This is a genomic window from Pseudoalteromonas porphyrae, assembly GCF_001298125.1.
GTDB lineage: Bacteria > Pseudomonadota > Gammaproteobacteria > Enterobacterales > Alteromonadaceae > Pseudoalteromonas > Pseudoalteromonas neustonica.
Genome location: NZ_LHPH01000005.1, coordinates 1 through 115,343 on the forward strand (window position 1 = coordinate 1; position 115,343 = coordinate 115,343).

The 115,343-nt window shown below is 40.2% G+C and carries 100 protein-coding genes and 2 pseudogenes (1 of these 102 running past the window's edge); 53 read left to right on the top strand and 49 right to left on the bottom strand.

Annotation, left to right across the window (positions count from 1 at the left end; translation table 11 throughout):
- The 3 genes from ADS77_RS22865 to ADS77_RS05670 all read left to right on the top strand — a co-directional run.
- On the top strand, nt 1–278 hold a 278-nt coding region (locus ADS77_RS22865; RefSeq protein ID WP_268794835.1), incomplete at its 5' end, for a transposase.
- A gap of 58 nt (nt 279–336) precedes the next feature.
- A complete protein-coding gene (locus ADS77_RS22870; protein ID WP_152960639.1) occupies nt 337–438 on the top strand; it encodes a transposase in 102 nt (33 codons plus the stop codon).
- A gap of 224 nt (nt 439–662) precedes the next feature.
- Nucleotides 663–1,082 (top strand): hypothetical protein, encoded by a 420-nt coding sequence (locus ADS77_RS05670; RefSeq protein ID WP_054203490.1) that lies wholly within the window; start codon nt 663–665, stop codon nt 1,080–1,082.
- 960 nt (nt 1,083–2,042) lie between these two features.
- On the opposite strand, the gene ADS77_RS05680 is transcribed toward ADS77_RS05670, so the two are convergent.
- Both ADS77_RS05680 and ADS77_RS05685 read right to left on the bottom strand, forming a co-directional pair.
- Nucleotides 2,043–2,303 carry a Txe/YoeB family addiction module toxin gene (locus tag ADS77_RS05680; protein WP_028865307.1) on the bottom strand — a complete coding sequence of 87 codons (261 nt, stop codon included), beginning with the start codon at nt 2,301–2,303 and terminating at the stop codon, nt 2,043–2,045.
- The gene (locus ADS77_RS05685; RefSeq protein WP_054203492.1) at nt 2,300–2,551 is read right to left on the bottom strand and encodes a type II toxin-antitoxin system Phd/YefM family antitoxin; all 252 of its coding nucleotides are present in this window, start codon (nt 2,549–2,551) and stop codon (nt 2,300–2,302) included. The genes ADS77_RS05680 and ADS77_RS05685 overlap by 4 nt, the downstream gene beginning before the upstream one ends.
- 394 nt (nt 2,552–2,945) lie before the next feature.
- Here ADS77_RS05685 and ADS77_RS05690 point away from each other — a divergent pair, with 394 nt between their 5' ends.
- From ADS77_RS05690 to ADS77_RS05700, 3 genes are all read left to right on the top strand, one after another.
- On the top strand, nt 2,946–3,197 hold the full coding sequence (locus ADS77_RS05690; RefSeq protein ID WP_054203493.1) for a type II toxin-antitoxin system Phd/YefM family antitoxin: 252 nt from the start codon (nt 2,946–2,948) through the stop codon (nt 3,195–3,197).
- Nucleotides 3,194–3,454 (top strand): Txe/YoeB family addiction module toxin, encoded by a 261-nt coding sequence (locus ADS77_RS05695; protein WP_054203494.1) that lies wholly within the window; start codon nt 3,194–3,196, stop codon nt 3,452–3,454. The genes ADS77_RS05690 and ADS77_RS05695 overlap by 4 nt, the downstream gene beginning before the upstream one ends.
- Before the next feature lie 156 nt (nt 3,455–3,610).
- Nucleotides 3,611–3,934 carry a hypothetical protein gene (locus ADS77_RS05700; RefSeq protein ID WP_054203495.1) on the top strand — a complete coding sequence of 108 codons (324 nt, stop codon included), beginning with the start codon at nt 3,611–3,613 and terminating at the stop codon, nt 3,932–3,934.
- Between the two features lie 82 nt (nt 3,935–4,016).
- Here the strand turns inward: ADS77_RS05700 and ADS77_RS22640 are convergent.
- From ADS77_RS22640 to ADS77_RS05710, 3 genes and pseudogenes are all read right to left on the bottom strand, one after another.
- Nucleotides 4,017–4,331: pseudogene (locus tag ADS77_RS22640) on the bottom strand (hypothetical protein); the annotation flags it as partial.
- Between the two features lie 323 nt (nt 4,332–4,654).
- A complete protein-coding gene (locus tag ADS77_RS05705) occupies nt 4,655–4,858 on the bottom strand; it encodes a helix-turn-helix transcriptional regulator (RefSeq protein ID WP_054203496.1) in 204 nt (67 codons plus the stop codon).
- A complete protein-coding gene (locus ADS77_RS05710; RefSeq protein ID WP_054203497.1) occupies nt 4,851–5,333 on the bottom strand; it encodes a hypothetical protein in 483 nt (160 codons plus the stop codon). Before ADS77_RS05710 ends, ADS77_RS05705 begins: the two co-directional genes overlap by 8 nt.
- Before the next feature lie 193 nt (nt 5,334–5,526).
- Here ADS77_RS05710 and ADS77_RS21565 point away from each other — a divergent pair.
- From ADS77_RS21565 to ADS77_RS05735, 4 genes and pseudogenes are all read left to right on the top strand, one after another.
- A pseudogene (locus ADS77_RS21565) lies at nt 5,527–6,601 on the top strand (transposase).
- Between the two features lie 303 nt (nt 6,602–6,904).
- A complete protein-coding gene (locus tag ADS77_RS05725; protein ID WP_054203499.1) occupies nt 6,905–7,285 on the top strand; it encodes a hypothetical protein in 381 nt (126 codons plus the stop codon).
- Between the two features lie 284 nt (nt 7,286–7,569).
- Nucleotides 7,570–8,388, top strand: coding sequence for an alpha/beta fold hydrolase (locus ADS77_RS05730; RefSeq protein WP_054453357.1), 819 nt, complete (start codon nt 7,570–7,572; stop codon nt 8,386–8,388).
- A 245-nt stretch (nt 8,389–8,633) separates the two neighbouring features.
- On the top strand, nt 8,634–9,662 hold the full coding sequence (locus tag ADS77_RS05735; protein ID WP_054453359.1) for an alpha/beta fold hydrolase: 1,029 nt from the start codon (nt 8,634–8,636) through the stop codon (nt 9,660–9,662).
- A gap of 255 nt (nt 9,663–9,917) precedes the next feature.
- Here ADS77_RS05735 and ADS77_RS05740 read toward each other — a convergent pair whose 3' ends face one another.
- The 4 genes from ADS77_RS05740 to ADS77_RS05755 all read right to left on the bottom strand — a co-directional run bounded on the left by ADS77_RS05740 (nt 9,918) and on the right by ADS77_RS05755 (nt 16,112).
- A complete protein-coding gene (locus ADS77_RS05740) occupies nt 9,918–11,192 on the bottom strand; it encodes a leucine-rich repeat-containing protein kinase family protein (RefSeq protein WP_054453361.1) in 1,275 nt (424 codons plus the stop codon).
- 75 nt (nt 11,193–11,267) lie between these two features.
- Nucleotides 11,268–11,981: a YebC/PmpR family DNA-binding transcriptional regulator gene (locus ADS77_RS05745; protein ID WP_054203503.1), complete on the bottom strand. Its 714-nt coding sequence runs from the start codon at nt 11,979–11,981 to the stop codon at nt 11,268–11,270.
- A gap of 184 nt (nt 11,982–12,165) precedes the next feature.
- The gene (locus ADS77_RS05750) at nt 12,166–14,229 is read right to left on the bottom strand and encodes a M13 family metallopeptidase (protein ID WP_054203504.1); all 2,064 of its coding nucleotides are present in this window, start codon (nt 14,227–14,229) and stop codon (nt 12,166–12,168) included.
- 131 nt (nt 14,230–14,360) lie between these two features.
- Nucleotides 14,361–16,112: an ABCB family ABC transporter ATP-binding protein/permease gene (locus ADS77_RS05755; protein WP_054453517.1), complete on the bottom strand. Its 1,752-nt coding sequence runs from the start codon at nt 16,110–16,112 to the stop codon at nt 14,361–14,363.
- Nucleotides 16,113–16,246: 134 nt separating this feature from the next.
- On the opposite strand from ADS77_RS05755, the gene ADS77_RS05760 reads away from it, so the two are divergent.
- The 3 genes from ADS77_RS05760 to secF all read left to right on the top strand — a co-directional run bounded on the left by ADS77_RS05760 (nt 16,247) and on the right by secF (nt 19,584).
- Entirely contained in the window at nt 16,247–16,723 is a 477-nt protein-coding gene (locus ADS77_RS05760; protein ID WP_054203505.1) for a hypothetical protein, read from the top strand.
- 93 nt (nt 16,724–16,816) lie between these two features.
- The gene (gene secD, locus ADS77_RS05765) at nt 16,817–18,661 is read left to right on the top strand and encodes a protein translocase subunit SecD (RefSeq protein ID WP_152960589.1); all 1,845 of its coding nucleotides are present in this window, start codon (nt 16,817–16,819) and stop codon (nt 18,659–18,661) included.
- Complete coding sequence (gene secF / locus ADS77_RS05770) at nt 18,658–19,584, top strand: protein translocase subunit SecF (RefSeq protein WP_054453365.1); 927 nt, start codon at nt 18,658–18,660, stop codon at nt 19,582–19,584. The genes secD and secF overlap by 4 nt, the downstream gene beginning before the upstream one ends.
- Before the next feature lie 50 nt (nt 19,585–19,634).
- Here the strand turns inward: secF and ttcA are convergent, their stop codons facing one another.
- From ttcA to ccoN, 11 genes are all read right to left on the bottom strand, one after another.
- Nucleotides 19,635–20,543 carry a tRNA 2-thiocytidine(32) synthetase TtcA gene (gene ttcA, locus ADS77_RS05775; protein WP_054203508.1) on the bottom strand — a complete coding sequence of 303 codons (909 nt, stop codon included), beginning with the start codon at nt 20,541–20,543 and terminating at the stop codon, nt 19,635–19,637.
- An 81-nt stretch (nt 20,544–20,624) separates the two neighbouring features.
- A complete protein-coding gene (gene uspE, locus ADS77_RS05780; RefSeq protein ID WP_054453367.1) occupies nt 20,625–21,551 on the bottom strand; it encodes a universal stress protein UspE in 927 nt (308 codons plus the stop codon).
- A gap of 125 nt (nt 21,552–21,676) precedes the next feature.
- Nucleotides 21,677–22,411 carry an FNR family transcription factor gene (locus tag ADS77_RS05785; protein ID WP_054453369.1) on the bottom strand — a complete coding sequence of 245 codons (735 nt, stop codon included), beginning with the start codon at nt 22,409–22,411 and terminating at the stop codon, nt 21,677–21,679.
- A gap of 41 nt (nt 22,412–22,452) precedes the next feature.
- Nucleotides 22,453–23,124, bottom strand: coding sequence for a sulfite exporter TauE/SafE family protein (locus ADS77_RS05790; protein ID WP_054453371.1), 672 nt, complete (start codon nt 23,122–23,124; stop codon nt 22,453–22,455).
- The gene (ccoS, locus tag ADS77_RS05795; protein ID WP_054203512.1) at nt 23,117–23,284 is read right to left on the bottom strand and encodes a cbb3-type cytochrome oxidase assembly protein CcoS; all 168 of its coding nucleotides are present in this window, start codon (nt 23,282–23,284) and stop codon (nt 23,117–23,119) included. The genes ADS77_RS05790 and ccoS overlap by 8 nt, the downstream gene beginning before the upstream one ends.
- The gene (locus tag ADS77_RS05800; protein WP_054453373.1) at nt 23,281–25,656 is read right to left on the bottom strand and encodes a heavy metal translocating P-type ATPase; all 2,376 of its coding nucleotides are present in this window, start codon (nt 25,654–25,656) and stop codon (nt 23,281–23,283) included. The genes ccoS and ADS77_RS05800 overlap by 4 nt, the downstream gene beginning before the upstream one ends.
- 10 nt (nt 25,657–25,666) lie before the next feature.
- Nucleotides 25,667–26,158: a FixH family protein gene (locus tag ADS77_RS05805; protein ID WP_054203514.1), complete on the bottom strand. Its 492-nt coding sequence runs from the start codon at nt 26,156–26,158 to the stop codon at nt 25,667–25,669.
- Nucleotides 26,159–26,306: 148 nt separating this feature from the next.
- Nucleotides 26,307–27,272 (bottom strand): cytochrome-c oxidase, cbb3-type subunit III, encoded by a 966-nt coding sequence (gene ccoP, locus ADS77_RS05810; RefSeq protein WP_054203515.1) that lies wholly within the window; start codon nt 27,270–27,272, stop codon nt 26,307–26,309.
- The gene (locus ADS77_RS05815; RefSeq protein ID WP_054203516.1) at nt 27,269–27,454 is read right to left on the bottom strand and encodes a cbb3-type cytochrome oxidase subunit 3; all 186 of its coding nucleotides are present in this window, start codon (nt 27,452–27,454) and stop codon (nt 27,269–27,271) included. The genes ccoP and ADS77_RS05815 overlap by 4 nt, the downstream gene beginning before the upstream one ends.
- 6 nt (nt 27,455–27,460) lie before the next feature.
- On the bottom strand, nt 27,461–28,135 hold the full coding sequence (ccoO, locus tag ADS77_RS05820) for a cytochrome-c oxidase, cbb3-type subunit II (protein WP_054203517.1): 675 nt from the start codon (nt 28,133–28,135) through the stop codon (nt 27,461–27,463).
- A 12-nt stretch (nt 28,136–28,147) separates the two neighbouring features.
- Complete coding sequence (gene ccoN, locus ADS77_RS05825) at nt 28,148–29,581, bottom strand: cytochrome-c oxidase, cbb3-type subunit I (protein ID WP_054203518.1); 1,434 nt, start codon at nt 29,579–29,581, stop codon at nt 28,148–28,150.
- A gap of 339 nt (nt 29,582–29,920) precedes the next feature.
- On the opposite strand from ccoN, the gene ADS77_RS05830 reads away from it, so the two are divergent.
- From ADS77_RS05830 to ADS77_RS05840, 3 genes are all read left to right on the top strand, one after another.
- Nucleotides 29,921–30,343 carry a hypothetical protein gene (locus ADS77_RS05830; protein ID WP_054203519.1) on the top strand — a complete coding sequence of 141 codons (423 nt, stop codon included), beginning with the start codon at nt 29,921–29,923 and terminating at the stop codon, nt 30,341–30,343.
- Nucleotides 30,344–31,327: 984 nt separating this feature from the next.
- Nucleotides 31,328–34,027 (top strand): TonB-dependent receptor, encoded by a 2,700-nt coding sequence (locus ADS77_RS05835; RefSeq protein WP_054453375.1) that lies wholly within the window; start codon nt 31,328–31,330, stop codon nt 34,025–34,027.
- Nucleotides 34,028–34,429: 402 nt separating this feature from the next.
- Nucleotides 34,430–35,782: a hypothetical protein gene (locus tag ADS77_RS05840; RefSeq protein ID WP_054203521.1), complete on the top strand. Its 1,353-nt coding sequence runs from the start codon at nt 34,430–34,432 to the stop codon at nt 35,780–35,782.
- A 99-nt stretch (nt 35,783–35,881) separates the two neighbouring features.
- Here the strand turns inward: ADS77_RS05840 and ADS77_RS05845 are convergent, their stop codons facing one another.
- The 8 genes from ADS77_RS05845 to ADS77_RS05880 all read right to left on the bottom strand — a co-directional run bounded on the left by ADS77_RS05845 (nt 35,882) and on the right by ADS77_RS05880 (nt 47,674).
- On the bottom strand, nt 35,882–36,133 hold the full coding sequence (locus tag ADS77_RS05845; RefSeq protein WP_054453376.1) for a hypothetical protein: 252 nt from the start codon (nt 36,131–36,133) through the stop codon (nt 35,882–35,884).
- Between the two features lie 17 nt (nt 36,134–36,150).
- Nucleotides 36,151–36,987: a peptidoglycan binding protein CsiV gene (locus ADS77_RS05850; protein ID WP_054453378.1), complete on the bottom strand. Its 837-nt coding sequence runs from the start codon at nt 36,985–36,987 to the stop codon at nt 36,151–36,153.
- The gene (mfd, locus tag ADS77_RS05855) at nt 36,987–40,460 is read right to left on the bottom strand and encodes a transcription-repair coupling factor (RefSeq protein ID WP_054203524.1); all 3,474 of its coding nucleotides are present in this window, start codon (nt 40,458–40,460) and stop codon (nt 36,987–36,989) included. Before mfd ends, ADS77_RS05850 begins: the two co-directional genes overlap by 1 nt.
- A 37-nt stretch (nt 40,461–40,497) precedes the next feature.
- The gene (locus ADS77_RS05860; RefSeq protein WP_054203525.1) at nt 40,498–41,391 is read right to left on the bottom strand and encodes a carbon-nitrogen hydrolase; all 894 of its coding nucleotides are present in this window, start codon (nt 41,389–41,391) and stop codon (nt 40,498–40,500) included.
- Nucleotides 41,388–42,443 carry an agmatine/peptidylarginine deiminase gene (locus tag ADS77_RS05865; protein WP_054453380.1) on the bottom strand — a complete coding sequence of 352 codons (1,056 nt, stop codon included), beginning with the start codon at nt 42,441–42,443 and terminating at the stop codon, nt 41,388–41,390. Before ADS77_RS05865 ends, ADS77_RS05860 begins: the two co-directional genes overlap by 4 nt.
- Before the next feature lie 68 nt (nt 42,444–42,511).
- A complete protein-coding gene (locus ADS77_RS05870) occupies nt 42,512–43,162 on the bottom strand; it encodes a PilZ domain-containing protein (protein ID WP_054203527.1) in 651 nt (216 codons plus the stop codon).
- Nucleotides 43,163–43,283: 121 nt separating this feature from the next.
- Entirely contained in the window at nt 43,284–46,457 is a 3,174-nt protein-coding gene (locus ADS77_RS05875) for an efflux RND transporter permease subunit (protein ID WP_054453382.1), read from the bottom strand.
- Nucleotides 46,458–46,471: 14 nt separating this feature from the next.
- A complete protein-coding gene (locus ADS77_RS05880) occupies nt 46,472–47,674 on the bottom strand; it encodes an efflux RND transporter periplasmic adaptor subunit (protein ID WP_054453384.1) in 1,203 nt (400 codons plus the stop codon).
- 240 nt (nt 47,675–47,914) lie between these two features.
- On the opposite strand from ADS77_RS05880, the gene ADS77_RS05885 reads away from it, so the two are divergent.
- The gene (locus tag ADS77_RS05885) at nt 47,915–48,517 is read left to right on the top strand and encodes a TetR/AcrR family transcriptional regulator (RefSeq protein WP_054203530.1); all 603 of its coding nucleotides are present in this window, start codon (nt 47,915–47,917) and stop codon (nt 48,515–48,517) included.
- A gap of 56 nt (nt 48,518–48,573) precedes the next feature.
- Here ADS77_RS05885 and ADS77_RS05890 read toward each other — a convergent pair whose 3' ends face one another.
- Both ADS77_RS05890 and ADS77_RS05895 read right to left on the bottom strand, forming a co-directional pair.
- Nucleotides 48,574–49,338: a haloacid dehalogenase type II gene (locus ADS77_RS05890; RefSeq protein WP_054453386.1), complete on the bottom strand. Its 765-nt coding sequence runs from the start codon at nt 49,336–49,338 to the stop codon at nt 48,574–48,576.
- A gap of 4 nt (nt 49,339–49,342) precedes the next feature.
- Entirely contained in the window at nt 49,343–49,990 is a 648-nt protein-coding gene (locus ADS77_RS05895; RefSeq protein WP_054203532.1) for a peroxiredoxin-like family protein, read from the bottom strand.
- Between the two features lie 118 nt (nt 49,991–50,108).
- On the opposite strand from ADS77_RS05895, the gene ADS77_RS05900 reads away from it, so the two are divergent.
- From ADS77_RS05900 to phnW, 5 genes are all read left to right on the top strand, one after another.
- The gene (locus ADS77_RS05900) at nt 50,109–50,987 is read left to right on the top strand and encodes a LysR family transcriptional regulator (protein ID WP_054453388.1); all 879 of its coding nucleotides are present in this window, start codon (nt 50,109–50,111) and stop codon (nt 50,985–50,987) included.
- A gap of 138 nt (nt 50,988–51,125) precedes the next feature.
- Entirely contained in the window at nt 51,126–51,683 is a 558-nt protein-coding gene (locus tag ADS77_RS05905) for a sigma-70 family RNA polymerase sigma factor (RefSeq protein WP_054203534.1), read from the top strand.
- Complete coding sequence (locus ADS77_RS05910; RefSeq protein ID WP_054453390.1) at nt 51,680–52,756, top strand: FecR family protein; 1,077 nt, start codon at nt 51,680–51,682, stop codon at nt 52,754–52,756. The genes ADS77_RS05905 and ADS77_RS05910 overlap by 4 nt, the downstream gene beginning before the upstream one ends.
- A gap of 42 nt (nt 52,757–52,798) precedes the next feature.
- Nucleotides 52,799–55,795 carry a TonB-dependent receptor plug domain-containing protein gene (locus ADS77_RS05915; RefSeq protein WP_054453393.1) on the top strand — a complete coding sequence of 999 codons (2,997 nt, stop codon included), beginning with the start codon at nt 52,799–52,801 and terminating at the stop codon, nt 55,793–55,795.
- Nucleotides 55,796–55,939: 144 nt separating this feature from the next.
- Complete coding sequence (gene phnW, locus ADS77_RS05920) at nt 55,940–57,043, top strand: 2-aminoethylphosphonate--pyruvate transaminase (protein ID WP_054453395.1); 1,104 nt, start codon at nt 55,940–55,942, stop codon at nt 57,041–57,043.
- Between the two features lie 34 nt (nt 57,044–57,077).
- Here the strand turns inward: phnW and ADS77_RS05925 are convergent, their stop codons facing one another.
- The 12 genes from ADS77_RS05925 to ADS77_RS05980 form a co-directional block, all read right to left on the bottom strand.
- Nucleotides 57,078–57,782 carry a GntR family transcriptional regulator gene (locus ADS77_RS05925; RefSeq protein WP_231658960.1) on the bottom strand — a complete coding sequence of 235 codons (705 nt, stop codon included), beginning with the start codon at nt 57,780–57,782 and terminating at the stop codon, nt 57,078–57,080.
- Between the two features lie 213 nt (nt 57,783–57,995).
- Nucleotides 57,996–59,396 carry an FAD-dependent oxidoreductase gene (locus tag ADS77_RS05930; RefSeq protein ID WP_054453397.1) on the bottom strand — a complete coding sequence of 467 codons (1,401 nt, stop codon included), beginning with the start codon at nt 59,394–59,396 and terminating at the stop codon, nt 57,996–57,998.
- Nucleotides 59,396–60,205: a phosphonoacetaldehyde hydrolase gene (gene phnX / locus ADS77_RS05935; protein ID WP_054203539.1), complete on the bottom strand. Its 810-nt coding sequence runs from the start codon at nt 60,203–60,205 to the stop codon at nt 59,396–59,398. Before phnX ends, ADS77_RS05930 begins: the two co-directional genes overlap by 1 nt.
- 8 nt (nt 60,206–60,213) lie before the next feature.
- On the bottom strand, nt 60,214–61,524 hold the full coding sequence (locus tag ADS77_RS05940; protein WP_054453398.1) for a DUF5690 family protein: 1,311 nt from the start codon (nt 61,522–61,524) through the stop codon (nt 60,214–60,216).
- Between the two features lie 45 nt (nt 61,525–61,569).
- Nucleotides 61,570–64,386 (bottom strand): TonB-dependent receptor, encoded by a 2,817-nt coding sequence (locus ADS77_RS05945; protein WP_054453400.1) that lies wholly within the window; start codon nt 64,384–64,386, stop codon nt 61,570–61,572.
- A 135-nt stretch (nt 64,387–64,521) separates the two neighbouring features.
- A complete protein-coding gene (locus tag ADS77_RS05950; protein ID WP_054203542.1) occupies nt 64,522–64,917 on the bottom strand; it encodes an ExbD/TolR family protein in 396 nt (131 codons plus the stop codon).
- A gap of 216 nt (nt 64,918–65,133) precedes the next feature.
- On the bottom strand, nt 65,134–65,577 hold the full coding sequence (locus ADS77_RS05955) for a ferritin-like domain-containing protein (protein ID WP_054203543.1): 444 nt from the start codon (nt 65,575–65,577) through the stop codon (nt 65,134–65,136).
- A gap of 170 nt (nt 65,578–65,747) precedes the next feature.
- Nucleotides 65,748–66,686, bottom strand: coding sequence for a LysR family transcriptional regulator (locus tag ADS77_RS05960; protein WP_054203544.1), 939 nt, complete (start codon nt 66,684–66,686; stop codon nt 65,748–65,750).
- 15 nt (nt 66,687–66,701) lie between these two features.
- Complete coding sequence (aceK, locus tag ADS77_RS05965; protein ID WP_054453402.1) at nt 66,702–68,420, bottom strand: bifunctional isocitrate dehydrogenase kinase/phosphatase; 1,719 nt, start codon at nt 68,418–68,420, stop codon at nt 66,702–66,704.
- Nucleotides 68,421–68,501: 81 nt separating this feature from the next.
- On the bottom strand, nt 68,502–68,978 hold the full coding sequence (locus ADS77_RS05970; protein WP_054203546.1) for a hypothetical protein: 477 nt from the start codon (nt 68,976–68,978) through the stop codon (nt 68,502–68,504).
- A 111-nt stretch (nt 68,979–69,089) separates the two neighbouring features.
- Nucleotides 69,090–70,586: a DUF3413 domain-containing protein gene (locus tag ADS77_RS05975; RefSeq protein WP_054453404.1), complete on the bottom strand. Its 1,497-nt coding sequence runs from the start codon at nt 70,584–70,586 to the stop codon at nt 69,090–69,092.
- Nucleotides 70,587–70,591: 5 nt separating this feature from the next.
- Nucleotides 70,592–70,804 carry a DUF1414 domain-containing protein gene (locus ADS77_RS05980; RefSeq protein WP_016707302.1) on the bottom strand — a complete coding sequence of 71 codons (213 nt, stop codon included), beginning with the start codon at nt 70,802–70,804 and terminating at the stop codon, nt 70,592–70,594.
- 62 nt (nt 70,805–70,866) lie between these two features.
- Between ADS77_RS05980 and yejK the strand changes: the two genes are divergently transcribed.
- Nucleotides 70,867–71,883, top strand: a complete 1,017-nt coding sequence (gene yejK, locus ADS77_RS05985) for a nucleoid-associated protein YejK (protein WP_054203548.1) — start codon at nt 70,867–70,869, stop codon at nt 71,881–71,883.
- Nucleotides 71,884–71,984: 101 nt separating this feature from the next.
- Here the strand turns inward: yejK and ADS77_RS05990 are convergent, their stop codons facing one another.
- Together ADS77_RS05990 and ADS77_RS05995 are read right to left on the bottom strand one after the other, a co-directional pair.
- A complete protein-coding gene (locus tag ADS77_RS05990) occupies nt 71,985–72,632 on the bottom strand; it encodes a DUF4124 domain-containing protein (protein ID WP_054203549.1) in 648 nt (215 codons plus the stop codon).
- Between the two features lie 15 nt (nt 72,633–72,647).
- Nucleotides 72,648–73,250: a DUF4124 domain-containing protein gene (locus ADS77_RS05995; RefSeq protein ID WP_054453406.1), complete on the bottom strand. Its 603-nt coding sequence runs from the start codon at nt 73,248–73,250 to the stop codon at nt 72,648–72,650.
- Between the two features lie 94 nt (nt 73,251–73,344).
- Between ADS77_RS05995 and ADS77_RS22070 the strand changes: the two genes are divergently transcribed.
- Nucleotides 73,345–73,710, top strand: a complete 366-nt coding sequence (locus tag ADS77_RS22070; protein ID WP_054453408.1) for a hypothetical protein — start codon at nt 73,345–73,347, stop codon at nt 73,708–73,710.
- A gap of 468 nt (nt 73,711–74,178) precedes the next feature.
- Here the strand turns inward: ADS77_RS22070 and ADS77_RS06005 are convergent, their stop codons facing one another.
- Both ADS77_RS06005 and rne read right to left on the bottom strand, forming a co-directional pair.
- Nucleotides 74,179–76,245 (bottom strand): hypothetical protein, encoded by a 2,067-nt coding sequence (locus ADS77_RS06005; RefSeq protein WP_054453410.1) that lies wholly within the window; start codon nt 76,243–76,245, stop codon nt 74,179–74,181.
- A 745-nt stretch (nt 76,246–76,990) separates the two neighbouring features.
- On the bottom strand, nt 76,991–80,257 hold the full coding sequence (gene rne, locus ADS77_RS06010; protein ID WP_054453412.1) for a ribonuclease E: 3,267 nt from the start codon (nt 80,255–80,257) through the stop codon (nt 76,991–76,993).
- Nucleotides 80,258–80,875: 618 nt separating this feature from the next.
- Between rne and rluC the strand changes: the two genes are divergently transcribed.
- Nucleotides 80,876–81,835: a 23S rRNA pseudouridine(955/2504/2580) synthase RluC gene (gene rluC, locus ADS77_RS06015; RefSeq protein ID WP_054203554.1), complete on the top strand. Its 960-nt coding sequence runs from the start codon at nt 80,876–80,878 to the stop codon at nt 81,833–81,835.
- Nucleotides 81,832–82,482: an HAD-IA family hydrolase gene (locus tag ADS77_RS06020; RefSeq protein ID WP_054453414.1), complete on the top strand. Its 651-nt coding sequence runs from the start codon at nt 81,832–81,834 to the stop codon at nt 82,480–82,482. The genes rluC and ADS77_RS06020 overlap by 4 nt, the downstream gene beginning before the upstream one ends.
- Here ADS77_RS06020 and ADS77_RS06025 read toward each other — a convergent pair.
- Nucleotides 82,479–83,072, bottom strand: a complete 594-nt coding sequence (locus ADS77_RS06025; RefSeq protein ID WP_054203556.1) for a Maf family protein — start codon at nt 83,070–83,072, stop codon at nt 82,479–82,481. The genes ADS77_RS06020 and ADS77_RS06025 overlap by 4 nt on opposite strands.
- Before the next feature lie 142 nt (nt 83,073–83,214).
- On the opposite strand from ADS77_RS06025, the gene yceD reads away from it, so the two are divergent.
- From yceD to ADS77_RS06095, 14 genes are all read left to right on the top strand, one after another.
- Nucleotides 83,215–83,739, top strand: a complete 525-nt coding sequence (yceD, locus tag ADS77_RS06030) for a 23S rRNA accumulation protein YceD (RefSeq protein WP_054203557.1) — start codon at nt 83,215–83,217, stop codon at nt 83,737–83,739.
- Between the two features lie 9 nt (nt 83,740–83,748).
- Complete coding sequence (gene rpmF, locus ADS77_RS06035; RefSeq protein ID WP_002962381.1) at nt 83,749–83,919, top strand: 50S ribosomal protein L32; 171 nt, start codon at nt 83,749–83,751, stop codon at nt 83,917–83,919.
- 12 nt (nt 83,920–83,931) lie between these two features.
- On the top strand, nt 83,932–84,960 hold the full coding sequence (plsX, locus tag ADS77_RS06040) for a phosphate acyltransferase PlsX (protein ID WP_054203558.1): 1,029 nt from the start codon (nt 83,932–83,934) through the stop codon (nt 84,958–84,960).
- A gap of 74 nt (nt 84,961–85,034) precedes the next feature.
- The gene (fabD, locus tag ADS77_RS06045; RefSeq protein ID WP_054203559.1) at nt 85,035–85,961 is read left to right on the top strand and encodes an ACP S-malonyltransferase; all 927 of its coding nucleotides are present in this window, start codon (nt 85,035–85,037) and stop codon (nt 85,959–85,961) included.
- 13 nt (nt 85,962–85,974) lie between these two features.
- The gene (fabG, locus tag ADS77_RS06050; protein WP_054453416.1) at nt 85,975–86,721 is read left to right on the top strand and encodes a 3-oxoacyl-ACP reductase FabG; all 747 of its coding nucleotides are present in this window, start codon (nt 85,975–85,977) and stop codon (nt 86,719–86,721) included.
- Nucleotides 86,722–86,961: 240 nt separating this feature from the next.
- Nucleotides 86,962–87,198, top strand: a complete 237-nt coding sequence (acpP, locus tag ADS77_RS06055; protein WP_054203561.1) for an acyl carrier protein — start codon at nt 86,962–86,964, stop codon at nt 87,196–87,198.
- Between the two features lie 86 nt (nt 87,199–87,284).
- Entirely contained in the window at nt 87,285–88,523 is a 1,239-nt protein-coding gene (gene fabF / locus ADS77_RS06060; protein WP_054203562.1) for a beta-ketoacyl-ACP synthase II, read from the top strand.
- A gap of 63 nt (nt 88,524–88,586) precedes the next feature.
- Nucleotides 88,587–89,411, top strand: coding sequence for an aminodeoxychorismate lyase (gene pabC, locus ADS77_RS06065; RefSeq protein ID WP_054453519.1), 825 nt, complete (start codon nt 88,587–88,589; stop codon nt 89,409–89,411).
- Nucleotides 89,405–90,400, top strand: a complete 996-nt coding sequence (mltG, locus tag ADS77_RS06070) for an endolytic transglycosylase MltG (RefSeq protein ID WP_054203563.1) — start codon at nt 89,405–89,407, stop codon at nt 90,398–90,400. Before pabC ends, mltG begins: the two co-directional genes overlap by 7 nt.
- A gap of 59 nt (nt 90,401–90,459) precedes the next feature.
- On the top strand, nt 90,460–91,089 hold the full coding sequence (gene tmk, locus ADS77_RS06075) for a dTMP kinase (RefSeq protein ID WP_054203564.1): 630 nt from the start codon (nt 90,460–90,462) through the stop codon (nt 91,087–91,089).
- A 1-nt stretch (nt 91,090) separates the two neighbouring features.
- On the top strand, nt 91,091–91,987 hold the full coding sequence (holB, locus tag ADS77_RS06080) for a DNA polymerase III subunit delta' (protein WP_054203565.1): 897 nt from the start codon (nt 91,091–91,093) through the stop codon (nt 91,985–91,987).
- A gap of 8 nt (nt 91,988–91,995) precedes the next feature.
- A complete protein-coding gene (locus tag ADS77_RS06085) occupies nt 91,996–92,322 on the top strand; it encodes a PilZ domain-containing protein (protein ID WP_054203566.1) in 327 nt (108 codons plus the stop codon).
- A gap of 11 nt (nt 92,323–92,333) precedes the next feature.
- The gene (locus ADS77_RS06090) at nt 92,334–93,113 is read left to right on the top strand and encodes a TatD family hydrolase (RefSeq protein WP_054203567.1); all 780 of its coding nucleotides are present in this window, start codon (nt 92,334–92,336) and stop codon (nt 93,111–93,113) included.
- Nucleotides 93,114–93,119: 6 nt separating this feature from the next.
- Complete coding sequence (locus tag ADS77_RS06095) at nt 93,120–94,973, top strand: metallophosphatase (protein ID WP_054203568.1); 1,854 nt, start codon at nt 93,120–93,122, stop codon at nt 94,971–94,973.
- On the opposite strand, the gene ADS77_RS06100 is transcribed toward ADS77_RS06095, so the two are convergent.
- Together ADS77_RS06100 and rsmF are read right to left on the bottom strand one after the other, a co-directional pair.
- Entirely contained in the window at nt 94,970–95,794 is an 825-nt protein-coding gene (locus ADS77_RS06100) for a polysaccharide deacetylase family protein (RefSeq protein WP_054203569.1), read from the bottom strand. The two genes, ADS77_RS06095 and ADS77_RS06100, sit on opposite strands and share 4 nt — an antisense overlap.
- Nucleotides 95,795–96,144: 350 nt before the next feature.
- Nucleotides 96,145–97,581: a 16S rRNA (cytosine(1407)-C(5))-methyltransferase RsmF gene (gene rsmF / locus ADS77_RS06105; protein WP_054203570.1), complete on the bottom strand. Its 1,437-nt coding sequence runs from the start codon at nt 97,579–97,581 to the stop codon at nt 96,145–96,147.
- Nucleotides 97,582–97,846: 265 nt separating this feature from the next.
- Between rsmF and ADS77_RS06110 the strand changes: the two genes are divergently transcribed.
- The 13 genes from ADS77_RS06110 to ADS77_RS06165 all read left to right on the top strand — a co-directional run.
- Nucleotides 97,847–98,551 carry a GntR family transcriptional regulator gene (locus ADS77_RS06110; RefSeq protein WP_054453418.1) on the top strand — a complete coding sequence of 235 codons (705 nt, stop codon included), beginning with the start codon at nt 97,847–97,849 and terminating at the stop codon, nt 98,549–98,551.
- A 76-nt stretch (nt 98,552–98,627) separates the two neighbouring features.
- Nucleotides 98,628–99,500, top strand: a complete 873-nt coding sequence (gene prpB / locus ADS77_RS06115) for a methylisocitrate lyase (protein WP_054203572.1) — start codon at nt 98,628–98,630, stop codon at nt 99,498–99,500.
- 38 nt (nt 99,501–99,538) lie between these two features.
- The gene (gene prpC, locus ADS77_RS06120; RefSeq protein ID WP_054203573.1) at nt 99,539–100,663 is read left to right on the top strand and encodes a 2-methylcitrate synthase; all 1,125 of its coding nucleotides are present in this window, start codon (nt 99,539–99,541) and stop codon (nt 100,661–100,663) included.
- 145 nt (nt 100,664–100,808) lie between these two features.
- Nucleotides 100,809–103,415, top strand: a complete 2,607-nt coding sequence (gene acnD / locus ADS77_RS06125; protein WP_054453420.1) for a Fe/S-dependent 2-methylisocitrate dehydratase AcnD — start codon at nt 100,809–100,811, stop codon at nt 103,413–103,415.
- A gap of 9 nt (nt 103,416–103,424) precedes the next feature.
- A complete protein-coding gene (prpF, locus tag ADS77_RS06130; RefSeq protein WP_054453423.1) occupies nt 103,425–104,597 on the top strand; it encodes a 2-methylaconitate cis-trans isomerase PrpF in 1,173 nt (390 codons plus the stop codon).
- A gap of 174 nt (nt 104,598–104,771) precedes the next feature.
- Entirely contained in the window at nt 104,772–106,367 is a 1,596-nt protein-coding gene (locus tag ADS77_RS06135; RefSeq protein ID WP_054203576.1) for a hypothetical protein, read from the top strand.
- Between the two features lie 149 nt (nt 106,368–106,516).
- Nucleotides 106,517–107,653 carry a CRISPR-associated ring nuclease Csm6 gene (gene csm6 / locus ADS77_RS06140; RefSeq protein ID WP_054453425.1) on the top strand — a complete coding sequence of 379 codons (1,137 nt, stop codon included), beginning with the start codon at nt 106,517–106,519 and terminating at the stop codon, nt 107,651–107,653.
- A gap of 70 nt (nt 107,654–107,723) precedes the next feature.
- Nucleotides 107,724–111,167 carry a DEAD/DEAH box helicase family protein gene (locus ADS77_RS06145; RefSeq protein ID WP_054453427.1) on the top strand — a complete coding sequence of 1,148 codons (3,444 nt, stop codon included), beginning with the start codon at nt 107,724–107,726 and terminating at the stop codon, nt 111,165–111,167.
- 57 nt (nt 111,168–111,224) lie between these two features.
- Nucleotides 111,225–112,817, top strand: a complete 1,593-nt coding sequence (locus tag ADS77_RS06150; RefSeq protein WP_054203579.1) for a class I SAM-dependent DNA methyltransferase — start codon at nt 111,225–111,227, stop codon at nt 112,815–112,817.
- Nucleotides 112,814–113,986 (top strand): restriction endonuclease subunit S, encoded by a 1,173-nt coding sequence (locus ADS77_RS06155; protein ID WP_054203580.1) that lies wholly within the window; start codon nt 112,814–112,816, stop codon nt 113,984–113,986. The genes ADS77_RS06150 and ADS77_RS06155 overlap by 4 nt, the downstream gene beginning before the upstream one ends.
- Nucleotides 113,987–114,022: 36 nt before the next feature.
- Nucleotides 114,023–114,166, top strand: a complete 144-nt coding sequence (locus ADS77_RS22345) for a hypothetical protein (protein ID WP_157601461.1) — start codon at nt 114,023–114,025, stop codon at nt 114,164–114,166.
- Entirely contained in the window at nt 114,159–115,265 is a 1,107-nt protein-coding gene (locus ADS77_RS06160) for a hypothetical protein (protein ID WP_054203581.1), read from the top strand. The genes ADS77_RS22345 and ADS77_RS06160 overlap by 8 nt, the downstream gene beginning before the upstream one ends.
- Nucleotides 115,262–115,343 carry the start of a hypothetical protein gene (locus ADS77_RS06165; protein ID WP_054203582.1) on the top strand. It continues 449 nt past the right edge of the window, so only the first 82 of its 531 coding nucleotides appear in the window; the start codon lies at nt 115,262–115,264; its stop codon lies off the right edge, out of view. The genes ADS77_RS06160 and ADS77_RS06165 overlap by 4 nt, the downstream gene beginning before the upstream one ends.

The following is a 115,343-nucleotide window of genomic DNA, read 5'->3' on the forward strand; positions in this document are numbered from 1 at the left end:
GCCTCTGCCCCGCAGGCAATGGTATGTGGCGAAGCGGGGTTAATGTAAAGAGTCACAATCAAGAATACACGCGATTCTGCGGTTACTTAAAAGATTGCAAAGTATGCCCACTGCAACAGCAATGCATGCGAAAGCCACCAATAAAAACAGGGCGGCAAGTACAGTTTAAAAATGATGAATCACGTAAAAAGCTAAGCTATATCGACAAAATGAAAGTTAAAATAGACAGTCCAATGGGGCGACGGCAGCTTTTTATTGAAGGAATGGCAAACGACTAGGCTGTATAGAGCCTGCTTTCCTCTAAATAAACAGCGGAATATTACAGTCAATAAAGGCATGAACAAATTGACCTTACGCGGACAAACGAAAGTGAATGCGCAATGGCAGCTGTATTGCCTTGTTCATAATCTAGAAAAGCTGAGAAACACGATACATTAATAAGGGTAACCCCTTACCACCTTAAATAAGCCACTTAAACACCTGCAATCCCTTCCAAAACGCCCATTAAAACAACACCAAATCCTCTTTTTTATATTTACGTAAAATCGAAGTAACCGATTGAACCAAAATAGGAACTCAGCTATGGTTGAAGCATCAATAAAAATAAATTAAAAACGAGTTATTCTACAGGCTCGTTAGGTTACACGGAGGTTTCCAATCAAATGAATGTATATTTGATCATTTCAGGAGTATTAAGTGCTATTGCGGCAATACTTCACTTAGGCTGTATATTCTTCGGTGCGCCATGGTATAGATTCTTTGGTGCAGGAGAAGAAATGGCATTAATGGCAGAGCAAGGTAGCAATTATCCAACATTCATAACATTAGGTATTTTTTCTGTTTTGTCTATTTGGTCACTTTATGCATTTTCTGCTGCGGGTTTAATACGGAAACTTCCCTTAACTCGGTTAGCTCTAATAGTTATTACATCAATATACCTTATTCGTGGACTTGCTGGGTTTACTCTAATGTCCATGCCAATGGGCCGTAGTCCCGAGTTTTGGTTATGGAGTTCCATAATTTGCTTAACCTTTGGTATATTCCATGGCGTAGGTTTAAAAAAGCAATGGGCAAAGTTTTGAGTAAAGTGTAACCTAACAAGCCAATTAAGCGGGACTAAAAACAGTTTGCTCGGTTTCGCTTCGCTACACATTTTAGCAAACAATTTTTAGCCCCTTATTGGGGCGTTGTGGCTGTAGAATTACTCTTTTTTAAGAAAAACAGCCTGTTTTATGGGTTCCAAATGCATTACCTAATGCTTTAAAAGCGCTTAGAGTTAATTACAGGAGCTCGTTTTTTAATTGAATTTGGCTGTTAGAGTAATTCTACAGCCTCGTTATGTTGCAAGGAAGATTCCTAGTTTGGTGAAATTTCGAAAAGTAGTTTTTGGCCTCTCAGTAATATCCTTGTTCTTGTTTTTTCTACTTCATTATTTGGGTCATAGCAAAGAGTCTTTAATCAGTGTTTATGTATTTATCTTTTTCTGGGGCATAGAAAAATGTTTATCTTGGAAACTAGGTTATAAAATTGGAATTGGACCAATGGTAGCAATACCATCAAACGCAGATAGAAAATTAAGGTTGCTTGGGTTAGTCTGGGGCTTGTTGTTTTTAAGTATCGGTGTTTTTAATCTGTTCAAAGTAGTCGCAACATAACAAGAAAATTAAGCGGGACTGCTAACAGTTGGCTCGGTTCCGCTTCGCTTCACATTTTAGCCTACTGTTTATCAGCCCCTTATTTGGGCGTTGTGGCTGTAGAATTACTCTTTTTTAAGAAAAACAGCCTGTTTTATGGGTTCAAATGCATTACCTAATGCTTTAAAAACGCTTAGAGTTAATTACAGGAGCTCGTTTTTTAATTGAATTTGGCTGTTAGAGTTATTCTACAGCCTCGTTGTGGCTGTAGAATTACTCTTTTTTAAGAAAAACAGCCAGTTTTATGGGTTCCAAATGCATTACCTAATGCTTTAAAAACGCTTAGAGTTAATTACAGGAGCTCGTTTTTTAATTGAATTTGGCTGTTAGAGTAATTCTACAGCCTCGTTATGTGCCGTAGTGATAGCGCAGTTGTGCTATTAGAATTGTATCATTTTGGTTTTTGTATACGATTCTATGTTCGTCATTTATTCGACGAGACCAGTAGCCTGATAAACCGTGTTTAAGAGGCTCTGGTTTTCCAATACCTTCAGTAGGGTTACGTTGGATATCCTTGATTAGTAAATTAATACGTTTAAGTATTTTTTTATCTGTCGTTTGCCAGTAAAGGTATTGTTCCCAAGCTTTAGTCGAAAAAGTCAGCTTCATTCTATGAGCTCTCTTTCAGTTCCATTGCCAGCTTCAAGTTCGGCAATAGACTCTAAAAGTTCGCGTGCATTTGCTGGTGATCTAAGTAAATATGTAGTTTCCTGCATTGCGTTATAGTCTTCTAAAGACATCATAACAACAGGATCTTCACTTTTACGTGTAATAATAACTGGTGCATGATCATTACAAACATGCGCCATTGTTCTTGCTAGATTCGCTCTAGCTGATGTATAACTTATTGCATCCATGTGAACTCCAAAATGTTCATGTACGTTTATTTGTACATTGTAGCGTAAGGGCACATAACAAGCAATTTAAGTCGGAACTCCAACAGTTGGCTGAGTTTCGCTTCGCTACACATTATAGCCAACTGTTTCCGTCCGCTTAATTGGGCGTTGTGGCTGTAGAATTACTCTTTTTTAAGAAAAACAGCTTGTTTTATGGGTTCCAAATGCATTACCTAATGCTTTAAAAACGCTTAGAGTTAATTACAGGAGCTCGTTTTTTAATTGAATTTGGCTGTTAGAGTAATTCTACAGCCTCGTTAACTGCTTCTTTGTTACCTGTGCAATATATTGTACATTTCAGTTTTAATGAGTTAGACTTGTTCAATATTAAGTACAACTCAACAAAGAGGTAATTATGCGTATAGTTTCTTTTACTGAAGCTCGAAATGGTCTTAAATCTGTTCTTGATGGCGTAGTTAATGATGCGGACTGCACAGTTATCACTCGTCGAGATTCTGAAGATGCAGTTGTAATGTCTATGGATTATTATAATAGCTTAATGGAAACGATTTATTTATCTCGTTCTCCAGCTAATGCTGCTCATCTAAACAAATCAATTGCTCAATACAATACCGGTCAAATTACGGAAAGAGGCTTACTTGAATGAGTCGAATGTTAGCTTGGACTGACGATGCTTGGGATGATTACTTGTATTGGCAAGGTCAGGGTAAGAAAACGCTGAAACGCATCAATAAATTAATTACTGATGCGAAGCGTTCTCCCTTCGAAGGTATTGGTAAACCTGAGCCATTGAAAGAAAATTTTGCAGGTTTTTGGTCACGTAGAATTGATGATACCAACCGATTAGTTTATGCCGTTAATGATGCACATTTGACAATAATTTCCTGTCGCTATCATTATTAATTTGAAGCGCAGTTAACAATCGCATCAACACGATTTATTGCACCCGGCAATCTCAGTTTGCCGGGTGTTTCTCGTTTTAAGGCGTCAATATCAAGTATATTTGCATAGTAATAAACGTGTTACGCAGACGTTAGCTGTTTTTACTAGGGTGGTCTTTTGCGATTAGAATCAAATCTTGAAAATGTTATGAGTGAAATTGACTCTTTCGAATGGAATCTATATGCATATATATATCCTGATAACTCAATCTGCATGTCGTCACTGATTCTTATAATCGATGATGCGGAAGAAGAACGAGGTGACGACGATGAGCCAATTTATCCTGTGGCTAAAGGGTATAAAAGCTTTCTTAGTGTGGCTGATCTTCAAAGTATTAAAAGTAATTTACTTGAGCAAAAGCCTGATTATAGTCAGAATGAGCTTTTAAGTGCTGTTATGCATTACTATGAAAACGATGCGTTTATACTAATCAACAGCTAATCGGGTAGCCGGAGGTCTCTAACCTCCAGCCCCCACACCACCCATCATGCGCTTTTTATTAACAGGAAGCGCAATGGGCGGTTCATCTCCCGTAATGAATATTGATCCAAATATCTCTCAATGACACTAACCCTTGTGACGCTAAGTAGTTATTGCCTAGCGCAATGTTAATCCCTTTTGTTTTTGAGCTTCTACAAGGGCCTTCGCTTCCAAGCGCCTACTTTTGGTACTGGTGATACCACAGGCTATAGCGAGTCGCTCGCTAACACCCAATTTCATTAAACTGCGTACTTTGGTACGGGCTATTTCTTTGGAAAGAGCGCCATTGCCGCCAGTAGCACATTCTTATCCTACGGCGGATCCAATGATCTAAATCTACTGTTAGTTGATAAGTGGACTGCCCATAGTTTGCTAGACACCCAATGAGTTACATTGTGCCAAGTAGAGCGCAGATAAATACAATACTAATCTATCCGATATAATCTCATTCTGCGTGCAGCCAAGTTCATGGATAACTTAATATCGTAGAATCTATAAGCTATTTGTAGAAAACCTGTAGCTGTTTGTTACCATACTTAAATAGTCCAGCATTCGTTGGGCTAATTTAGGCAATAGACATTAGGGAGTCATTATGTGTATAGACCCTTTTTATCAAAAGCCCTTAATTTGTTGTTCTCAAACGTCGTTGAATGCATCTTCAAAAGCTCCCGAGCCAGAAATTTATCTCAAAGTAAATATTTGCTCGACTGAAACAGCAAAATAAGCCGAAATTCTGAGTGCAATTACCACCGATGGTGTAAAACGCCCGGTTTCTACTGTACTGATGGTTTTTCTAGAAACGCCTATGGCATCTGCTAACTCTTGCTGAGAAATTTTATGCTGCAATCTAAGTTTGTGAAGATGGTTGTCTAAATCTTCATTCATCAAGACCTTCCTCACGTAGTTTCCACAAAATTAACACACCATGCGTGGCTGCTGCCAAGCCAAGTAATACTTGAAGCATATCCGTAAGCCCAAAGGGAGCTATAAATTCTATAAACCACTTGCTGTCGCCACTATAAGCGAGGAAAATTCCGCCTACTACCATAATGTTACAGGTAGCACGCAAGCTGAACGAACTGACATAATCCACATACTCGTCGTTAAATTTCAGCGCCCAGTAACCTAGACTCGATATATTTTTTGCAAATTTCATCGATTTAAGAACTAACACAATACAATAAATAATACTCACAAATACAATTACATCTAATAGCCAATAGATAACTGAGTTTTTTTCACTAATTACTGTTAAAAACACCTGAGCTAAAAGGAAGAGCGCTAGTACAATACTGATTCTCCCGGTAATTGCTAAATATTGTTGTTCCGTTTCTGGTGGTACTGATAGTGATTTCTCCATCTTTGTGTATATCCCTTTTCTGTTGGCGACGAATTAATGTCGTATTGTGTTGACTGCGTTTAAGGTTACACGTGATACCTAAATACACCAAATGTAACCTTTAGGTATCAATGGTACCTAAAGGTTACATAAAGGCAAGCTTTCTTTTATTTTTAGCTAATATTTGACCAATAACGAGAGACGAAATTTGAAAATGAATGAGGAAATAAACAAAAAACAAACCCGAATTTTCTTGTGCGGGGAAGACCGTTTTACAGGGAAGTCTTATGAGCACCGCAGAGGGTGGGTTGAAGAGAAACTACTGAGTCTAGGCAAGGTATTTTGTATTGATGTGTGTGAGTATGCTGTTATGAGCAACCAGCAAAATGTCAGGAACATTTAACAACAGCGCAGCTGGCCCGAAGGGCGAAAGGCAGGACGCCTGAAGTACACGCACCTAGTGTTGTATGTTGATGATAAAAAAGCGAATCGGCTAAATGATAAAGCGATTGTTATTCGTTGGCACAAGCTGTGTAAAGGCACCGTACTTACGCAAAGATACATACAAGGTGAGAAGCTAAGTAAAACTGAACTTATCTTTTTTAATCAAACAGTAAACCAATACCGTGAACGGCTATCAAGTATTAGCTGGTTTATGCGGCTATTAAATGAAGACATTGCGCGTAAAGCCAATAAGGAAGATAACTGCACAGGCCGATTTTATTCGCTGCCGTCCATGGCGCTCACCCTTCGGGCCGCCTAAGGCATTCAAAGTTGTTCCTTACAACTTTGTGGGAAGGTCCTTTCTTTAAAATAAAAAGCAGTCATAAGCGCTTCTTGATGAAGCATCATTAGCAGCCTGTATGGCCTATGTAGACTTAAACCCAATCAGAGCAAAAATGGCGCAAACACCTGATCACACCAGCGTACAAAAACGTATTGAAAGCGCAACAGAGGGCAAGCAACCAAAACAACTATTACGCTTTGCAGGCATGCCACGTCAAATCATGCCAAAAGGCCTGCCGTTTGAACTTAAATCTTACCTTGAACTGATTGAATTAACAGGGTGTTGTATACGAGAAGGAAAGCGCGGGTATATTGAAAGCACACATTTACCTTTACTAGAAAGAGTCAATATCTCCCCAGAAAACTGGTTAAAACTCACGACACAATTTACGCGCGTATTTCATGGCGCAGTAGGTAGGACGACCTCACAAGAGAGTTACAGTGAACACTTGAGCAGAAAACGGCGTAGCAACGTCAGTAACAGCGAAAAGCTGCTGGCATAAAGTTAAAAGTCCTCAGTAAAAAGTTAAAACTGCAATTATGCAGTTATTTTTATGCGCGTAATTTAGGCTTAAGAGTACTAATAACTTATTTAATGGGTGAAATGAAAGCAACCCATTAATAAAAAGTAAATTCATAACCTAAAAAGTAAATTTAGTGGAATAGTGATGTTGGCTCAATTAGAGTGGCTGTCTAATTTGTTTTGATTGAACCAAAATAGGAACTCGGCTATGGTTGATGCATCAATAAAAATAAATTTAAAACGAGTTATTCTACAGGCTCGTTAAATTGCAAATGAGGCCAAATTGAAATATCTATCATTCCTACTGCTCTTTGTACCAAGTGCCCATGCTTGTTTTGGCGGCACAAGTAAGGAAGATTACGAATTGATAAAATCTCAATCTTTAGATCAAACTTATCTAATGGTGGGCTTACTCATTCTAGCGATAATTTTACGTGCGATAACAAACAAGAATAAAATTTGGGTACCGCTACTTATAACTTCAACAAGCATGTACTTCCCATTTGCGAAGTATCAATCGGCTCTATATAACAATGATTGGTGTGGCTGGGGTGTAGTTCATGCATTTCAATTAGGCACAAAAATTATGGTGTGTATTTTTGTGATTGAATTACTTAATTTCTTATATGCAAAGTTTAAAAGAACAGAAGTAAATGCAATTTAACAAACCAAGTCCTCAGTAAAAAGTTAAAACTGCAATTATGCAGTTATTTTTATGCGCGTAATTTAGGCTTAAGAGTACTAATAACGAAATGAAAGCAGCCCAGTAATAAAAGGTAAATTCATAACCTAAAAAGTAAATTTAGTGGAATAGCTTTGTTGCTTCAATTAGAGTGGCTGTCTAATTTGTTTTGTCCTTGCATAATGAATTCGGGAATCTGCTGCGCGGGCAAAAATCAGCCCAGCAAAATTTGCCGTATATTGCGGCGTCATATTCAAGGAGATACGATGGACATTTGGAGTTTACCTTATACTTTCGAGTATGAAGGTCGAAAAGTGAAATATGGGATTGAAGGAAAAGGAGAGCCTCTTGTTTTAGTTCATGGTACGCCTTGGTCATCTTTCAACCTTAGGCACTTGATTCAGGCACTTTCAAGCGACTACACAGTCTATTACTTTGATTTACTAGGTTATGGTGAATCAGATAAAGGTGATGCGGATGTATCTTTAAAAGTACAAAATCAACTATTAGATTCATTAATAGATCATTGGCAGTTAAAGTTACCTTATATTGTGGGGCATGATTTCGGGGGTACGACAGTACTGAGAAACTACTTGCTGAATCAACGAAAGTACAAAAAGATAGTCGTAATTGATCCAGTTGCATTATCTCCTTGGGGCTCTCCATTTTTTAAACATATTGAAAAGCATGAAGCAGCCTTTGCAGGAGTACCTGATTTCATTCATTCAGCAATCGTTCAAGCATACATAAAAACAGCGTCATATCAGCCATTATCTCAGGAAGCAATTGACGGTATTCTCCGCCCTTGGTCTGGAGATGAAGGTAAGAAAGCTTTTTATAGGCAAATAGCTCAAGCAAATTCAATGTATACGGATGAATTTCAAGATAAGTTATCTAGCTTTGATGTACCTACATTAATTCTGTGGGGTGAAGAGGACCAATGGATCCCTGTTGAACAAGCTCACGTGCTTCATAGTAAAATTAAAGACTCTAAGTTAGTTATAGTTCCTGAGTCTGGACATTTGGTCATCGAAGAAAAACCAGAAGCATTGGTTAAAGAGATACGAGAGTTCTTCGAAAGTTGAATATAACAAACATGATTCGAATAATAGGGCTGGGCTTAAACCACATGCACATTCGTATAAGTCACACAGGCCAAAGTGGTGGAAAATTCGCATCACCTCTTAGTCCATGATGATAATTATTGTGCTTATCTTAACCATAGTAAAACAGTTCACACAGTTACAGAAAATTATTAACCATGATAAATTTCAAAGGTTTAATTCAAGCTATTTCTGTGTTAGATAAGACATGATTCATAGGAGTTAAAATGACAATAAGTATGCAGGTGATTAGCCTGATAAGGGCATTAGTAATATTGACTGTGCTGGTCATTCTGGGGGGCTGTGATTGGTTTGATGATAAAGTTGAGATAATCTCGGCTGAAGCGGCGTATTTATTGCCAGATCGTCACGCTGAGAATGTTAAGTTACAACAACAATCGGCCAGTCAGTTGTCTAATGCTGAACTTTATCAACGTGCGCTTAGCTTGTGGCCAATCGCTTATCGTGAGTTGAGTGTACCGACTTCTCTCGGTCAAGCTCGGGTTATTGTAGCAGGTCCCGCTGATGCTGAGCCGTTGGTTCTGTTGCACGGTATGCACGCCAATTCAGCCATGTGGTACCCTAATATTGCCGCGCTGGCAGAACACTATCGCGTTTATGCAATTGATGATCTGCTCGGCTCTGGCGGGTCACGTGCAAGTGCAGATATTAGCGATATGGAGCAGGTGGTAAGTTGGTATCAAGAGTTATTTGACCGTTTGCAGTTGAGTTCTTTGCATCTGGTAGGTGCATCTCGTGGTGGTTGGCAAGCGGTCGCCATTACTCTAGCTGAATCTACCCGGGAAAAGTCGCGTATTCAGCGCTTGGTGCTACTAAGTCCTGCGCAAACCTTTGGTTGGATAGAATTAAGTGGCGACTTGCTGGCGAGCATTTTTTTTACTATCAATCCTGATCGCAATGAAGTGCAAGAGAGCTTACAAAGTGTGTCAAGCCGGCCACATATGATTAACCCAATTTATTTAGATCAATATGTAGCAGCACTTGAGGATGATCCTGTTCCGGGTTTGATAACCGAACTACGACCATTTTCGGATCAGCAGTTGCAACAGATTACTTTACCGACATTAGTTTTAATCGGTGATAATGATATGATGAACAACAATGATAGCCTTGAGCGGGCCAAGAAAATACTGGTGCAGGGACACACCAAGCAAATAAAAAATGCGGGGCACTTTTTAACGGTTGATCAGGCTGAACAAGTAAATCGCGCTATGTTGACGTTTTTATCGCGTTAAGTATATACCCAGCAATCTCAAGATGAGAGCGTCGTAGGAATTAAAATCAATAACGCTTAATCCTGTATCTTGAGGTGGTTTAGTCAAAATATTTTAAACTAGCGTATTAAAATGGAAGGCTCACTTATTGTTTATTGTGATAGATAATTCGTGAGGGCTCGTTCTCGCTCTGATTGGTATAATACATGATTTAGCTAAAGCCAGATATTTGAACATTATACACGGCTTACAAGTTAAGTAAGCCGTGTATAATTGTTATAGTTTTTCAGTAAGCGCTGTAAGTGTTAATCGCTTTGTAATATCTGTATTCATAGACTGCTGCGCAATTATCACTAAGTGATCGACCCTTGCACTTACTTCATTGCATACATTAAGTAAATCATCTATCAAACAGCCAATCGCTCTTACTTCAATAAGCTGCATTTGCTTACGTTGATAGTCGGTTAATGCCGTCAAATTTGTTGCGGCACCAAAATCGCCAAAAAGCACGTTATGGTCTGCGTTTACCATAATATTATGCGCGTATACATCGCCATGACTTATGTTGTTAGCATGTAAATGGGCAAGTGTATGGATCATCTGCTGTGCAATTAAGGTAATTTCATTTGCACTAAAGTCAGTGTTTTTGGTAAAAGTATCGCGGGTGCAGGTTTCAAGTGATGGTGGTAAACCAAGATTTTGATAATCTTTACTGATCAACTCCATAACCAAGCCAAGTTGCAGAGGGTTATTGATATAAGCAAGTACGTTTATAAGATTATTGTGCTCGCCGGCTTGCAAACAGCAACTAACTTCGTCAAGCGGGTAGCCATCACTCGTGATCGCGCCTTTAAATAGCTTTAACGCGACATCATTGTTTTGCCATTTAGCTAAATGAATTATGCCTGATGCGCCTTCACCAATTTGTTCAACTAAAGAAAACGCTTCAAGCTGAGCTTCAGTGAGTGATACTTGCTGTAAACTTTGGGCTTTATTAAAGTCGTTACCTGCAAATGCAAGCCATGTGAGTTTTGGTAATTCAAATAACCAGTCATCAATATGGGTTAAGTTATTGGCTGATAAGCGCACCAGCTCAAGGCTTTTGCAGTGTTGCATACTGCATGGCAAGGTTGTTAGTCGATTACCTGCCAGAGCCAGTTTACGAAGCTGCGTAAGTTCGCCAAAAGACTCAGGTAACTGTTCAATATGGTTGTCAGTTAATATTAACCACTGGGTTGAGGTTGGCAAACTATGCTCTGCAAATTCAGTTATTTGATTGCCTTTAAACGCAATCATAATAAGCGAAGGGCATTTAGCTAATACTGCCGGAATATGTTTAAACTGATTAAATGATAAAAACACGCGTTTTAGTTTTACGAGGCTAGCAAATTCATCAGGTAAGTCAGCTAAGTTATTGTTTGATAAATCGAGTACTTCGAGGGTATCGGCAAGGGTGAAAATTTCGTCTGGAAATGTGGTTAACTCTTCAACTAGTTGTAGGCGTGTTGCACCAGCTAATTTACCAGCGCGAAGATCTTCTAGGGTATTCAAAATGCACATCCATTTGTAATTAAAAAATAAAAAGGCCAATTTAGTTGGCCTTAGTAATCATTTTATTCAATAAAATTAAAACTGTGCGTTGTGATATACGTTTTGTACGTCGTCACAATCTTCTAGCATAGCTAAAAAGCGCTCCATTACTTCAACATCTTCACCTTCAATCGGCGCTTCAATTTGTGGAACAAAAGAGATTAAATCTTCGTCAAACTCAGTAATACCCATTTCTTCTAGGGCAGTGCGGGTATTATTGTATTCTGTGTGCGGTGCAAAAACAGTCACTTTACCTGCTTCAACTTCTACGTCAGTAACATCAACGTCTGCCATCATTAACGCTTCAAGCACGGCTTCGTCGTCATCACCGTCAAATACAAAAATTGCAAGGTGATCAAATAAATGAGAAACCGAGTTTTGTGCACCAATTTTAGCATTGGCTTTAGTAAAGCATACACGTACGTCAGCAAAAGTACGTTTGTTGTTATCGGTTAAGCAATCAACAATAATCATACAGTTACCCGGGCCATAGCCTTCGTAACGTGTTGCTGAGTAATCTTCACCGCCGCCGCCTTTGGCTTTATCGATTGCGCGGTCAATAACGTGCGCAGGTACTTGATCTTTTTTAGCGCGTTCAATTAAACGACGTAGTGATAAGTTGCCATCAGGATCAGTACCGCCATTTTTAGCACAAATATAAATTTCTTTACCGTACTTTGAGTAAACTTTAGTTTTAGCACCCGCAGTTTTAGCCATTGAATCTTTTTTGTTTTGGTAAGCTCTTCCCATCTGCGTTTCGCCTTAAATATGTTTTTGAAAGTATAAATTTTGTTGTGCGGTATTCTATACCCTAGTCGCTTGGAAATACAGAAATCAGTGGCAATTAAAATAGCTTGAGGTGGGGAAGTTGTTTGATTAAGGGACTAAAAAAATATAACCCGCGGTTGCGGGCTATATTATAAAGATCTTTTAATTACCAAATGCGGACACGTTGGTCTTCAGGTAAATACAAAGCGTCACCTGGTTGTACATTAAATGCTTTGTACCATGCGTCGTGGTTACGCGGTGCTTGGGCTCTAAAGCGACCTGGAGCATGTGTACCACCACGTAGTTGGTTTAACATACTTTGTTCGGTGCGTTTTTCTTTCCATACTTGTGCCCATGCAAGGAAGAAGCGTTGATCACCTGTTAGACCATCAATAATAGGCGCTTCTTTGCCGTTTAGGCTAAGTTTGTAGGCGTGATATGCCATGGCTAAACCGCCCACATCCCCAATGTTTTCACCTAAGCTATTTCGCCCGTTTACAAAGTTTCCAGGAATCGGTTCGTATTGACTGTATTGTGCGGCAAGTTGGTCTGCTTTAGCGTCAAAAGCGGCGCGATCAGCGTCTGTCCACCAGTTACGTTGCACACCATTTTCATCAGATTTTGAACCTTGGTCATCAAAGCCATGGCCCATTTCATGGCCGATAACTGCACCAATACCGCCGTAGTTTACCGCGGCGTCTGCATTTGGATCGAAAAATGGTGGTTGTAAAATGGCTGCTGGGAATACAATTTCATTAAATGAACTGTTGTAATAAGCATTAACACGTTGTGGTGTCATGCCCCAACGGTTGCGGTCTGTTTTCTTAAGTTCTTTTGCAACACTTTCGGCTTGAAAAAACTCACGCATGTTTTTAATGTTGCCAATCAAATCGTTATCGCTAATGCTTAAGCCGTCAAACGATTGCCATACGTCAGGGTAACCAATTTTTGGTACGAAGGCGGCTAATTTTGCACGTGCATTAACTTTGGTTTGTGCACCCATCCAGTCTAGGTTATCAATGCGCTCACCCAATGCCGTGCGTAAATTTTCAACAAGCTCTGACATTTGTTGCTTTGAAGATTCAGGGAAATAACGTGCTACATAGACTTTACCAATAGCAAATCCAAGCGAGTTAGTGCTCGACATTTGGCTGATAGCACGCTTCCAACGTGGGCGAGGCTCTTGTTGTCCGCTTAGTTCTTTACCGTAAAATGCAAAGTTAGTATTAAAAATATCTTCAGAGAGTAAATCAGCATTACCGCTTAGGGCATGATACGTTAAATAATCTTTCCATACTGCTAGGTCTTCTTGATTGATCAAGTCAATCATGGCTTTAATTGGCTCTGGTTGAGATACATTTAACTGCGGTACTTTATACCCAGTTTGTGCAAAATATAAGTCCCAGTTAAAACCAGGGTACGCTTTAGTAAGTTCAGCGCGGTCGATTTGGTTTAATGTAATATCGCGGTTACGACGTTTCTCGCGAGGCCAGTGACCTTGTGCAATTTTAGTTTCAAGCGCAAGAATTGCTTGAGCACGAGAGGTTGCGTTGCCTACGTCAGCAAATTTCAACATGTCAGCAATGTGCGCGACATACGCTGCGCGCGTTTTAACAAAGCGCTCTGAATCTTCAAGGTAGAACGAACGATCCGGTAGGCCTAAACCGCCAGCACCTAAAGACATTTCATATTTGTTAGGATCTAAACGGTTAAACCACATACCGCCACCTAACGGAGCTTTTACGCCAGTAAGCCACGATTTACCAAATAGCTCAGTCAGGTCATTCGTTGATGATACAGCGTTGATCTCTGTTAATAGTGGTTTTATCGGTGTTACGCCGAGTTTGTTCAGAGTGTCTGTATCCATATATGCATTGTAGAAATCAGCAACTAATTTCTCTTCAGCATTTAAATCTTTGCGTGCTGCGATTTCTTCGATGATTGTTTTAACGCGTTCTTCACTGCGATCAGCAAGTGCAGAGAATGCACCATAACGAGTTTTATCAGCAGGCATGCTGTAGTTGTCGTACCATGTACCGCTGGCGTACATAAAAAAATCATCACCAGGTTTAACTGCTTCATTACGCGCTGATAAATCAACACCAAAGCTACCTAGCTCTGCTTTTGTTGTAGCAGCAACTATTTGTTGCTCTTGTTTTGTTGTCTCAGGCGTTGAGCAGCCTGTAATAAAGGTGGCAGCTAATGCCGCTGCTATTAGGTTCTTCTTCATTGTGTTGTTCCCATGAACGTTAACTTTATTAATACGTAAATTTGTGTCTATTTTAATTGTTAAGGAATACTAACAACCAGACAATTTTTTTGAGGTGAATCACCTCTGCGCACGATAAAATAACCAGCCTTTTATGCATTGTCTGATTGTTTTTGCTGTAATTCCCACATGCGGGCATATTCACCTTGCAGGGCGAGTAAGTCATCATGCTTGCCTTGCTCGATGACTTGGCCTGCTTTGAGCACGATTATGGTGTCAGCATCCGTGATAGTGGATAGTCTATGAGCAATGACAATACTTGTATGTTCACTGGCTACTTCACGCATTGCACTGAGTATGGCTTGCTCTGAGTGTGAATCTAAAGCAGATGTTGCCTCGTCAAAAATTAAAATAGGGGATTTTTTTAAAATAGCCCGTGCGATTGCGATACGCTGCTTTTCACCGCCTGATACCTTTAATCCACGTTCACCTACAAGCGTTTGGTCACCTTTATCTAGGCTGTTAATAAACGCCCTTAAATGGGCCATATCAATTGCTTTGTTTATTTCATCTGCGCTGGCATCTGGGCGACCGTATGCAATGTTTTCTACAATAGTGGTGTTAAATAACACGGTATCTTGGGGCACAATAGCAATGGCTTGTCTTAGGCTTGCCAGTGTTACCTTATGGATGGGCTGTTCATCAATATAGATTGCGCCGCTGTTGAGTTCATAAAAACGATAGAGCAGGCGAGCAAGGGTACTTTTACCTGCGCCACTGGCACCGACAACGGCGACTTTACTTCCTGCTGGCACGTTAAAACTCAACTCATTCAAAATTGGCCGATCGCTGTCATAATGAAACTTAACATTTTCAAAGCGAATAGCGCCTTGTGTTAATGTTAAAGGTTCTGCTCCAGGACCATCATTAATGCTTGGTTTACGTGTTAATAGCCCTAGCATGTTTTCAAGATCAGTGAGGGCGCGGCGTATTTCTCTGTACACAAACCCTAAAAAGTTCAGAGGTAAAAATAGTTGGATCATGTAGGCGTTGATCATCACTAATTCACCAATTGTTAGTGTGCCAGTGACGACCTCTAACGCGCCTAGCCACATGAGTACCGTGATAGCTGCGGCAATGATCAAGGCTTGGCCAGAATTAAGCGCAAGTAACGATAAGCGATTTTTTAATCGTGCTTGTTCCCAACGTGCTAAAAAAGTGTCGTATGTTGAGGCTTCATATTCTTCGTTATTAAAATATTTTACCGTTTCGTAATTTAGTAAGCTGTCTATGGCACGGGTATTGCTGTTGTTATCTGCTTGATTAGCTTCACGAATAAAGCGGTTTCGCCATTGTGTAACGACCACTGTAAAAGTGATGTAAAGTGCAACTGCGAGTAAGGTGACTAACGCAAACCAAGGCGAAAATAAAGTAGCAAAAATAACCGCGACTATCAGAATTTCAAATAGCGTAGGTATAATATTAAACATTAAAAATCGCATTAAGAAACTCAACCCGCTGGTACCGCGTTCAATGTCACGGCTTATACCGCCAGTTTGTCTATCAAGATGAAATGCCAGCTCTAATGAGTGCAGGTGCTTAAATACTTTTAAACCAATATGACGCATGGCATGCTCAGTGACGCGGCCAAACAAGGCATCGCGTACTTCACCAAAAAATACGCTTGCAAAGCGCAGCCCACCGTACAGTAATAGTAATGCGACTGGCACTAGAATAATGTCTTGTAGGTTAGCATCTACGCTGTCGATTATTTCTTTCAGCGCCCATGGCATAAGTAAAGTTGCACCTTTTGCGGCAATCAAAGCTAATGCAGCAAGTGTTACACGGCCTTTAAATACCACAAGGTATGGCCACAATGTAAGAATGCTTTGTTTTAGGTTCATTGCATCTGGATGTTTACTCGTTTGCGTACGTTTGCCCATACCGCGCATGATTTTCCCTTGAAAGTTAAATAGAGCTATTGAATTTTACTAATAGACACCCAATAATAGTGGGGTAACTTACTTTAGATTAAAAAATGACTCAACTTCGCTTATTTATCACTGCTTTAATTTTATTTGCTGCGCTATTTAGTGTGCAGGCAAATGCTGTTGACGGTAATAACGATGTTGTGCAAAAGAATAATGTTAACGTGCTGTCTGTGTTAGATAATACACCAGATAGTATTATAAACTCCTACCTATCTGTTTCAAAATCTGCATTTGTAAAAAATAGCGTTAAAAAACAGCCTGAAGATTTAGGTTTTAAAGCTTTACAGCCTCGTTTAACGGCAAATAACTCATCTTTGTTTTTATATCAACGTCAAGTTGAACCAAACTATGAAACTATATTTGAATTTTTTGCCCCAAGTCTTGCGCGTGAGCTTTATTTACGCCCCCTTGAGCCACCCATTATATCTCCTTGGTTTATTGTTTATGAAGGCAAAAAGTCACGTATAAGCGGCTGGAAAGACGCTAATTTACAATATAGTGCAACGCGTACCTACCATATTTAATTTTTCTTTATAATTTTTCGGTTTGAACAACAAATAAATTAATGCGCCTGCATGGCGTGAAATCGGTGCGCGCGCCGGTTTAAAGGACGAATTATGTTAAAAAAATCATTAAAGAAACCGCTATTACAGCGTTTTAAAATTAGCTATGTAGCAATGTTCATTGCACTACTATTATTAGCTGTTAGTGCGTTACCAAATTTATACCCCTCTAAGTCATGGCTTAATATCTCTATTGAGAGTCAGTCGCAGTTAATTAAGAATATACCTTCACAAAAATCAGTCATCGACTTTTTAAATCAGCATAACTTTATGGTTGATCAATCCACCTTGGGGTCAAAATCGGATTCATCCTCTATTAATGTGTTGCTGCAAGTACCTACCAAAAGTGCGGCAGCGCAGCGGGCATTGAAAAGTGAATATCCTTATTTTGATGTAAAAATAGTAACTCATCAAACAAGCCCTGCTTGGTTACAACAGCTTGGTTTAGAACCGATAAAGTTAGGCCTAGATTTAAACGGAGGTGTATTGTTTGTTTTGGATGTGGATTTAGTAAAAGCACAACAAGAGCAGCTAGATAGCGCTTACGAGCAAACAAAAAGCATTATTCGTGATGAAAAAGCACGGGGTGTTCGAGTGCAAAAAAACGAACAAGGTTTTGAGCTACATGCTTTACGCAGTGCAAAAGAGAGCTTGATTGGCGTACAAGCGCAAGTACTAAAACGTTTTCAGCGCTTAGTTGCAACTAAGCAAACACAAGGAAGTATGACCACAGTGGCGTTTAGTTTTAGTGAACAAGGAAGTAGCACTTTTAATAAAGAGGTTATGAGTCAAACATTAACAACGCTTAGAGGGCGCATTGAGGAGCTTGGTATCACCGAAGCACTCACACAGCGCCAAGGCAAGCAACGCATTAGGATTGAATTACCTGGTGTGCAAGATCCTGCAGAAGCTAAGCGAATTATTGGCGCTACGGCATCTCTTGATTTTTATCAGCTAAAAGAGAGCGGCGGTAAAACCTTTGATTTACAAAATGGCGGAACGATTAACTTAGATCCCATTGTTATTTTTTCAGGTCAGCATATTAATAATGCTCACTCTGGGCGAGATGAATGGGGAAAACCTTTGGTGCAATTGAGCTTAGATAACCAAGGTGGGGAGGCGATGTCAGCGTTTTCAAAACGCAATATCGGTAAGCCAATGGCCACTGTGTATTCTGAATATTATAAAAATGCGCAGGGTGAGGTGGTCAAAAAAAGCGAAGTGATAAATGTGGCAAATATTGCTCAGCATTTAAGTCGTCAATTCAGTATTACTAATATGCAAAGCCCACAAGCAGCGCAAGACTTAGCATTGTTACTACGTGCAGGTTCATTAACTGCGCCTGTCACAATTGTGCAAGAACAAACGATTGGGCCAAGTCTTGGCGCTGAAAACATCACGAATGGTTTAGCTGCGCTGATGCTGGGAATGGGGATCACACTTGCTTTTATGGCTATTTGGTATCGTGGCTTAGGGCTGGTGGCTAATGTCGCACTGGTGCTTAATTTAACAGCTTTGGTTGGCTTAATGTCACTGTTACCAGGGGTTGTGTTGACCTTGCCTGGGATCGCGGGTTTAGTACTGACCATTGGTATGGCTGTAGATACGAATGTGATTATTTTTGAACGTATTAAAGAAGAGCGTCGTAAAGGGCGAGCACCATATCAAGCGATAGAGCAGGGTTATCAGCAAGCATTTACAACTATTTTTGATGCCAATATTACGACCATGATCACTGCAATTATTTTATTTAGCATTGGTTACGGGCCGATTAAAGGCTTTGCGATCACGCTTGCGCTTGGTCTGATCACGAGTGTATTTACAGGTGTTTATGTTTCAAAGGCGTTAAGCCAAGCTGTGTATCTTAAATTAACGAGCAAAACAGGAGCACAGGCATGAAAAAAACTTACTCTAAAATAAAAACGGGCACTGTCTTACGCTTATCGGGTTTGGTCTTTAGCATTTTACTTATTATTTTTTCAGTGACGGGTATTGCGACAAAAGGGCTCAATTTTGGTCTTGATTTTACAGGTGGTTATTTAACTGAATTTACGACATCAATAGCGATGAGTGAAGCTCAAATGGCGCAGAAGCTAAGCCATTACCACCCCGATGAGTTTACTTTAAGTGCGCAATCTAACCAACATTTTCAATTAAGAGAATCAGCGCAGGCAAGCAATACGCCATGGCTAGAATCATTAACGCAAGACGATACGTTAGGTGTTCAGGTTGTGTCATCGTCTTATTTAGGCTCGCAAGTTGGTGACGAGTTATTTGATGAAGGTCTTTTAGCGTTGTTCTGTGCAATGGTTGCAGTCATGATTTATTTGGCACTGCGGTTTGAGTGGCGTTTAGCATTGGGCGCAGTGGTTGCCTTAATGCATGATGTAATTGTCGTTGTGGGTATTTTTGCATGGCTGCAACTTGATTTTAATTTAACGGTATTAGCAAGCTTGTTAGCCATTATTGGTTATTCATTAAATGATTCAATTATTGTGGCTGATAGGGTACGTGAATTGTTACGCTTAGATACAAAAATGCAAAAAACCAGTGTTAATACTGTTATTAACGAGTCAATTAAAAGCACCTTAACGCGTACTTTGATCACCTCAGGAACGACACTGGCGACAGTTGCAAGCGTATGGCTATTAGCGGGAGCGCCATTAGAAGGTTTTGCAATTGCACTATTTACAGGGATATTAGTAGGGACGTTATCCTCTATTTGTATTGCGGTGACATTGCCGCAACTACTAGGTTTAACACATGAAAATTATCAAACTAAATTGGATGAAAAAAGCCAAACTTTGCTAGATATGCCTTAAAATAAATAAAAACCGCAGCGAATAAGCTGCGGTTTTTAGTATTATGACTATTAACTAAGGTTTATAGTAACGACTTCGGCAGTATCTTGCTGCGAGTCTTGTGAAGGCTGTTTTGGGATCTCAGGTTTATCTAATGCGATATCCCCACCGTCAATCACTTCACCCGTTTTTAAATTCTTAAAATCAAATAATTTATTATCCGCTAAGTGCGATGGGGTGACATTTTGCATCGCAGTAAAAATACTTTCAACACGCCCTGGGTGCTCTATATCCCACTGAGCTAGCATTGCTTTGGTATGTTTACGTTGTAAGTTTTCTTGCGAACCACACAAATTACATGGAATGATAGGGTATGCTTGACTGATTGCGTATTGTTCTATATCAGCTTCTTTACAATAAGCTAGCGGACGAATAACCATGTGCTCGCCGTTATCGCTCATTAATTTAGCTGGCATACTTTTAAGTTTTCCGCCGTAGAACATGTTTAAGAACAGTGTTTCAATCATGTCGTCACGGTGATGGCCTAACGCTATTTTGGTAGCGCCCATTTCGTTTGCAGTGCGGTATAAAATACCACGGCGTAAACGCGAACATAAAGAGCAGGTGGTTTTGCCTTCAGGAATAATATCAGTGACGATGCTGTAGGTATCTTCTTCAACAATCTTATATTCTATATCTTGAGTATCTAAGTACTCAGGTAACACATGTTCAGGAAACCCTGGTTGCTTTTGATCAAGGTTAATAACAAACAGCTCGAACTTGATTGGTGCAACACGTTGGAGATGTTTAAGCATATCAAGTAGGGTGTAACTATCTTTGCCACCAGATAGGCAGACCATGATACGGTCGCCTTCTTCAATCATATTGAAGTCCATAACCGCTTGACCGGTTTGACGACGTAAGCGTTTTTGTAACTTAGATAAGCTGTGTTGAGCTTTGGCTTGAACAGAATGCGACATTACGCCCCCTTGTGAACTATGCGTAAAAATAAGGGGCGCATTATACGCCGAAAGCAGCAATGCTCAAAACATATTTATAGCTTAATTTTTTGTTAATGGGCTGACGTAGCCATCGGGTTTAAGCGCTAATACATCGCAATCGAGGCTATCGATTACATGCTCGGCTGTATTTCCCACTAATGCAGCGCTTAACCCAGTGCGCCCTACAGTACCAATAACCACTAATTCGCTATTTAAACGCGCAGCAACATCAGGAATAACATCTTCGGGTAAGCCTTCTTCAATGGCACACGCTTGGTGTGAAATATTATGTTTGCTAGCCAGCGTATGTGTTGATTCTATATGATGCTTTTTGACTGATTCGTTATATACGCTTGGGTTGAACTCAGGTATTTCGATCGCAATGTTTACAGGCGTTGCTGGATAAGCATTCACAAGGCTTAATTTTGCGTTAGCAAGTTCACATAAAAATTGGGCATCTTTAATAATTCGGTTGTTAAGTGCAAGATGCTGTTCATTCTCACTAATTGCGTTTACGGCTGCAAGAATATTCCCGTTCTCTGGCCACGCATGTTCTTTGACGAGTAACACAGGTGCTGGGCATTTTCGGATCAAGTGCCAGTCGGTTGGGGTAAAAATAACAGATTTAAGAGTGTCATGTTTATGCGTGCCTTTAATGACGATATCAAATTGCTCGCTGATCACTGTATCTATAATGGCTTCATAAGAGCGATTATGCCAAACAACTTTACTTTGTATTTTAATGTCAGGGTATTGGGCTAAAATTTCATCAAGCCATGCTTGGCGATCTTTAACCACGGCATTACGCATTGCTTCGCGCTCATCGCCAGAGAGCATAGTTGTCATTTCATATGAAAAGTCGTAAATGCTCATAAAAGCAGTGATAACGGCACCAGACTTTTTGGCTAAATCAATAGAGCGAGATAAACCATGCTGAGAATCAACGGTTGGGTCAATAACGGCAAGTATGCGTTTGAGGGTGTTCATGAGCTGTTCCTTAACTACTGTATACCTATCGAAGGATATAATTTACATTTCAGACTCATTAGAGTGTAACGTAAATAGCGAGTAGTTAAAGTAACAGCATACTTTATGTTGTGCTAGATCAAGGTTTATTTCGGGTGGATAGCTGCGGCATCACGTAATCCATCACTGTCGAGGATTGTAATGAACTTACCCTCAACTTTTATTAGGTCTGCTTTTTGAAAGCGGCTTAACAGTCGGCTAATTGTTTCGACAGTAAGACCTAGATAATTACCAATTTCACCTCTTGTCATCGTAAAGCGAAACTCTTTACGCGAAAAGCCACGCTCACCAAAACGATTTGATAAATTATAAATAAAACTAGCTAAACGTTCTTCAGCAGACTTTTTATTTAGTAGCAACAACATTTCTTGATCATAGTTAATTTCATTGCTCATTAAACGCATAATTTGTTGACGTAGTTTAGGCAATTTACCTGACAGTTCATCTAATGTATCAAATGGAATTTCGCATACCATTGAAGTTTCTAGTGCTTGCGAAAAGCTTTGGTGGGTCATTTTATTAATAGCATCAAAACCAACTAAATCACCGGCTAAGTGAAATCCTGTTATTTGTTCATCGCCTTGCTCAGATAAAGTATATGACTTAAATGAACCTGAACGAACAGCAAAAATGGCATTTAAACGCGCACCTGATTCAAATAAAAAGTCGCCTTTGTGCAGTGGTTTTTTACGTTCGATGATTTCATCAAGTTTATCCATTTCTTGACCATTGAGTGTAAAAGGTAAGCATAATTGACTGATACTGCAATTGTTACAGCTAATCGTGCAGTTAGTCTTTGCTTTATTGTTTGATAAATTCATCTGTTATATCCATAAAATGTCGGCGCACTAGTCCCTTTAGATTAATGCACTAGCTTGTCAGTTGCAATAATAAGTAGATAAACGCCATACCAAATCAGTAGGCTGCCCATCGTTATCCGCGCCCAAGGGTGATTAAGTAGCTTATGCAATGCTTGTGCGCCCATACCTATACTGAGCATCGCAGGGAAGGTGCCTAGAGCAAAAAATAGCATAACCAGCGCGCCTTCAAATGCGCTATTGCCGGTCATCGCCCAAGTTAATGCAGAATACACTAAGCCACACGGTAACCATCCCCATAATGCGCCGTAACCTAGGGCTTTAGGAAGTGAGTTAATAGGCATTAAAAATTTATTTAGTTTAACAATATACTGCCATACCATTACTTTTCCGAGCGATTCTAGCCATTTCAAACTTGCACCTAAACGCATTACGTAAAGGCCAACTAAAATCATAAAAAGTCCACTTAAAAATGCCAATGCAAGAGAAAGCCAATGGCTTTGATTAGCGAAATGGCTGCTTAAACCCGCTACAAGTGCACCTGCGGCCATGTAACTGGCAGCTCGACCAAGGTTGTAGGCGATTGAAAAGTAGATTGGTTTTGTTTTATCAGTTGCAAGCTGTAAAGAGCTGGCAATACCACCGCACATAGCTATGCAGTGGCCACTACCAATGAGACCCATCACAAATGCACTAATAAATAGAGGGTCAATCATTACTTTTGTTATGTTGTTCTTTATCATCTTCAAACAAGATACTATGGCCTTGTTTATTTAAATCAGAAAACTGTTCGCCACGGACAGCCCAGAAAAAAACACCAATTGCGATCATAACGAATAATATAGCAATTGGAATTAGGATATAAATTATACTCATAACTTTAATAACCTCAGGGAGTTACAGATCACAATAATGGAACTTGTGGACATACCAATCACTGCCATCCAAGGCGCTACTAAGCCCAATGCTGCAAGTGGCAGGATAGAACCATTATAAAGCAACGACAGTGCTAAGTTTTGTTTAATTATCCGTCGTGTTTTTTTAGATATGATAAGCAAATGTTCAATTGCGGCTAAGTCACTGTTAAGTAAAACTACGTCAGCTGTATTTTTTGAAATATCAGCACCTGTATCCATTGCAATTGACAAGTGAGCGCTGTTAAATACAGGACTGTCGTTTACGCCGTCGCCGACCATAGCAACAATTTCATTTTGCTTTGACCAAAGTTCAACTTCACTTTGTTTATCTTGAGGCAGACAACCTACTTTGAAACTATCCAACTTTAACCTTTGAGCAATCTGTTGCCCCGCACTCGACGCATCCCCTGTTAACATATGGCATGTTAAGCCTTGAGCTTGCAAAGAGGCGATTAAGGGTGCTGCATTGTCTTTTACTTCATCAATAAAGTAAAAATTTGCGACAGGCTGTTTATCAACATAAAAAGTTGCTTGTGCATTACATTTACTGTTATCGAACCAGCCACTCTTACCGATAGCGTAATGATGATTATCATCGTGACCAGAAATACCAAGCCCTGGGTGCACGTTAATATCATATAAATGGCGCTGCTCAGGTGTGTACTTATTAAATGCTGTCGCGATAGGGTGCTCTGAATAGCTTTCAAGTTGGGCAGCAAGAGCCAATACTTGTTGTTTAGAGATACTATCAACCAATAAATCAACAGAGTCTATACTGAAACGCCCTTGAGTTAATGTGCCTGTTTTATCAAATGCAACACGTGTTAATTGTGGTAATGTTTCAAGTACATGAGCTTGTTTTATCAGTATCCCTTTGCGAGTTAACGTTGCGACTGCACAGGTCAATGCGGTTGGAATAGCTAAACTCAACGCACAAGGACATGTTGCGACAAGCACAGCAATAGTGATCCAAAACGCATGTGCGGGGTCAACTTGATACCAACCAATGGCTGTTAATGAAGCAAAAACTAATAAACAAGCGACAAACCACTGCGCAACTTTATCTGTTATTTCAACTAACTTAGGGCGTGTGGCGAGTGCGCTGTGTTGTAGTTTAATGATTTGGTTAAGTAAGGTATTTTGGCCTATCTTGTTTATTTCAATTGTGATCACACCATCATGATTTACAGTGCCAGCAAATACTTGATGGTCAATGTATTTCTTAACAGGTAAATGCTCTCCCGTCATCATGGATTCGTCAACCGTTGTGGTGCCCGAGCAGATAACGCCATCGGCTGGAATGGTTTCACCAGGCTTTATTAACACGCGATCATTTAGCTTTAATTTTTTAGCCGCAATTATATGTTCTTGGTCGTCTTTATCTAACGTGCGAGCGGTTAAAGGTAATAGTTTTTGTAAGTTCGCAGTAAATTCACTTGCTTTGAGACGAGCGCGAAACTCTAGATATTTACCGAGTAAAAGTAAGAAGGTAAACATGCAAATAGATTCAAAGTATACTTCACCGACTTGCATAACTGTGGCGTAACTACTGGCAATATAAGCACCAAATATTGCTAATGATACGGGCAAATCCATATTCAATTGTTTTGCTTTAAGGCCATTAATCGCATTAGTTAAAAAGGGTAACGCACTATATAAAATAACAGGGGAGGCAAGGATTAGGCTGATCCAGCGAAAATATTGCTCAAAATTTTCTTCCATGCCTGAAAACATACCGAAGTACATTGCAAATGCAAACATCATCACTTGCATTGTCATCAAACCAGCGACACCTAATCGGCGTATATAGGCTTTAGCGACTAACTGTTTTTGACTTGCTTCTATATCAGCTTGAAAAGGGTAGGCTTTATAGCCAATTTCCATTAATGATTTGATTAATTCACTTAGTGGAGTACGTTCTTTGTCCCATTGGATCATAGCGCGATTAGTTGACGTATTTACATCGACTCGTTTAATCGCCGGTATATTTAATAATTGTTTTTCAATTAGCCACGCACAAGCTGCGCACGTAATCCCTTCAACAGTTAGTAATACCTCACTAATATCATTAGTCTGAGATATAAATTCGTCTTGAATATCGGGGTTATCATAACTGGTGATGAAGGCCAATTGCTCTGGAACGAGCTGCTGAACTTTACCTGCTCGAACAGTCCTAAATTTATAATAGTCAGTCATACCTTGACTGACTATTGTCTCGGCTACTGTTTGGCAGCCAATGCAGCACATTGGTTGTTCGCTACCGTCAATATTAACGGTAGCGCTAAAGCCTGAAGGCACACTTTCAAGGCAATGAAAGCAATTATTAGACATAATACTTGGACTACTTATATTCAGGGCTTATAGAAATACTTTGTTCACTTGGCAAAGTAATGTTTTCTTTTAGTTTCCAGCTACCATCAACGGGCTCGATAAATACAGTGTATGTTCCATTTACAAAACTAGGAATAATGGCTGTGAATTCACTTTTTGCGTTGGGCGTCAGGTGTATATCAAAATCATGAGCTTGGATTGTTCTATGATAAAATGATAACTTTAAAGAGTGAATATTGCTTGTGTCACCCTTGGTAAATTTAAAACTTACTTTATCTGCTTCAACACCAAGTTCACCATGCAAGTATAAAGCCTTTGCTTTATCAAATTTACTCAGTTCTAAATTAATCGCTTTACCTTTTTTATAATAATCATCGACGACCATATCGGGGCCATTCCCAATTGCCGTAATAAATAATGATATGCAGCCAATGATAGTAATTGCTGGGAAAAAGATTAAGAACCAAGGCCAGAAATTTTTATACCAAGGAGTAGGGTTCATAAGTAAGCTTAATTTGTTTACGGTGTAGGTATTTTATAGGATTTGAATTAAAAAGACTAAAAAAAAGCCTCCAGATGGAGGCTTTTTTGATCTTAATTAATCTATTGAATTAAAAGATTAATATTTAAACATTTAATTAACGTTTTGCTTATTTATCTTGCGATAAACTGTAAACATAAGCCGTTAATAGATGAACTTTGTCTTCACCTAAAATGTCTTTCCACGCAGGCATTACACCAGCACGACCGTTATTTAATGTTTCTTCAACAGCACGTTGAGAACCACCATATAACCAGATGTTATCTGTTAAGTTAGGAGCACCAAATGGTAAGTTATGGGCAACAGAACCTTTACCATCAACACCATGACATGCAGCACACATGGCAAACTTAGCTTCACCTGCTTTCGCATCTTTTTGGTTAACAGTACGACCTGATAAGCTTAAAACATGCGCGGTCATTTCTTTAACGCCTTGTTCGCCTAAAGCTGCACCCCATGGTGGCATTGCAGCAACACGACCATAAAGTAGTGTCTCTTTAATTTTGTCAGGCGTGCCGCCGTATAACCAGTCTTTATCCGTTAGGTCAGGGAAGCCGTGACCACCACGAGCATCTGAACCGTGACACTGCGAACAGTTCTGAGCGTATAAGCGTTGACCAATTTCAAGTGCTTTGTCGTCTTTAACAAGCATTTCGATATCTTGGCTAGCATAGCCTTCAAATATAGGGCCAAAACGTTTATCTGCATCAACAAATTCTTGATCTAATTGAACTCGCTGACCGTTAGCTAGTGCATCTTCAGTTGCCTTTTTAGACTCTTCTAAAGAAGTAATACCTTGGTTAGAACTAGTCCATTTAAATACGCCTTCCCAATTACCTAAACCTGGGTAAGCGGCAAGGTAGTATACTGACCATGCAAATGTCGCAAAGAACATGTAAGTCCACCACTTAGGCAGTGGGTTGTTTAGTTCTTCAATCCCATCAAACTCATGCCCACAGCTTTCACCCTCTTCAACCCCAGCGTAGTTCTTTAAGTTCCACACTAGTAGGCCAAAAATAATAAATAGGCACGCAAGGGTTAATACAATAACCCATATACTCCAAAAGCTAGTCATTTCTCAGACCCCTTTTCCTCGTTAGAGATTGTTTTGTTATGCTCTTTTTCATCTTCGAAAATGGCATTAGCAGCACTGTCAAAGCGTGTTTTGCTACGCTTGCTGAATGCCCACACAACAATAACAATAAATAATACTAAAATTATCAGAGTTAAAACGCCTCTGTATGTTCCGTAATCCATAATTAATTACTTCAAGTGCGTGCCAAGCTGTTGCAAATAAGCAATAAGGGCTTGCATTTCTGTCGCACCCTTGTTGTTATTCATTGCATCAACTTTGGCAACGTCTGCTATTAGTTCCTCATCACTACCGTACCCTAAACCTGGGTGTGCCGGGTTTTCTGGGTTAATAGCAAATGTGTCACGGAAAATTTTAAGTTTTTTAAGAGTCAAGCTAGTATCAACGCGATTCTCATCTAACCAAGGGTATCCTGGCATATTCGATTCAGGTACCACAGCACGTGGGTCCATTAAGTGAGCATAATGCCAATCGTCTGAGTAACGTTTACCTACACGGGCAAGATCAGGACCAGTTCGCTTTGAACCCCACTGAAATGGGTGATCCCATACTGACTCACCAGCTACAGAGTAATGACCATAACGCTCAACTTCATCACGAAAAGGGCGAATCATCTGTGAGTGACAGTTATAACAACCTTCACGTACATAGATATCGCGACCTTCCATCTCAAGCGCGTTTAATGGACGAAGTCCATCAACAGGCTTAGTTGTGTCGTCCTGGAACATCAGTGGAGTAATCTCTACTAATGCACCAAAGCTGATTGCAAACACAGTTAAGATAGCCATCAGGCCAACGTTCTTTTCAACTATTTCATGCTTATTTTGTGATTTTTTATTGCTCATCATCTCACTCCGTTATGCTAATTGTGCTTGCGCGTCTAATTTCAACGAATCATTCTTCGCTGCAATTGTACGGTAAACGTTATAAGCCATAACTAGCATGCCCGCTACGATGAATACACCGCCTACAAAGCGCATAACATAGAAAGGGTGTGACGCTTGTAGCGATTGGACAAAGCTATACATTAATGTACCGTCAGAATTTACTGCACGCCACATTAGACCTTGCATTACACCTGAAATCCACATTGCAACGATGTATAAAACAACACCGACAGTATGTAACCAGAAATGGGTATTAACTAGTTTCACGCTATACATACGTCCTTGCGAGAATAGAGCAGGGATAAGGTGATAAATAGCACCAATAGATATCATTGCAACCCAACCTAACGCACCAGAGTGTACGTGACCTACGGTCCAGTCAGTGTAATGAGACAGAGCATTTACAGATTTAATCGCCATCATTGGGCCCTCAAAGGTAGACATACCATAGAAAGACAATGAAACAACTAAGAAACGAAGTACTGGGTCAGTACGTAATTTATGCCATGCACCTGATAGAGTCATTATGCCATTTATCATACCGCCCCATGAAGGAACAAATAAGATGATGGACATAACCATACCTAAACTTTGCGTCCAATCTGGCAGCGCGGTGTAGTGTAAGTGGTGAGGACCAGCCCAGATGTATAAAGAAATTAGAGCCCAAAAGTGAACAACTGATAAGCGATAAGAGTACACCGGACGACCAGCTTGTTTTGGTACAAAGTAGTACATCATACCTAAGAAACCAGCAGTTAGAAGGAAGCCAACAGCATTGTGACCATACCACCACTGAACCATTGCATCTACGGCGCCTGCATAGATGGAATATGATTTAGTTAATGACACTGGAACAGCCATACTATTTACAATATGCAATACAGCAACAGTGATTATAAAACCAGCATAAAACCAGTTAGCAACGTAGATGTGCGATACTTTACGCTTAATTAACGTGCCAAAAAACACGATGGCGTAAACAATCCAAACAACGGTGATTAAAATATCAATCGGCCATTCTAGTTCCGCATACTCTTTAGAACTTGTAATACCTAGTGGTAATGTGATGACCGCAAGCACGATAATTAACTGCCAACCCCAAAATGAAAAGGCGGCTAATTTATCTGAGAAAAGGCGCGTTTGACAAGTACGTTGTACGACATAATATGATGTCGCAAAAAGTGCGCTTGTACCAAATGCGAAAATTACTGCGTTCGTGTGTAACGGACGTAGTCGAGAGTATGTTAACCATGGTGTATCGAAGTTAAGTGCTGGCCAAGCTAATTGGGCAGCAATCAGAACCCCAACACTCATGCCAACGATGCCCCAAATCACTGTCATAATAGCGAATTGGCGTACAACTTTATAGTTATACTCAGTTTGTGATGCTACTGTTTGGCTCATTTTCTGGCTTCCGCTGCAATAAATGCGTTTAGAAATGAATTACCCACTTTAAAAAGTGGGGCCTACTATTACTTCACAAGTATGTTACCTAAAACCCTCAATGCCATGACTGCTTCAGAAAACAAACTCGCGAAACCCTTATTTTGCGGGGAAATGATAAATTTTTTGGCCTAAAAAAGATAGGTCAATTGCATAAAATTATGACATCAATCAATTTTTATCATGTAGTTGTTTACTTTTTGACACACTTTCTTAGTAATTGACTCTGATCGTTTCACTAAACTTGTATTTTAATAGGGGAATTATTAGTATCGCCCTTTACTTTGCTCAAGGATTACAATGTCAATTAAGCATATTATAGTGTTTATTTTTACACTTACCTTATTAATTGCCTGCGATCCGATCACAGCAAATAAAGATGAGATAGCAACAAACTCACAATGTCAGCCTAATCAAGCTTGCACATACCCAAAAAAAGCTAAAATATGGTTAAGTGAGCACCTTATTTCTCCTGAAACTCCCTTTAAAATTAATGTCTCCCTTAGCGACGGTAATATTATCCACAGCGCGAAACTTGAAGGTGTGACTATGTATATGGGTTACATTCCGCTGCAGTTTAAATTACAAGATAATGTGTTGACTGCAAATGCAATGGTCGGTATTTGTTCAGAACGAAACATGACCTGGAAACTGATACTTGAGCTCAAAAACCAAAAAAATCAGATAGAGTCTGTTTATTATTATTTTACAGTAATCTATTAGGGCGTGTTGACCTTTGTGGATTGAAATTTGTTCAACCTAGGGGCGATTTAATCGCGGCGCGAGGTTTGTAACCTAGCGGGCTAAGTAAAAACCGAGTAACAAAGAGTCAATCGCCCCTAGGAAGAACCCTTTGGGCAGCGCATGTTTGGTATTTATACTGCGTTATCAACTATTTATGGGGAACAACCACACGACATAGGCTCTGCCTTGCCTAAATACCAAACATACTGCTGCAAAATCAATCACGAAAGGTCAACACGCCCCAATTTCTAGATTCAATTATTTGAATACCTATTCACTACATAAGCAGCAAGGGTATATCCCCTCGGTTAGTCATATTTCATTACGTGTAGAGTGTGCATTCTGATCATTCTATTCTCTCATTATTAAGGGTCTGTTGACCTTTACAAATTTAACCTTGAAAGGTCAACAGACCCTTAATCTATATTCTTAGGCGTTATTTTTATAAAGGACTGATTCTGATAGTAGAATTACTTGCAACCACTATCTTACATACAACCTTTTTTACTCCAACGGCGCTTCTATCTTGGGTGGGGTGAGTATTTGTTGACGGATAATGAACTTAATCGTCGTTGTTTAGCCATCGAATTCGTTAGTAAAAAAAGTCCATTTTGCGGTTTTTATAAAATGGTGTAATTAAGTTGTAAATTTAGCTTTTTTGGATATTTTCACAAGTAATTACAGTTGATTACAAATTTATCGTTATTAATTTCATTCGTAGTTTAAATGCATTCTTATTTTTTTAATTGATTGTTTTTTAATTGTTTTAATTAATTAACAATGAAACATTCATTCACCTTATTCCCTAGTTTAGGGAGCCATAAAACAGACTTAAAGCTCCTTGTTTTTTCATTCAGTTTTCGTTCAGTTAAATCCCCCTAAGTTGCGCTGCGCTATCTCGACATTCTTAAATAAAACGAGCGCTGCCTAAATTAGGTATTTTTCCAACAAGTAGGGTATTACATGAAAAAATCAATAATTAGCTTAGCTGTTATAACGGCTATTCCTATGTTCACCAGCATTGAAGTTGTAGCTGCTGACGAAGTTCAAGCTATAGAAAAAATTCAAGTCACAGGTTCACGCATTAAACGCTCAGATATGGAAAGCGCAAGCCCAATAACGTTGATCAGCGCCGATGATATACAAGCTATGGGTGCAACAAGTATCGATAGCGTGTTACAAAAAATGACCGCAACAGGCGGAGCAATGACAAACCCTGGGGTTAATAATGGCTCTGGTGGTAACGCTCGTATTGATCTACGTGGTTTAGGCGCGCAACGAACATTGGTACTAGTTAATGGTCGTCGTATGATCAATTCAGGGACTGGCGCTGCATCAACTGTTGATTTAAATACCATTCCCGTATCAATGATCAAGCAAGTTGAAGTGTTAAAAGATGGCGCATCTGCTGTTTACGGCAGTGATGCGGTCGCGGGTGTTGTAAATATTATTTTAAAAGATGATTTTGAAGGCCTTGAATTAAACGCAAATACTGCAATTACAGGTGAGGGTGATGCATCTGAGAATTCAATCGACTTCACAGTCGGTAGCAGTTTTGATAAAGGTAATATCGTGATTGGTATGCAGTACACAGATCGTGGCAAAGCATCTCAAGCAGATCGTGATTTTTCTAAGTGCCCAATAGATGAAGGCGTTGACGGTTTATTCTGTACAGGTTCTGCCTACAATGAAGGTGGCCATATATGGAATGGTAACGGTGCAAAAGGCACAACGGTAAATGCAAAAGGTGAAGATACACAAGTTTCACTAATTGATGATGACGGAGTAACTGGCCGTGGCGGTGATTACCACCGTTACACCAATGAAGACAGCTATAATTACTCACCAACAAGTTACCTTTATACGCCAATGGAGCGTTTAAACTTAACAGGTATAGCAACATACGAACTATCTGACGATACCAGCTTATTTACTGAGTTTACGTATACTAAACGCTGGTCAGAGCAACAAATGGCGCCGCAGCCTGTCTGGTTTGATTTTGAATATACGCAGGCAATGGGCGATTCAATGCTTAATCAAAGCTACGATCAACGAGTTGACCTTGATGGTGATGGTTACCTTGATAAAGATGCGGATGGTAACTACGTAACGCAAGAAATGAACTATAAGTACGGTGATAAAATCTCATATGGTCGCCGTATGTCAGACACGGGTGAACGTTATTTTGAGCAATCAGTAGATACAGTACGTGCTGTGATCGGTGCTGAAGGTCTAATTGGAGATTATGCATGGGATGTGTCGGCTAACTTTGGCCGCAATGACTCGGTTGATAAGCTAAGTAATCTTCATAACATGGGCGCAATTGGTGATCAAATTGACGCAGGTACATTTAATCCACTTGATCAACAGGCGTGGGTTTCAGACAATTTCCGCAAAAATGTTTACACTGAAGTAAATAATGGTGGGAGTCAGTTATTTATTCTAGCCGCAGCTGTTAGTGGTGAGTTGCTAGAACTGCCTGCGGGTTATGCAGCATTTGCGGCTGGTGTAGAACGCCGCCAAGAAAAAGCATGGTTCACCCCAGACTCATTAACGGCACAAGGTTTGGCTAATGATCCGCGTGTTGAAGCGACTTCTGGTGGCTTTGATGTCAATGAGGCTTATCTTGAGCTTGCAATTCCATTACTTGCTGATAAACCATTTGCTGAGCATGTTGAGTTAAGTGCAGCCATTCGCGCATTTGATTACAGTACCTTTGGTTCAGATGAAACATGGAAATTAGGCCTAACGTGGAAAGCAAATGATGAATTAATGCTACGTAGTGTTGTGTCTACCGCTTTTCGTGCACCGACAGTCAATGAACTTTACTCAGGTAATTCTCCATCATTTGATCAAGTAGATTACCCTGGCGCGCAAAAACAAGCAGAAGTAACGGTTGGTGGTAATTCAGCGTTAACCCCTGAAGAAGCAGATACATTAACTGTTGGCCTTGTTTATGAACCACAGTGGTTTGATGGTTTCTCAATGACGGTTGATTACTTTGATATTGATATTGAAAATGCAATTACAAAGGTCGATAGTCAGTATATAGTTGATCAATGCTTAAATAATGCGGCTAACGCGACAACGCCACTGTGCCAATCAGCAGGTATTTCTATTGATGCAACAGGACGCATCAAATTTAATAACAAAATACAGAATATAGGCTCTGAAAAAACCTCAGGGTATGATTTGAATTTGGCATATAACTTTGAGGCAGCGGGTCTTAATTGGCGCGCAGGATTAGACACAACTTACCTTGATGAATATGTTAAACAAGTGACTGGAGACCCAGTTGAATACGCTGGTGTGATCACCTCTGGCTCAGGTGGCTATGCAGAAATCAAATCTAATCTTAGCCTTAAAGTTGCTGGAGATAGCTGGGACGCTCAATATAAAGCGCGTTATATTTCAGGTATGGACAGCTTTAAGTGTATAGGTAAGGAAGATACATGCTACGCGCCAACAACACCGAGTGTTGTTTATCATGATGTGAGCGGCTCTTACCTAATTAATGAAACCGTCGCATTGACTGCGGGTATCAATAACCTATTTGATAAGCAGCCTCCATATTACTCTGGTAATAATGATTCAAATACGGACCCGTATACGTATGATGTATTAGGTCGTCGTTTCTTTGCAAGCATGAGCATTAAGTTCTAAGTAACCGACACTTAGATTAAATTACTTTTAAGGCCTAGGGCGTGTTGGCCTTTCGTGATTGATTTTGCAGCAGTATGTTTGGTATTTAGGCAAGGCAGAGCCTATGGTGTGTGGTTGTTCCCCATAAATAGGTGATAACGCAGTATAAATGCCAAACATGCGCTGCCCAAAGGGTTCTTCCTAGGGGCGATTAATTCTTTGTTGCTCGGTTTTTACTTAGCCCGCTAGGTTACAAACCTCGCGCCGCGATTAAATCGCCCCTAGATTGAACAAATTTCAATCCACAAAGGTCAACACGCCCTAGTTTTACTAGGCCTTTTTTGTTGAACAAATCCAAGGGCAGCAGTAAACTAACGTCTGTAACTAAAATTTAGGTTATCTCATATTTAATAGGAGAACTGATTGTTAAAGCAGGATGAAAACTTATCCTTTATTATCGAACCTGAGCTCAGCCCTCGTTCTGAGCAACGCATTGATTTGTACTTCTCTATCCCAAATGAGATGGGTATTAACCCACAAACCTTAACCGAAGAGTCTTACTTCAATAACCACTTTAAATCTTATTTAGCGTATAACGCCAATAATATTCACCTACCTTTAGTACGAAGCCGTTTTGTCAGTAAAAATAAAGGTGAACAGCAAGATTATCGGCAGAACCTTAACCTTTATTGTTATCAAGTCAGATTAGCTATTGAAACGGATATCAAAGAAGCGCTTAAAATAGAAGAACTTGATGAGTTTTATCAACGGGCCATTGAGCTGTGTGAACAAAGCCAAAGCTTACTAAAAAAATTGCGCCGTTATACCCCAGAAGATGAAAAGCTAATTTCATTTTACACTAATGCCGATAATTATTTGAGTTGGCAAATTGAACAGTCATTTTTAAGGTTACTGGATGAAGGCCCACGAAGTAGCGATCACGCAAAAGAACGCACTGATTTGCTGAATTTTTGTAAGTTTGAACAAACATACCGCCAAGAGCAGCAGTACAACTCAGATTCAACACTTAAAGATGCTAACCGTATTACTAATAAAATGCGTTTGTTACAGCGTTTAATTGAGCATGGCGTCGTATTAACAAGACAAACTCGTCATTTAAATAGTTATTTAAAGCGGTTAGTAAAAGGCAGCGTGACGGCAGTTATAATGGCCTTAGTCATGTTGGTTGTACTTAATGCACGCAGCACTTTTACAGAAGTAACAGCAACATTGATTATTATTCTTGGTGCTATTTACGGTATGCGTGAAATATTTAAAGAAGATATAACCCGGGTTATTTGGCGAGCAATTGTAAAAGGACGGCCGAAGTGGCGCTTTCAATTTAATAACAGTGTTACGAAAGATAAAATTTCAACACAATATATTTGGCTTGAATACACTCGCTTTAAACATATTCCGCAGCAAGTGAGGAATATATTTTCAAAACGACGACAACAGAACAAACAAGCCGCGCAATGGTTACATTTTGCCAGTGAAACGCGAGTTAATGCCAAAGAGTTTTTACCCGGTTATGATAGTTTGCAGCAAACACTGCAATTTAACTTGGCACCTTTTGCTCGTTATTTAAAAAAAGGTGAAGGTAAGCTGTATAATGTTGAAAATAATAAAATATCTAAACAAAGTGTGGAGCGTCGCTATCAGCTAAACTTGGTAGTCGTTTATAGCAGTGCTGATAAAGTAACGCATCAGCGCTATAAAATCACTTTAAATAGAAGTAAAATTGTAAATATAGAGCTGATTTACAGTGAAAAATAATTTTCTCGTTGAGCTGAGTGAAGCTGTTATTCTATTTTCTTTGATCAGTGGCTTGGCTATAAAAACCAGATGGTGATCAGTTACCATCTGGTGAGGCTATTATTTTTCTAGGCCTGTTTTACTATATAACGAGACGCGATCAGAGACTAAAGTGATCTCAATCTTTTTATCACCACCGCCCCATGTGCAGTTAGTGTGCAGCGTTTTTTCAACACATTTGTCAGCTGCACCCAATATTGCTTCAACGTCAGTTTTATTCATACCAATTTCAATTTTTTCGTAATTTTCTAAATTGATTTTTGAACAAGCCGACAACGTTAAAATGGCAGCAACTATTAATAATTTTTTCATTTTTTAACTTCCTTTATTTAGTGTTTGAACTTTCTAATTTGTACTATCATGCCCATTTTCGGGTGGTCAAAATAATGAACTTCATTGCTAATTACGCGCTTAAATTGTGAAAAACGAGCACGCTGAATATCGCCTGTTGGTAATGCTTCATTGATGTCAAAATTTGCGTTAATGAAAAGATAATGACGAAGGTAAATATTGAAAACCCCTTCTAGCTCCCAGCTATCGCTGGCTTTTTCTTCTGTGGTAGGTAATGAAGAATTGAAGCTAACTTGATTAATAAAATCATCACCTTGGTAGTTCGCTGTTTTAGCTATATAGGGGGCTGGTATCAGTTGCCCGCCAAATAACGAAATGTGTTCAGATCGTGATTTACTTGCACCTTTAAAACGCCAGCCCGTATGCAATAGCGGTTTCAATCCTTTACGAACAAGTGATTGCTGCTGGGGTATGAATTTTAATTGTTCAGGCGCTAACAGGTACGTTTGCTCCATGTCATCTCTTACTGGCGCTAAAGGGCTTAAAGGTAATACGTTGTAGCTACTTAGGTAATCAATACTCTCATCACACAAGTTTGAACGACTAACGCTTATTAATGAATCAGTAAAAGAGGCTGAGTTAAAACGACTATCACCATTAATACAATCTTGTTTGGCTTGCTCTTCATAAATAGGTGTCAGTAAATCAAGATTATTAGATTTTTTTACCGGGTCTTTATCTAAGCTGAAATCTTCTTGCATGTAGGGGGCAGGGCGTTGCTTAAAGATCAGCACTTCCACTTCAAACCAGCGTTCAGCAAATGCAGTGCTACTAAATACACAACACAACAATAATAGGGACTTTTTAAACAACATTAATGGCTAACCTTTTTAGAGAAATCTGCAATCATTGCAGTGACCATTTTTAAACGCTCACGGGCACTTGCCTCATTGATCGCAAAACGCAATTTATTTGCGCCATCCATTTTGTACACCTTAGGCGCACTTTGTATCAAACCTATAATGAAGCTAGGATTAACCTTTGTATCTTGGCTGAACTCAAAATAACCTCCTTTAGGGTTTGCCTCAATTTTTTTAATTCCCAGTTCGCTGGCTTTTAGCTTAAGTTGTTGAAGGCTGAATAAGTTTTTAGCCGCATCAGGCAATAAACCAAAACGGTCAATTAATTCAACCTGTAATTCATCCATATCATCTACATTAGCACAGCTGGCAACGCGTTTGTACATGCCCAATCGTGCATTTACATCGTGGATATAATCATCAGGTAACAGTGCTGCTAATTTTAAATCCACTTCGCTTTGTTGTTGTAATAAGTTATCAAGTGTTGGCTCTTTGCCATCACGCAGTGACTTGACGGCTTGCTCAAGCATTTCCATGTATAGGTTAAAACCAATGGTGTGCATTTGCCCTGATTGATCATCGCCAAGTAGCTCACCTGCGCCGCGGATCTCTAAATCGTGAGTTGCCAGCGCAAAACCTGCGCCTAAATCTTCTAGTGACTCAATGGCTTCTAGGCGCTTTACAGCATCTTTAGACAGCGCTTTAGGGTTACCTGTTAGTAAATAAGCGTATGCTTGATGATGGCTACGTCCAACGCGACCGCGCAATTGGTGAAGCTGCGCTAAGCCAAGTTTATCAGCACGATCCATAATAATCGTGTTTGCGGTCGGGATATCAATGCCGGTTTCAATAATGGTCGTACACACGAGCACGTTATATTTTTGATGATAAAACTCACTCATCAATTGCTCTAAATCACGCTCGCGCATTTGCCCATGAGCAGAGGCAACACTTGCCTCTGGTACCCATTCGCTGATCTCTTCAGCAACGCGGTCGATGGTATCTACGTTATTGTGTAAAAAGTAAACTTGGCCACCGCGTTTAATCTCTCGTAGTATGGCTTCGCGTATCAATTCGGCGTCGCGTTGGCGCACAAAAGTTTTAACCGCAAGGCGTTTAGCAGGTGGTGTGGCGATAATTGATAAGTCTCGCATACCACTCATGGCCATATTTAATGTTCTGGGAATTGGAGTGGCCGTCAGCGTTAATATATCTACATCAGCACGTAGTGATTTAATTTTTTCTTTTTGGCGAACACCAAAGCGATGCTCTTCATCAACAATTAATAAGCCTAAATCTTTAAAAATGATATCTTGTTGGATTAGTTTATGCGTTCCAATCACGATATCTAGCTTGCCATTGGCCATTCTTTCAAGTGTGTCTTTTTGTTCTTTTGGAGAATTAAAGCGAGACAAAACGCCCACTTCAATTGGAAAATCAGCGAAACGGTCTTTAAAATTTTCATAATGCTGTTGGGCAAGTAAAGTGGTCGGTACAAGCACCGCGACTTGCTTATCATCATTAATAGCGACAAATGCAGCCCTCATAGCGACTTCGGTTTTACCAAAGCCAACATCGCCACATACTAGTCGATCCATCGCTTGTTTACTTTGCATATCACCGAGCACCGCTTCAATGGCACTGCGCTGATCGTCTGTTTCTTCAAACGGGAAGCCATCACTAAACGCACGATAAGCTGCGCCATCAAGAGCGAATGCATTTCCTGGTTTAGCTTGGCGCTGCGCATAAATATCTAATAGCTCAGCTGCAACATCACGCACTTTTTCAGCTGCACGCTTTTTAGCTTTGTCCCATGCATCAGATCCAAGTTTATGAAGCGGGGCGCTTGCTTCTTCACCACCAGAGTAGCGGCTTAGCATATGCAGTGCTGACACTGGGACGTAGAGTTTTGCTTCACCCGAGTAGGTGATAGTGACAAATTCAGTGACTAGACCTGCGGCGTCAATGGTTTGTAGCCCTTGGTAGCGGCCAACACCATGATCAAGGTGAACAATAGGCTGGCCTACTTTTAACTCAGCTAAATTACGTATTAGTGCATCTTGGCTTGCTTCGTATTTATGCTTTCGACGACGTCGTTGCGATACTTTTATGCCGAGTAATTCTTGTTCAGTAATAATAGTCAGCGGTGGTTTACTGCTTAGCACAACACTTTGTTCAAGTGGGCTTACAATTAAGCCAACATCACTGTTACTTGCTGTAAATTCATCAAACGTATTAAATTCTTTTAACTTTAATCCACTCGGTTTTAGTATTGCCAGTAATGACTCACGGCGACCATCCGATTCAACAGACAGTAAAACACGGCCTTTTTGTTTTTTCTGTGTACTGACGTAGTCAATAAATGCGTGATAGGGCTCATGTAGCTTATGGTCAATACGGATTGCAGGGAGTTCTAATGTGGCTAAGTTTTTATTACCCGCTTTGGTAGGTAGCTTAGCCTGCGAGAGTTTAATGCGGGCAAAGTTACCTAAATTTGAAAACAGCTCATTAATGGGTTGATATAAGCTGACAGGTTCAAGTAGTGGGCGCAGCGGATCAACACGACGGTTTTCATATCGGACATTTACGTCATGCCAAAAATTATCCGCGGCATGTTCAACATCCCCTAATTGCATTACCGTCGTTGTATCAGGGAGGTATTCAAAAATAGTGGCTAATTGATCAAAAAATAGCGGCATGTAATATTCAATACCTGCCGGCCAGTTTCCTTTAGTGACTTGCATATAGACTGAGTCTTGCTCAGAGCTAGCTCCAAATTTTGAGCGGTAATTAATACGAAAACGCTCTATATCAGCTTCGTTTGTTGGAAACTCATGGGCAGGCAGTAACTCTATTTTTTCTACTTTATCGTCAGAGCGTTGGCTTTCAACGTCAAATAAGCGAATTGAATCAAGCTCATCATCAAAAAAGTCAAGCCTAAAAGGATGCGGGCTACCCATTGGGTATAAATCAACAATAGAGCCTCGAATTGCATACTCACCGTGTTCCATTACTTGTTGCACATGTAAATAACCAGCTTGCTCTAAGTTATTGCGCAAGCTATGGGTATCTAAAATATCACCCACTTTAAAGTTTATAGTGGAGCCATAAATAAATGATGCAGGAGCAGTGCGTAGCATTAGGGTTGAAACCGGCACAATTAATACACTTTGTTGTTCTTTTTTGAGCGTATTTAATGTTGCTAGGCGCGCTGAGATAATATCTTGGTGTGGCGAAAAATGATCATAAGGAAGAGTTTCCCAATCAGGAAACACCATGACCGGATGATTTGGTAATAAGTACTCTAATTCAGTTTCTAAGCGCAAGGCACTGGGCGTGTCAGGTGTGACGATTAATACCAAACCGTCTTGTTGCTGAACCCCTTGAGCGATAGCAATACTTAATCCGCTACCGGTGAGTTGCCCCCATTGAATTTTATCTTTTTGAGATTTTACCCAAGGCAAGGCTGCCCATTGCGCAAACGCCATTTATTACTCCTTTATTTGACCTCGCAAGGTCACTATTTTAGTCGCGATAGATTCTAGTTAAGTCTTGGTAATGATCGATTCGACGATCCCGTAAATACGGCCATATACGTCTTACGTTTTCTGAGCGTTTTTGATCAAGTTCGATTACTAAAATTTGTTCATCAGTTGTATTAGCCTCAGAGAGTAGCTCACCTTGAGGGCCCGCAATAAATGAATTCCCCCAAAATTGAATACCGTTACTTTGAGCACTCGGGTCATTTTCATGGCCAACACGATTACAACTGATCACAGGGACCCCGTTTGCTACGGCATGCGCACGTTGAGAGATCACCCAAGCATCTTTTTGGCGAGCTTGTTCGCCTTTGTCATCACGCGGATCCCAGCCAATAGCTGTTGGGTAAATTAGTAGCTCAGCACCGGCCATAGCCATTAAGCGTGCGGCTTCAGGAAACCATTGATCCCAACATACTAACACGCCAAGTTTACCAACCGAGGTTTGAATTGGTTCAAAACCAAGATCACCTGGTGTGAAGTAAAATTTTTCGTAAAAGCCTGGGTCGTCAGGAATGTGCATTTTACGGTATTTGCCCGCAATAGTGCCGTCTTTTTCAAGTACGACGGCTGTATTATGATAAAGCCCTGTTGCACGTTTTTCAAAAAGTGACGCGACAATAACAATGCCAAGTTCTTTAGCAAGTTGGCCTAAAGTATTACTGCTAGGGCCAGGTATTGTTTCAGCTAAATCAAATACATCAACGTCTTCAGTTTGGCAAAAATAAAGACTGCGATGGAGTTCTTGAAGCACCACTAATTGCGCGCCTTGGCTTGCGGCATCGCGAATACCTGCGATTGATTTTGCCATGTTTTCGTCGGCATTATCACTATTTGTTTGTTGCACTAGGGCAACCGTTAACTTATCAGGGCTATTCACTTAGGGCCTCCGGCTAAAAATCCACGCGGTAATTGCATGGTAATACAATGTAAACTGCCAAATTGTGCAATGATTGGTAAACAATTCACACCAATAATTTTATGACTAGGGTAGGCGCTTTGTATACGTTCAAGGGCTAATGCGTCATTGCTGTCATTATACGTCGGTACAAGCACGGCATTGTTAATGATTAAATAATTCGCATAGGTTGCAGGGAGCCTATCATTGTCAGCGTTAAATACAGCTTTAGGCCATGGCAAATCAATTAATGTGTATGGTTTGCCTGTGTGAGTTGTAAAGCTTTTAAGCTGTTTTTCCATCGCATCTAGGGCGCTGTAATGCTCGTCATTGTTGTCGTCACATTTTACATAGACAAGGGTATTGTTAGGTGCAAAGCGCACGAGAGTATCAATGTGACTGTCGGTGTCATCACCGGCTAAGTAACCATGGTCTACCCATAAAAAGTCGTTTGCACCCAGCTGAGTACGTAAAACGTGCTCAATATCATCAGTGCTCAGTGACGGGTTACGATTTTGGTTGAGTAAACACTCGCGTGTGGTGAGCAATGTACCGTGTTCATTTATTTCAATACCCCCACCTTCAAGTACTAAATCAATGGCTTGATATTGATTATTGGAATGAGCGAGTTGTTTGACAAGCACTGCATTAATTTGATTATCCAATGTGCTTTCAAACTTGTTACCCCAGCCATTAAACGTGAAGTCGTTTATTGTTAGTTCTGCGGGGTTATCAAGCGATGCGCAGGTCAAAGGTCCATGATCGCGTGCCCATGTATCATTACATGGAGTCACTACAAAATGCACGCGACTTAAATCAACATCATTGGTAAGCAATAATTGCGTTATATGTGTTTTAAGTGTGTCATCGTGCGCGACGATCACTAACTGTTGAACGTTACATATATGTTGGCAAAGCTGTACATACACGGGCTCAACAGCGGTTAAATTATCACGCCAATCAGTGGCTTGATGAGGCCATGTTAGCATGACAGCGTCTTGCTCGGCCCATTCGGGTAAAAGTCTAAAGTTCATGGATTTAATAAACAAACAAAGGTGTTGCTAGTTTAGCATTTCGGCCGAAGAAGTCAGCTTTTTCATGGTTAATGTTCAGGTTTTGTTGGTGTGTTTGTGCTTTTATCGTTTTGGAATGATCCATCTAAAGGCGTATCGAGCGCTTGCTGTTGTTGGCGTTTTTTGAGCTGTCGCGTTTGTGCATGTAAAGTAGCGCGAACAACGAGTTCTTGATCTGAATCACGAATGGCAATAAATAGCAGCGTATATTGATATTGATCGTCATCTTGCTTTTCAATCGCAACGACTTCGGTATAACAATAAACGGCAGATGCTTCATGCTGTAAAAACAATTTTGTGCGAAATGTGTGACCTAATGAATACACGCTATCTGAGGTGAATTTAACACCGCCACCGCCATAACTATCGCAGTACATTGTATTATCTTCGGGCTGTTCTGATGCCAATATATGGCTCATTATTAGGTCTATTTTACGCGATTGTGCTTGTAAAAATACGGCAAGTTCTTGTGCTATATCGCCTAAGTTACGCAGTGGCCGTAATGAACTTAACTCTAATTCACTGACTTCATTGGCAAGCTTAAATAATGGGGGAATATCAGCTTCGAGTTGTGCGAGAGTTTTGGGAACCGCATGAGGGTCAACTGCAAATAGATTTACACGGTTACTTTCATCAATTTGAAAATATTGCTCAAACTCAGTTAGTTTTTCATTGTTCATATTAAGGCTCCTCGACGCACGAACTATTATAGTAGCGCTCGCGAGAAGAAATTGCTAGTTATCTGACACCCATAAAAAAGGGCAAACTACTGTTTGCCCTTATATTTTTAATCGCTATTAATTATAAATTACTTTCAGGTGTATCTACATTTTCACGCTTATGATGCAGGGCTATTTCATCCGCTAGCTCAGTGCGAGAACGTTTTTCACTTAGCTTACGATCTGTTAGCCAGTAAAAGAATAATGGTACAAAAAACACGGCTAAGAAAGTGGCGGCCATCATGCCACCCATCACGCCTGTACCAACGCTATGACGTGCACCAGCTCCTGCGCCAGAGCTAAGTACCAATGGAACAACACCTAAAATAAACGCTAATGATGTCATAATTATTGGCCTAAAACGCAAGCGTGCTGCTTCAAGTGCTGCGGCGCTGGCACTCCAGCCTTGTTGGTGCTTCATAAGGGCATATTCAACAATTAATATGGCATTCTTACTGGCCAGGCCAAGGAGTGTTACTAAGCCAATTTGAAAGTAAACATCGTTTGTCATGCCGACTAACCAAATTGACACCAGTGCGCCAAATGTACCAAATGGTAGTGCAAGCATAACTGATAATGGTAACGACCAGCGCTCGTATAAAGCCGCAAGAATTAAAAATACCATAATAACAGCCAGGCCAAGTGCGATACCTGTAGTGCCAGAACTTCGTTTTTCTTGGAATGCAGAGCCTGTCCAATCGTAGGTCATATCAGGTGGTAACACGGCTTTTGCGATGCGTTCCACTTCAGCAATTGCTTGACCAGAGCTATAACCGGGAGCTGCATTACCGAGCAGTTTTACCGCCGGTAAATTGTTGTAGCGGTTAAGGCTCTCAGGCCCGCGGCTAAAATCGACATTTGTAAATGCAGACATTGGCACCATGGTTCCTTGGTTGTTTTTAACATAAATACGGCCAATGTCATCAGGCTTCATCCTAAACTCAGCTTCAGCAGACATCAATACCTGCCATGCACGACCAAACTTGTTAAAGTCATTTACATAGTAAGTGCCCAGCGTGCCGGCAAGGGCAGTAAAGGCATCGTCAATTTCAATACCCATTGCACGTGCTTGTTCGCGGTCAACATTTACTTTTAGCTGTGGGGCATTAGGACGCCAAAGCGTTTGCAAGCCACTTAAAACAGGACTCTTTTGTGCTTCAGCCATCATCATTCCCATGGCTTGTTGTAGTTTCTCGGGGCCACCAGCACCTTTGTTTTGAATATAAAACTCAAAACCACCGGTACTGCCTAAACCAAAAATAGCAGGGGGATTAAATGCAAGTACTAAGGCTTCGTTAATATGTGCAGTTTTCATAAACAGCTCATTGACGAGGCTTTTTGTATCTATCTCGCGTTCATCCCAATGTTTTTGGGTAACAAACAAGGTCGCGGCACTATTTTTATAACCGCCACCAATAAAGTCAAAGCCTGTAAAAGCAACCACGTTTTCATTAGCTGGGTTTGATTGCACTGCTGCAATTACTTCTTTTACTACTTCCTCAGTGCGTTCAAGCGATGAACCATCAGGTAAGAAAATAGCGGAGATGTAATAACCTTGATCTTCATCAGGGACTAAAGAACCAGGGGTATTTTTCCAAAGTCCAATAGTAATAGACACCATGCCAATCATTAATAATAAACCTAATGCGCCACGGCGAACCATATAGCCAACCGCGCCAACATATTTACTGGTTATTTTAGTAAAAATACGGTTAAACCATAAAAAGAAGGAGGCTGTTTGTTTATGTTCTTGTTTTAAAATAAGTACACATAACGCGGGGGTCATGGTCAATGCGACGACACCAGATAAACTCACTGCAATTGAGATGGTAATCGCAAACTGGCGGAATAACTCACCGGTTAAGCCACCTAAAAAGGCTATGGGCACAAATACAGAGCAAAGTACGAGTACAATCGCGACGACCGGACCTGATACTTCTTTCATTGCTTTTATGGCAGCTTCGTGGGCGCTGACATGCTCTTCATGCATAATCCGTTCGACATTTTCCAGTACAACAATGGCATCGTCAACAACAATACCAATGGACAGCACCATACCAAACAGAGTGAGTGAGTTAATAGAATAACCAAGCATGTACATACCAGCAAAGGTACCTAATAAAGACACTGGTACCGCTAATGTTGGAATTAGCGTCGCGCGCCAATTTTGTAAAAACAGATACACGACCAAGAAAACCAATATCATTGCTTCAATAAGCGTGATCACAACTTCACGAATAGACACTTCAACAAAGCGAGTGGTGTCGTAAGAGTTTAAATGCGCAAGACCGACAGGGAATTGTTGTTTAATTTCGGCCAGTACACCATTTACTTCTTCAGCTACATCAAGTGCATTTGCACCAGGTTGTAAAAATATACCTAAAAGTACGGCTTCTTTACCGTTAATAGTACCGCTGAAATTGTAATCTTTTGACCCTAATTCAACACGTGCAATATCTTTCAAACGTAAACTACTGCCATCTAAATTTGAACGAATGATAATCTCTTCAAATTGGCTTGGCTCAGACAAACGCCCTTGTGCGGTAACACTATAAACCAGTTCTTGGGCTGATTGGGAGGTTGGCGTAGCGCCAATTTTACCCGCAGCGTATTGTGAATTTTGTGAGCGAATAGCACCTGCTATTTCTTCAACGGTAACACCTAATTGACTCATTACATCTGGGCGTAACCAAATACGCATAGCGTAATCTTTCGCACCAAATATTTGTACGCTGGTGGTTCCAGGTATACGTTTAATACGATCTAAAATATTGAGGGTAACGTAATTTGAGGTCCACAAGCTGCTGCGGCTTTCATCGGGAGAATAAAAGGCATGAACTTGCAAGAAGCTTGATGAGCCTTTTTGAACAACCACACCTTGACGACGCGTTTCTTCAGGTAGGCGCGCTTCAACTTGCTTAACGCGGTTATTGACGTTCACAGCCGCTTGGTCAATATCGGTACCAATTTCAAAGATTACCTCAATCGTGGTTGCGCCTGAGCTGGTTGATGTAGAAGCCATGTACATCATGCCTTCAACACCAGTGATCGCATTCTCAATAGGCGCTGCAACGGTTTGTTCAAGCACCTCAGCAGATGCACCCGGATAAGCTGCAGTTACTTGCACAACAGGAGGGGCTATTTCAGGGTATTGTGCGATGGGTAAACTGCGCATTGCAGCTAAGCCAGCCAATACAATAACAATTGAAATAACAAATGCAAAAATAGGTCTGTCTATAAAATAACGAGAAAACATAATACTCCCTGCGCCTATTCTGCGCTTACGCTGTGTGTTGCATTGTTAACGGCTACCGGCATGCCAGGGAAGAAGATACGTGCCATACCATCGACAATTATTTCATCCCCTGCGTTAATGCCTGATTTAATTAACCAAAAGTTTTTATCACCAGCATTTGCTGGCTTTTGCACCCACTCACCAACAACAACAGGCGCAGGTCGGGCAATAGTGCCACCTTGCTCACCTCTAGCTACAACGTAGACAAATTTCCCCATACCGTTATCAAGTACCGCGCGCTGTGGCACAACAAACGCATTTTTACGCACTGCACCTTTTAAACTCACGCGAACAAATTGACCCGGACGAAGTTTAAAATCAGGGTTGGGTATAATAGCTTGTAGTTCACTGGTGCCCGTATTTGGGTTAATGCGTACATCAGAGAAGTTAACTAGGCCACTTTTGCTATATATAGAGCCATCTTGCAGTTTAATGCTAGTTTGCCAATGACCGCTTTGTGGCAATGTTAGTGAACCGTTAGCTTCATCTTGGCGCATTTGCAATTGTTCACGCTCCGAAATACCAAAACGTAAACGGATAGGATCAAGCTGGGTTATTTGCGTTAGCAGTAAATCAGGACCTGAAACATAAGTGCCTTCAGAGACAAATTCACGGCCCATAACACCTGCAACAGGCGCTTTAACTTGCGCATACTCGAGATTTAATTGTGCTTCTTTTAACGCAACTTTAGCGGCTGCTAAATTAGTTTTCGCGATGTCTGTAGTCGAGCTGGCGTTATCATAATCACGTTGTGAAACAGATTTTTCAGCGCGCAGTTTACCTAATCGCTTTACATCTCTTTGTGCTTGAACGAGTGATGCTTTTGCGCCGTCAAAGGCGGCTTGGGCACGTTCTAGCGCTAATTGATAAGGTTCTAAATCAACGGTGAATAATGATCGGCCTTTTGTCACTGTTTGACCTTCGTCAAAGTTACGTGATTCTAAAATACCGGTTACGCGTGCTCTTACTTCAACTTCTTTTGAGCCAGAAAGTGTTGCAGGTAATTCAATTGTAAAAGGCGCATCTTCAGTTGCGGCAATCACGGTTGCTACAGAGGCTGGTTGCATAGCCGCTTGCGGTGTTTGTGGGGCTTCACTGCAACCTTGTAAAAGTAAGGCTGTTGAGGCAAATAAAAAGAAAGAAAGAGACAATTTTGATAGTGCGAAAGACTGACGCATGTTTACTCCACAGTTCCAATTGTTAAGTATAATATTTTAAGCATGTATTAAGCTGCCTGAGTATGGCATTTAGCTGGTTTTATGACCAGCATGTAAAGACAAATTACTTTTATTCAGCTTAAGTAAACGCAAGTGTATACCTTAATTTTTAATAGGTATACACTTGCGTTTACTTTTTTACTCTTAGCATTCAAATACAAAAAATAATGCTACAATGTTTGTATTGATATTGGGGGCATTATGGAATCGAGTAATAACAAACAAAATGATGTGCTATGTGCTGCGATACATGAATTTGCGCGCCGTGGGTTAGCGGGTACTACGATGGAAGCCATCGCTAAAAAAGCCACTGTATCTAAGCGTACGCTTTATAAGCACTATGCAAACAAGCAAGCACTATTTGATGAAGTTGTATCATTACTTTTAGCACGCATTGCACAATTACAGAGTTACCAATACTTAAAAGACATACCAATTTATGATCAGTTAAAAGATTTGGCAAAGCTCTGTTTATCTTTGGGCAATGATGAAGATTACCTAACATTGTCACGTATTGTGATTATTGAATCTATGCGAGATAAAGAGCAAGCAGCTCGCCTTGAAGTAAAGTTTTTAGACTGTGAAAAAGGCCTACTAACGTGGTTTGAACAAGCTCAAAGCGCGGGTGTACTTAATGATGTACCTGCTGATATTGCCGCTGCATTTTTTTATGGTGGTTTAAAAAAAATGGCGTATTGGGAGCAAGTGATTAAATGGAAGCCCGCTTTAGATGAAGCGCGCTTAGAGCAGCTTGTGGATTTAACATCGCGCTTTTTTATCAGTGGCATCAAGCTTGAAAAGTAAAAACTTGATGCTGGGTATCAACTGATTGCCCTAGGATTAATTAAAGACTGACGTTATTATTTAAGTAACGCTACTAACTCAGTTAAATCATTCACCTTGTAGTCAGGTGTTTTTGCAAGCGGATAGAGTGCTTTACCAGGGCGTGCTATAAATGCCGTTTGTAAGCCTGCTGCTTTTGCGCCCGCAACATCCCATCCGTGCGCGGCTACCATTAGTGCTTCTTCAGGTTTTACCTGTAATTTTTGTAACACCCATTCATAAGCACGCAAGTCAGGTTTATAGATTTTAATATCTTCAATGCTGTAGCGCGCTGCAAAAAAGTCGGTTAAACCGGCACTTTCAAATTGTGTTTTAACCCCGTTATTTGATGAATTAGTTAAACTAACTAATTTATAACCACGATCTTTGAGTATTTGCAGTGCTGCTTTTACATCCGAGTGAGCCGGAAGACTCAGTAGTGGTGTAACAATCGCTGTTTTTGCTTGCTCAACATTGAGTTTAATCGCGTTGTTTTGCGCAACCATTAGCAGCGATGCCACACCAATTTTTCCAAAGTCTTGATAGTCACCAATTGCCGTACTTACCAAAGAGTGATGCAACATAGTTGAAAACCATAATGGTAGTAAGTCTTCTCGCCCGCCCAACGCAGCCCCAATAGATGTTCGCATAGATTCAAGATCGAGCAGGGTTTCATTTACATCAAAAATAATTACTTTTGGTTGCGCTAATGTCTTTTCAGCAGCCATAAGATCGCCTCCTATAAATTGACAAGCTACAAGTAAGCTTAATGTTAGCGTTTTAAGTTGTTTAAACAACACCATAATATTAACAGTCCTGTTGTAGCGCATTTAAAATAGCACAGGGCTCTGCGCGTAATGTGTAATCACTATTAACAAAAGCATAAATCACATGACCTTTTTGGTTAATGATATAGGTGGCAGGTAGAGGGAGTTGATAGCTATTGTCTCCATTGGCAGCAGGGATATCTAAACCAAATTGTGCATAAATAGGTTTTAATCGCTCATCTAATGTAAACACTAAACCTAATTGCCTAGCAACTTTGTTACTCGTATCAGAGAGTACATTAAAGGCTAATTCATTCTTTTCAAAAGTTGATAATGATGCATCAGGGAGCTGTGGCGATATCGCAATCAGCTGAGCATTTACGGCTTTAAACTCAGGAAGCATCTCGTTGAGGGCTTTAAGTTCTAAATTACAGTACGGGCACCAGCCACCGCGATAAAAATTAATAATGACGGGGCCTTGCTCTAATAGCGTGGATAGAGTGACGGGTTCATTAAGGTGATTATTTAACGTAAAATCATTTATTGACTGGTTTAGTTTTAATGCATTAAATTCAATATGCTGTGCAATTAAATCTTCAGTGGTAGCATCCATAAGCGCGAGAATGTCGCTAGGCACTTTAGCAATTTTGGCTAGGTTGTAGTCGTCTATTTGTGCTTTTAAAGTCATGATTAGTTTTCCTGTTTATCATTTAATATAAGCGAGTATAGTGTTTGGTTTAATTAAATAAACACTGCAAAAACGAAAGCTTAATTCGAAAAATTCAAATGCTTTAAAAGGGTTGGTTATGTACAGCATTAGTGATTTAGAAACATTTATAGCGATTGTGGAAAATAAAGGTGTGTTAGCTGGGGCAAGTGCACAAGGGCTTTCGCCTGCAACAGTGAGCCATCGGTTGGCTAAGCTTGAGCGAGAATTGTCGACGGTTTTAATATTTAGAGATAGTCGCCGTATGCGTTTATCCCCAGAAGGGAAGATATTTTACCATCGTATCGGCACCATCTTGGAAGCGTTACATGATGCGGAACATAGTATCGGTGCTCGAGGTTCTTCTGTTAGCGGTTTGCTCAGGGTGACTATGCCTCCTTGGGTCTTTTCGAAGTTTGTAATGCCCAAATTAAGCGAATTTGAAGAACGTTACCCTGATTTACAGTTAGATTTTTTAATTTCTGATAACTTCGTAAATGTTGTTGATGATGCTCAGGATATTGCTATCCGAGTTGGAAAACTGAATGATTCAGGGTTACTTTCGCGCAAAGTAGTAAATAATCGGCGTATTCTATGTGTAGCACCAAGCTATGTAGAAAAGCACGGCATGCCTACTAGTTTTTCGAAGTTAGTCAATCATTATTGGGTCTGTTTACCTTGGCAGCGTCAATTAAAGTTACTAAATGAACAACAGGAAATTGTAAATTTGAATGCCAAAACACGGTTTACGATTTCTAATTCTGACAATATGACACAAGCCGCGATTGCTGGACATGGCATTGCCATAAAGTCAAAATTAGCTATCGCAGAAGAGTTACAAAGTGGTGCATTAGTAGAAGTGTTACCCGGTATTTTGGCTGACGATGATGCACCTGTATGGTTTTTAAAGCCGCAAAATAGTTTAACAACGCAAAAAACAGAAGTTTTCTATGCTTTTATGAAGTCGATATTTGAATAATAACGCTCTGATTAAAGCGATTGTATTTAATTTGTTACTTTTTTGCACCCATAATAACGACAATTTAACAATTAACCTTGTAATTGGCGCTAAAACTCGTAGTCTTAGCGTATTCATATTAACAAGGGGCAGTTAAGGATGACGCGAGGAACAAAAGTAACGACTACATTTATTGAATTGTCTGCACAACTACGACGATTTGTATCACGAATAGTACTACCTGACGATGTTGAAGATATCGTACAAGAAACCTTTGTTAAAAGTTATGAAGCCGATTTAAAGCAAGATATAAAATATACTCACAGTTATATGCTAAAAACGGCAAAAAATTTGGCGCTTAATCACATTGCGAAATGGGATAACCAATATAATGATTCTCTTGATAGCAGTGATGATTATCAGCAAAATTTATCATCGATGCAGTTAGAAGATGAAGTTACATCTAAAGAGCGATTCTTACTTTTTTGCAGAGCAACAGAGCAATTAAGTCAACCAGTACGTAAATGTTTTATATTAAAAAAAGTCTATGGCATGAGCCAAAAAGAAATTGCTGCGCAAATGAATTTAAGTGAAAGTACTGTTGAAAAGCACATTGCTAAAGGGTTACTAAAAGCAATGCAATACATGCAGCAGCAAGAACATCCTTCAGAGTCTGTCGCCGATAAAGACACCCTTACCAGGAGGGTAGGAAAATGAGTAATATTCATCAATTTTCATCAAAAGACGCAATTCAAGCCAAAGCAAGCCGCTGGATAAGTGCTATGGATCGTGGTTTGTCGGATACTGAACGTGCCGCATTCCAAGTATGGGTAAAGGAAAGTAAAGCACACCAAGACGCTGTATTTGAGCTTGCCCAATTGTGGGATGAGTTGAGTGTATTGAATGAATTGAGTAGTCTGTTTCCTAATAAACAAGTGCCTTCACAGCACAGTGCACCGCGTTTTAGTTTTTCTGTGGCTGCGAGTATCTTTGCTGCTATGTTGGTTGCCAGTTTTATGTTTATCGGCATTGAGCATTGGCCTAGCGCTCCACAAGAGCAGGCTAAATATAGCAAAATTTATCGCACTAAAGTGGGTGAGCAAGCAACGTATGTGTTGCCCGATAGCACGATTGTTCAGCTCAATACCAATAGTTTATTAGAAGTGGCCTACACACAAAATCGCCGACAATTGATTTTAACGCGCGGTGAAGGGCGTTTTAATGTGGCAAAAGATGCATCACGACCTTTTAGTGTCATGGCGGGTGATAAATCGTTTACAGCATTAGGGACTGTCTTTAATGTACAACGCAATGCAGCTTCTGATTTAGAGTTGGTTGTAACTGAAGGCAAAGTGATGATCACAGACCCTGCGGTTGAAGTAAATGCAGAGCACTTTGTGCAATTACAAGATGCAAGTAACGACACACTTGAAGTAAAAAATATTAATGCCAGTATTGTGATCTCAGGTGAAAAAGCATTAATAAAAGAAAGTATCACAAAGCCGATTAAACAATTAACACAAGATGATGTTCAGCGAGATTTAGCATGGCAACATGGTATGCTAATTTTTAATGGAGAACCCCTGAGCGAAGCGCTGCAAGAAGTAAGTCGTTACACTGCTACTCGCTTTGAACTAACGGATCCAGCGTTAGCTTCACTTAAAGTTGCAGGTGTTTTTAAAGCGGGTGATATTGCTGGTTTACTTGATAGCCTTAAATTAAATTTAGCCATTGATCATGAACGATTAGGTGAACATATTGTTAGCCTAAAACATAGCAATAACAGCTAAGCATGCCTACTTACTTGTTTAAATAAAGTGTTGTAAGTTACGATGGTAAAACTAAAAAGTAAAAAAATAATCAATAAAAAGATAAAATTACGTAGCGGATTTTTCTTCCTCAACTGTTTGTATAAGTTGCGCAGTAACCAAACATACACCCATTGTGGTCTATCAGTATTTGCATCGATAGCATTGAGTTTCAATGTACACGCAAATACTGTCCAGTCACAGATGGTGCAATTTGATATAAAAGCGCAGCGAGCAGATCTAGCACTGATTGACTTTGCAAAACAGACAGAACAAACCGTGGTTTTTTCATTTGAACTGGCAAAGCAGTACCAAGCCCAATCAGTATTTGGTTATTACACTCAGTTAGATGCATTAAATACAATGTTGCAAAATACTGAGCTCGATGCGGTTGTTGATCAAAATGGTTTACTGAGTATAAAACTCAAACAAATCAACAGGAATGATAACAACATGATGAAGCTTTCAGGGGTCAGTGCAGCTGTATTACCACTTTTAATGGCAGCTAACAGCCAAGCCGTTAATGCACAAGAAGAAACAGCAAAAGAAAACATCGAAAAAATAGCCATTGTCGGCAGCCGTGTCGCGGGCCGTTCAGTTGAAGATTTACCTGTTCCAGTTGATATTTTAAGTGCCGAAGCGCTTGAAAACACAGGCCAAACCGAAGTTGGCCGTATGTTACAGTCTATTGCCCCTTCATTTAACTTTTCAAGCTCGTCAATTAGTGATGGTACCGATGCATTACGCCCTGCGACATTGCGTGGTTTAGGTCCAGACCAAACACTCGTCCTGATCAATGGTAAGCGTCGCCATCAAGCGAGTATTATTCACATCAACACTTCAGTGGGGCGTGGAACTGCGGGTACAGATATGAACGCGATCCCAGCTTCAGCGATTAAACGTATTGAAGTCTTACGTGATGGTGCGGCCGCACAATATGGCTCTGATGCAATCGCGGGTGTAATTAATATTGTTTTAAAAGATGCCGATGATGGTGGTAAAGCGGCCATTAATTATGGTCAATATTCTGAAGGGGATGGCGAAACCGTCAATCTTGATTTTAATAAAGGGTTTGCATTAGGTGATGAAGGGTATGTAAACGTGACTCTTAATTACAGAGACCGCGCCCCGACTAACCGCGCCGGCTTGCATGGTTCTTGCCAATTTTATGGTTGTAAAGAACTAATCAAAGGCGTATTTTTAGCCGGTGATCCACGCGAGTTAACAGCGGATCGTAATACCTTTCGAATTGGTGATGCTGATTCACAACAATTTGGTTTGACTGTCAATACCGGGTATGAACTTGGCGATGGCGAGCTTTATGGTTTTATTACTTACTCAACGCGTGATAACGAATCGGCTGCGTTTTTCCGTCATAATGCAAATGCCGGTGGTAATCCAGTATTGCAAGATAACGATGCGACAATACCGTTAGGTTTCTTACCAAAAATTAATACGACTATCGACGATATTTCGTATAACTTCGGCTATAAAACACAGTTTGATAACGACGCAAGCTTAGATTTATCCTATACCTACGGTGAAAACAGCATTGGTTACACGACGAGTGACACAATTAATGCATCTTACGCAAACTTTTTACGTTATGACCAAGGTTTAAGTGCTGCTGACATACGAGCGACGATCCCACGCGAGGCCTATGCCTATGGTATGGAGTTATCACTTCAAACAATCAATCTTGATTTTACGCAAGATTTTGATGACTACTCATTTGCAATGGGCGCCGAAATTCGTACCGATGAATTTAGAATACTGGCAGGTGATGAATATGCGTATCGGGATTACGACACAAATAACGGGGTAAGTATTTACAAGGGGTTAAGTAATGGTGTCGGCAGTGAGGACGCAGATTTTGGTACGCAAGGTTTTGTTGGTTCATCTCCTGCTTCATCTGTTGATGAGTCGCGTGATGTTATTTCATTTTATATGGACGCAGAAGCCTACTTTATTGAAGATGTTATTATATCCGGCGCACTTCGTTATGATAATTACAAAGGCTTTGGCGATACTGTTAACTTTAAATTGGCGGGTAACTGGTCAGTAACTGATGATATCTCACTTCGTGGTGCGTTGAGCTCAGGTTTTAGAGCACCGTCTATGCAGCAGTTGTATTTTAATAACGTAAGCACGCAGTTTATAGGGGATAAAGGCAATTTAGTGGCTAAACAGGTGGGTACGTTTAGAAATGATTCATCCCTTGCGCAAAGTTTAGGTATTCCAAAACTAAAAGAGGAAAAATCTCAAAACCGCAGTCTTGGTATTGTTTATAATGTGACTGACAACATTAATGTAACGGTTGATTACTATTCAATTGATATTGACGACCGCATAGTTATCAGTAACCACTTAGGAGAAGGGCTTTCAGAGGAGTTAACTAAGGATTTAGTTAGCGCAGGGGTAGGCGCTGCTCAGTTATTTTTAAATGGCGCAGATACTGAAACGCGTGGTGTAGATTTTGTAACTACATGGAATACTGAAGGGCTCGGTGGCACGCTTGATTTTACACTTGCCGCTAATTTTACGAAAACAGATGTAGTGTCAATATTTACGCCTGATGGCTCTAGTTTAGAAACTGTGCCCGCAGATAGTGTATTTTCTAGTCAAGAAATTTCTATTATTGAAGAGTGGCAGCCAGAAGATCGCATTAATTTAAGTGCACTTTATAAACGTGATGATTGGACTGTTAATTTATCTCTGAATCGTTTTGGTGAATACACGGTAGAAGATGTGGATCGTCAAACCTATTCGGCGGAAATCTTAACTGACGTAAAAGTGAATTATTTTGTTACAGATAATTTATCGGTTAATATTGGGGCAAATAACTTGTTTGACGTTTACCCAGATAAAAATATTATCGGCAATACTCGTTCTGGCACAATTGTAGACGCTGAAGGTAACACAGTTATAAGTAGCCGTGGCATATTTGAGTACTCACGCCGTTCCGCTCCATTTGGCTTTAATGGTGCTTATTATTATATCGGCGCAGAATACCGTTTTTAATAAATAACTTTCCTATTGTTATTTAATATTCAAAGGGCTTAAAGGCCCTTTTTTCGCTTTGATCTGTCATAAAAATTTCACTGTTTTTTCAAGTTGAAATCTTTAATACTATCTGGACTAGACCAGATTGAGTTGGAAATTACAATGAATGATTATTTACTACTAACCCCAGGGCCGCTAAGCACCTCTGATACAGTAAAAAAAGCGATGCTAAAGGATTGGTGTACGTGGGATGATGAATATAACCAAGGTGTAGTTCAAGCAATTCGAGCTAAGCTGGTGGCACTTGCTACTGCACATCCAGGTTACACCAGTGTGCTAATGCAAGGCAGCGGGACAGCGAGTGTGGAGTCTGCTCTTGGCAGTTTAATAAAAAGCAGTGATAAATTGTTGGTTATTAATAATGGGGCGTATGGTGAGCGAATAGGCGAAATTGCTACCTATTTGAATATTAATACACACATTATCAATTACACCGAAACCCAACTACCAAATGTAACTGATATTGAAGCTGTTTTACTAAACGACTCTGATATTACGCATATAGCGATGGTTCACTGCGAAACAACCACGGGTATGTTAAATCCAGCCGAAGCAGTGGGACAGTTGGCCAAAACGTATAACAAGGTGTTTGTTTTAGATGCAATGAGCAGTTTTGGCGGGATCCCTTTCGATTTGGCCGATTGGCATGTTGATGTGATGATTAGCTCGGCAAACAAATGTATTCAAGGTGTACCAGGTTTTGGTTTTGTGATTTGCAAACAGCACATTATAGCGCAAAGTGAAGGCGTTTCACGTTCCCTTTCTTTAGATCTTTTTGCACAGTGGCACTGTATGGAGAAAAACAATGGTAAGTGGCGTTTTACTTCACCAACTCATGTTGTACGGGCTTTTTATCAGGCATTAGTCGAACTTGAAGAGGAGGGAGGGATCACAGAGCGTTATAAACGTTACAAGGAAAATCAGCATATTCTTGTCGCGGGAATGAAAAAGCTTGGTTTTTCTCCTTTATTAAATACGTCAGTGCATTCACCGATTATTACCTCGTTTTTATCACCAACAGGACAGGGTTACGATTTTAAAACGTTTTATAATACACTAAAAAATCAAGGGTTTGTGATTTACCCTGGTAAAGTGTCAGATGCGGATTGCTTTCGTATTGGTAACATTGGCCATGTATTTGCAGCCGATATGCATCGTTTGATTGACGCCGTTGCAAGTAATCTTTATTGGCAAGATACAGTATAAATTGAGCTATAAAAGCGATATTAGACGTATCGCTTTATTGGCCTTCGACAATCATTTCAATCGCATTGTGTAACCAATATTCAATATTATGATCAACCAATTTTTCTTGCTCATCAAAACGCTGACGCACTACTTTTAAGCATGGTGTACCACTGTTTTTTTCAAGCATCTCGCAGACATCGTCAGGAAGCACCGTTACGCTAATAATGCTCTGTTCTTTTACTACATTTGTTGCATACTGTTTGGCCATGATCTCGGTAATTGAGCTATTTAACGAATGCTTACTAAGACCGTCAAAGCGCTGCGCATCACAAAAAATGTCTTCAAACATGACTGCACGATTGTCTAAGCTACGCACTCGCTGCAGATGATATAGGCTCTGTGCGCTAAAAATATCGGTAAAATTAATATTATCAATTTTGTTCGCACTCACTAAACGTGTTTGTGCTGTGAAGCCTTGCTGCTTAGCAAGTTCGTAGAAGTTAACTTTTGTTGCGGGATGCCATCTTAGTTTATGTGGAGTGACAAACCAGCCTTTTCGTTTTTGACTATAAATTAATCCTTCTGCTTCTAATCGGATCAATGCCTCACGCACAGTGATACGTGTAGAGTTGAAGTGCTCTTGTAAAGCCCGCTCTGATGGCAGCTTACTGCCCGTGGCAATTTCGTCTTGCTGGAGTAGGGCGAGGATATAATTGCGAATTTCTTGAAATAAAAGCATATTTTTTATGTTTTCCACTGATTATCCGATAGCTTAGTCGGTATTAATGACATTAATAAGATCTAATTTTTATGTGTGGGCCTTGTTGTTGCGCTACCAAGGCACATTGTGCATCGTGAGAAAGCTGCGCACAGGTCCTATCGTAGTCAGTGTTTGCGTAAGTTAGAGACAAAAACTAATTTCTACCTCTGTTGAAGTAATGATAGGAAAGTCTTGTTTAGACATTGTATATTACCTGAGTGATTGCGTGTCAACTTTTGCTGCACTACCGCTGAGTTTAGCTAAGTAGCAGTCGATTTTATGCGGTTGCAAGTTTAAATCTTCAGCCAATTCTTTACGGCGAATAGCATTACGCACAATATAGGCGCCAGTGGTTCGAATAGGCTCTATTGGGAATTGCTTAAGTGGCTGATTTACTAATCCGCAGTGTTGCCATTGTGGATTATTATTGAGCACCATAGCTGAGAGTATTTTTGCGCCTAAATAAGACTGAACAATACCATTACCAGAATAACCACCAGCATAAAGCACGTGTGGGTGTGCGTTTAAATGTCCAAAAAAAGGAAAGCCAGTGGCACTTCTGTCAGATGGCCCAGTCCATGTGCGTTCGATAGGCAGTTCATGCCCTTTGAAAAAATGAGCTAATGAGCTATCAAGTAATTTTTTATAGTGACTTGGTTGATCAAATTTGGGATGTACTTTATTGCCATAACTGAAAAAATTTCCACCTTTGCCAAGCATTAAACGCCCATCTAAGGTGCTGCGGTAATAGTTAACAAAAGTACGAGAATCAATAATTGCACTACCATGATTTAACTTGAGTTGCTCGAGTACATCAGGTATTGGTTTGGTGATGATCATGTCACTTGAAACCAAGACTACTGAGCGAGAAAACTTGTTTTGTAAAGTGGGTAGCCACGCATTAACAGCAAAGATAAGGGTATTACAAACTAACGCCCCTTGATTGGTGGTGACATTTATTGGCTCATGGTCATGATGCTGTATATAACGACAATGCTCAATAACATCAACCCCCATTCGTTGGGCAACACGCTTAAGCCCTCTGACTAATTTTGCTGGTTGGATACTGCCGCCATGAGCAGAAAAATGAGCATGCAAATTTTGTTTTGAGCCTGTTTGTAATAGTTGCTCAGCAGTGCACTTTTGCCAAGAATTGAGGTTAAATTGATCTAAACAATCCAAAGCGTTATCAAGCAAGCCCAGTTGTGCACGGTTAGAGGCGGTATAAAAACATCCGTCAATTCTGCAGTCACAGTCAATACCTTGTTCTTTTGTGAATGCGTTTATTTCATGCACGGCTAGTTCAGATTGCTTAACTAAAAATAGCGCGTTATCTAAACCAACAAGCTTAATTAGGCTAGGAAGCTTTGTTGACCAGGTTAGCATTGCACCACCATTTCGCCCAGATGCACCTTGGCCGCATAATCCTTGCTCAATAATGGTTACTTTTTTTGTAGGGTGTTGTTGCTTTATATTGATTGCAGTCCAAAGACCGGTGAACCCGCCACCAATAACGCATACATCAGTGTGATGCCCTTGGGGTAATAAATGAAAAGGCGCAGCGGCCTCCTCATTTATAGCGCTATCAAACCAAAAAGGTTGATATGTCATTAAGGGCGCTCTCCACGTGCAAGTCTTGCTTCAATTTGCATAAGGATAGGCTCAATATCAGCGAGTGAATCAATCACGTAATGTGCGCCACTGTAATAAAGTTGCTGGTAGGCTGTACGGGTAAGTTCATCTTGTTCGGTTTGTGAACATGCTTGCCATTGTGACTCTGTTAGGCCCACTGCATTGCCTGTTAATGCAACGCCGACTGTCCACATTCCGGCGTTTAAGCCTTCTGCAATTCCAGGTGCTGAGTCATCGACTTTAACGCAATGTGCGACATTGCTGATCCCCAATACATTTACATTTTCAAGGGCCATCCAAGGACCTGGGCGAGATCCTGCTGATAATTCATCGCTGCCCACGCTGTGATCGGGTTTATAACCATATTCAGCCGCCGCAACTTCTAATATATCCATAACTTGGCGAGGATAACCTGAGCAACTGCCTATTTTCAAACCTTGTTGCTTTAAGCGATTTAACACCGGTAATACCCCTGCAATTGGCATTGCTCGCTCAGCGACTTTGGCTTTTTGTAATGGCATAAAAGTCTCGTAAATATGATCAATTTGGTCATTACTCATAGGCGCACCAAACTGCGTTTGCCAACGCGCTTTAATATCAGCAAGTGATCCTAATGTTGCGATGTGATCCCATTTACCCATGCCCATTGGAATGCGCGCTTCTTGTAAACTGATTTCGAAATTAAACGCGGTTTTAAATGCTTCAACAAAAATGGTGGTTGGAGCAACTGAGCCATGATCAACAACCGTGCCGGCCCAATCTAAAATGAGTGCTTCTAACTTTGTCATAATGTTCCTTAAATATTTATAGAGGCCAATGTTGGCGCAGATGTTTTTTGTGTAGATAAACGAATTGAAAAGTAACTTAATGAGCACAGTACTAAAAAGCCAGCCACAGTGCCGACCCAGTAACTGGCGGTAATAAAGAAGTTCAGCCAACTGATTTCAGGCATTACAAAGGTACGATAGAGTAAAATGCCCACAGAGCCTAAATAGCCAGCAGAGTCGGCTAGATATATTAAAAACCCTGCGTTAGCTGTTGAACCAACGGCAGAAATCATTCGATCAAATAAGAAGCAGTTATAGGGAATGTAGCTAATATAAAGGCCTGCACCGAGTAACACCATCCAAGCTTTGGCGCTAAGTAATTGGCTTTCAAAAGCCAAAGTGCTGCTTATAAGTAAGCAAGCGCCAAATAATATAAATGCATGATTAACGTAAAATGCGGTTTTATTATTTTTCACCAGTACCATTGCGCCCAAAGCGATTAGTACGATGAGTGCCATACGGATCCCCGCATAAGCAAAAATAGCAGGCTCTTGCCCGTACCCCAGTGCTTGCCATATTTCCGCTGCAAAGTTGTCACGAAAATCACGAAAGCCTGTAAAGAGTAAAAAGCTCAATATCAAAGCGCTGATACCAAACCAATAACGTTTAAAAAACTGCCAGCGTGCTTTGGCATCCATAGGTAAGCGCTGTTGACGGGCTTGCTGATCTGCCAAGGTTGGATCAGGTAATAATGTTAAACATTTAACACTCAGTAATAGTATCGGCAAAAAAAGCGCGCCGGTTGCAGCAGGCATCCACAGTTCAGGTACATTTAAAGTGTCAATTAGCCATTTGCCAACACTTCTGACTAAACCAGAGGCGAGAATAAAGGTAACACTGAGCACCGCACCAAGAATTTCAGAGGTGCGCCTGCCTTCTAAAAAACTAAACACAATTCCCCAAATCATGCCAAGCGATAAACCGTTAAAAAACAGCCAGACAATATTAAAACCAACCGGTGTGATGGCAAATAAAATCAGCGATAATTCGGCACCCGCGATCATGGCAATGATCGCTAGACCGCGTTGTTGGTGACGCATTTCTGCAATGACCTTAACGCCTATAAACTTAGCGCATAGATAGCCTAAAACTTGTGAAAGAATTAAAGCTATTTTAAAGCTGACTTGCCAGCTCGGATCGTCAAACTCGGTATAACTATTTGCAGTAAAGGGCTTTCGAAAAGCGTACATACAAAAGTAAGTCATAAACGCAGAGCTGGCGGCGAATAAAACAAAGCCAATACCGTGAGCACGTTTTAGCCATTGTGGTTGAGTAAACATAAAGCAATCCTTTGCGGGGCACAGCCCCGCACAACATAGAAGTGATCAGAATTGGTAATTAATGCCAATCATGCCACGCACACCGTAATATTCGACTTGCAGAGGGCGACTCTCATCGCCTAAGTAATATTTAAGTGGCTCGTTAGTTAGATTGTTTAACTCTAAATAAACTAATGCATTATCGTTAAGCTGATATGACGTAGTAAAATCAACACTGGTGTTATCGCCATAATAGCTATCAGACTGTGAGTTGCTGCCATGCTCTTCGATATATTCGCCTTTATAGTTAAGCGCAATTCGCGCAGCAAAAAATGAATCATCGTAGTACAAGGTAAAGTTATATAAGTTATCGGCTTGGCGTGAAATCGCGACCTTGTCGGTTCTGCCTGGGATGCTCATTTGTGAATCCATAAATGTAGCATTGACCATAACGCCCACACTTTCCAAAGCAGGATTAATAAAGGCTAAGTCACGATTAAAAGCCATTTCAACTCCAGCAAGCCACGCGCTATCCCCATTTTCTGGGCGAATAATATTGACGCTACTTTTGTTGCCAAACTTACCCATTGAACTACTTTGAAAAATAGGGTCGCTGATATCTTTGTAGAACACCCCCGCAGAAATTAAACCGACTCTTTCAAAAAAGTACTCAGCCATAAAGTCGAGATTATTTGAATAAGTAGGATCAAGTTCTGGATTACCAGTAACAAGTTCGTTTTCTGCTTCTAAATAAGTTGCGCCAGGGGTAAGGGAGCCAAAATCAGGACGAGAAAATGAGCGAGTTAACGCTAAGCGATAGTTTGTTTGCTCATCAAAATGATAGGTAAGGTGCAATGCTGGTAACACAGAGAGATAATCGTTACTTGCGCTGCTAGGGATGACTTTATCCTCGTCAGCTAAATACAGGTAACCGTCAACTTTCGTATCGGTTTGTGTTAATCGTAATCCTCCTAACATTTCCCACTGGCTATTAAAAGTATAAGTTGCCATTGCGTATAACGATGCGTGCTGTTCACTCACATCAAAATTACGACCAAGTGCACCGCCATTTTCGACTAAAGCAGACTCGCTTTTATCAAGTACAAATTTTTCTTTATTTTTATTCCAAAATTGTGCCAAAGCATCAGTAGCGGCAACCTGCGAAAATTGACTTTGATAGTCAATATTTAGCTCATTTAAGTAGTCATTTCTGCCTGGCTGGTCTGACAAACTAAAATCACTTAATGTAGGTGCTACGCCATACTGAGCTTCATCCCATGCGTAAAACTCATCACTAAAACGCGCTACGCGTTCTTTATCACGATATTTAGCACCTACTTTTAATATTAAATCGCTGTCTAGTTGCCATTCAAAATCTGTGCTGGCGACAATTTTATCTTTTTCGTTAACGAATACTTTATAAAGCTCTACCCAAGAGAGCTTTGCTTTACTGGGATCGAATGAAAACCCATTGGGTAAGTGATTACTGATTGCATTCCAAGGATCGCTGCCGTTATCAACCGTGTTATAGGCATAATTTTTACCCGTTCCACGGTCTTCTAGCCCTTGATAGCCGACATCTTTTTGATCAAATCGCACGACAAAATAGCTGTTGTCATCGGTATTAGGCGTATCACCATAACGAAACTCGTTTTCGTAACTAGAGAGTTTCCATGAAAGGGTTTTGTCGTAACCGAAGTAGTGCTCACCGGCAATCTCGAAACCGGTCATTTCAGTAATTAATTCATTTCGGATATGTTGTACTTCTGCGCGGTTTTTATCAAAGCGCATGCGATGTTTGTAATGCGTTTCATCATCTATTAGTGTGCCATACATAGCTGTAGCACTTAAAGTTCCTTGCTCTAACTGATATTCAATAGCACCATTAAGGCCATAGGTTTCGCGTGTACCCGTGTAATCACGTAGCTCTAATCGATAAATACCTAAGCCGTCATTACCGCGACGAGGTTCATAGTTATCAGTGGCCCAATCTCGTTGCCAAGCGGTCGCATTAATTAAGAACCCTAACTTGTCATCAAGGAGTCTATCTCCGTAAAGCACATTAGCGGAGTAATTTGTACCATCAGCTAATTCATTTTGGCCAATAGCAAGATTGGTATTAAATACAAAATCATCGGGTGCTTTTTTGGTTACAAAGTTTACGTTGCCGCCAATCGCATCGCCTTCAATATCAGGTGTAAGCGCTTTAGATACTTCGACAAACTCGATGAGTTCACTAGGGAAAAAGTCAAATGCAGTGGCGCGGCTGGTGGTTTCTTCCTCGGCGGTAGGTAAACGATCGCCATTTATACTTGCAGAGCTCCACTGTGCTGGTAAACCGCGAACGGCAACAAAGCGACCTTCACCTTGATCTCGCTCAATTGATACACCTGGGATACGTTGCACAGCCTCAGCAGCATTTCGGTCGGGGAGTTTACCAATCCCATCTGCAGAGATTATATTTTTAATGCTTTTAGCATTTTTTTGGTTATTTGCAGCGGCCATTTCACCACGTTGAATGTGTCCTACGGCAATAATTTCTTCAATAGCATTATCGTTTGTTACTGCGAAGAGGGTGATTGGTTTTAGTTTTTTTACCTCATCTTCTGCAATATTTATATCAATTAAATAAGGTTGATACCCTAAGTAAGATACTTTTAATTGATAACTACCCGCATCAAGCTTAGGTAGTTCAAATTGGCCTTGATAGTTGGTAACCGTACTTTTATCAGTGCCTACAATGCTAATTAACGCACCTGATAAATGTGTTTTGTTATCTTTAATTGTACCTACAAATGTTGCGTTTTGAGCAACTGTATTATGGGTAACAAGTAATGCACTGGTACTTAGTAATATTGCCGTTGCTATTGCATGTCGTTTCATTATTAGTTCAGCCTCAAGTTTAAAATATCTGGTCTAGACCAGCCTTGTTAAAGCTAATAATAAACGGCTATCTTTACAAACATGTGACGAAAAGATTTATTTATGAAAAAGGGCCGAAAGGCCCTTTTATAGTTTTTAGTGGGAGGTGAGTGCTATAGGGTAATTATTATAGTCTTTAATATTATTCATTACGGTCACTAATGTTTGATGTGTACTGTTTTCGTTCGCGGCAATTTGCACGGTAGTAATTTCATATTTGGCTGCGAACATGGCGAGATTAGTTGCAACTTGGTCTAAATCAATTAACCGTCCGGAAAAATATACCGCATTACTTTGGTCAATGGTGAAGCGCGCATTTTTAGATTGCTTATCTATTTGAGGGTTATCTACAGGGCGTTGTAACTCAATACCTACGGGTTTAACAAATGAAGTTGTAACAATAAAAAAAATTAATAATATAAACACAATATCAAGCATGGGCGTCATATCTGCCTCGGCGTTATTTTGTTTTACATGTTGTTTATTTCTCATAATGGAACCTTATTATATTTATTAAGTTTAAATAAATGCTGCGGCGCCACAGCGGTATTAGGTACCTATTAGTAAGACTAGTAGAGTGAAAATGAGCTGTGGTTAAATAAATGTTTTATTTTTATTAATTCTTTGCGCTGCATTGTTATAAAGGTTAATTTTATGCGGGCATAAAAAAGCCCAGCGTGAACACTGGGCTTTGTATAACAAGTTTGATTAATGCTTTTGCATACGGCTCATTTCTGTATGGCAGCTTTGCATTGTTAACAGTACTTTTGATAATGCAGCTTCACAATCATGTGGCTGTGGTTTTTGCATGGCTGACTTTATTTCTTCGAGTGTTTTGTCTTCTACTTCTTCTAGCTCTTTAACGTAGGTTTGGTCGTTATTTGAGCTGAACTTAGTAATAAGCGCGGTGTAAGCACGGCGAGCTTCAACAGCAAAAGAGGAGCCATCTTCTCGTTCACCTTGTTCATTAATAGCGTAAGGTTGTAAGCTTTCAATGCTCACTTTACGTGCGTCGATCATACGTTGAAAAAGTGCACCTATGGCAGGATCTTGAACTTTCTCCTGAGCTTTTTCATAAAAATCGATGCCGCTGTTCATTACTTGGATAATGTCAGTGATATGATTTACTTCTGTTCCTTGATGGGTATTCATAATGTTGACCTCTTTAAGTTAAATGAATATTAAAGTTCAATTAACTTAAAGCAATGGTCATTCCATTATTTTGTTTTTGTTATGCATTTGATTTTAAAGTATTATTTAAATTTATCAGATTCACTTAGAAATAGACGTAAGCAAATTTTACACAGGAGTATGTAAGACTGTTACTTTAACTCATCAGCAACTTCAGCTACTTTTTGCCTTAACCAAATATGACTTGCGTCTCTGTGCAGTAATGGGCTCCAGATCATATCTAACTCAAAAGGTGGAATTGGGAAAGGAGGATCGAGGATCTTTAAACCTGGGTCATCTAAATAAATATTGGCGGCCTTTGAGGGTAATGTAGCGACTAAGTTTTGCTCTTTTGCTAAATGAATTGCGACATGATAATTACGTGTAAAAGTGGCAATGTTACGATGCTTACCAAAGTGGGCGAGTGCTTCATCTACCCAGCCCAGTTTTTGCACATCTTTAGGATCCATGCCAACACCCACACCAAAGCCTGTTTTACTTACCCAAATATGCCGTGCTTTTAAATAACTATCTAGACTAAAACTTTCAATTATCGGGTTGTCAGCCTTAACTAAACAACAAAAGCTATCTTTCCATATACGTTTATGATGAAACGATTGCGGTAAATTTTCAAAACGATTGATCGCCATATCGACCTTACCATTTTCAACATCATGAAAGGTTACATCGCTTGGAGTCAAAATGTCTAAAGTGGTGTCAGGTGCTTCTGTATGCAGCTTACTGAGTAGCTTAGGCGCAAGTGTACTGGCTGCGTAATCACTAGCCATAATACGAAACACGCGTTTACTTTGGCTGGCTTCAAACTCGCGGTTAGGAGCAAGTGTCTCTTCGAGTGTCATTAATATACCGCGGATCACTGGCTGTAATTCAAGCGCTCGCTCTGTGGGTACCATACCATCACTTGTGCGAACTAAAATGGGGTCGTTAAATAAGTTACGTAAGCGTTTTAGGCCATTGCTCATTGCAGGCTGTGTGATGCTCAGTTGGTTTGCGGCACGCGTAACATTACATTCGCGTAATAACGTATCCAAATAAACAAGTAAATTTAAGTCTATTTTGCTGATGTTCATTGTGTGTCCTTTCGTTTACCAACTATGGATAAAACGCTGTGAGCTAGGGTATGGATAAATGTGGCTAACAAGGCCATTTTTAACATTTTTTTGCGCTTGTTGCCAAAATTCGACATCGAGTAATTCAGGATGCACTTGCGTAAAAATCGCTTTATAACAAGGGTTTGGCATTACAAAGGTGCATAATTGCTCTGGGAATACATCTTGGGGTGCCACAGAGTAACTTTGCTCGTTAGTTAAGTAATCATCGTAGGTTTTTGGTTTAGGTAAGGCTCGAAAATTCATATCAGTAAGATATTGGACTTCATCGTAATCGTAAAAAATGATTCGCTTGTGATTACTGACCCCAAAATTTTTCAAAAGCATGTCGCCAGGGAAAATATTTACCGCAATCATCTCTTTCAACGCTTGCCCGTACTCGATAATGGCAGTACGTGCATCTTCTTCGTTGGCACTTTCTAGAAATAAGTTCAGCGGTGTCATTCTTCGCTCTATATAGAGGTGTTTTATAATCAACAAATCCCCCTCAATCACCATTGATGACCCTATTGTTGCCTTTAACTGTGTTAATAATGTAGCGTTAAAGCGTGCCAGTGGGAATACGACGTTAGAATACTCTATGGTGTCAGCCATCCGGCCGACTCGGTCATGGCTTTTAACTAATTGGTAGCGTTTTAGAACAGTGTCACGACCAAAAGGCTTACTCTCACCAAATTTGTCTTTAATTATTTTGAACACGTAGCCAAAAGAAGGTTGCGTGAATACCATCATCACCATTCCCGGTGTGCCTGGGGCGATAATAAAATCGTCGTTTGAGCGCTCTAGGTGCGTTAAAAATTCACGGTAAAACTCGGTTTTTCCTTGCTTGTGAAAACCAATCGCGTTGTACAGTTCAGCAAGGGTTTTATTCGGCATTAGCTGATTTAAAAAACGGACTAATGCAGAGGGCGCATGGGTTTCAACCATAAAATAAGCACGGGCAAAACCAAAAATAACCCGCATTTGTGATGATTTAGTGAGTAGGGCGTCTAAATATAAACCTTTATCTTCATGGTGAAGAACGGCAATAATAAAAGGCTGCACACCGCTTTGCGAAACAACACGGCCTACAATGTAGGCGGCTTTATTACGATAAAAGGGAGTTTGTAATATATCAAAACGCATTTGCCATGCACTGTGGTGTGTATCTGGCGCTTGTTTATAAAATGCTTTAACAAGTAAGCGAATATCGCGTTCTAAGTCATTAAAAGAGGCTTTAAAGTCAAATTGCTCAATAATTTTACGGATCGTGGGTTTTAAGCCATCAATAACAGGAAAATAACTACGATACTCTGCTTCAATTGGTAACGCAGGGGCATCAGCGAGTGTGGCTTTAACAAAAATGAAATTATTATTAAAATAACGACGATGAGATAATCGACAAAAAACAGAGTTGTAAAATGTTTCAGCTAATTCTGCCTGTGGGTGAAAAAGCAAGAACTGTTGATAGTGCTGCTTTGTTGCAAGCCATAGCGATTCATCAAGTTGTGTTGTTAGGTACTCGTCTTTGAGTTGTTGCGTTGTTTCATTTACTCGGTCATCGTAATAACTGATCCGCAAACGACTAATTTCGTGCATTTTAGACCAGTCTTTATGCGCAAAGGCAAGCGGGGCTTGTGCTGTAATTTTTTGAAATAATAAATAGTGCTTTTTAAAGCCTTTTAAAATGAATTCGGCAATCTCGTGCGCGCACATATGGCTACTCCTAGAATACGGTGTAGAGTATATGCTCTACTGATGTTAAGAGTATGCTAAATATTAGTAAAACCCAATAGCTTATTCATAACGTTTTAACTTTTTTTCTAATGCAGCCAGTTTTTTTTCTGTTGATTTTTTCTTTTTTGCGTAGGTTTTATCGATTCGTTTGATCTGCTTTTTAATGTCTTTTGCAGTGTGCTTTTTATCATCATCACTCATCAGGCGTGTTAGGCGTTCTTGCTGATTATATTCAGCGGTATCGCGTTTACGGCTTAAAATTGCAAGTGTATGTTTTACGCTGCGGATCTCGCTATGGAGGTTGCGTACTATTTGTTCGCGCTCAAGTGCGTTGAGGGATTTAGTATGATCAATTTTGGATGAGTCTGCTACGTTAGCCGTTGTGACTTTATGCTGGGTTGCTTGTCCACTGCATGGGAATTGACTGAAGGTCGTTACTTTATCCGTGATGCATTTATAGTAATGAGTATCATTAGCTATTAGGCTTGATGTGAAAAGAACGATAAAGAAAATAAAAAAAATTGCGGGTGATTTCATTACTTTTAACCTTCCTTAGTCAGGTAATAATAAAAACTATAACCTAACTAGGGCAAATCGCAAATTAAATGCTCAAGCCCTAATAGACATCTATAAGGGCTGTTGTGTAGGCTAATGCGTAAATGTTCTTAGCTTTTTAATACTATGTACTAAAAATGGGATATCTAAACTTTGCTCAATTGAAAAGCCTTGTGCAGCAGATATATTTTTATAATTACCCTCAGAATCAATCAAAGTAATGCGATCTTTTTTGTACGCAATGAAGACACCTTGTGAATAATTAACACCGATATCGTCTTTTTTACTATATAAATTAACGCCCAGCATGCTTTGTTTTGTAACATTAGGGCAGTTTAAGTATTGGCCTACACTGGTAGCAATGAGATCGCTTGGTTGGATTAGGCCATCAGCTCGAGTGACTTTTTTATCTGAGCTATATAAAGTAGAGACACTAACAATACTATTGTTATCAGTCGCCAAACTAAAAGCGAAAATATGGGTGTTATTATCACGAACTGTGGTCTGTGCATCTGCATTTACGATACGGATTGCAGCACCATCTGTTTTAGCTCCATTTATATATGTGAAATCTTCAAATCCAGTGACCGAAAGGCTACGACGTTGTGTTTGCCACACCGGAAGATTCTGCTCGTCCATAAGTACTGCTTTATAATAAGCAGGCAGGCCATAAATTAGACTAAAAAGTGCATCTTGATGATCAACAGCTTGTAAAAACTGCTCTGTTTTATATAAGTCTGTATGCTGCTTAGCAAACTCATCTAGATTTGCTGTAGAGCTAAATACTAAGATATCAATGGTTGCGGGCGTAAAATTTTCGCATCGGGTTAGTGGTGAAGGGGCACTATAATTAATATTTTGCGATGTGAGTTTAACATTGTGTGCCTGCTTGTAGCTTTCAATATCTAATAAATCATTCTTTGCTAATAAACTTTTAGCCGTGGTTGGATAAGATAGCGGCAACACGTTGTCTTGCTTGGTGATATCAAATTTTAAATTAGCATCAGCCCAAATATGAATACTGTGGCTCATAGCAAAACATACTAATAAAAATGAGCTGGCGTATCGTGCGAACTTATACTGTTTTAAACGTGCTAAATGATGCCAAGTATAGTTACTTGCAAGTAATTGAAATGCAAAAATAAGTATGACAATCCCGCCAGCAAGTAAACTGGTTAACCCCGGGCTGCTGGTTAATCTATGCCATAATAAAGTCACAATTTCAGGCAATGCTGAACTACTTAAGTGATAACCTAAATTAAAATATACGTAAGCGTCAAGCGTAAGTAGTGATGCTCCGCAGGTTGCAAGAATGGCGGCCATTCCACGAATATGCCGAGGGTAGGGGAATATAAGGCTTAACGGAAAAATCGTCAGCACAAAGGCAATAAAGGTAATAAAGCTAGTGTGGCTAAGCCAAGTAACTAGCATATAAACATACCCGATTGCAGTTGTCGGTGGCGAGTCGGCAAATAAGTAACTTAAACTAATAAGCAAAACTAAACCAATATTAGCGAAGGTGAACCAATGGCCCCAACTTAATAATTGACTCGCTTTAGACGAAAACTGATTGTGCTGCGATAAATTCATAAAGTTTATTTAACCGATTGCGCAAGTGCTTTCGCAAAGTTATCCGCAACGGCTTGTCTTTTCCCTGTTGGTACATGCTCTTTTAAGATATGCGTGATAGAATTTCCTAAACACATAAGACTTAAATCAACCGGCGCATTGTGTTTAGTTAACACATCAATGAGTTGATCGACGATTTGTTCTACTTCATCATTAGAATATTTTGATAAGATTGGCATCAGTTGGTTCAATAAAAGAGTTATATTCTCATATTTTAACACCAGAGGCGTGAAAAACAAAGATGGCAATAGATGTTAAAAAGTTAGTCGTTCATTATGTAGACAAAAAAGACGACGATACGCAAATTCATTTGCGCAATGACGAAATGGCAGTGAATGAAAAAGTCGCTGTATTCATCGAGCAACTGCATCACGCATATAACGGTAAACCTGGTAAAGGTTATTGTGCATTTAGCGGAGATAAAAATAGTGTGGTTGCATCTGCAATGCAAAGTTATCGTAATGACGAACTTGGCTTTTGGCACATGACAGAGCAAGCAACTACTGTATTAAAAGAAGAATTAAATAAGTATGCGTTTAACGAAACCGGCTATTTAATTTTTTGTCATTACCAATACGTCGCAACGGATTATATGTTGATTGCGATGATCAACATTAAAGAGCACTATTCAATTACCTCTGAACTTGATTTAGCCTCATCACGTCATTTAGATATATCTCGCATGCAACTTGCTGCACGTATTGATTTAACTGCATGGGATACTCAAGCTGAAGATAATCGTTATATTTCGTTTATTAAAGGGCGAGCTGGGCGCAAAGTAGCCGACTTCTTTTTAGACTTTTTAGGCTGTGAAGAAGGCATTGATCCTAAGCAGCAAAGTCAAGTGATGCTCAGTGCAGTTGAAGATTACCTATCAGAGCAACAATTTGATAAGTCTGAAAAAGACGACTTGCGAAAACAAGTTTTCGATTATTGTAATGATTGTGTCACCACAGGTGAAGACGCGAATGTCAGCGAATTATCCGCAACCTTGACTAAAGGTGACGACAACCCGTTTGAAAGCTTTTGTAAAGAGCAAAGTTATGATTTAGAAGAGTCATTTCCAGTTGACAAGAAAACAGTGACAAGTATGGTTAAGTTTTCAGGTCTTGGTGGTGGTGTAAGCATTAGCTTTGAACGTAAGCATTTAGGTGAACGCGTTATGTATAACGACGCTACTGATACGTTGGTTATCAAAGGCATTCCGCCTAACTTAAAAGATCAGTTACAGCGCTTTATGGAAAATGAGAAAGAGTAAGCTTAAAACAGAGTTACAAATAAAGCCGCGAGATCTGACGCGGCTTTATTCTTTGTTTGAGTTGTACTTACTGTTAATTTTCTATGAACTTCACAGTAATATTACTTTTGTGTTTTGCACGTAATTTTTAACCCAATTACAGAACTTCTTGGCCTAAAGTCTGATTGAGCATGACAGGCAAAATTACGATGATTCCATCTCCAGTTGCCTTTTCCATAGCGAAGCGTGTTTTCAGTCTGATCTTCTAGTCCCATTTCCATCATTCGTTTATTGATATCAGAAAAAGTGGCGTTGAAAAAACCATTGTTGTCAGGCGTAGATGAAAAATTTCTTGCGTACATTTTTCCTTGATAAACAATTTCACCCATGCCATTTATAAATCTTGCACTCACATTATGGATAGGAACATTTGAATATTGATATTTACTGGGGGCTAAAAAAGAGTACTCGTAATTAAAACTACCTTGCGGGATGATATATTGCTGCTCAATTAAATCTAAATTCAAAAGTACTAATTGGTTCAAGCCAATATAATTCAAAGCATCTTTGACAGTATTAATCTCTTTAGGGATCTCGTTAACTATTGGGCTTTGAGAAGCACTTTCATTTTTTTGGGCAACGGTTGATGCACTTTTCTTACAAGGAATGTCGGTATATGACACATTCCCTTGTTCATCTTCGCACATATACACTTTTGCTTGTGTGACAAAGCTTGATAAAAGTAGCATAGTGAGTATAAGTTTGGTCATATCATTCCTTGGTTTTTATAATGAATTTATTTTTTCTTGCGTGAGTTCCATATAACGTAAATGGACCTGTATTTCACAGTTGTTTTCAGCAATTTGGTCCATTGTATTTTCAATGGCATATTTTATCGAGTTACTTTTATTTTTATTATAATGAGCTTGTTGTTTTTCAAGATGAGCGTTTAACCTCTCGTTCTCTTTTTTTAATCTATCCTTACTATTTTCGTGCGTCTTTAAAACATTCATCGCATTTTTTTTTGTAGTGTACTGTTTATTCATCGTATAGGAAGAACTACCTTGATAATAATTACCATGATATGAGATAGACTTATTGCAACTGAGTATTGTGCCCGAGCCTTTTATGGGAACTTCAGCACCGGGGGTATACTCTTCATGTTCTTCTTCAGAGCCATGAGATTGGTTTTCATTTTTATTCTTTGCTTTTGGAGTGGGGGTTGACTCAATACCCTCGACTACTTCCGCACTTTGACTCGTAGGAACATCAGAAAAATGACGAACACCATTCTTATCGACCCAGCTGTAAACTTGTTGTGCACAAACGGACACTGAAAATAATACAGCACCAATAAGCAACTTAAATTTTATCAGGTTATTACGCATAAAACCTCCTTGTGAATTGACTCGAATGAGTATTTTATTATAGTGATGTATTAGGCTAGAAAACCCATTATTCTGTCAAGGGGAAATTATTAATATGAAAGGGATTATTTATTTTTTACTGGCTATATTTGTGTTGTTGGTTTGTTATAACAAATTGGTTGAAAGAAAAGTAGTCGTTGATTATCACAAAATGAGTGAACAAATGCACAATGAAGCAAAACTTAAGCAGCAAATGGTTGCTCAAGATATCCAGCGTCAAATGCAATCTAGGGGAGGGCAAATTGATAAACATATCTTACTTCATAATATCGATCCAACGATTCCAAAGGTTGGAGAGTTAGAACAGCGATGCAAGGAGTTAACATTGAAATCTGATATGTCTCAATCTATTTATGATAAAAATATAGCAGAACTCGAATGTGAAAAATATGAGGCGTACAAATTAGCGAGTGAAAGCTAGGGCGTGTTGACCTTTCGTGATTGATTTTGCAGCAGACTGTTTGGTATTTAGGCAAGGCAGCGCCTATGTAGTGTGGTTGTTCCCCATAAATAGGCGATAACGCAGTATAAATGCCAAACATGCGCTGCCCAAAGGGTTTTTCCTAGGGGCGATTGACTCTTTGTTACCTACAGGGATGTAGGTAAGGGGCGTGAGCAGGACGCGGAAGCTTTGCTCGGTTTTTACTTAGCCCGCTAGGTTACAAACTTCGCGCCGCGATTAAATCGCCCCTAGGTTGAACAAATTTCAATCCACAAAGGTCAACGCGCCCTAGGGTGTGTTTATCTTTCTAGGTTAATTGTAAGCAGACTGTTTGGTTTTTAGGCAAAGGAGAGCCCGTTTAATTGGTTATCGCTATTTCATTATCGCCACTAGTAATAAAAAAGCCGCGATAAACGCGGCTTTGACTCTGTTTTACTTAAAGATCGATCACGAACCGCCTGTTGTGCCAGTACCTGTAACTGGTTTTTCAGTTATGGTGCATTCAATGGGAAGATCAATAACCACTTCATTTGTCGCACTCGCGGCGAAATCAGGAGAAGTCACATAAGTTCGGCTGACTTGATCCCATACTCTTACTTTATAATTACCTTCAACAACGTTTGAAAAAGTTGCTGTGCCGTCATTTGCAGTATATGAATAGGTCACGTAGTTATTGCTTGAATCAATCAAATACGCGTAAGTTGAAGTTGCTGCCGGTGGGGCTTCAACATCACCTTCAGCGTTGTTACTACAAGCATATTGTGTTTTGATTTTTTGATCTACTCGCGCTGGAGCAGTATCAAGTGTTAGCACTAGTTTCTTCCCATCCAACTCACAAATGTCATTTAGTTTTAATCTAGATGCTGAAGCATCAACCGGATTATTAGCGTCACCTTCGATCCCATCAATAATATTAGTGCCATTATTTAATAGCGACATAAATACGGAAAATGACGGCGGGTTAGCTATCGTAGACTTATTGTAGTAACGGAATTCATACCCACGTTTAAGTTTACGGTAACCACCAGATTGAGATTCCACAAGCAGGTCAAATGCGGTTACATTATCAGTTGAGCCATCTGCATATTTGATGTCAAACTGAACTTTGCGATCATCACCGCATTGGCCAAAGTTAGGTTCGCGCCAGTTAAAGAAATCAAGATTCCAGTAAGATAAGTGAGTTACCTGAACTGCTACGTCAAAAACATCAGCGTTATCAGCATTTACTTGAGCAACACCATAGCTTTCAAAAGCCCATTGCGCTTCATCCGCATCGTAACTCCATACAGGGATTATATCACCTGCTTTGATTGGGCGTGTCGCAATTGCTGAGCCATCAGAGGAAACACAGGCGCCTTTGCGAAAGTAAGCACTATCAGTTGATTTAGACGCATCAACAGCAAAAGCAGCCACTGTAGCTTGGTCTAGATTATCTAAATCAGCATAAGTCATTGGGCAGGCGTTTGATGTTTTAACTTCTACTTGCATTTTAACTTCAATTGAGTTTTTAGTGGCGTTGTCACCATCACCCGTTGAGCCAAACTCTTTCACTTTGTTACCAGCATCATCGGTCAATTCGATGGCAACAAAACCAGCGGTTGTAAATGAGCCTGTGGTTGTGACTTCAGTCGTTACATTATCTGCGGTAGGAACAGAAACGGCTAGGTCAAGACCACCAGGGAAGTAATCTAGTGCTGATTCAGGGCGACTCTCATTATTGTCGTTTGCAGCAGCACTGGAGCTAGCTTCATTGTTAAAATACGCAACAGCAAGGGAAGGGGCGCTTGTTAAAGGAACTAGCTCACCAGCTTCATTTTTAGCAAGCATTTTAGATCCACTGGGTATTGATATTTGAACTCCCCCTTTGTCGCTAGTGGCACTGCCATTGGTTTTAGTTACTGTTTTGGCAAGCTTTAATGCTGAGCCATCAGATGTTTCAAGTGATCCATCTTCTTTAAATGTAACCGTAGCGCCATTTTCGGCTAAATCATTCACTGATTTTTCTTCAGACACAATAGCAACATTATCAGCGTCAATACTACGAGAAACTAATGTTACAGTTTCTGCAACTTCAGAATCATCAACTGATAAAGTAATTACTTTACTGTTATTAAAATAGCCAGGAGCAGTAAAATTCACTGTTATTGATGTTTCAGCAGTGAGTTCTGATAATGACGCCGCAAATAAGCCTGCGCCATTGGTAATCGTTAAATCATCGGCTGTTAACGCTTCGCCTTTGGTTGAAACAACATTGGCTGAATTTTTGGTGATCTTTACTGTAATAGGCACATCAGCAGAGCCTAAGCTATTACCTTCGCTATCTTTTACAACTACAGTGAAAAAACCAGCTTGTTTTTCAGATGTGGTACCTGCAGGCAGTTCAACAACCTTTTGTGTTGGTGTCGGTTCTACCGGAGGAGGTGTTTTATCATTGTCACTAGAACATGCAGCCAAAGTTGCTGTTAGGCCTAATGCTATGGCGAGTTGTGTTAGTTTGAACTTATGAATTTCCATAATTTAACTTTCCTTTGAGAATTATATTAACTAAAAGTTGTCTCTAATTATCCGCAGAAATACTGCTTACCCGCATTAAATTAGCATGCAATAAAGTTGTATTAAAAATAAGCAAAGTGATAGTAGCAAATGGGTTTGTTAATATATAGTGTCAAGTGATGGTTTTTTGTTTTTTTTGTTTGTAGTAAGTAACTTTAATGTGTATGTAGTACTCGGGTCTGTTGATCTTTGATGATTGAAATTTATTCAAACTCAGGCGGTTCAATCGCGGCGCGAGATTTTGAATCGAGTGGACTAAGTAAAATCGAGCAAAGCCTCCGCGCCCTGTTCACGCCCTTTATCCACATCCGTACAGGTAATAAACAGTTAGTCGCCCCTTGGGAGAACCCTTTGGGCAGCGCATGTTTGGCATTTATACTGCGTTATCGCCTATTTATGGGGAACAACCACACTACATAGGCGCTGCCTTGCCTAAATACCAAATAGACTGCTGTAAAATCAATCACGAAAGGTCAACACGCCCTAGTTATAGCGCAATTTTCTTGTCATTAAATAGACCCCATATCTAAGTAGATTGGTATAAGAGTTACCAAATAAAAAGTAGGGGATTACAGAGATAAAAACTTCAGTTGTTTGGGGCTTTATACTTTAGTGTCAATTTAGGTTTCAGCTATAAATAAAAAAGCCGTGTTAATTTTATTAACACGGCTTTTTTATTTAGTACTTAACTAAACAATGTGAGTTCTTAAGCACTCAATGTTTTAGTCATTGCAGCACTAGCACGACCAGCAGGCTTTAATGAACCGGCACGCAAGCCACTATCTGGAATCGCTTCACGCTTATCATGTGCCATTGCCTTAGGTGTATGAATAACATCGCTATCAGCGACTGGTGTAGGTTGAGCCATTGGCGCACTTGCTTTTCCAGTTGTGATCACTGTTTTAGTGTTAGAAACAGTTTGTGTTGGTGCTTTTTCAACTACTGGAGTAGGCTCAGTAACAACAGGTGTTTCTTCAACTACTACAGGAGTAGGCTCAGTAACAACAGGTGTTTCTTCAACTACAGCAGGAGTAGGCTCAGTAACAACAGGTGTTTCTTCAACTACAGCAGGAGTAGGCTTAGTAACAACAGGTGTTTCTTCAACTACTGGAGTAGGCTCAGTAACAACAGGTGTTTCTTCAACTACTGGAGTCGGCTCAGCAACCACAGGTGTTTCTTCAACTACAGCAGGAGTAGGCTCAGCAACCACAGGTGTTTCTTCAACTACTGCAGGAGTAGGCTCAGTAACCACAGGTGTTTCTTCAACCACTTTAGGAGTCGGCTCAGTAACCACAGGTGTTTCTTCAACTACTGCAGGAGTAGACTCAGCAACCACAGGTGTTTCTTCAACTACAGCAGAAGTAGGCTCAGCAACCACAGGTGTTTCATCAACAACTTCAGGAGTAGGCTCTGCGACAACAGGTGCTGCTTTAACTACTTCAGGAGCAGATTCATTCGCTTCAGTAATCGCATTTTCTTTTGCTTTTAACTCCGCTTCATATTCGGCTGCGGCTTGATCTGCAACTGGAATAAACGCTGGCGGTTGTGTACTTTGTGTTTGAGTAGCTTCTTCACCTTCAGGACGACGACGACGTTGGCCTGCGGCACGTAAATGGCGAGGTGAGCGGCGTGAACGTGTACGTGTTTGGCCTTGCTCTTCATCTGCAGAGGCAGCATCTTGTTCATTCACAACTACCTGTTCAATGTCTTGTGCAGGTGTTTCAACAACCGGTGCTTTTTCTACAACAACGTCTTCAGTTTTTGTCGGGGTCTGAGTCGGTTTTTCATCAGCAACAGCTTGCTGTTGATCATCAGTTGCAACAACTTGGCTATCTTCAGCTTGTAAGCGTACCTTTTTACGTATGTTACGACGTTGACGGCGAACTTTTGGTTTTTGTTCAGTAGTTTCAACTGTAACATCTTTTACTTCAGGTGTAGTTGCTGCTGCAACTGCCACTTCTTTTTTATCGTCATTACGAGTTTCATTACGTTTACGCGAGTTAGGATTGCGACGACGTTTATTACGATTATCGTTTCTTTCCTGCTGCTCAGTACTTGTTGATGCATTATCGTTTTTAACAACAACAGCTTCTTCTGTTGAACGCTCATTAACCGGCTTATTACGTGAGTTGTTGTTACGACGACGTTGATTGTTTCGACGACGAGTATCACCATCATTGTTACGATTGCGGTTATTGCGGTTACTCTGTGCAGTTTGCTGTTCTTGTTTCTTTGTTTCTTCTTTCTTCTCAGATGAATCAGCGAATAACGATTTGAACCAGTTGCTAATAGTTGTCAGCAAGCTAACTTGCTCTGCAGCTGGCTGACTGGCTGTTTGCGTTGGAGCTGGCTTTTCAACAGCTTGCGGGGCCGGTGTCGAAGGCATTACCACACCTTTTAAAACTGGCTCCTCACGTACTACCGCTGTTGGTGTTTTTGATGTTTCAAATACTTCTTGCTCAGGAGCAATCACTTGCTCATAGCTTACAGTCTCGATGGTTTCGTCTTTACGTAAGCGCATAACTTCGTAATGAGGCGTTTCCATGTGTTGATTAGGAATAATCACAACATCGCAATTATGACGTTTTTCAATGCGATGTACGCTACGACGTTGCTCATTTAACAAATAAGCGGCAACAGCAACAGGCACTTGTGCGTTAACTTGTGACGTATTGTCTTTAATCGCTTCTTCTTCGATTAAACGTAGGATTGATAATGCAATCGACTCGTTTGAACGAATAGTACCTTGGCCACTACAGCGTGGGCATGGACCTTGGCTTGCTTCACCTAATGAAGGGCGCAAGCGCTGACGCGACATTTCTAGTAAGCCAAAACGTGAGATCTTACCAATTTGTACACGGGCACGATCTGGACGTACAGCATCTTTTAAGCGGTTTTCTACTTCACGTTGATGACGTGGTGGTGTCATGTCGATGAAATCGATAACGATTAAGCCACCTAAGTCACGTAAACGCAATTGGCGAGCAATTTCGTCAGCAGCTTCTAAGTTGGTGTTAAGCGCTGTTTCTTCGATATCACCGCCTTTAGTGGCTTTTGATGAATTGATATCGATAGAGGTAAGTGCTTCAGTTGGATCAATTACAATTGAACCGCCAGAAGGCAGGCGAACTTCACGTTGAAATGCTGACTCAATTTGGCTTTCGATTTGATAATGAGTAAACAGTGGGACTTCACCTTGATAAAGTTTTACACGGCTCATGAAGTCAGGGCGAAAACGCTCTATATGCGCTTTTGCTTCTTCAAATACTCGGGCTTTATCAATCAGTATTTCACCGATATCACGACGTAAGTAATCGCGAATAGCACGGAAAATCACGTTGCTTTCTTGATGAATTAGGAACGGAGCTTTACCGCCATCAGACGCTTGTTGAATCGCATCCCAATGTACTAATAGCGCTTTTAAGTCGTAGTTAAGCTCTTCAAATGATTTGCCAACACCAGCAGTACGCACGATTAAACCCATACCTTTAGGCAGTTCTAAACGGCTTAATGCTTCTTTAAGTTCTGTACGCTCATCACCTTCGATACGACGAGAAATACCGCCAGCACGTGGGTTGTTTGGCATAAGCACTAAATAGCTACCAGCAACACTAATAAACGTAGTAAGAGCTGCGCCTTTTTGTCCGCGCTCTTCTTTATCTACTTGAACAATGACTTCTTGACCTTCTTTGATCACGTCACGTATGTTCGGACGACCGTGAAAGGTATAACCTGTCGGGAAGTAAGTGCGAGCAATTTCTTTTAAAGGAAGGAATCCGTGACGATCAGCGCCATACTCAACAAAAGCGGCTTCTAGTGACGGTTCTATACGTGTGATTTTGCCTTTATAAATATTGGCTTTTTTTTGTTCGTGACCCGGGCTTTCGATATCTAAATCATACAGGCGCTGGCCATCAACCAGTGCTACGCGCATTTCTTCTTGCTGCGTCGCATTGATTAGCATACGTTTCATATTGTTACTCTACTGTGTTATGTCTCTGACATGACGAAACTTTTCGCCTGTTCAGTTGCTCCCATCGCTTCTTTTTATACAATCTCACGACTGGATCTGTGGGGGAGCTTTGCTCTGTATCCGTTTAAGTATCTTTATGGTGCTGGCTGACAATAACGTGTTGTCACGTTATTAGATTCTAAATAGGGGGAAAACAAATGACTGTTTTTACAGTTATCTATTTGAGTTCTGCCCAGAGTCGACCATGTATTAAATTAACTTGTACGATTTACAATGCATCTGCTGAACGGCGTATCGTACGCCGTCACGATCAGACAAATTATTTGTTCATTGCTTTTTTTATCAACATTAAAAAACACATCGTGGTCAAACTTAACTAGCGATATATTACGCGCATCGGAGTTAATTGAACGCACGTGCAAACTAGGTATGTATAAAAGCTTTGGAAAACTTAACTCGGATCTGTATGATCAATTACCCAGAATGTGCATCACGAATGTATTAATGTGTTAAAAAGCACCGTTGTTATGTGCAAATTTATATTTGCGCTAGCGATTATCCCATTATTATAACCGTGTTAGCAACTAAATTATTTTTACTTAAATCAGTGATTAGGCAATGTCAGAAAAAACCGGCTTACAAGTATCTTTCGTCACGATTACCGAAGACCATTTAGGTCAACGGATTGATAACTTTCTTATTACCCACTTAAAAGGGGTGCCTAAAAGCGCTGTTTACCGAATCCTTCGAAAAGGTGAGGTGCGTGTGAACAAAAAACGTATCAAACCTGTTTACAAACTTCAACTTGACGATATTGTGCGTATCCCGCCAATTAAAATCGCTGAGCGTGAAGAGTTTGTGCCAAAAAATTTAGATGTAGTAACTAAGCTTGAAGACGCTATTTTATTTGAAGACAAGTATCTTATTGTAATTAATAAACCTTCAGGCATGGCTGTGCACGGTGGCAGCGGTTTAAGTTATGGGCTTATTGAAGCGTTGCGTGTTCTACGCCCTGAAGAGCGAAGCTTAGAGCTTGTGCATCGGTTAGATCGGGATACATCAGGTTGCTTATTGATTTCAAAACGTCGCTCTGTCCTGACCAGTCTTCATGAACAGTTACGTGAAAAAACCATGGAAAAAAACTATTGGGCATTGGTTGATGGGCAATGGGATTCAAAAGATAAAAACGTTACCGAAGGGCTGTTGAAGAACACCTTGCAATCGGGTGAGCGTGTTGTTCGTGTTAATAACACCGAAGGTAAGCCATCTCATACACGCTTTAAAGTGTTAGAACGTTTTGATGAATGCTCACTGGTGCAGGCATCACCCGTTACTGGTCGTACGCACCAAATTCGTGTTCACACTCAGTGCCGTGGGCATGCTATTGCTTGCGATGACAAATACGGTAACCAAGCATTTGATGCAGCGATGCGTAAAATTGGTTTAGGGCGGTTATTTTTGCATGCACATGACTTGAGTTTTTATCACCCTAAAAACGAAACCACCATGCGTGTTGAAGCACCACTTGATAAAGCACTTGTTAATTGCATTAAAACATTACGTGCAGCCAAATCGTGAAATCCTATAAATTAGTGATATTTGATTGGGATGGCACAGTGATGGATTCAGTGACAAAAATAGTAAACTGCATGCATCAATCTGCGATATTATGTGGCTTAGTTGCTCCGAGTGACGAAGCAACCGCCAATATTATAGGCTTATCACTTGAACAGGCTGTGGCTACTTTATTTCCTAACGATGCAGATTTATATGCTGACTTGATCGCAGGCTATAAACATCAATATAAATATGTAGATGTAACGCCAACCCCTTTATTCGAAGGTGTTGAGCAAACTTTAGCTGCATTAAAAAATAGTGGTGTGTTGTTAGCTGTTGCAACCGGGAAAAGCCGTGCTGGGCTTGAGCGTTTACTCGATGAAACAAAGCTTAGGAATTATTTTGTTGCAACGCGCACCAGCGATGATGCATTGTCAAAACCAGCGCCTGATATGCTATTACAATTACTTGATGAGCTCAATATGAGTGCTCTTGATGCGTTAATGGTTGGTGACACTAAAATCGACATGGCCATGGCGAAAGCAGCCAATATTGACCGCCTAGGTGTGACGATGGGCGTACACAACGCCCAACAGCTGCAAGAGTTTGCGCCAATTGCTACGGTTGATTCGTATCAGCAATTAGGTGCGCTCTTACTTGATCGTTAGGCTTGATTACTTAATACATCAACCCCAAACTCAGTCAATAATTGGCTGAGTTTGATCAATGGTAACCCAATCAAACTGTTTGGATCATCGCCATTGAGTTTCTCAAATAAACAAATACCTAAGCCTTCACTTTTAAAGCTGCCAGCACAATTGTAAGGTTGTTCAGCATCGCAATAAGCGCTTATTTGCTCATGCGAAAGGCTTTTGAACGTGACATCAAAGGGTTCGACGCGTGTTTTTGTTGTGTTTGAAAGAATGTCGTATACGCACAAGCCAGTTAAAAAAGTGACTGTATTACCGCTAAATAGGCTCAGTTGCTTTATTGCGTTTTCTTTATTGTGGGGTTTACCCAAAATTTGCTGGTCAAATATTGCAACTTGATCAGAACCAATGACTAAACCCGCTTTAAAAAGGCCTGTTGCAGCGCGGGCTTTGAGCTCACTTAATCGAGAAACAAGCGCAATCGGTGTTTCGTTTACGTGAGGGGTTTCGTCAACATCAGGTGAAAAAGTATCAAATGGTAGATTAAATTTTTGCAATAAAGACTGACGAAAGGGTGAACTTGAGGCTAAAATGAGAGGGTGCTTCATGGATTGTTTTCCTAATGAAAATCAGATTGAGTTAGGATAAATCAGATCCGTAAGTAAAACAAAGAAATGAATCACGAAAAACCAGTTAAAAATGGTTTTTTACTTTGACTAACCAAGTAACTATCTATATGATGCAGCCCCTATGCAAAAGGTGAAAATTCCCATCACTCTTCATCCAGGCAAAGCAGCTCAACACCGTTTAAAGTATGACGGCATTGTACCGCTTGAAAAACTTACCCGTTTACGGGAAGTTGTGCAGGAAGAAGTAGGTGAAATAGCGGTAAAAATTCATTGCAAAAACGACGATCAAGGTTTCGCTGTGATTAGAGGCAATTTGTCCACACACGTTACTGTCACTTGTCAACGTTGTAATGGTAATTTAGGGTTGGATTTGGTTCAAGACTTTGTTTATTCCCCAATTGGAGAGGATACAGAGTCAGATATTTTTCCAGAAGACTACGATGAAGTAGCGCTTGATGAAAATGGTGAAATTAACGTTTTTGAGTTAATCGAAGACGAACTAATTTTAGCAGTTCCATTAGTTGCTACCCACAACGAAGCTTCATGCAGTTATTCAGCAAAGCCTGCCAGCTTTGGTGTTTTAAAGGCGGAAGATGATAAACCTAATCCATTTGATATTTTGAAACAACTTAAGAAAGATTCTTAGGAGAAGACTATGGCTGTACAAAAAAGCAAAAAGTCTCGTGCAAGACGCGGCATGCGCCGTTCACACGATGCGATCAGTGGTCCAACTTTAACTGTAGACCAAACATCTGGTGAGACTCATCGTCGTCACCATGTGACTGCAGATGGTTACTACAAAGGCGTTCAAGTAATTTCTAAATAAGAGATTGCTTTTATGCTGACCAATCTAACCATTGCGTTAGATATGATGGGGGGCGATTATGGCCCCCGTTCATCTATCCCCGCAGCCGTTAACGCGGTAAATGCCAATGCCAACTTAAGTTTAATCTTATGTGGTAACGAACAAGTAATATCTAAAGAACTCGAATCGCTTGATTCTCTTTCCCATCCTCGTTTAATTATTCGTCATTGCACTGAAGTTGTCACCAATAGCTGTGAACCGTCTTCTGCTGTGCGAGCAAAAAAAGATTCCTCAATGCGCGTTGCCCTTGATTTAGTTAAATCAGGTGAAGCACAGGCGTGTGTGAGTGCCGGAAACACCGGTGCACTATTATTCATGGCTCACTATGTACTGAAAATGCTTCCAGGTGTAAAGCGCCCAGCATTAATTTCAGCAGTACCAACGGAGCGTAAAAACCCTGTTTACTTACTTGATTTAGGTGCCAATGTGCATTGTGATGCGCAAACCTTGTATCAGTTTGGCATTATGGGGTCGGTGGTCGCAGGGCAAGCGCTTGGTTGTGATAATCCTAAAGTCAGTTTATTAAATATTGGCTCTGAAGCGATTAAAGGCCATGAAGATATTAAGCAAGCTGCAGAGCTTATGCAGCAATGTAAGTATATAAATTATACCGGTTATAGCGAAGGCAGTGATATATTTACTGGTAAATCAGACGTTATAGTTTGCGAAGGTTTTGTGGGCAATGTCGCTTTAAAAACGTGCGAAGGGATTGCAAAACTCATTATGTTTAAGCTTACTAAAGCACTGCGCAAGCACTTTTTCTATAAATGCTTAGCCTTTTTGCTACGCCCAGTAATAAAAAAACTCTATAAAAGGGTGAACCCCGACCAGTATAACGGCGCTTCTCTGGTAGGATTGCGCGGTATTGTCGTAAAAAGCCATGGAAATGCCTCCGCTAAAGCATTTCATGCTGCTATCGACGAAGCTGCTAAAGAAGTTGAGCGTCAACTTCCTGAAAAAATTGCAGCTATTTTCGAGCAAACACATTCAACTAAAAAGTAGCGACTGACGAGTAGATGTTGTTGTCAGGCGTTTACTTAAACAATTATTTATTTGTTTAATTTAAAGAGCAAAGTATGGCACAAAAAATTGCACTTGTTTTTCCAGGTCAAGGCTCACAATCAGTGGGTATGTTAAGTGAACTTTTAGAGCAATCGGATATAGTAAAAGCAACGTTTGCAGAAGCATCACACGCACTAGGTTATGATTTGGCTGCATTAGTACTTAATGGACCAGAACAAGAACTAAATCAAACCCATCGTACTCAACCTGCACTATTAACAGCCTCAGTGGCTATTTACCGTCAATGGTTATCAGCAAATTCAGATGCAGAAGTAACAATGGCTGGTCACAGCTTAGGTGAATATTCAGCATTGGTGTGTGCCGATGTATTAAGTTTAGGGGAAGCTGTAAAGCTCGTTGAAAACCGTGGTTTATACATGCAAGAAGCTGTGCCTGCAGGCGTCGGCTCTATGGCTGCAATCATTGGTTTAGGTGATGATGAAATCCAAACTGCGTGCGAAGCATCTGCACAAGGTGAGGTTGTATCGCCAGTAAATTATAATTCACCAGGTCAAGTTGTGATTGCAGGCCATAAAGCCGCAGTTGATAGAGCGTCACAGGCGTGTAAAGAAGCCGGTGCCAAACGTGCATTGCCTTTATCTGTAAGCGTGCCATCACATTGTGAACTGATGAAGCCTGCAGCAGAAAAATTAGCGACGGATTTAGCGGCTTTAACATTTAATACACCTAAGTGTGATGTAATTAATAACGTTGATGTAACCGCTGCAAGCGCAGCAGATGCGATTAAAGACGCATTGGTGCGTCAATTATACAGCCCTGTACGTTGGACTGAGACAGTACAAGCGTTAGTCGCGCAAGGTATTACCCAAAGTTACGAATTTGGTCCTGGTAAAGTATTAACAGGCCTTGCAAAGCGTATTGATAAAGCAATGGTATGTGGTTCGGTTAATAGCCAATCAGCCATTGACGAAGCAAAATAAGAGTAGGATAACAATGGCAAATTTATTTTCACTAGAGGGCAAAGTTGTCCTAGTTACTGGCGCAAGTCGTGGTATCGGTAAAGCAATAGCAACGACTTTAATTGCGCAAGGCGCTAAAGTAGCGGGTACTGCAACGAGTGAGTCGGGCGCTGCAAATATAAGCGAGTACTTAGGCGATAACGGTAAAGGTTATGCATTAAACGTAACTGATCCTGCATCGATTGAGGCGACACTTGCTGCGATAAAAGCGGATTTGGGTGATATTGATGTATTAGTTAATAATGCCGGTATTACTCGCGATAATTTGCTTATGCGCATGAAAGAGTCAGAGTGGGACGATATCATTGATACTAATCTAAGCTCTATCTTTCGTTTGTCAAAAGCGGTATTACGTCCGATGATGAAGAAAAAGAATGGTCGTATTATTAACATCGGCTCGGTAGTAGGTACGATGGGTAATGCAGGGCAAGCTAATTATGCCGCAGCAAAAGCGGGTGTAATTGGTTTTTCTAAGTCATTAGCGCGTGAAGTGGCCTCTCGTGGTATTACAGTTAACGTTGTTGCACCTGGTTTTATTCAAACTGATATGACAGACGAGCTTACAGATGAACAAAAAGCAGCTACGCTTGCTAATGTTCCAGCTGGACGATTAGGTCAACCAGATGAGATTGCAGCCGCAGTCTGTTATTTAGCATCTGATGCAGCTGCTTATGTTTCAGGCGAAACTTTGCATGTAAATGGTGCCATGTACATGGTATAAGGAACTTTGTTCCTATTTAGTTTTTGGTGAGTTTGTCGAAAAATGTTGAATTTTTTGTGAACTTGCTTTAAACATACTTGAATTCGTTGTGAAAATAAGCGATAAAAGAGCCAAATAACCTTCAAGAGGTTTGACCAGATAAATAATTATCAGCAAATCCTTGAATCACAGAATTATGCGCCGTAAACTACGCCGCAATCTGAAAATAACGCATTGGCGTTTTTAATAAAGGAAAGAAGAATGAGCGACATCCAAGAACGCGTAAAGAAAATCATCATTGAGCAACTAGGTGTTAAAGAAGAAGAAGTAAAGCACGAAGCTTCTTTCGTTGATGACTTAGGCGCAGATTCACTTGATACTGTTGAATTAGTAATGGCTCTTGAAGAAGAGTTTGACACTGAGATCCCAGACGAAGAAGCTGAAAAGATCACTACAGTACAATCTGCAATCGATTACGTTACAGCTCACGCTGAGTAATCAATCGCAAATTAAGGGTAGCATTCGCTACCCTTAATATATTACACCCACCAGAAAAATAATAATTCCCATATTGGAGGCAAACCGTGGCTAAACGTCGAGTAGTCGTAACTGGCTTAGGAATGTTGACACCGCTAGGTAACGATGTTGAGTCAACGTGGCAAAACTTGTTAAACGGCAAAAGTGGTATTCAAACTATTACGCATTTTGATACTTCAAGTTTTGGCACCAAATTCGCAGGTTTGCTGAATAATTTTGATGCATCGGCTTACATGCCAAAGAAAGATGCTAAAAAAATGGATTTATTCATTCAGTACGGCATAGCGGCAGGTGTACAAGCAATACAAGATTCTGGCCTTGTGATCACAGAGCAGAACGCACCGCGCGTTGGTGTTGCTGTTGGTTCAGGCATTGGTGGTTTAACGCTGATTGAAGAGAACCACATAAAATTATTAAACAGTGGCCCACGTAAGCTTTCTCCTTTTTACGTACCATCGACCATCATCAATATGATCTCAGGTCATTTATCGATTATGCACGGTCTACGTGGTCCAAATATTTCAATTGTTACTGCCTGTACAACGGGTTTGCATAACATCGGTCACGCGGCGCGTATGATTGCCTACGGCGATGCAGATGCCATGGTAGCCGGTGGCGCTGAGAAGGCGTCAACACCAATTGGTATGGGTGGCTTTAATGCTGCACGCGCTTTATCTACCCGAAACGACGATCCGCAAGCGGCATCGCGCCCGTGGGATAAAGATCGTGATGGTTTTGTACTTTCCGATGGTGCAGGTGTGATCGTACTTGAAGAGTACGAACATGCAAAAGCGCGTGGTGCTAAAATCTACTCAGAGTTAGTTGGTTTTGGTATGAGCGGCGATGCATTCCATATGACATCACCACCAGAAGACGGTGCAGGTGCAGCTCTTGCGATGGAAAATGCGCTAAATGATGCGCAAATTAATGCTGACCAAGTGGGTTACATTAACGCACATGGCACATCGACTAATGCTGGCGACAAAGCTGAGACTTCAGCGGTTAAATCAATCTTCGGTAACGCAGCAAAAGATGTGATGGTGAGTTCATCTAAATCAATGATGGGCCATTTATTAGGTGCAGCAGGGTCTGTTGAGTCAATCATTACAATTTTGTCATTACAAGATCAAAAAGTAACACCAACAATTAACCTTGATAACCCTGATGAAGGATGTGATTTGGACTATGTTCCTCACACCGCTCGTGACGCGAAACTTGATTACGCGCTATGTAACTCATTTGGTTTTGGTGGTACTAATGGCTCGTTGCTATTTAAAAAGGTATAATCTTTTTTAACAACGATATCCAAGAAGAGCCCAGTTGTTACTGGGTTTTTTTATATGCAAAATATGCCTAAAAAAATAATTCAAATAATAAAAAAAGCCTCCAAAGAGCAATCAGCCACGATAAGCAGTCAAGACCGCGGCTTTAATTATGGGGATGGCTTTTTTACCACCGCTAAAGTGCAGGATGGTCAAGTGGTCCATTGGCCACTTCATCGAATGCGTTTAATTGAATGCGCAATGCGATTAGGCTTTAGCGAATTAGACTTTGTGCAGCTGGAATCAGAGATTACTGATTATATCGCCACAACAGCACTGGGCGTACTAAAAATTGTCGTAACGCGAGGCAGTGGTGGCCGAGGATATGGTTTACCTGAGTTACCACAGTCACTTATTATACTATCGCAGCTACCTTTTCCTGCCAGTTATTCTTTGCTTACACAACAAGGCATTAAATTAGCTATCAGCACGGTGCAATTAGCATCGCAACCTTTATTTGCAGGTTTAAAAACCTTAAATCGCTTAGAGCAGGTGATGATAAAACAGGCCATGGCGCATCAAACATGTGATGATGTGATCGTGTTAGATTATAATAATTTTGTGATAGAAACCTCCGCAGCAAACATAGTTGCCATTAATAAAGGCTGCGTCTTTAGTCCTAATTTGAAAAACTGCGGTATTTGGGGGGTTTATCTGCAATCTCTGTGTGATAAATTACCCGTGCAATTTATTGATATGACACTTGAGGAATTACAGCAAATGGAAGCTGTTTTTATTTGTAATAGCCTAATGGGTATTGTGCCTGTGACAGCGATCAATAATATAAAATATGAATTATCCACCAGTGTAGCCTTACTGGAAGATTTATTACTCAAGGAGTCAGCGTGTTAAAAGTGATTATCACGGTCGTATTATTGGCATTATTTGTCACTGGTATTGGCTACCAACAGTTGCAAACGACAATTAATAGTCCATTAAAAACGCCTCAAAACACGCTATTTGAAGTGAAAAAAGGCACGGGTTTTAACCAACTATGTCAGCAATGGCAGGCCAAACAGTGGTTGAAAGATTGCTTTCGTTATCAAGTACTCGCTAAATTGGACCCAACATTAACTGATTTAAAAGCGGGCTTATATCAACTTGATACAGGCACCGTTTTAGATAATATTCGCCGTATTAACCAAGGTAAGCAGGCCAGCTTTAGTTTTACAATTATAGAAGGGCAATCATTGCGCGAAGTGTTAGCAGCAATTAGTCATGCAGAGTACCTTCGTAATGACTTAATACTTGATGAGCTATCTCAGCAAGTTTTAGGCTCAGATAAACATTTAGAAGGGTGGCTGTTTCCTGATACCTATCATTATCATGCTAATGATACTGCCAGCTCGGTGCTTAAGCGTGCGCATAAGATAATGCAAAGTGTGCTTGATGAAGCGTGGCAAAATAAAGCTCCTAACTTACCTTTAAAGTCTGCTTACGAAGTATTAATCATGGCGTCCATTATTGAAAAAGAAACAGGTCTTGCTAGCGAACGGCCATTAATCGCATCTGTGTTTACTAACCGATTAAACACAAAAATGCGCTTGCAAACGGACCCCACTGTGATTTATGGCATAGGCGCTGATTTTGATGGCGATATTAAACGCAAAGATTTAACGACTTATACGCCGTATAATACCTATAAAATAAATGGTTTACCGCCAACGCCTATTGCAATGCCATCAAAACCTGCAATTTTTGCTGCGGTTAATCCACCAAAATCTGAGTTTGTGTATTTTGTGGCAAAAGGTGATGGCAGCCACCAATTTTCAAAAACGCTAAAAGAGCATAATAAAGCGGTACAAGATTACTTGCGTTATCAAAAGCAGTTAAACAAATAGATTAAAAAATATAAAACGAGAAAGCCTACTAATGCTTTTTCAAACAAAAAAGAGAAACCATGACAGCAGCAAAATTTATTGTGATTGAAGGCTTAGAAGGCGCCGGAAAATCAACCGCTATAGCAATTTGCCAACAGTTTTTAGCGCAGCATGGCGTTGATTTTATCAATGTAAGAGAGCCCGGTGGTACCCCCATTGCTGAAGCACTGCGTAGTATCGTAAAAGACAATCACGACGAAGAGATTGCCAGCGAGACGGAGCTTTTGATCATGTATGCTGCTCGTTCTCAACTGTTGCACAATGTTATACGTCCAGCGATGGCAAAAGGACAATGGGTACTAGGTGATCGTCATGATTTATCATCGCAAGCGTATCAGGGCGGTGGGCGTGAAATTGCTTCAAACACTTTGGACTCCCTTGCTAGTATTGTATTAAAAGGTTTAAAACCTGATTTAACCATTTATTTGGATATTGACCCTGCTATTGGCCTTGCTCGTGCTAAAGGGCGTGGTGAGCTTGATCGTATAGAACAACAAGCCTTAAGTTTTTTTGAACGTACACGCACACGCTATTTAGAATTAGCAAAGTGTGACGACAGCATTGAGACCGTAAATGCACAGCAAAGTATCGAACGAGTACATCAAGATATTATCACTGTGCTAGATCAGTTTATTAAAAGTAACCATTAAAATGATTTATCCTTGGCTTAGTCATGTTGAACAACAATTAGCAGCAAGTTTTAACGCAGGACGCTTTCATCATGGACAATTATTGAATGGCCAGCAAGGTGTGGGTAAGCGTGCCTTAGTTGAACAATTAGCGAATGCATTATTGTGTTCATCGGCTAATAACTTAGTGCCTTGTGGAAACTGCAAAAGCTGCCATCTCAATCAAGCTGTGACTCACCCGGACAAGTATGTAGTGCAAGCTGATGGGCAAAGTATTGGTGTAGATGATATTCGCAGTGTCAGTGATTTTATGAATCAGTCAGCGGCGCAAAATGCAAATAAAGTGGTTGTTATTAACGACTGTCATAAAATGACCACCGCAGCAGCAAATGCCCTGTTAAAAACCTTAGAAGAGCCAAGTCCGCGTCGGTTTTTATTATTGACCACGAGTGCGACAACACAACTGCCAGCGACTATTTTAAGCCGCTGTGCGCTAACGCAAGTAAAAGTTAGTGATGTAAATGCAGCAAAAATGTGGATTTCGCAGTTACAAATTCCTGCCTATGAATGGCTTTCTTTATTTACTCAACAGCCGTTACTCATTGAACGTTGGCAACAAGACGAACAGCTGGAAATGATTGATAAACTTTATAAGTTTGCAACTGAGCTTAAACAAGGCCATAATTTCACCGCGTTGGTTGATATCATTAGTAAAGATACAGAGCGTGTTCGGGTATTTTGTTTATTTTTAAGTGAACAATTAAAACAACAACTCATTGCTGGAATGGATTTTGACTCGTATCAAAATGCGCAGAGCGCATTAGCGGAGTTTGTCCAAAACAGCACACAGATACTTGGATTGAATTTGCCTTTGGCTGTTTCTCGATTAGCGTATCGTTTACGCCAAAGCTATAAATAGGATTGATTGTGCAAGAATTATTAGTCGATTTAGATGATCTAGATGAATTATACCGCTGCTATATGCCGTATTTAAAAACCGGCGGGCTATTTGTACGCACTAATATGCGTTATGAAATGGGCCATTCACTGGCATTAAAAGTGACCTTACCTGATGCATTAGAAGATGATGTCATTACGGGGAAAGTTGCGTGGATCACACCCCAAGGCGCGCAAAGTTCTAACCCACCAGGAATAGGGATTAGTTTTATCGATGATAAAACCAATCTTAATGCGAAGATCGAAAAACTACTAGGGACTATGTTAAACTCTGGTAATCCAACTTATACCATGTAGTAAGCAGTAACGTGATTGTAGATTCTCATTGCCATTTAGACCGTCTCGATTTTGATAAACTCGATTTAAACTTAGACCAAGTGCTTGATAGTGCAAGGGCTAAACAGGTAGAACACTTTTTGTGTGTCAGTGTAACGCTTGATCAATTTCCATCTATGTTGGAAAAAATTCAAGGTTACAGTGATGTATCAGCGTCATGCGGTGTACACCCGCTAGATCAAAAAGATGCGTTAGATAAACAACGTTTAATAGATTTAGCGAGCCATGAAAAAGTAGTGGCTATTGGTGAAACCGGCCTTGATTATTATTACGCGAAAGATACGCATGCTGTACAACAAGCAAGTTTTGTCGGTCATATTGAAGTAGCGAATGAGCTGCAAAAACCGCTGATTATTCACACTCGTGATGCCCGAGAAGACACTATCAACCTGATGCGCGCACACAATGCAGAAAAATGTGGTGGCGTATTACACTGCTTTACAGAAGATTGGGATATGGCAAAAAAAGCCATTGATTTAGGTTTTTATATTTCTATCTCTGGCATTGTGACATTTAAAAATGCAGTAGAACTTAAAGACGTAGTTAAACAAATACCGTTAGATAGATTGTTGATTGAAACAGATTCGCCGTATTTAGCGCCAGTGCCTTATCGTGGCAAAACCAATCAGCCTGCTTATGTGCAAGATGTTGCTTATTACATTGCCGATTTAAAAGGTATTAGCTACAAAGAGTTAGCGACTGCCACTACAAATAATTTTTATTCATTATTTAATTTAGTGAACAAAGGATAATTAAGCATGAGTGATGCATCACTTCCTCTTTTATTAATGGGGCCGATGGTGCGCCGCGCAGATGCTGCTGAAGTTTGCATACAATTTGCCACATCTGTGGCATCACAGTATCGTATAGAGTTTGATAAAATAGACACCTTCAGCGAGCATCATAGCGTTGCTTTAGGTGCTCATCTTTATTTGCATTTTGTAATAATAAAGCCTGTGGTTGCCACACTCCCCATTGATAAATTGATAAGCTATCGCTTATTTAACGACTCTGCGGAGGTGGATTTAAGTGTTTTTTGCTACCAAGGTAAGGCAACCCCTGAGTTTGTAATTCCACATACACTCGAGCAGATATTACATGGTTCATGTCGTAATCCGCATCATCCAGCAAAAGACAGCTTAGTTGCAGCGAATGATTTTCAACAGCAAAATCGCAGTAATAGCAAAGCGGGGGCTGATATTTTATTACTCTCAGGGGATCAGGTTTACGCAGATGACGTTGCCGGCGCCATGCTAATTGCGATATATAGGCTGATTGATTTACTCGGTATTTATAAAGAACAACCCCTTGATATAGCACTGCCTGAAAAATTAACCGACCAACTCTATCAGCGGCACCTATTTTTGCCTAAAGTGCCTTGGCAGCAACGCAGTAAAATAGGCGTAGGGTATTGGCTCAAAAAAGATGAGCCGCATTTTTCAAGTTTAAAAGCAGCCAATCACTTAATTGCGTTTGAAGAGTTTATAGCGCTATACCTGCTTAATTTTAGTTCGATTGTATGGGCGCATATCAGTATAGATACCATTACTTATCAAGCATCAAGCAATAAATGCCAACAGATATTTGAAAGCGAAAAGCAGGCCTTAGTCGGCTTTAGTGAAGGTTTAAAAGATGTGCAGGTGTTATTTGCAAACGTATCCACTTTAATGATGTTTGATGATCACGACGTGACCGATGATTGGAATTTAACAGCAGGGTGGGAGCAGTTGATTTATCAACACCCAGTAAGTCGGCGTATTATTAATAATGGTTTGATCAGTTACTGGTTAATCCAGGGCTTTGGTAATGATGCGGGTAAGAAAACAGCTGTTTTACTCGATGAATTTAAAGCAAGTTTGACTGAGCAAAAACAGTGGCACTTTAAAGCATTTGATAAAACCATACTGGAATTTAACCATTGGCATTATGAGCTTAATACTGTACCAAAGGTGGTGGTGTTAGATACTCGTACTCATCGTTGGCGTAATGAACAAAACTTTAATGAACCCTCAGGCTTACTTGATTGGGAACGACTCATGGAGCTTGAAGCAAGCTTACTTACGCATGAGCAAGTGATTATCGTTTCACCTGCGCCGGTGTTTGGGGTTAAATCAATAGAGGCAATTCAAGCATTATTTAATATGTGTGGGCAGCCATTATTAGTTGATGTTGAAAACTGGATGGCCCATGAAGGCTCAGCTAAAAAATTACTCGATACCTTTCGCCGCGACGACACTCCAAAAGAAACGCTGATATTATCAGGCGATGTACATTATTCGTTTTGCTTTTCAGTGCAAAAACGCTTTGGCAAACATCCGAATCGGATCTGGCAACTTACCGCCAGTGGCATTAAAAATGAATTTCCGCGAAAATTAATTAATATACTCGATAAGCTCGATTCAATTTTATATTCACCGAAAAGCCCATTAAATTTCTTTACGAAACGTTGGCATATGGAAGTTGATAAACACCAAACAATAGGTGATGGACAAAAGTACCTTGTGAGCGACTCTGCTATTAGCTTAATTGATTTAAAGCAAGGGAAGTTGGCGCGTTATCAGTTACTTCATCCCGATAATCGCACCACAGAATTTGATTTAACGAATGATTAGTCGATTGATTTACGCTGTTTTTTTACATAATCGCCAACATTACTTACCGTATCGAGCCAGTAGCCATTTTTTGGGTCTTTAAAGTAGATAATAAGCTGCTCTAAAACTTTCGCATCCGTTGAATACTGGCTTTTTTCGCCAATATCGTGGCCTGCTAAAATTAACCACGCATTATTGTTACGTAATTGCTCAGTCATAGTAATGACTTCATCAAAGCTCATACCATCAATTCGCAGACCCGTTAGTTGTGCAAAGTCAGTAAAGTTAGGATTATTAGCAGACTCGTCTAACCAGGTTCGGCCACTATCAAAATGTTTGGCAATTAAAGGTACGTAGCTTTTGGTCTTTATGCCGCGACCAACAAAGGTGTTCCCGCAAGGGTAGGCAAATGCTCGCGGGGTAACGTCTAAATGCTTCGCGAGGTATTGTTGCGCACTTAGTATATCGTTTTCTAACCACTCAAGTGTCGTTTGTTCAAGTGATAAACCTTGTTTTCTAAGCCACTCAAAATTACCTGTGCAAACGTGGCTGCTAGTGTGATTAGCGATTTCATGGCCAGCTTTAGCTGCTTTTTGCCATTTCTTAAGGCGCTTTTCAACATTAAATGGGGATACGTAAAAAGTCGCTTTTACATTGTGCTTATTGAGTATGGTAGTGCCTACATCGACTTGACTTTCTCTTGCATCATCGAAGGTAATACTCACCGCATTTTGTGCTTTGTCTGGATAGGTAAAACCTAGGTATTTTGTTGAGTCTTGTGCAAAACAGGAGGCGCTTGTTAATAAATAAGCAATAGAGATGAAAGTGAATGGCTTAGGCATAGTAATTCCTTTGAGTTAGCTTTTTACCTATAAAAACAACAAAGCACACATAAGGCAATAGAAAACTACATGTTTAAAAAAGTTTTACGCTTTTATTGCTTTTAGATAAAAAATGCCCAGAACGAATCTGCATTGTTCTGGGCTTAGGGGTGGCTCTTGACGAGCCTGCGCTAACTTGGGAACACCTTCTAAATTCATTAAGGGAGAAGTAGAAAGTAATATTAAGTGTAGTTAACATATGTAAAAAGACACAATAAAATGAGTGATTTTTATACTGCTTTTAAAACAATGGTTTGTATTAAAATAAAGTAAAAAATAAAACTTTATGTTTTTGTTATTAACATTTCTTCTTACCAAACAATTAATTGCGTATTTTGCACTAAATCTCGTGGCAATGAATTTTTGATTTTATTTTTTTGCCATTTACCTAATCCTATTGGGCAGCCGCACAACGTTAGTATTACTTCTCCTAATGTACTCGTTGGTTCAGTTAAACGAATATCTTTACCTTGAAAGTAATCATTGGCTTGTTCGTTAGTTAGCGCATAGACGTTTTTTGAACATTGTCCGCCAAACACAGTGGCAAATTCATGATTAAGACGAACCCCATTTTTGTGGATCATGCCAAGGTGTATACCTAAGCGAGCGTATTTTATTTTATTTTCAATGGCATCAAATTCCTCAGGAAATAACCACAATTCTTTATCGCGTTGCATTAAGCTGCCAGAAAGAGGTTGCACAGCAAATTGTTTTTTAAGTTCGCTATTAAATGCCAAGGCTGCTTTTTTATCATAAGGTTGAAAAGGGAAAGCGCCTTTTTTAACTTTTTGATTAGGGTTATCGCAGCTACCCAGCTTTTTAAATTTGGCAATAAAAAAACCTTCGCTGTCGAAAGTTTGTGGCCAAACGTGTAAGTAACCCTCAGACGTTGTAGCGAGCTCTGCGCCGGTAAATAAATCATCTAATGGGTGTACTTCTAGCAGCTCTGGAAATTCGCTTAGCAAGTAGTCACACACTTGCTGATTTTCTAGCGGTGTTAAAGTACAGGTTGAGTACACTAAAGTGCCGCCGGGTTTTAACGCATAAAAGGCGCTTTTAATTAAGTTTTTTTGTACTTTAGCAATATCAATATTTGATTCAATTGACCAGTTTTTTAGTGCATCAGCATCTTTACGAACGGTACCTTCACCTGAGCAGGGAGCATCAAGCAAAATACTATCAAAGCACTCATACATGTAATCACCAAAAATAGCACCATCAAAATGTGAGAGTGCACAATTGCCCACCCCCATGCGTTTTAATGTCGCGCTGAGTACTTTTAAGCGAGATGACGACAATTCATTAGCAACCAAGACACCTTGGTTATTCATTAGTGCGGCAAGTTGTGAGGTTTTAGAGCCTGGGGCTGATGCCATATCAAGCACATGTGTTGCATCAATTAATGACTCTTTGAGTGCCATTGGTGGCAGCATTGAGCTGGCTTCTTGAACATACATGGCACCACTTAGGTGTAAGTCAGTGTTCCCTAGGGCTAATGCTTGCTCTTCTTTTTCAGGGCGTACTAACCAAAAACCTTCGCTACACCATGGGATCGCCGTTAATTGCCAGCCTTTTTCTTTGGCTGCCAGCTTAAAATCCTCAACTGACATTTTTAGAGTATTAACGCGTACAGATTTGCGCAGGGGTCTGCGACAGGCACTGAGAAAGTCATCGAGTGTTAGGTGCGCTGGTAAATAGGTGTTTACGTCATCTATAAAAGGCTGGGGGATATAGGTATTGGCGTCCAAGACTAAGCTCACAGAGAATTTTAAAGGTGCATTCTATCATTATTACTGGCACTGAGGGTCGCCTTAAATAAAATTTTATGGTTGTTATTCCTGTCGACATTTACTGGTTTTTTATTTGCATTTTGAGCTTTTAAATATAGTTATCTATTTTTATGTCGACAATAGTCGATTTTAAACACTCTTTTTGGTGATTTAGGCTTGACACATTTTCAGCAAAAGACCATAGTGTAGTCATTAATTGTCGACAATCTTAGAGAAGTATTAAATGACGCAAGACGCTTTTAGCAAAACACCTATTACCACAGCTTCCGATCAAGTGTTTGTGGATATGCGTCGTGAAATTGTCGAAGGTACGATAGAGCAAGGCAGCAAAATCTCAGAGCCTGAACTGGCAAAGCGCTATGGGGTAAGTCGTGCGACATTACGCGAAGCATTAAACCGCCTTGAAAGTTGCTATTTAGTTGAGCGCAAAGCCAATGTGGGTTGTCGCGTGGTGGCCCTTACTGCAGAGCGTTTGATAGAAGTATACGAAGTGCGCAGTGCCCTTGAAGGCTTAGCTTGTCGATTAGCTGCCGACAATATGGCAGCAGATGAAGTGCAAAGCTTAAAACAATTACTTAATCAACATCTACAAACTCAGCGAGTAAAAGAGGGCGAGTCGTACTATCAAGAAGCAGGTGATTTGGATTTTCATTATCGCATTATTAAAGGTAGTAAAAACGAGCATCTTATTCATCTACTGAGTAATGGACTTTATCAGCTAATTCGTATGTATCGTGTGCAAATGGGCATGGTTGGCCCGCGAGTATCAAAAGCGTTTGATGAGCACTTAGCAATCATTAATGCGATTGAAAGCCACGATGGTGAATTAGCTGAGCTATTAATGAAACGCCACATCAGTGCATCGCAAGCAAATGTTCAAAATAAATTTGATTTATTGGCTGCACAAAAAAGTGCAGTCAATAAATAACTAATAGCAAAATTGTCATAGTTAAAATTTAAAAATAGAGTCTGCCTCGAGCAGCTACCGTTCAAAGGAGACAGCAATGTCAGCAGGATCAAAGTTTAAACAGGCGATAGCGAATAACCACCCACTGCAAGTGGTAGGAACTATTAACGCGTACACAGCAATGATGGCTGAAAAAATGGGCCACCAAGCAATTTACTTATCAGGTGCAGGTGTTGCCAATGCCTCATATGGTATGCCAGATTTAGGTATGACCAGCCTTGATAATGTACTTGAAGATATTCGTCGTATCACTGGTGCAAGCGATTTACCGCTACTTGTTGATGCTGATACCGGTTGGGGCGGGGCATTTAATATTGCACGCACAGTCAAAGAAATGACCAAAGCAGGTGCGGCAGGTTTTCATATTGAAGACCAAGTTGCGCAAAAGCGTTGCGGCCATCGCCCAAATAAAGAAATTGTTTCTCAAGGTGAAATGGTTGACCGTATTAAAGCGGCCGTTGATGCAAAAACTGACAGCGATTTTTACATTATGGCGCGCACCGATGCATTCCAAAAAGAAGGCTTAAATGCCGCAATTGACCGTGCAGCCGCCTGTGTTGAAGCGGGTGCTGATGCAATTTTTGCTGAAGCAGTCCACGACCTTGCTGATTATCAAGCATTTTCTAAAGCGATTAACGTACCCGTTTTGGCAAATATTACTGAATTTGGTCAAACGCCTATTTACACTAAAGAGCAGTTATCAGATGTTGGCGTTCAAATGGTGCTTTACCCACTAAGTGCATTTAGAGCGATGAATAAAGCGGCGCTTAATGTGTATTCTGCTATTTTAAATGAAGGCTCGCAACAAAGCCAAATTGAAAACATGCAAACCCGTGCTGAACTTTATGACTTTTTAGATTATCACACGTATGAAAATACCCTTGATAATCTTTTTTCAGCAAATAAATAATCCCAATTATAAGAACAACAAAATTTAGGAGAATACTCATGGTCGATAAAGCATTAGGTGGTGCAGGTTTACGTGGTCAAGTAGCAGGTCAAACAGCATTGTGCACAGTAGGACAAACAGGGTCAGGTTTAACGTATTGTGGTTACGATATCGCAGAGCTGGCTGAAAAAGCGCAATTTGAAGAAGTGTCGTTTTTACTTTCACGTGGCGAATTGCCAACGTCTTCAGAACTTGCTGAATATAAAGCTAAATTAAAAAGCTTACGTGGTTTGCCAGCGGCACTTAAAACCGTGCTTGAAAACATTCCAAAAGATGCTCACCCAATGGATGTAATGCGTACAGGTTGCTCTATGCTGGGTAATCTTGAAATGGAAAATGATTTTAGCGAAGCAAATGATGCAATTGATCGTATGGTTGCCGTATTCCCAAGTATTATTTGCTACTGGTATCGCTTTACCCATGATGGCGTTCGCATTGAAACACACACTGACGATGACTCAGTTGGCGCACATTTTTTAACACTACTACATGATAAAGCACCGTCAGAACTGTTTGCACAAGTGATGAATGTGTCACTGATTTTATATGCAGAGCATGAGTTTAATGCCTCAACCTTTACCGGTCGTGTGTGTGCATCAACACTATCTGATATTCATTCATGTGTAACTGGTGCAATTGGTACGTTACGCGGTCCATTACACGGCGGCGCAAATGAAGCGGCAATGGATTTAATTGAAGGCCTTACTGATGCCGATCACGCAGAGCAAGAAATTATGGGCATGCTTGCGCGTAAAGATAAAATCATGGGCTTTGGTCATGCCATTTATCGTGAGTCTGATCCACGTAATGTGATCATTAAAAAATGGTCTGAAAAACTAGCTGCTGAAGTCGGCGACAATGTACTTTATCCAGTATCAGTACGCTGTGAAGAAGTCATGTGGCGTGAGAAAAAGTTATTCTGTAACGCTGATTTTTTCCATGCATCGACCTATCACTTTATGGGTATTCCAACTAAGTTATTTACCCCTATTTTTGTGATGAGTCGTGTAACTGGTTGGACTGCTCATGTAAAAGAGCAACGTGCTAACAACCGTATTATCCGCCCAAGTGCCGATTACACTGGGCCAGATGCGCGCAGTTATACACCAATCGAATCACGTTAAGACCAAAAGGGTGGGCGTTCAAGCGCTCACCTTTTCTTTTTGCACATTTTAATTGTACATAGTTTTTAAGGCTTCTTCTTTTTCACACTTTCCTTAAACACACTATACGTGTGCAACCACCGTCACCTATTAGCGAACTTTTATTATGACCATTATTAATAACACCAAATATCGAAAACCGTTACCAAACAGTAATGTAGATTACTTTGATGTCGAAACCGCCGTTGATGACATTAAGCCAGGTGCATACGCTACCTTGCCTTACACATCACGCGTATTCGCAGAGAACTTAGTGCGCCGCTGTGATCCAGACATGCTAACCGCAGCATTGTCGCAGCTGATTGAGCGTAAACAAGATTTAGATTTTCCGTGGTACCCAGCACGCGTAGTATGTCACGATATTTTAGGGCAAACCGCATTGGTTGATTTAGCAGGCTTGCGTGATGCCATTGCAGCAAAAGGCGGCGATCCGGCGAAAGTAAATCCAGTCGTACCAACACAGTTAATTGTAGATCACTCATTGGCAGTGGAACACGCAGGTTTTGATCCTGATGCATTTGAAAAAAACCGCTCCATAGAAGACAGACGAAACGATGACCGCTTTCACTTTATTAACTGGACAAAAACGGCCTTTAAAAATATTGATGTGATCCCACCGGGTAACGGCATCATGCATCAAATCAACCTTGAAAAAATGTCGCCAGTGATCCAAAACCGCGATGGTATTGCTTTTCCAGATACCCTTGTTGGTACAGATAGCCACACACCACATGTCGATGCACTTGGCGTAATTGCAGTCGGCGTTGGTGGTCTCGAAGCTGAAAGTGTGATGCTTGGTCGCGCCTCTTATATGCGCCTGCCAGACATCGTAGGTGTTGAGCTCACTGGTAAGCGCCAACCGGGTATTACTGCAACGGATATCGTACTTGCTATCACCGAATTTTTACGCGAACAACGCGTTGTATCAACTTATTTAGAGTTTTATGGCGAAGGTGCTGACGCATTAACATTAGGCGATCGTGCAACCATTTCAAATATGACACCAGAATTTGGTGCCACTGCTGCGATGTTTTATATCGATCAAATGACCATTGATTATTTGCGCTTAACAGGGCGTGAAGAAGAGCAAATTGCGCTTGTTGAAAATTATGCTAAAACTACCGGGCTTTGGAGTGATAGTCTAAAAACAGCGCAGTACGAACGTGTACTAACCTTTGATTTATCAAGTGTAGGGCGTAATATTGCAGGTCCTTCAAATCCACATCGCCGTGTTTCTACCCGTGATTTGGCTGCAAAAGGTATCTCAGGTGTAGTCGAGAACGAAGTCGGTTTAATGCCCGATGGTGCCTGTATTATTGCAGCTATCACCAGTTGTACTAATACCAGTAATCCACGTAACGTGATTGCCGCAGGTTTAATTGCCCGTAACGCAAACGCGAAAGGTTTAAGTCGTAAACCGTGGGTTAAAACCTCACTCGCGCCGGGTTCAAAGGCGGTGCAATCATACCTTGAAGACGCCAAATTATTGTCAGAACTTGAGCAGCTTGGTTTTGGTATTGTTGGCTTTGCATGTACGACGTGTAATGGCATGAGTGGCGCGCTTGATCCGGTTATTCAACAAGAAGTGATTGACCGTGATTTATACGCCACGGCAGTACTTTCGGGTAATCGTAATTTTGATGGTCGTATTCATCCTTATGCAAAACAAGCGTTTTTAGCGTCTCCTCCGTTAGTGGTGGCCTATGCCATTGCTGGAACTATTCGTTTTGATATTGAAAAAGATGTACTTGGTCAAGATCAACAGGGTAATGACGTTACCCTTAAAGATATTTGGCCATCAGATGAGGAAATAGATGCCGTTATTAAGCAGAGTGTAAAACCAGAACAGTTTAAAAAAGTGTACGAGCCCATGTTTAATTTAACCGTTGATTACGGTGAAGATAACGACCCACTTTACGACTGGCGCGCACAAAGTACGTATATTCGCCGCCCACCTTATTGGGAAGGTGCATTAGCAGGTGAGCGGACTATGAAAGGGATGCGCGCTTTAGCAGTGCTTGGCGATAACATAACAACGGACCATTTATCACCATCAAATGCAATTATGGCCAGCAGCGCGGCGGGTGAATATCTCACTCATATGGGCGTACCAGAAGAAGATTTTAACTCGTACGCAACACACCGTGGCGATCACTTAACAGCGCAGCGCGCGACCTTTGCCAACCCTAAATTGCTTAACGAGATGGTGATTGAAAACGGTGAGATAAAGCAAGGTTCATTCGCTCGTGTTGAGCCAGAAGGCACGGTTACTCGTATGTGGGAAGCAATCGAAACGTACATGGCGCGTAAACAGCCGTTGATCATCGTTGCAGGGGCTGATTATGGTCAAGGTTCATCGCGTGATTGGGCAGCAAAAGGTGTACGCTTAGCGGGTGTTGAAGTCATAGCTGCAGAAGGCTTTGAGCGCATTCACCGTACTAACTTAATAGGGATGGGCGTATTACCACTTGAATTTAAAGCAGGCACGACTCGTAAAACCCTCAAACTAGATGGCAGTGAAAGTTATGATGTAACAGGTGAACTAACCCCTGGTGCAACGGTTAATTTAACCATAACTCGCACAGATGGCGAAGTGCTCAACGTGCCAACAAAATGCCGAATTGACACCCAAGAAGAGCTATCAATTTATGCCGCAGGGGGTGTGTTACAACGCTTTGCGCAAGATTTTTTAGAATCAACACAAAGCGCATAAGGAACAGTAATGACATTCAAACCACAAATTAAAGTGCCAGCTACCTATATGCGCGGTGGCACCAGTAAAGGTGTGTTTTTTAACCTTACAGACTTACCGGAGGCTGCCCAAGTGGCAGGCTCTGCGCGAGATGATTTATTACTGCGCGTTATCGGCAGTCCCGATCCCTATGCTAAGCAAACCGATGGTATGGGCGGGGCAACGTCAAGCACTAGTAAAACGGTAATTTTAAGCAAAAGTGAGCAGCCTGATCACGATGTTGATTACTTATTTGGCCAAGTAGCTATTGATAAGCCTTTTGTTGATTTCAGCGGCAATTGCGGTAATTTAACTTCAGCCGTAGGTGCATTTGCAATCAGTAATGGTCTTGTTGATAAAAGTCGTATTCCTGACAATGGCGTTGCCATAGTACGTGTTTGGCAAGCGAATATTAAAAAAACCATTTTAGTCCATGTGCCAATAACTAACAGTGAAGTACAAGAGACTGGCGATTTTGAACTTGATGGCGTGACGTTTCCCGCCGCAGAAGTAAAGCTAGAATTTATGGATCCTGCCGATGGTGACGGTGCGTTATTCCCAACAGGCAATGTGCTTGATGAGCTTGAAGTACCTGAATTTGGTGTACTTAAAGCGACTATGATCAACGCTGGCATCCCGACTATTTTTGTCAACGCAACAGATATCGGTTATACCGGCACCGAGCTGCAAGAGGATATTAACAATGATGACCAAGCACTGGCAAAGCTTGAATCCATTCGCGCTCATGGTGCAGTAAAAATGGGCTTGATCAGCCATATTAGTGAAGCGGCAGCACGTCAGCATACTCCAAAAGTGGCATTTGTAAATAAACCACTCACGTATATCGCATCAAGCAGCAAAGAAATTAACAGCAATGATATAGATTTATTAGTACGTGCTATGTCGATGGGTAAACTGCATCATGCCATGATGGGCACCGCAGCCGTAGCTATTGGCACAGCCGCCGCAATTAAAGGCACGTTAGTTAATTTAGCCGCTGGTGGCGGACAATTAAGTGAAGTGAACTTTGGTCACCCTTCAGGCACCTTAAAAGTGGGCGCAAAAGCCACGCTCAATAATGGTAACTGGCAGGTTACTAAAGCCAGCATGAGCCGCAGCGCACGCGTATTAATGGAAGGCGTAGTGAGAGTGCCACACAGTTAAAATTTGTTATATTTTTAAAGGCTCTACAGGGCCTTTTTTAATACGTATAATACAGCATCTGCAATAATGATTAATAACCGACTTATTAACAACAAAATGATCACAAGCTTGTGATCCCCTTTTATTTTATTAAACCTTTTAATATTAAAGCCTAATAAATAATAAGGGTTAACAATGCTATCAGTTCAACAAACATTTCATACATCACATTTTCCTAATTTTGAATTTTTAACAAACACTTTTCCAGAGTTATTTCGTTTAGCAAGTGAAATGGAATACTACTACTCGCAAGATCATAGCTGTGCCTTGTTAAAAGCGCGGCTGTTTGCAGAGGTATGGTGCTATCGAGCTGCTGAATATGTAAACATTAAATTAACAGGAGATAGTGAGTTGTCTCATAAAATAACTCAACTAAAGCAATCATTATTACTCCCAGATTATATGATTGATGAACTTAATTTAATCCGTGAATATGCAAATCATGGCGTGCATGTTTCACAAGTACATCGTGGCGCTTTAAACTCTGTTGTGAGTGTAAGTAAAGCACAGGTTAAAATGGTGCATAAATCGGTCTTTGAATTAGCCCACTTTCTTAGTTTTCAATTAGCAAATGAAAAAAATGAACCTGTTATGTGGCAAGAACCTATTCTGGTTGACACTGTGTGTAATGTAAGTTTAGCTTTAAATGACAATCCAGACGCAAACCTTGCATTAGCGAAGCAAGCATATTTTCAATTAAGCTCGATAAAAAAAACGTCAAAAATCATACAGCAACCATCTAATAAAAAAGCATATAATCAATTGAGTAAAATTGATTTAGCCTACTGGATAGAGAGAGCGCATACCTTAAAAGCATTGGGTACATGGCAGCTTTATGCCCAAGCGTTTGAGCATAAATTTTTAGTTGAGTCTCAAACCATGAATGCACAATACTGCTATAAACAAGCAATAAAAGAATGCAGAACAGGTGAATCACATTTTTTATATGCAAACTTTTTAAGCGCAACAGGCGAAATGCAAAGAGCATGGACACTAGCTGAAGAATCCGCCAAGCGTGGCTATCATCAAGCCATTGTCGCCTTACAAAAAAAATATTACAAATCAGATATTAGTAAATATAATTATTGGGTTGAACAAGGTATAAAGTATAAAGAGATCAACTCATTTACTGTCTATGCTGCAAATAAACTCGAATTATGGCTAATAGATAAAGAAAACGATTTGGCAAAAAAACGAGCTCGTACGGCGTTAATTACAGCGCAAGCCACACAAGCTCCTGGTTCACACTACTTAAAAGCATTTTGTGATTATTTTGGTTATTGGGGGAAACAACCCAAAAAAGAATGTGTTAATGCATTAATTAAAGCGTACAAAAATTTACCGCTAACGATTCACTATCAAACACGTTTATTCAATATACTAAAAAACCATTCAAATCATCGAAAGTTAGCCATTGAAATGGGTTGTCTTGCTATAAAATTAGGGACATGTAAACAAAGTCAGCCTCAATTAAAATTTGATTTGGCTATGCAAATTAGAGACGAATTGGCAGGTAGTGGTCACGTAAAGAGTAGCTTTATGCTAAAAACGTTAATTAAAGAGTCAGCAAACCAAGGTTGTGAAAAAGCGATACAGTTTTTAAAATTGCCGATAGGAAAAGCTTTAATACGAGATAACTCAATCGTTGGTCATATAAGCACTTTTAAACAGCCCAATCGTAAAAAACAAAAAGTAGCAAAAAAACAAGCTAAAAAAGCTAGAAAGAAATAACGCTAATACACTACCTGAGGGTTAAGCAAAGCTGAATTTATATAATAACTAATACAAAACAACTAATTAAAAGTCAACTTAACTCATCTAGTTTTATTCATGTTGGCTTTTAGGGTAATATGCGTTTAACTCATACAAAAGGACAGTTGATGAAGCATATATTACTTATAGTTACGGGTGCTAGCCCCCAAGTTTTAACCGAAACACTCTTTGCGATTCACGAACATGGCAAACAATTGCCTGACGAAATTTTTGTTATTACAACAAAAAGCACCAAGGCTATGCTCACCGATGGATTATTTGAGCAAGGTTATTTAGCTAAACTAATTGCAGACTACCAACTTCCGAATATTAAACTCCCCGATGAAAACATATGGCTTATAGAAGACGATAAAGGCCAACCTATTAATGATGCTAAATCTGAAATAGAACAAACTTACATGGCCGACTTTATTACTCGTAAAGTGTTTGAACTCACCAATAAAAACGATGTTAGCATTCATGCATCTATAGCTGGTGGGCGTAAAACAATGGCGTTCTATTTAGGTTATGCCATGTCATTGTTAGGCCGTGAGCAAGATTCACTAAGCCATGTGTTTGTAAACGACGAGTTTGAATTTGTCAGAGATTTTTATTACCCAACACCTTATGACCATATTATTAATGGCAAAAATGGCACACAAGTTAACTGCATTAATGCAAAGGTTACACTTGCTGAAATCCCGTTTGTGCGCATGCGCCAATCAATTGACGAGACCCTCATTGCAAATATGCAAAGTGCGTCATTTAGTCAAACAGTAGCAAGCTTAAATTCAGCCCATAAAAAAGATTTAACTCTTGAAGTAAACGCAAAAGCAAAAACGCTCACCTTTGCGGGAATCGAAATTAAACTTACCGCAAAAGAAACCGCCTTTTATTTATGGTTACACCAATACAGCCAAAGTGAACATAAAAAGCTTATTGTGGGGCGAAAATTTGAAGAGTGTACAAAACACAGCATAGAGTACTTAACGCTATTACAACAAAACAGCAGTGATTTACGTATATTCCGTGATACGTTTGGCGTAGAGCCCGAAGATTTTAGAGACGGTTTACACAGTAATTTAAAGGTAATGGAAAAAACCTTTGTGCAGCAAACTTGCAGCCGCATAAAGAGTAAAATAAATAAGTTGCTACCAAACGAGCTTGCTAAAAAAATAGTGATTGACTCTAATAACCAAAGCTTTGAAACAAGCTACTGGTTAAGTGCAACAACACATAATATAAAAATAAATATAGCGGCTTAATATTCGCAAGCTTGCAAACGCATAAAAATAATAATGCATGGTAAATTAGTTGATAAGGAAGTAATCAGGAATGAAGCAATCAATGAACTTTGAACACATTCAATCTAAGTGGCCAGAGCTACACCAGTTAGCCGCTTTTGCAGAAGAGTATGCGATTAGCGATCCACAAAGCTCATTGGTCAAATTACGTTGCTTTGCCGAAAAAGTAGTAGGCTACTTATATAAAGAACTTAGTTTACCTGTTTTACCCACTTCTAATATTTTCGATAAACTTACCGCCGACGACTTTACCAGCGCAGTCCCGCGTTTAATTACCGATAAGCTCCATGCCATACGTAAAAGCGGCAACCAAGCAGCGCATGAAGGCAAAGTTGATCAACAACAAGCTATTTGGATATTAAAAGAAAGCTACTTTGTAGCTTCGTACTTATTTATGGCGTATGCCAATGGCACGCAACAAGAATGCCCAGAGTTTAAAGCGCCTGAGCAAACACAGCCTACAAATCAAAGTGATGCCCAGTTTGCAAAAAAGAACAAGCAACTCACCAAACAATTAGCCGAGAACCAAGCCCGTTTAAAGCGCGCACTTGACGAATTAGAAGCCGCAGAGCTTGCGCAAAAACAAGCGCAGCAGCAAGCAGCAAAACTAAAACAAACTATTGATTTAGAAAAGCTGACTCAGGTTAAAACCCGAAATGAGCAAATTGTTAACTCAAGTTTTAACTTTAACGAAGATGAAACCCGTAAACGCATTATCGACTTAGATTTACGTAATGCAGGTTGGCATGTAGCACTTGATGATGAATCAACAGATGACGTTGGCAAAGAAGTAAAAGTAACAGAACAACCTACAACTACAGGCGTAGGTTATGTTGATTACGTATTATGGGATGACGACGGCAAGCCACTTGCGGTAATAGAAGCCAAACGCACCCGCGAAAATATTGAAAAAGGCCGTCAGCAAGCAACGCTTTACGCTAACGCACTTGAAAAGCAATTTGGTCAACGCCCCGTTATTTTTTATTCAAACGGCTGGGATATAAAAATTCTTGATGATGCGCAAGGTTATAACAGCCGTGGTTTATACGGTTACTACTCAAAAGATTCCCTGCAGTACTTAATAAAGCAGCGCATGCTTAAAAAAGAGCTAAACACCACGCCAATAGATACCGCGGTAGCAGGGCGTTTGTATCAAATGGAAACCATAACTCGTGTATGTGAGCGTTTTAGCGATAAACACCGCAAAGCGCTTATTGTGCAAGCAACCGGCACAGGTAAAACACGCGTATCTATTGCCCTTGCCAAGCGGCTGCTTGATGCTGGTTGGGCTAAGCGCGTACTGTTTTTATGTGACCGAAAAGAGCTACGTAAACAAGCGGGTAACGCCTTTACTGAACATACCAAAGAGCCAGTACATATTGTAGGTAAAAGCGCTAAAAACACAGCAGCCAGTGCGCGTGTATTTATAGCAACCTATCCTGGTATGCTACGCATAATGAACAAGTACGACGTAGGCTATTTTGACCTAATAGTAGCGGACGAATCCCACCGTTCAATTTACAATATTTATGGTGATATTTTTAAATACTTTGACGCGCTAGAAGTGGGCTTAACTGCCACACCGGTAGAAATGGTATCGCGCTCAACGTGTGATTTGTTTGGTTGCGACTACAAACTACCCACAGCTAACTACCCACTTGAAGACGCGATAGAGCAAGGCAACTTAGTGCCTTACAAAATTGTAAGTTACACCACTCAGTTTTTGCGCGAAGGCATTAAAAAAGACAGCCTAACCGATGAGCAAATAGCCCAATTAGAAGAGCAAGGCATTGATCCGAACGAGCTTGACTTCGACGCAAAACAAATAGACGAAGCCATTAAAAATAAAGACACCAACAGGCTCATACTGCGTAACCTAATGGAAAAAGGCCTGCGCGATAAAGACGGCCAACTGCCCGGTAAAACAATCATATTCGCCCGTAACATAGCCCACGCCGAATTAATGGCGCAGTTATTTAGTGAGCTTTACCCGCAGCATGGTGCTAATTTTTGCCGCGTTATTCACTCAAAGTACGAACGCGCCGAAGAGTTAATAGACGATTTTAAATCAAGCGACGAAAACAGCATGCGTATAGCAGTGTCGGTCGATATGCTCGACACCGGCATAGACGTGCCTGAATGCGTAAACCTTGTATTTGCAAAACCCATAAAATCAAAAGTAAAGTTTTGGCAAATGATTGGCCGTGGCACACGCTTATGCGAAAACCTATACGGACCAGGGCAGCACAAAACTCACTTTTTAATATTCGATCACTGGGCAAACTTTGAATACTTTGACGAAAACCCAGAAGAAGATGATGTAAAACAAGCAAAATCGTTATTACAAAAGTTATTTGAAGCGCGGGTAACCCTTGCCCAAACGGCCCTCAAAAAAGCCAATTTGGATGTGTTTGATCAAACAATTAAATTAATTCACGATGATATTTGTTTATTGCCAATGGAATCAATATCGGTGCGCGACAACTGGCAAGTGGTCGAAACTTATAAAGACCTAAAACGTCTTAATCAATTTGCACCGCAAACGGTAAGCGACTTACTCGAAAAAGTAGCGCCACTTATGCAATGGCGTAACATAATGGGGCAAAGTGAAGCCTATAAATTTGATTCTGAGCTAACCACTATCCAAACACTAATATTTACCGATGCAAACCAAATTGATTTAGCTAAACAAAGTATAATGAACAAGGTTGAATCGCTTCAAATGCACCTAAACGAAGTGCGTAGCAAAGCACCCGCAATAGAAGAAATACAAACACAGCAGTATTGGCAGTATTTAACCCATGCAGCGCTTGAGCAAAGTCGCATTAATTTACGCAGTATTATTCACCTGCGTAATAAAAGCGTGAAGCCACCAACAAGTGATTTTGTGCTTGATATAAAAGAAGACACCAACCAAATACACGAAGCTGATAGGCTTACAAAAATAGTCTCTATTGATTATCAAATATACCGCCAAGAGGTTGAAATAACACTCACCCCGTTATTTGAAACCGACAGTGTACTTAAAAAAATTCGCAATGGCGAACAAGTAACCGAAGCCGACTTAGCGCAATTAAGCTCGTTAGTGCATACGCAAAACCCAAGTGTTGATTTAAATACATTAAAAGAGTTTTTTCCCGAATCAACCGCGACGCTCGACAAAATATTGCGTACCATAGTCGGTATGGACAAAAACGCCATAGAGCAGAGCTTTACTACCTTTGTGCAGCAAATACACACTCATGTAAATGCCAAACAACAGCGCTTTATTGGTATGTTAAAAAACCACCTAATTCGCCACGGCGCAATTGAAATAGCCCAGCTTTACGATGCGCCCTTTACCCAAATACACGACATGGGGCTCGATGGCGTATTTAGCCAGCAACAAGCCGACGTAATAGAGCAATTTATTAAGCAGTTTGACGTAAAACTAGGCGACAAAGCCCAAAGCGTTGAAAAGCAAATAAACCTTTAATTTTATAAGCGCGTAATTTACACCGCGCTTAAACAGCACTAACTAGGATACACATTAATGATAACCGGACCTTTAAAAAGTAAAATAGACAAACTATGGGAAGAATTTTGGACAGGCGGCATTACTAACCCGCTTACCGTAGTAGAGCAAATTACTTTTTTAATGTACGCCCGTATGCTCGACATGAACGAGCAAGCCGACGAAAAACGAAGTGCTCGTACTAAGCAGCCATTTAACCGCCGCTTTACCGACGCCGAGCAACATATTCGTTGGCAAAACCTGCGCCATTTAGGCTCAGAAGAGTTATACAAACTGGTTAAAGATGAGCTGTTTCCGTTTTTTTCAAAAACCTCAGACGACGTATCGCCAGAAGGCGCGGTATTTAATGAGTTTATGAAAGACGCGCAATTAATGATTCAAAAGCAAAGCCTATTGGTAAAAGCGGTTGAAATGGTAAACGACTTACCGCTTGAAAACTCAGACACCAAAGGCGATTTATACGAATACCTATTAAGTAAACTCACCACCGCAGGCATAAACGGCCAATTTAGAACGCCGCGCCATATTATACGCGCTATGGTTGAAATGATGGATCCCGATGTAACCAGTCAAATTTGTGACCCATCTACCGGCACCGGTGGCTTTTTGTCGGTAAGTTACGAATACCTATTGCAAAAATACACATCACCCGAGGGTATAGAGCGCGAACCTGTGCTTGATGTAGATGGCAACGTACAATGTGATGACAACGGTAAACCGCTCGAAAACTTACTTTACTCAGGTGATTTAATAACCCCAGAGCAGCGCACCCATATAGATACAAACATGTTCAACGGTTTTGACTTTGACGCAACCATGCTACGCGTAGCTGCCATGAACTTAGTAATGCACGGCATTAAACAACCGGGCATTCATTATCAAGATACCCTAAGCCAAAACTTTAAAGAGCACTACCCGCAAAAGGCAAAAGAAGGCTACGACATAATACTCGCCAACCCGCCATTTAAAGGCAGCCTAGACGAAGAAGACGTATGCCCCGAGTTATTACGCAAAGTAAAAACTAAAAAAACTGAGCTGCTGTTTGTTGCCCTTATTGAGCGCATGCTAAAAATAGGCGGCCAATCTGCCACTATCGTGCCCGACGGCGTATTATTTGGCTCATCAAAAGCGCACGTACAACTGCGCCAAATGCTGGTAGATAACAACCAGCTAGAAGCCGTAATCTCATTGCCAAGTGGCGTGTTTAAACCCTACGCGGGTGTTTCCACCGCCATACTTATATTCACTAAAGGTGGCTCTGGCTCAAAAGGAACAGACCACGTCTGGTTTTACGACGTACAAGCCGATGGTTTTAGCTTGGATGACAAACGCACCCCAATAAAAGACAACGATTTACCAAGCTTAATGAGCGAATTTAAAACCCGTGATAAAGCAACCGCGACAAGTGATAAAAATGATAAAACTCAGAAAGCCTTTTGGGTAAGTAAAGATGAAATAGCCAGCAATAAATACGACCTTTCAATCAACCGCTATAAAGAAGTAGTGTACGAAGAAGAAAGCTACGATCCGCCAAAAGAGATTTTAGGTAAGCTAGTGAGCTTAGAAAATGAAATTCTCGCTGACTTGAAAGAGTTGGAGGGGATGTTGTGAGCTGGCCGTTAGTAAAGCTTGGGGAACTTGTTAAAGTTAAAGGTGGCAAGAGACTGCCGAAAGGCTCTGGTTATTCCGAGTCTAAAACAGCGTATCCTTACATACGGGTTACAGATTTTAAGAATAATTCTGTTAGAAATTCTGGTTTAGTTTATATTGAGAAAGAAATACAGAAGAAGATCGCTAGATATACAATATCATGTGATGATGTTTACATTTCTATTGCTGGGACAATAGGAATAGTTGGTATAATTCCAGAACAATTGGATGGAGCTAACTTAACTGAGAATGCTGCTAAGTTAGTTATTAATAACAAAGGGCAACTAGATAAAAATTATTTAGTTCGTTTTTTATCTACAGCGGGACAAGCTCAAATCCATGAGCGCAAGAAAACGACTAGCCAGCCTAAATTAGCTTTGTTCAGAATTGAAGAAGTTGAAATTCCACTGCCACCTCTGGACGAGCAAAAACGAATAGCCGCGATTTTAGATAAAGCCGATGCCATCCGCCGCAAACGCCAACAAGCCATTCAACTCGCTGACGACTTCCTACGCAGCGTATTCCTAGATATGTTCGGCGATCCTGTTACTAATCCAAAAGGCTGGGAAGTTAAAAAGTTTTCTGACTTAGGGAATTGGGCAAGCGGTGGAACACCATCAAGATCAGTATCTGGATATTTTGAAGGTGAAATTAATTGGTTCTCGGCTAGAGAGTTGAATCACCGGTATCTAAATGAATCTGTAGAAAAAATTACTGATGAAGCATTGAGTAAAAGTGCAGCAAAAATATTTCCAGCTGGTTCAATGCTTGTTGGGATGTATGATACAGCAGCTTTTAAAATTTCTATCCTTAATGTTGCCTCAGCATCAAATCAGGCATGTGCAAATATTATCCCTAATGAAAAAATAGATATTGAGTGGTTTTTCAGTTTTATTGAGTTTTCTAAAGAGACCTATTTAAGACAACGGCGGGGCGTTCGTCAACAAAACTTAAATTTGGGAATGATAAAAGATTTTGATCTTCCCTTGCCTCCAAAAACAGAGCAAGAAAAGTTTGTTAAGTTAGCTCATAAAACAATGCAAATGAAAGAAAGAAACTATAGCTCACTTTCTAACTCTTTAGATAATTTCAACTCACTAAGCCAAAAAGCCTTTGCTGGCGAACTATAATAGCGCTATTTATAAAAATAAGAACAAGGAAGTTAAATGACCGAACGTGAATTAAATAACAACATAATCAACGAACCGCTTGCAAAACAACTGCCGTATATGGTTGATAAGGATGAGGCGCAAAGAGTAATTAAGTTTAGCAATTTCAGCTTTTTCATAACAGGAGAAAGCAATGTCTGATTATATTGAGTCTGAGTTTGTTGATGAGTATCAAACAGATTCTGCAATAAAAGAGCATAGTGATGTACATGGTTCTGATATTGTAAACGTATTGTTACCTCTTAAGTTATATGAGATGACTATTAAACATAGAGTGCTTGCCGAGCTTGGTGAGCTATCTCATTTTATTTTAAGTGTTATGGGAAAGTATGATTTAACAGTACAAGATATCGAAGAAGTAACAAGGTTGTCTGAAATTCAAATTAGACCTGTAGTTGATAGAATGAAGGCATTAAAGTTTATAAGTGATTCTGAAAGTGTTTTAACAGAGACAGGAAAAAGAGCAGCCTTTATTTTAGAATATATTCACAATAAGCAAGTTCCTTTATATATCGATCAAAATTACGCTTCCCGTAATAATAATCATGACTGGTTTATTGCTGTTGAGGGTGAAAATTCCTTGAGAGAGATCTCAAAACGTTGCTTTATTGTTCCTTTACCACAAAATGCTCGTTTTAATCCAATTGAAGATTGCTTCAAACAGAGTCAGCGATTTCAGAATAATTACTTTGAGATACTCCCTAATATTTTACCAGAATTTAATCAAATTCTTGATGATTCTAATGCTACCTGGAAGCAAGAGTGGGATGTTGGTTTTAGATCTCATGCATGTGATAAAAGTATGGGAATACCAATAGATTTAGAACTGAAAAACTTCGTTGAAGCTAAAGAAAAAAGTAATGAAAAAACTTTGCGCTTATACACTGAACTATTGAGATTAAAAGTTAAATTTTCATTACCAAAAGGGATTGACTTTAAAGAGTTTGAAAATATTAAACCGAAAAATTTCATTTATTCTGATAATGACCAAAGAATTTATGATTATATAGACTTTGAAGTTGAAGTTGATGAAGACAAGCGTCTTTATAGCGAAGGACTTTTTAATGAAAAAGAGAGTGCATTAGACCTTTTGGCGCATTCTATTGCTTTTATCGATGAAGATGCTCAACTTTATTCAAGAGAAAACAGTTTTGATAAAGGATGGCAACTTCATGAATATTCGTATGAAGAAGTTATCGGGTCTATAAAAAATCCAGGAATCATAAGGATAAAAGCATGAGGACTGTTGAAAAACATCCATCGCTTGCGGATCATTTATTTAGTGATAATAGAGTTCGTAAATATGGAACGATGATAT

What these genes read in the sequence shown, in the direction of transcription:
- ADS77_RS22870 (WP_152960639.1), top strand. Translation starts at nt 337, where the DNA reads ATGAACAAATTGACCTTACGCGGACAAACGAAAGTGAATGCGCAATGG.
- ADS77_RS05670 (WP_054203490.1), top strand. Translation starts at nt 663, where the DNA reads ATGAATGTATATTTGATCATTTCAGGAGTATTAAGTGCTATTGCGGCA.
- ADS77_RS05680 (WP_028865307.1), bottom strand. Translation starts at nt 2,303, where the DNA reads ATGAAGCTGACTTTTTCGACTAAAGCTTGGGAACAATACCTTTACTGG.
- ADS77_RS05685 (WP_054203492.1), bottom strand. Translation starts at nt 2,551, where the DNA reads ATGGATGCAATAAGTTATACATCAGCTAGAGCGAATCTAGCAAGAACA.
- ADS77_RS05690 (WP_054203493.1), top strand. Translation starts at nt 2,946, where the DNA reads ATGCGTATAGTTTCTTTTACTGAAGCTCGAAATGGTCTTAAATCTGTT.
- ADS77_RS05695 (WP_054203494.1), top strand. Translation starts at nt 3,194, where the DNA reads ATGAGTCGAATGTTAGCTTGGACTGACGATGCTTGGGATGATTACTTG.
- ADS77_RS05705 (WP_054203496.1), bottom strand. Translation starts at nt 4,858, where the DNA reads ATGAATGAAGATTTAGACAACCATCTTCACAAACTTAGATTGCAGCAT.
- ADS77_RS05710 (WP_054203497.1), bottom strand. Translation starts at nt 5,333, where the DNA reads ATGGAGAAATCACTATCAGTACCACCAGAAACGGAACAACAATATTTA.
- ADS77_RS05730 (WP_054453357.1), top strand. Translation starts at nt 7,570, where the DNA reads ATGGACATTTGGAGTTTACCTTATACTTTCGAGTATGAAGGTCGAAAA.
- ADS77_RS05735 (WP_054453359.1), top strand. Translation starts at nt 8,634, where the DNA reads ATGACAATAAGTATGCAGGTGATTAGCCTGATAAGGGCATTAGTAATA.
- ADS77_RS05745 (WP_054203503.1), bottom strand. Translation starts at nt 11,981, where the DNA reads ATGGGAAGAGCTTACCAAAACAAAAAAGATTCAATGGCTAAAACTGCG.
- ADS77_RS05750 (WP_054203504.1), bottom strand. Translation starts at nt 14,229, where the DNA reads ATGAAGAAGAACCTAATAGCAGCGGCATTAGCTGCCACCTTTATTACA.
- ADS77_RS05755 (WP_054453517.1), bottom strand. Translation starts at nt 16,112, where the DNA reads ATGAACCTAAAACAAAGCATTCTTACATTGTGGCCATACCTTGTGGTA.
- ADS77_RS05760 (WP_054203505.1), top strand. Translation starts at nt 16,247, where the DNA reads ATGACTCAACTTCGCTTATTTATCACTGCTTTAATTTTATTTGCTGCG.
- secD (WP_152960589.1), top strand. Translation starts at nt 16,817, where the DNA reads ATGTTAAAAAAATCATTAAAGAAACCGCTATTACAGCGTTTTAAAATT.
- secF (WP_054453365.1), top strand. Translation starts at nt 18,658, where the DNA reads ATGAAAAAAACTTACTCTAAAATAAAAACGGGCACTGTCTTACGCTTA.
- ttcA (WP_054203508.1), bottom strand. Translation starts at nt 20,543, where the DNA reads ATGTCGCATTCTGTTCAAGCCAAAGCTCAACACAGCTTATCTAAGTTA.
- uspE (WP_054453367.1), bottom strand. Translation starts at nt 21,551, where the DNA reads ATGAACACCCTCAAACGCATACTTGCCGTTATTGACCCAACCGTTGAT.
- ADS77_RS05785 (WP_054453369.1), bottom strand. Translation starts at nt 22,411, where the DNA reads ATGAATTTATCAAACAATAAAGCAAAGACTAACTGCACGATTAGCTGT.
- ADS77_RS05790 (WP_054453371.1), bottom strand. Translation starts at nt 23,124, where the DNA reads ATGATTGACCCTCTATTTATTAGTGCATTTGTGATGGGTCTCATTGGT.
- ccoS (WP_054203512.1), bottom strand. Translation starts at nt 23,284, where the DNA reads ATGAGTATAATTTATATCCTAATTCCAATTGCTATATTATTCGTTATG.
- ADS77_RS05800 (WP_054453373.1), bottom strand. Translation starts at nt 25,656, where the DNA reads ATGTCTAATAATTGCTTTCATTGCCTTGAAAGTGTGCCTTCAGGCTTT.
- ADS77_RS05805 (WP_054203514.1), bottom strand. Translation starts at nt 26,158, where the DNA reads ATGAACCCTACTCCTTGGTATAAAAATTTCTGGCCTTGGTTCTTAATC.
- ccoP (WP_054203515.1), bottom strand. Translation starts at nt 27,272, where the DNA reads ATGACTAGCTTTTGGAGTATATGGGTTATTGTATTAACCCTTGCGTGC.
- ADS77_RS05815 (WP_054203516.1), bottom strand. Translation starts at nt 27,454, where the DNA reads ATGGATTACGGAACATACAGAGGCGTTTTAACTCTGATAATTTTAGTA.
- ccoO (WP_054203517.1), bottom strand. Translation starts at nt 28,135, where the DNA reads ATGAGCAATAAAAAATCACAAAATAAGCATGAAATAGTTGAAAAGAAC.
- ccoN (WP_054203518.1), bottom strand. Translation starts at nt 29,581, where the DNA reads ATGAGCCAAACAGTAGCATCACAAACTGAGTATAACTATAAAGTTGTA.
- ADS77_RS05830 (WP_054203519.1), top strand. Translation starts at nt 29,921, where the DNA reads ATGTCAATTAAGCATATTATAGTGTTTATTTTTACACTTACCTTATTA.
- ADS77_RS05835 (WP_054453375.1), top strand. Translation starts at nt 31,328, where the DNA reads ATGAAAAAATCAATAATTAGCTTAGCTGTTATAACGGCTATTCCTATG.
- ADS77_RS05845 (WP_054453376.1), bottom strand. Translation starts at nt 36,133, where the DNA reads ATGAAAAAATTATTAATAGTTGCTGCCATTTTAACGTTGTCGGCTTGT.
- ADS77_RS05850 (WP_054453378.1), bottom strand. Translation starts at nt 36,987, where the DNA reads ATGTTGTTTAAAAAGTCCCTATTATTGTTGTGTTGTGTATTTAGTAGC.
- mfd (WP_054203524.1), bottom strand. Translation starts at nt 40,460, where the DNA reads ATGGCGTTTGCGCAATGGGCAGCCTTGCCTTGGGTAAAATCTCAAAAA.
- ADS77_RS05865 (WP_054453380.1), bottom strand. Translation starts at nt 42,443, where the DNA reads ATGAACTTTAGACTTTTACCCGAATGGGCCGAGCAAGACGCTGTCATG.
- ADS77_RS05870 (WP_054203527.1), bottom strand. Translation starts at nt 43,162, where the DNA reads ATGAACAATGAAAAACTAACTGAGTTTGAGCAATATTTTCAAATTGAT.
- ADS77_RS05875 (WP_054453382.1), bottom strand. Translation starts at nt 46,457, where the DNA reads ATGTTTTCTCGTTATTTTATAGACAGACCTATTTTTGCATTTGTTATT.
- ADS77_RS05880 (WP_054453384.1), bottom strand. Translation starts at nt 47,674, where the DNA reads ATGCGTCAGTCTTTCGCACTATCAAAATTGTCTCTTTCTTTCTTTTTA.
- ADS77_RS05885 (WP_054203530.1), top strand. Translation starts at nt 47,915, where the DNA reads ATGGAATCGAGTAATAACAAACAAAATGATGTGCTATGTGCTGCGATA.
- ADS77_RS05890 (WP_054453386.1), bottom strand. Translation starts at nt 49,338, where the DNA reads ATGGTGTTGTTTAAACAACTTAAAACGCTAACATTAAGCTTACTTGTA.
- ADS77_RS05895 (WP_054203532.1), bottom strand. Translation starts at nt 49,990, where the DNA reads ATGACTTTAAAAGCACAAATAGACGACTACAACCTAGCCAAAATTGCT.
- ADS77_RS05900 (WP_054453388.1), top strand. Translation starts at nt 50,109, where the DNA reads ATGTACAGCATTAGTGATTTAGAAACATTTATAGCGATTGTGGAAAAT.
- ADS77_RS05905 (WP_054203534.1), top strand. Translation starts at nt 51,126, where the DNA reads ATGACGCGAGGAACAAAAGTAACGACTACATTTATTGAATTGTCTGCA.
- ADS77_RS05910 (WP_054453390.1), top strand. Translation starts at nt 51,680, where the DNA reads ATGAGTAATATTCATCAATTTTCATCAAAAGACGCAATTCAAGCCAAA.
- ADS77_RS05915 (WP_054453393.1), top strand. Translation starts at nt 52,799, where the DNA reads ATGGTAAAACTAAAAAGTAAAAAAATAATCAATAAAAAGATAAAATTA.
- phnW (WP_054453395.1), top strand. Translation starts at nt 55,940, where the DNA reads ATGAATGATTATTTACTACTAACCCCAGGGCCGCTAAGCACCTCTGAT.
- ADS77_RS05930 (WP_054453397.1), bottom strand. Translation starts at nt 59,396, where the DNA reads ATGACATATCAACCTTTTTGGTTTGATAGCGCTATAAATGAGGAGGCC.
- phnX (WP_054203539.1), bottom strand. Translation starts at nt 60,205, where the DNA reads ATGACAAAGTTAGAAGCACTCATTTTAGATTGGGCCGGCACGGTTGTT.
- ADS77_RS05940 (WP_054453398.1), bottom strand. Translation starts at nt 61,524, where the DNA reads ATGTTTACTCAACCACAATGGCTAAAACGTGCTCACGGTATTGGCTTT.
- ADS77_RS05945 (WP_054453400.1), bottom strand. Translation starts at nt 64,386, where the DNA reads ATGAAACGACATGCAATAGCAACGGCAATATTACTAAGTACCAGTGCA.
- ADS77_RS05950 (WP_054203542.1), bottom strand. Translation starts at nt 64,917, where the DNA reads ATGAGAAATAAACAACATGTAAAACAAAATAACGCCGAGGCAGATATG.
- ADS77_RS05955 (WP_054203543.1), bottom strand. Translation starts at nt 65,577, where the DNA reads ATGAATACCCATCAAGGAACAGAAGTAAATCATATCACTGACATTATC.
- ADS77_RS05960 (WP_054203544.1), bottom strand. Translation starts at nt 66,686, where the DNA reads ATGAACATCAGCAAAATAGACTTAAATTTACTTGTTTATTTGGATACG.
- aceK (WP_054453402.1), bottom strand. Translation starts at nt 68,420, where the DNA reads ATGTGCGCGCACGAGATTGCCGAATTCATTTTAAAAGGCTTTAAAAAG.
- ADS77_RS05970 (WP_054203546.1), bottom strand. Translation starts at nt 68,978, where the DNA reads ATGAAATCACCCGCAATTTTTTTTATTTTCTTTATCGTTCTTTTCACA.
- ADS77_RS05975 (WP_054453404.1), bottom strand. Translation starts at nt 70,586, where the DNA reads ATGAATTTATCGCAGCACAATCAGTTTTCGTCTAAAGCGAGTCAATTA.
- ADS77_RS05980 (WP_016707302.1), bottom strand. Translation starts at nt 70,804, where the DNA reads ATGCCAATCTTATCAAAATATTCTAATGATGAAGTAGAACAAATCGTC.
- yejK (WP_054203548.1), top strand. Translation starts at nt 70,867, where the DNA reads ATGGCAATAGATGTTAAAAAGTTAGTCGTTCATTATGTAGACAAAAAA.
- ADS77_RS05990 (WP_054203549.1), bottom strand. Translation starts at nt 72,632, where the DNA reads ATGACCAAACTTATACTCACTATGCTACTTTTATCAAGCTTTGTCACA.
- ADS77_RS05995 (WP_054453406.1), bottom strand. Translation starts at nt 73,250, where the DNA reads ATGCGTAATAACCTGATAAAATTTAAGTTGCTTATTGGTGCTGTATTA.
- ADS77_RS22070 (WP_054453408.1), top strand. Translation starts at nt 73,345, where the DNA reads ATGAAAGGGATTATTTATTTTTTACTGGCTATATTTGTGTTGTTGGTT.
- ADS77_RS06005 (WP_054453410.1), bottom strand. Translation starts at nt 76,245, where the DNA reads ATGGAAATTCATAAGTTCAAACTAACACAACTCGCCATAGCATTAGGC.
- rne (WP_054453412.1), bottom strand. Translation starts at nt 80,257, where the DNA reads ATGAAACGTATGCTAATCAATGCGACGCAGCAAGAAGAAATGCGCGTA.
- rluC (WP_054203554.1), top strand. Translation starts at nt 80,876, where the DNA reads ATGTCAGAAAAAACCGGCTTACAAGTATCTTTCGTCACGATTACCGAA.
- ADS77_RS06025 (WP_054203556.1), bottom strand. Translation starts at nt 83,072, where the DNA reads ATGAAGCACCCTCTCATTTTAGCCTCAAGTTCACCCTTTCGTCAGTCT.
- yceD (WP_054203557.1), top strand. Translation starts at nt 83,215, where the DNA reads ATGCAAAAGGTGAAAATTCCCATCACTCTTCATCCAGGCAAAGCAGCT.
- rpmF (WP_002962381.1), top strand. Translation starts at nt 83,749, where the DNA reads ATGGCTGTACAAAAAAGCAAAAAGTCTCGTGCAAGACGCGGCATGCGC.
- plsX (WP_054203558.1), top strand. Translation starts at nt 83,932, where the DNA reads ATGCTGACCAATCTAACCATTGCGTTAGATATGATGGGGGGCGATTAT.
- fabD (WP_054203559.1), top strand. Translation starts at nt 85,035, where the DNA reads ATGGCACAAAAAATTGCACTTGTTTTTCCAGGTCAAGGCTCACAATCA.
- fabG (WP_054453416.1), top strand. Translation starts at nt 85,975, where the DNA reads ATGGCAAATTTATTTTCACTAGAGGGCAAAGTTGTCCTAGTTACTGGC.
- acpP (WP_054203561.1), top strand. Translation starts at nt 86,962, where the DNA reads ATGAGCGACATCCAAGAACGCGTAAAGAAAATCATCATTGAGCAACTA.
- pabC (WP_054453519.1), top strand. Translation starts at nt 88,587, where the DNA reads ATGCCTAAAAAAATAATTCAAATAATAAAAAAAGCCTCCAAAGAGCAA.
- tmk (WP_054203564.1), top strand. Translation starts at nt 90,460, where the DNA reads ATGACAGCAGCAAAATTTATTGTGATTGAAGGCTTAGAAGGCGCCGGA.
- holB (WP_054203565.1), top strand. Translation starts at nt 91,091, where the DNA reads ATGATTTATCCTTGGCTTAGTCATGTTGAACAACAATTAGCAGCAAGT.
- ADS77_RS06095 (WP_054203568.1), top strand. Translation starts at nt 93,120, where the DNA reads ATGAGTGATGCATCACTTCCTCTTTTATTAATGGGGCCGATGGTGCGC.
- ADS77_RS06100 (WP_054203569.1), bottom strand. Translation starts at nt 95,794, where the DNA reads ATGCCTAAGCCATTCACTTTCATCTCTATTGCTTATTTATTAACAAGC.
- ADS77_RS06110 (WP_054453418.1), top strand. Translation starts at nt 97,847, where the DNA reads ATGACGCAAGACGCTTTTAGCAAAACACCTATTACCACAGCTTCCGAT.
- prpB (WP_054203572.1), top strand. Translation starts at nt 98,628, where the DNA reads ATGTCAGCAGGATCAAAGTTTAAACAGGCGATAGCGAATAACCACCCA.
- prpC (WP_054203573.1), top strand. Translation starts at nt 99,539, where the DNA reads ATGGTCGATAAAGCATTAGGTGGTGCAGGTTTACGTGGTCAAGTAGCA.
- acnD (WP_054453420.1), top strand. Translation starts at nt 100,809, where the DNA reads ATGACCATTATTAATAACACCAAATATCGAAAACCGTTACCAAACAGT.
- prpF (WP_054453423.1), top strand. Translation starts at nt 103,425, where the DNA reads ATGACATTCAAACCACAAATTAAAGTGCCAGCTACCTATATGCGCGGT.
- ADS77_RS06135 (WP_054203576.1), top strand. Translation starts at nt 104,772, where the DNA reads ATGCTATCAGTTCAACAAACATTTCATACATCACATTTTCCTAATTTT.
- csm6 (WP_054453425.1), top strand. Translation starts at nt 106,517, where the DNA reads ATGAAGCATATATTACTTATAGTTACGGGTGCTAGCCCCCAAGTTTTA.
- ADS77_RS06145 (WP_054453427.1), top strand. Translation starts at nt 107,724, where the DNA reads ATGAAGCAATCAATGAACTTTGAACACATTCAATCTAAGTGGCCAGAG.
- ADS77_RS06150 (WP_054203579.1), top strand. Translation starts at nt 111,225, where the DNA reads ATGATAACCGGACCTTTAAAAAGTAAAATAGACAAACTATGGGAAGAA.
- ADS77_RS22345 (WP_157601461.1), top strand. Translation starts at nt 114,023, where the DNA reads ATGACCGAACGTGAATTAAATAACAACATAATCAACGAACCGCTTGCA.
- ADS77_RS06160 (WP_054203581.1), top strand. Translation starts at nt 114,159, where the DNA reads ATGTCTGATTATATTGAGTCTGAGTTTGTTGATGAGTATCAAACAGAT.